The organism is Desulfogranum marinum, from assembly GCF_016918565.1.
GTDB lineage: Bacteria > Desulfobacterota > Desulfobulbia > Desulfobulbales > Desulfobulbaceae > Desulfogranum > Desulfogranum marinum.
Window position 1 is genome coordinate 1 of the sequence record NZ_JAFFQD010000019.1, and the last position, 96,657, is coordinate 96,657.

Here is a 96,657-nt window from a genome sequence, read left to right on the forward strand (position 1 = left end):
TCTCGTGTTAAGTCACCTCCTGAGCACATTTCTGCATAAATTTTTTCAATGTGGCAACGAGTGCAACCAAAAAGCGGCGTTTCTTGGCTAGGTAATCCGCTCTAAAGATTAATTGCAGGATTTAGGTACTATGATTCACTACCAAAAACTTTGAACCTGCCACCGCCTGAACTGATGAGAAATCCGGGTAGCTAACTCCCTATTTACAAACGAACGAGACTGTCATGAAAAACAACCTTGCTGGAACACTTACCACTCTACTTGTCTGCGCAATAGCCGTAACCCTGCTAACGGAATTTCCGTCGCCGGCAGAGGCTGCAGTTAAATTTGGCCATGTAGCGCCTCCCTTTCATGGTCAATCAAAGGGTGTCGATGCCTTTGCCGCGTATGTAAAAGAAAAGACTGATGGCAGAATAGACATTGCCACCTTTCCGGCCGGGCAACTGGGCGGGGAGCGCTCCATGGCTGAGCAGGTACAAAGCGGTACCCTCCAGATGGCGACCATAACTACCGCTGTAATGCAAAACTTTGTCCCCCAGTCAGCGGTTATGGATCTACCCTTCCTTTTCCCCAACCGGGCAACGGCCTATGCGACCCTTGACGATGAGGAATTACAGGAAAAATTCTTCTCCTATTTCCCTAAAAAAGGATTCATTGCCATTGGCTGGACAGAAAATGAGATTCGTGACTTCTCCAATAGCATCCGTCCGGTTCGAACCCCCGAAGATATAAAGGGATTGAAGGTACGGGTCATGAACTCTCCTGTTTACCTGGACACCTTCAAACAGCTGGGAGCTTCACCGGTGGGCATACCCTTTCCGGAAATCTACAATGCCCTGCAGACCGGGGTTATCGATGCCCAGGAAAATCCAATTCTCACCACGGTGCTCGCCAAATTTAGTGAAGTCAATAAGTATATCACCCTTACCCAGCATACGGTCACAGAGTGCGTTATCATCGTCAGCATTGATTACTGGGAAACACTCTCTGCCGGCGATCAGCAAATTTTTCGTGATGCCGCAAAAATAGCCATTAAAACCAACCGGGCGGTCAATGCAGAGTTGCACCAAAAGCTTCCTAAAAGCGGCATATCCATTGAACAGTATGCCAAACAAAACGGGGTCGAGATCATCTCCCTTACCCCCCAGGAACGTGAACAGTTTCGCAAAGCCATGCTGCCGGTGTGGGAAAAATACAGAAAAAAAATCGGCAATGAGCTGTTTAACCTGGTGCAGGAAAAAATAAAGGCTCACAAACAATAACTAACAACAGCGTAAAACAATTCCGATGGCCCAGGTTTTTCTTTTCCTGGGCCATATTTATGAGTCTGTTGATTTAATAGGATTTTCGTTCAAGATCGAGGCATGTTGTAAAAATAACCACAGGCATATAATTGATATTCCGAGGATTATTTTTTCAGCATAACGAAAAGATTGGGCGAAAAGACAGTAAATCAACTGGCTCATTTATTAAAAGATGTCCTGGAGTAGATACAGTGGCCGTTAAGAAATTCGGGGCATTGCTTAATCGCCTGGAAGACACCGTTCTGGTGTGGACAATCCTTGGTCTGGCAATTCTAGGCTTTGTCCAGGTCGTGACCAGATATGTATTTAACTACAGTTTTACCTGGTACGAAGAGTTGGGACGCTACCTGGGAGTGTTTATCACCTTTCTTGGCGCAGCTATCGGGGTCAAAACCGGCAGCCATTTCACCATGGACCTTTTGGTCACAAAACTCGCAAAACCATGGCAGCAATTCCTGCAATGTGCCACCTCGATCCTGTCAGGCAGTTTCTGTCTCATGGTTGTCTATTACTCCTTTAAGATCGTCATCCGCATGCACGGATATGAAACGACGTCGCCGACCATGGAGATACCAATGTATCTCGCCTACCTGCCAATCCCTGTTTTTTCTCTGATAATGGGCTTTCGTTTTTATACAGCTGCAGTTCTCTTCTTACTTGAACTGAAAAAGGAACACATACAGAGAGAAAAAATATGATTGCCATTATCTGTGCCTGCTTTGCGGTCCTTTTAGTGGCCGGGGTTCCCATTGCCATCATCTTAGGGATAACCACAGCCCTCTCTCTGACACTCTTTACCAGTACTCCGCTCCATATCATCGCCCAGCAATTGTTCAATGCACTGGACAAGTTTGTTCTCCTTGCAGTCCCTTTTTTCATTCTTGCCGGATCCATTATGACCCATGGCGGGATTGCACGACGTCTCATAGCATTTGTCAATGCCCTGGTGGGGTGGTTTCCAGGTGGCCTGGGTATGGCAGGCATCCTTGGCTGTATCTTTTTTGCAGCCATCTCCGGTTCGTCACCAGCCACTGTAGTAGCGATCGGCTCGATCATGATCCCGGCGCTCATCAAGGCCGGTTATGAGGAAAAGTTCTCCCTTGGCCTGATAACGGTCTCTGGTTCTCTAGGTATAGTTATCCCTCCCTCCATCCCCATGATCCTCTATTGCCTGGTGATGAATGTGTCTGTAGCCGAGATGTTCATGGCCGGAGTGATACCGGGAATGCTTATCGGGTGCGCATTGATTGCGTTTACCTATATCATTGCCAAGCGTTGTAACTGGAGAATTGAAAAAAAAGCATCCCTTACCGATATAGTAACCGCCGGCAAGCAAGGTTTCTGGGCCTTACTGTTGCCCTTGGTAGTCCTTGGCGGGATTTATTCAGGCCTGTTTACACCCACCGAGGCGGCTGCAGTCAGCGTAGTGTATGCCCTGTTTATTGAACTTTTTGTCTACAAAGAGTTCACATGTCGTGAAATAACTAGTATCTGCCGGCAGGCCGCTGTCCTGTCCGCTTCGCTGTTGTTTATTTTAGCCTGTGCCATGACCTTTCTCTGGCTGCTCACAGCAGAACAAGTCCCGCAGCAACTGGCAGACATCATTATCAACCACATTCACAGCCCGTGGATGTTTCTCTTGTGTGTCAATCTGCTGTTTCTGATCCTCGGCTGCTTTATGGATGATGTGAGCGCAATGCTCATCCTGGCTCCCCTTTTTTACGAGACCTTGAATCGCTATGAGATTGACCTGGTACACTTCGGCATCGTGATGATACTCAATATTCAAATGGGCATGCTCACCCCACCTTTTGGACTCAATCTTTTTGTAGCGTCCGGGCTCACCAAACGACCGCTGGTAACCATTGCCCGAGGTGTTCTTCCCTTTTTAGGGATCATGCTGCTCTGCCTGATACTGGTGACATATATTCCCAGTATCTCGTTGTTTCTCCCCAATCTGTTGCTCCGCTGATAAGGATCGCCAATGCTCTCGGAAAATATCAAAAACCAATTGGTCGCTGTAGTCGGTAAGGACCGGTTCGTCGATGAAATCGAAATACTTTTCTGCTACTCCTATGATTCTTTTCTGGAAGAATCCCTGCCCGAGGTGGTGCTGTTTCCACAAACCACCGAAGAGGTCTCCGCTATTCTGAAGATTGCATCAGCAGAGGCCATCCCGGTAACCGCACGAGGGGCAGGAACAAGTGTTTGCGGAGCGCCGATACCGGTAAAAAACGGAATCGTGCTTTGCTTTTCCAAAATGAATAAAATCATTGAGATCAACACTCGTGACCGGTATGCCATTGTCCAGCCAGGGGTTATTAACGGAGACTTGCAGCGCGCGCTGACCCCTTTTGGTTTTTTCTTCCCACCCGACCCAGGTTCTATGGAATTCTCGACCCTGGGGGGCAATGTCGCCCTGAATGCCGGGGGACCACGCTGCCTGAAGTACGGTGTAACCGTTGATTATGTGCTGGGAATGCAAGTAGTCCTTGCTTCTGGAAAAATTATCCGGTTTGGCAGCCGAAATATAAAAGATGTCAGCGGCTACAAGCTCTCCGCCCTCTTCTGCGGCTCAGAAGGCACCTTGGGCATGGTCACCGAGATCATTCTTCGGGTTATTCCGGCCCCTGAAACCACCCAAACCTTGCTCGTCACCTTTGATGATCTGGACAACACTGCCCAAGCAGTCTCTGATATCATCGGCTCGGGCATTTTACCGGTTTCCATGGAGCTCATGGATAAAATGACCTTGAATGCCATCGAGGACTCCGTCCCGCTTGGCCTCCCCAGGGAAGCAGAAGGGTCGCTGCTGATTGAAGTGGATGGCATAAAAGAAGCCTGTGACCGGGAACGGGAACGTATTGTGGCTAAGGTTCAAAAACATGGAGCCGTGTCTGTGCAGCAGGCGCAATCAAGTGAAGACCGGGACCGCCTCTGGGCGGCAAGAAGAGCAGCTTATGGCGTGTTTGCCAAAATTGCGCCGGACATTCTTTCCGAGGACGTCACAGTACCGGTGAGCCGGGTACCGCAGATGATTAAAAAAATTAATGCAATCACCTCCCATTACAAGCTCAAATCAGGAGTGCTTGCCCATGCAGGAGATGGCAACATGCACCCATTGATCTGTGCGGACCGAAACAATAGTGAAGAATGGGAACGGGTAGAAAAAGCATTCCGTGAAATCTTTGCAGCTGCCGCAGAACTCAACGGGACGCTTTCCGGTGAACATGGAATAGGTCTTGCCAAGGCTCCCTTCATGCCGCTGATCATGGATGACGATACCCAGGACTTTATGAAAGTCATTAAAGAAGCTGTTGATCCCGGCCAGATACTGAACCCTGGTAAATTCGTATGAACCTTGAAAAAGGCGGTACCTGCGGGAAGTGCGGCATATGTTTAACGGTCTGCCCTGTTTTTAAGGTACTCAAAGAAGAACAGGCCTCGCCACGAGCCCGCATTCAGCTTATTAAGGCCTTTACAGACAACAAACTCACCTCCTCTCCCCTGCTCAAAGAGCTGGTCAGCAAATGCCTGATGTGTGGTAATTGTGGCGCCATCTGTCCTTCCGGCGTGGATCATGAATCCCAATTTATGGAAATGCGCTCCCGGCTCAGCAAGCAGCAGGGCGAACGACTCGAAATAAAAGGGCTTGTGTATCTCCTGGCCAGGGAGCAACGTTTGCGGTTGGCTGCAGGCGTAGCCCGTCTCGGACAGGAAATACTCCCGGATTCTTTTCAAAGAACACACGACCTGGGCAATATCCCAATCCGCAAATACCCCAGGCTCAACCGCAAACCTTTCAGAAAAACCGTTCCCGAGATCAATCCACCAAAAGGCAAACCAAGGGGAACGGTACTTTATTTTACCGGCTGTGCAACCAACCACCTCTATTCTGAAACAGGGGAGGCCACCCTGCACCTGCTCACGAGCATGGGCTACACGGTGATCATCCCTCAAAAGCAAACCTGTTGCTCCATCCCCATGTTGTTGCACGGCGGGGAGGCCCAGGCACAACAAAACATTCAACAAAACATTGACTGTCTGCACCAACAGGACGTTGAAGCAATTATCGTTGACTGCCCGACCTGCGGCGCTGCCCTGAAAAACAAATTTCCTGCCATGATGCGAAAATACGACCGGGAGGACGGCCCCGCAATGGAGGTAAGCGCCAAGGTTGTTGACCTGATGTCTTTTGTGTACGAGCGTCTCGATCAGCTGGACAGAAAAAAAACAGCCACAAAACTTACCGGGCAAAAGCCGGTTACCTACCATACTCCCTGCCACCTGAAAAACAACTTCACCTCAGCAGCACGGGTTTTAGAGACGATACCCGAGATAGAGTACCATCCTGCTGCAGACAGCACAGCCTGTTGCGGCGGCGGCGGCACCTTCTTTTATGAATATCCGGAAGTCTCAGCAAAGATGGGACGTTCAAAAATTGAGAATGCCCGCAAAACCGGCGCAAAAATATGGCTGACAGACTGCCCGGTTTGCCGCCTCAACCTTTCCGGTCAGCTCGATGATGGCGATACCATTACCATGATGCACCCGGCCATGTACCTTGCCAAGCTTTTGGACGTATAACCTAAATCCTGCAATTGCCAAGTTTGCCGAAGGTGCGAGGCTGCGTACGATTAAAAACCATGGACGAAAAAACAATCGCTGAAAACATTCAGCACTCCCGCAAGCAGCAAAAGATGACCCTCCAGGAACTGGCCGACAAAACCGGCCTGACCAAGGGATATCTATCCAAAATAGAACGATCCAAGAAAGCACCGCCCTACTCGACTCTCAACAAAATTACATGTGCCCTGGGGGTGGAAATAACTGATATCTTTCAGAAAGACATTGGCACCACCCAAGAAAAACCTATTGTAATCGGCAAAAAAACGGAAGGCAGGATCATCCGTGAAAGCTCCCGCTATGTCGGCTACGACTACATGGTTCTGGCTGCTGATAAACCAGGCAAAAACATGGAGCCCTTTTTCATTTTTGCGCCGTTTGAATTTCCCCAGATGTTTCGCCATGAAGGCGAAGAGTTTATCTATGTGCTGGAAGGCACCATGGAATTTAAATATGGCGAAAAAACCTACATTATGGAAGCAGGAGACCACTCTTATTTTGATTCCCGTACTCCACATACCGGACGCAGCATCGGTGACAAACGGGCTAAACTGATGGTTGTAATTTACTTTTACAAGCGCAGGTAACCTTTACCCTGAAGTAAATGCGTTGCCTACAAGAGCATGATACACACCATGCTCATCATTTGATGGGGTCAACAGATATCTTTCCAAGAGTTCTTGAGGTGCATTGGCCACCACATAACTCAGCCGAGTAAAATCGAGCAAGTCTATATCGTTATAATCATTACCAATGCCTATTGTTCGATCAACGCTAAGATCAAGATATTCACACAGCCACCTTGCTGCAGCACCCTTTGACACACCAGGAGGATAAATCTCCAACCAGATGGAACAATGATCAAGAGGGGAGGTGGCCCGGATCACCTGGAATTGATCAAAACAGGCCGCAACCCTGTGAAAAAGAGAAGGATCATCTGGGAGTATAGCAATAATCTGCGCCGAACGTGCAGGCAACTCAGAGTTGCACCTTAACGGCCTGCAAAAATCCTGATAAGCTTCTATCCTTCTCTGGAAATCAGGATTGTTATTACCGCTCTGATGATAAACAAAATGATGGTTCTCCGGGACCTGGCCATGGACCATAAAGTCAAGCCCCTGGGCCATCAACCGACTGCTTATGGTCTGGATATCACTGTTGGTAAAGGGTCGGCAAAAAAGGAGTTGTCGAGTCCGCATTTCCACGATACCGGCTCCGGAAGAAACAATCAGATAATCAGCCGGAAAATCATCGGCAAGAACCTTTTGCAGGGAAAAATAAGACCTGCCGGTGGCAATTACCCTTAATACACCTCTGGCTTTCAATGCATGAAAGAGGTCAAGCGTTTGCCTGCTGACCTGTTTTGCAGAGTTTAACAGGGTTCCATCCAGGTCGGTAAAAACGATATCAAAATTCTCTGCCATATCTCCTCGTTAAAAACACGATAGAAAAAATCCTATGGGCATCTGGAGTAAATCAGCAACGAAAATTAACATGCTCCCAGCCAGGCTGCAACACCTTAGCCCGAGCCGGCTGCTCCTGTACGCCAGCTTTCCTCGTTCCGATAAAGACTTTCCAGTAAGTGATCAGCGAAACATTAACAAATCCCTTTTACAACGTGCTTGCCCATTGGGTTCAATTTTGGTAGAGAGACTCTCTTTTTTTCGACACTATCAATTCTTACAATTGCAGCTCTGAAAATACATAATTTTAGATGGTAGTTGTTTAATAACCAAATACATTCATTGCCTCAAGTTAACCTGAGATTATCCCATGAAATTCCACTCCATTCTTCTTGCACTGCTTACTGTTTGCACCTTAACTCTGGACCCTGCAAAGGCTGTGGAGGAACAAACCGCAGCACCCGAGCCTGAATTTACTAAACCGCTATATAAACCATTTATTGAAAGATACGTTTTAGATGAACTGAAACAGCTCAGAATAGGCCAGCAAGAACTGGAAGTACGGGTCACGGAAAAAGTGGCAGGAGCCAAACTGGAGGCTTCTGACCGGGCGATTCGCTACACTGCAGATACCACTAACAATATTTTTTACATTATCACTGCTGCGGCAACCATGCTGGTGCTCTTTGGCTGGAAATCAGTACGCGATGTGCGGGCTTCAATGGAAGACATTACCACTAAAAAGATTTCGGAACTGGTTGAGGAATATGAAAAACGACTGGCGGAAATCGAGAAAAAAATGAGAAAACGCTCTGAACAAATCCTGACCAACCAGGAACAAATTGCCCTGACAAATAATATCCACTCGTTATGGATGAGGGCCGGCCTGGAAAAAAGTGAACAGGAAAAAATCAACATTTACGATCAAATTCTTGAGCTACGACCAGATGATGTCGAGGTTCTGACCTATAAAGCAGATGCCCTGCTTGAAATCGGTGAAAAAAAGTGGGCCTTATCCCTGGCTAATCAAGCACTGGAACATGACAACGAATACTCACTGGCCTATTGGCAACGTGCATGCGCTAAATCGGAAATTGGCTTTGTGGACGAGGCAGTAGAGGACCTGGAAACGGCCATTGACCTTTCTGATACGTTAAAAGAAGAAGTCGCAGAAGAAAAATCATTCAAAAACTTAGCAGGCAATAAAAAATTTGAACAGATTCTCAACAGTGCCGGGTAAGGGGTTCCCCAGCTGATTGTGCAACCGTAGAGCCCATTTCCGGTACAGGTATTCTTGAGCTACTGTACACTTTATTGCTTCTTCCTGAATGCGCTAAGTTTGTTTTTATATCCTTCAGCATCTCCGTATTCGAGAAATGAATGATATCTTGAGTGGGGATCCCTTGTTTTTTTTGCATGCTTTATCGGGCACCAGAATTCTTCAGTTTTTGAACCAATTTCGAGTGCATAGGAAAGAAGCCCATTTGCGTAGCCGCAGTATATGCAGTTGGCTTTTTCTATCATATTGAGGTAGGCAAGGTGCTGCCTGTCAACTATAACGTATTCACTTCTCTTCACTTTTTTAATCTTATAAACAGGGAAACAGATAAACTGGTAGAGTGTCAGGACTAGGTCGAGCAAAAAAAGCGGAAGCGCTAGTGAGTAAATGACGGGGCTGGTCAGGACAAACAGGAAATTTGAATCACTGAAATAATGGTACACATTTTCTTTCAAAGCCTTATGGGTGGCCAGTGCCCCCTCCTGAAAACGTATTTTTCCACGTTCTACCCTGTATCTAAACTGTTGCTGGATATTGCTTAGCTCATTTTCAAGCTCAAGGGACAATTCGTTTTCCAACTCTTTGATACGCGAAATGAGTTCATCAATTCGTTTCATCATGGTTCCCTCGATAAAGGTGTTGATAATGAGCGTCCGTTATAGTGCATAAACCAGGACATCTCCATGTTTCATCATAGCAAAATTTGCAGCCGGATAACAGCAAGCAGCAACCTGTGTGAGAAGAAAAGTAATAATTGCCGCTACCCGTAGCTGGTCTTTTGTTCTTCACTTCTCTGTCAGAGCCCAAGTGACAACAGGCATGTTCCCTTGTATAGTCACGGCCTGGCTAGAGCTCGGAACATATTTATTTTTTTTGCTGTCCCACATTTACACGCATCCTTAAAAGAGCAAAACATGCATGGAATCATCACGCTCCTTCCTTTTCTTAAAATTCTCAGTACATTTATTCTCATCCTGGTCTGTATTCGCTTAAAGCTTGGTCTCTGGCTGTCTGTGCTCGGCGGCGCCCTTTCAATCGCACTCCTCTTTGGACTTGGTGCAGGGGAATGGCTGCAAGTCAGTGTTGCCGCTCTCGGCAAAGAAAAATTCCTCTTTCTGGTGTCCATTGTCGGCCTCATCCTTATACTTTCCGACGGACTTGAGCGATCGGGACAGTCGCAAAGACTGATGGACGCCCTTTCCGGATACCTCCACGACAATCGGCTGCGTCTTATATTTTTTCCTGCACTGATAGGTCTGCTGCCCATGCCCGGCGGAGCTGTTTTTTCCGCCCCTATGGTCAAGGCAGTATCAGCGGATATGCCTATTCAGAATATTGACCGCGCAATCATAAATTACTGGTTCCGCCATGTGTGGGAACTTGCATGGCCGCTTTATCCAGGAATAATCTTGACCGTGGCCCTTGCCGAGATCCCCCTCTCAGCTTTTATCTCCAAAAGCTGGCCAGGTGTGGTTGCCATGTTTTTGTTCGGCTGGCTTTTCCTCCTCCGCCCAGCTACTCGGGGTAAATATTTTTCCGAAAACACAGTCGATGTCACCAAAGAGCGCAACATCAAGCGGGTACTCAAAGAGGCGACGCCATTGCTCATTGCCATAGTAGGGGCAATCGGTCTTGAGAGCATCCTTGCCCGGTTCGCACACCATATCCCCTTTGAATGGGGGGTACTGGCAGCCCTCTGTGTAGCGGCTATGAGCGTTATGATGCAGAATAATCTTCGTGGTGATTACCTTGTTCACATCCTCACCAAAAAAAGCCTCTGGTCAATGCTTGCTGTTATTGCTGCTATTTTCATTTTCAAGGACACCATGCAGGCCGCAGGAGTGGTCGAAGCAATGGCCGAAGCGAGTGGTGAAAAGGCAGCCCTCTTTGCAGCAGCCATTCTCCTTCCCTTTCTGGTCGGGATGGTCTCCGGAATCAATGTTGCCTTTGTCGGGGCGACCTTTCCCCTCCTGCTTGGTCTGCTTGAAATTATGCACCTGCAGCATCAAAGCGTACCTTACCTTATTCTTGCCACTTTCAGTGGTTTTACCGGGGTTATGATTTCCCCCATCCATATCTGCTTTATGCTCACCTGTGAATACTTTGCAACCGACCTAGTTGCCACCTGGAAAAAACTGGTCCTTCCCTGTACCGGTTTTGCACTAACCGGCATTGGCTTATTTTTCATTCTTATTTGATAATATCACACGTGCTGTGATATTCTGTATAGAAAACACAGCTCATCCAAGGAGTTCCGTTATGATTGACTTGCCCATTTCACCAGTACTGGTCTGGTTTTTGATAGGCATTGCCTTTTATGGCATTGAACTGGCGCTACCAGGCTTTGTAGTTTTCTTTTTTGGTATTGGTGCGTGGTGCACGGCTCTTTGCGTGTATATATTTGATGTATCTTTGGCGACTCAACTTGTGCTCTTCCTGACGACTTCCGTTCTTTCTCTTCTCGTGCTTCGCTCATACCTGCAAAATGTCTTTTTAGGAGGCGCAAAGGAGGAAGAAGATAGCCTTAATCTCAATTCCGCTCCCTCGAATGGGACAGTAACAGAAGAAATAATTCCACCGGCAGAGGGTAAAGTTAAATATGCGGGTTCTTTCTGGCGAGCTTCAGCAGAAGAATATATTGCTGTCGGCACGGTGGTCCGGATAGTCGAACAACACGACCTTCTGGTAAAAGTTTGTCCTATAACTCAACAAGGAGAAGAATAATGGATAATATGCTCGTTGGTGTTGGAGTGCTGGTTGCTTTTGTTATTGTTGTCTTAGTGAAAACAGCTGTCGTAGTCCCACAGCGTAGTGAATTTGTGATCGAACGGCTGGGAAAATATAGAACAACTCTGGAAGCTGGTTTCCACATCCTCATTCCTTTCTTGGACAAGGTGGCATACAAACGAAGTCTTAAAGAAGAGCCTATTGATATTCCGGCACAAACCTGTATCACCTCAGACAACGTTACCATGGAGGTTGACGGGGTCCTCTACCTTCAAGTCGTTAACACCAAACAATCTGCCTATGGTATTGATAACTATCATTTTGCGGCAGCTCAACTTGCTCAGACAAGTCTTCGTTCGGCCATTGGTAAAATTAGTCTTGATAACTCCTTCGAGGCCAGGGAAGTGTTGAACCAGCAAGTGGTTAATGCTCTGGATGAGGCTGCCCAGAATTGGGGGGTCAAGGTGCTTCGTTACGAGATAAAAGACCTGCAGCCGCCACGATCCGTGCTTGATGCCATGGAAAAACAGATGAAGGCGGAACGGGAAAAACGCGCAGATATTGCCAGATCAGAAGGGGAACGCCAATCATTGATCAACCGAGCCGAGGGAGAAAGGGCTGAGGCAATTGCTCTGTCTGAAGGTGAAAAAATGAAAAGAATCAACGAGGCAGAGGGGCGTGCCGAAGAGATACTCAAAGTTGCCGAAGCAACTGCTGCGGGTCTTCGCAGTGTCGCCGAGGCATTAAGCGCCCCTGGCGGTCATGAAGCAGCTAACCTGGATGTTGCCAAAAAATATTTGGAAGAGTTCGGAAAACTGGCCAAGGAAAATAATACCATGATCGTACCCGGCAACCTCACCGATGTCTCTTCCATGGTTGCTACCGCCATGTCTACTCTTGATCATACCAAAGTGAAAAAGGCTGCAGAAAAAACAACCGCCTGATTTGTCCCCCTCCCTTCTCTTATAGTACAAGACTCTCCTGCCCAAGGGCCTTTTAGAAAAAAGGCCCTTTTCCTTTCCTTTACTTGTATTTACATCAGCTCTATGATGATGTATATTTACGCCACTTCAGTAAGAATAGTTTTCATTACCACCATAACAGATCGATGCAAGGAACAATTTTTGCCATAAAACGTTATGCACTGCATGACGGGCCCCATATACGAACGACTATATTTCTGAAAGGGTGTCCGCTTTTCTGCAGATGGTGTCATAACCCTGAAGGAATCAGTCCGCAGCCACAACTCGTGTGGTCTGCTGACCGATGTATCGGGTGCAGTACGTGTATAACAGCCTGTCCACACGAGGCATTACACTTGACCAACGAACAGGTGCGACGTGATGTTGATCGCTGTGACGGTTGCGGTGAATGTGTCCGCCTTTGCCCGGCTCTGGCGCATGAAGCAAATGGGTGGCAGGCAACTGTTGACGAGGTCGTAACAGAGATTAAAAAAGATATTCCTTTTTTTGATCAATCAGGTGGCGGCGTCACTTTTTCAGGCGGCGAGCCCCTGATGCAGCCCACATTCCTCCTTGCCCTGCTTCAAGAAGCCGGAACACTTGGCATCCATCGCGTAGTAGATACCTCAGGTTATGCTGAACGAGAAGTGATCAGCACCGTTGCCGAGCATACCGACCTGTTTTTATATGACATCAAACACATGGACAACAACAAGCACCGTCTATACACAGGGGTGGACAATCGAAGCATCTTAGACAACCTCCGGTACTTGCATAACAAGGGGGCAAAAGTCCAGGTCCGGTTACCGCTTATACCCGGAATTAATGACGATCATGAAAATATTGTCCAAACCGGTACCTTTCTCCGTGGCCTGCCCGAAATAAACGGGCTTGATGTACTGCCATACCATCCCTCTGCTAAGGCTAAATACAACAAACTGCATCTCAACTACCCTGGCGAGCACATCCAGGTCGCAGACCAAGCATACATTCAGGAAATCGTTCATAACCTTGAGCAATTTGACCTGTCAGTTCGAATAGGTGGATAACCATGAACCAACGCATTGAACAGCTACGAAAAGAAAGTTTTGAAGCACGACCTACCATCTCCATTGAAAGAGCATTGTTGGAGACAGCGTTCTACCGCGAAAACAACGGCAAATATTCACAACCGGTTTTGCGGGCCCTGTTTTTCAAACATTTATGCGAAAACAAGACGCTTTATATCGGTAAACACGAACTGCTGGTAGGTGAACGCGGACCGGCCCCCAAAGTTGTGCCAACCTTTCCCGAACTGACGTGCCATTCCGCTGACGATTTACAGGTCCTCAACAACAGGGCCATGACCAATTACGATGTCAGCCAACAGGATATAACGATTTATGAGCAAGAGGTCATTCCCTACTGGCAGGGACGCTCAATGCGGGACAGAATATTCAGTAATGTTCCCCAACAATGGAAAGACGCGTATGAATGCGGCCTTTTTACCGAGTTCATGGAACAACGGGCTCCGGGGCACACGGCTCTTGACGGTTCCATCTACCACTATGGTATGCTTGGCCTCAAAGAACGAATTGCAGATCGCATTAAACGGCTTGACTACCAAAACGACCCTGAGGCAGCTGACCGCTTTGAACAGCTCACAGCCATGGATATCGCCTGTGACGCTGTCATTCTCTTTGCCCACCGTCATGCACAACTTGCAGAAAAACTAGCCGCCAAAGAGCAAGATACAGTTCGTAAACAGGAATTACTCACCATTGCCCAGGTCTGCCGCAGGGTTCCTGAGTATACACCACAAACCTTCCATGAAGCGATCCAGATGTACTGGTTCACCCACCTTGGTACCATAACCGAACTCAACGGATGGGATGCCATGTCACCGGGTCACCTTGACCAGCACCTTGCCCCTTTTTACGAAAAAGAGCTGGCAGAGAACACGCTCACCCGTGAACAGGCAAAAGAACTCCTGGCCTGCCTCTGGATTAAAATCAACAACCAGCCTGCCCCGCCAAAAGTTGGAGTTACAGCCAAGGAAAGTGGTACTTACAACGATTTTACCCAGATCAACCTTGGCGGACTGCTCAAAAATGGGAGCGACGGAACCAATGAGGTTTCCTATATTGCTCTGGAAGTGGCTGACGAATTGCACTTGCTCCAACCGCAACCCTCAGTACACATAAGCAGCAAGACGCCGGACCATTTTCTCAAGGCTGCCTCGCGGGTAATCCGCAAAGGCTATGGCTATCCATCCATTTTTAACACCGACACCGTTATTATGGAACAGGTGCGGGTGGGTAAATCCATTGAAGACGCGCGTGAAGGCGGCACCAGCGGTTGTATCGAAACCGGTGCATTCGGCAAGGAGGCCTATATCCTTACCGGGTATCTTAATGTGCCGAAAATCCTTGAAATAACCCTAAACAATGGACGAGATCCATTAACCGGCAAGCAGGTTGGTTTACAAACAGGCGATCCCAGAGCATTTATTTCCTACGAGGCGCTCTACGATGCCTTCACTCAACAACTGGAACACATCGTCGCCCTCAAGATAGAGGTAAATAATTATATCGAACGAATGTATGCCAAGTATTCTCCGGCACCTTTTTTGTCTGTGGTCATCAACGACTGCATTGAAAAAGGCAAGGACTACTACGACGGTGGCCCGCGCTATAACACCAATTATATCCAATGTTGCGGCATCGGGACCATCACCGACAGCCTGTCGGCAATTAAAACCCATATCTTTGAACAAAAAACTTTTTCCTGGGAGCAACTGCTTGACGCCCTGGCCAATAATTTCGCAGACAATGAACCGCTTCGACTGACCCTGTGGAACAGGACTCCCTTTTTCGGTAATGATGATGATCGGGCAGATACTATCATGCAACAAATATACAACAGCCTGTTCACCGCCATTGACGGTAAGCCCAATACCAAGGGAACGGAGTATCACCTCAACATGCTTTCCACCACCTGTCATGTCTATTTCGGAAAAATGCTCGGTGCCACACCCAACGGCAGGTTTGCCCATCAACCCGAGTCCGACGGCACGTCTCCCTCCCATGGAGCAGACCGAAAGGGACCGACAGCGGTGGTTAAATCTCTGAGCAAAATGGACCAATCAAAATCCGGCGGCACCCTGCTCAACCAGCGTTTTCTGCCCAGCGTGCTCGCCAGTGAACAGGATCTTGACAAACTCTGCGGCCTTGTCCGCTCCTATTTCAATCTGGGTGGGCACCATGTTCAGTTCAATGTGGTCGATACCGCAACCCTTCGAAAAGCGCAACAGACCCCGGATGAGTATCGAAACCTGCTGGTCAGAGTTGCTGGATACAGTGACTACTTTGTCGATCTTGATCTCGACCACCAGGAAGAAATCATCAAACGAACCGAGCAAGAGCTATATTAACCAGTAATCCTAAAGCGGAGCCCCTACATAGAGCGTTCTCCCTTCTGTACTGTGGACCAGAATGCCTTGATCAAAGGATTATCCATGTTCTTTTTCGCCGTGCAAACACCGATGGTAAAAGGTGTCAAGATGGGTGCATTTTCCAGAGTAACAACTTCATGGTGGATCAGGCTTTTCTCCAGGACAAGCTTTGGAATTACCCCTACCCCGTACCCCAGCCCAACCATGGTCAACAGGGCCTCGTTTCCCGCAACCTGGGCATACACATTGGGTTGTATACTGTTTTCCCGAAACCATTTGTCCATCCGCACCCTGCTCAACCCTTTTTCCGGGAGGATGAGAGGTGTGCTTTCCCAGTCAATTTCCCCCTCTCTATAAACAATAAGCTCCTGGTGACCTGCAGGAGCGACAAACACCAACGGTGTCCTGATGATCTCAATGAAGGTTATAGAGGCGGGAAGTTTTTCCGGCAGCGCCGCAATGGTTACATCAGCGGCCTTATTTTGTAATTGATCCAAAGCCATGGCCGCATCTCCTGTCTGCAGATGGAGTTGGATTCCTGGAAAATGGGCCCTGAACGTCTTGAGTATTGCCGGCAAAATACCATTGGCCGCGGTCACAGAACAGTAAAGGGAGATATTTCCCCGCAGTTCCACCTCTGCGGCCAACCTGTTTTGCAGCGCATTCCACCGCTGTTCCGTTTCCTCAGCATACTCCTTAAAGAGCACACCCGCCGGCGTGAGTGATACGGACCGCCTGTCCCTGCGAAACAGCTGTTTTCCTACTTCCGCCTCTAGACGCTGCACCAGGCGGGTGAGGGTTGAAGGCGTCATATGGTACGCCCTGCTGGTTTTACCAAAATGAAGTGATGCAGCCAGCGAATTAAATATCTTTATGCTTCTAATATCCATGGCAGAGTACAAGATGTGTGCTTAGTATACTGATACTTTTCAATAACCGTGTGTTGCCATAAAAGCAACACAGAATTGCAATCAATTCACTTTCCGCAACAGCAAATTGCATATATGTTATGCACAAAATATAACGTGAACTCAAACTGAAAGAATAAGGAGATTGAAAATGGGAGAAAATTATTTTAACACCCTGCCACTGCGCCTGCAGCTCGAGGAACTTGGCAAATGCCGTTTTATGGATGCCTCGGAATTTGAAGGTGTAGGTAAACTGCAAGGCAAAAAAATTGTTATTGTCGGCTGTGGTGCTCAGGGACTCCACCAAGGGCTCAACCTGCGTGACTCCGGTCTTGATGTTTCCTATGCTCTGCGCGACAGTGCCATTGAAACCAAGCGTCAGTCCTGGAAAAATGCCACTGAAAACGGCTTTGCTGTGGGTAATTACGATGCAATGATCCCTACCGCTGACCTGGTGATCAACCTTACCCCGGATAAACAGCACACCAACGTTGTCTCTTCTGTAATGCCGCTCATGAAAGAAGGGGCCTGCCTTTCCTATTCCCACGGTTTTAATATTGTCGAAGAAGGTATGCAAATCCGGGAAGACCTGACAGTTATCATGGTTGCCCCAAAATCTCCAGGAACAGAAGTACGCGAGGAATACAAGCGCGGCTTCGGCGTTCCCACCCTGATTGCAGTGCACCGTGAAAATGACCCTAAGGGTGAAGGCTGGGATATCGCCAAAGCCTATGCCTGTGGCATTGGTTCCGACAAAGCAGGCGTACTCCAGTCATCTTTTGTGGCAGAGGTTAAATCCGACCTCATGGGCGAACAAACCATTCTTTGCGGCATGCTCCAGGTCGGTTCTCTCCTCTGTTTCGATAAAATGATCGAACAGGGCATGGATGCCGGATATGCCTCTAAATTGGTTCAAATCGGATGGGAAACCGTCACCGAAGCACTGAAGCATGGCGGTATTACCAACATGATGGACCGATTGTCCAACCCGGCAAAAATCAAGGCCTACTATCTTGCCGAAGATATCAAAGAAATTCTTACCCCCCTCTTTGAGCAGCACATGGACGATATCATGTCCGGCACCTTCTCCTCCACCATGATGGAAGACTGGGCTAATGACGATGCCAATCTGCTCAAATGGCGTGCCGAAACCAGTGAGACTGCCTTTGAAAAAGCCGTTTCCACTGATGCTGCAATCAACGAGCAGGAATACTTTGACAATGGCATCCTGATGGTAGCCATGATCAAGGCAGGGGTTGAGCTGGCTTTTGACACCATGGTCTCTGCCGGCATCAAGGAAGAGTCAGCCTACTACGAGTCACTCCATGAGACACCACTCATTGCCAATACCATTGCCCGTAAAAAACTTTACGAGATGAACGTAGTCATCTCCGATACTGCTGAGTACGGCTGCTACCTGTTCAACCATCGCGCCCTGCCGTTATTGCAGGATTTCATGAAAGGTATCTCCACCGATGTCATCGGCAAAGGGCTGGATGTTACTGATAACGGTGTTGACAATATCGAGCTGATTAATGTGAACGAAGAGATTAGATTCACCCAGGTTGAAATGATCGGTGAAGAGCTGCGTTCTCACATGGGTGCGATGAAGCCAATCCTGTAATCCTCTCTATACTTTGCGCTGCTGCACAAGAAAACTCCCTTCAGCCAGAGGCTGAAGGGGGTTTTTCTTACCTCATAGAGTTTTTCATCCATCACTCAAAAGAGCGCCCCCCCAGATTGCCGTATCTGTGATAGTTATCACAGATGGACTGTTGCTGGAAATACTGGAGCAACTCCAGGCGCCCTTCCATAAACACCGGCGTCCTTGAAATATAAAAACCAATTTCGGCAGCAGCGGTAAATAATTCACCGGGCACCCGCTCCTGAGCAGCATACCGAATACGATCAATTGCCCCTATTCGCCCTGCCAATTCGCTATCGGTTTCCCGTAGTACCTTTACCTCCTGTAAAAGCTGCCGCCCATAATGAGTTTCAAGAAACCCGGTCACACTATTTTCCAACGAAGTAGGTAGGCTCAGCGTTGTCCTACAGCCTGCCACCCTGGACGCTGCAATGCGGGCAAACGTTTCAAACGCGGAGTCTTGCGGATGAACGCGAATCACCATATTGGTAATCGGCCGGTAGCGCAGAATATTATCCTGGCCCCGCAGATGAAAATAATCCTGCTCCTGACCAAAACGCGCTTCCATATTATAGAGATAGCTATTGACGGCACTGATCAATTTTTCCACGTCTTCTCTGATATCAGCCATTTTTCCCCACTGAATCAGCTGCCGCCACTCCTGCGCTAACTGCAACAACTGGTAATCTTGGCCGAGACGTTGCTCTGCAGGGTGTGCGACCTCTTCAACATGCATAAACTGGGCAACATAGTCAGGACTACCAGCCTTTATTCCCGGCCCCAGTGCGGATTTCCCCATTCCACCAAATGGCTGACGCAAAACAATGGCCCCGGTTGTACCGCGGTTAACGTACAGGTTGCCGGCAAAGATCTTCTCTTTCCAAATTTCCTGCTCCCGGTGATCCAGGGTTTCAATACCCGAGGTCAGGCCATACCCGGTCTGGTTAACCAGCGAGATGGCATGCTCCAGGTTATCGGCACGCATAACACCAAGCAGCGGTCCGAAAAACTCTGTCATGTGGGTGTAACTTCCCGGCTGCACGCCGTATTTAATCCCCGGAGACCAGATAAAGGGGTTGTCGTCAACCATTTCCGGTTCCAGTGCCCATTCTTCGCCGGATTCCAAGGTTGTCAACCCGCGCTTGAGATCTCCACTGGGCGGTTTAACCAGGGTTGCGATTTTGCTGCTGAACGTCCACGCAGGACCAACCTTCCAACTGGCCGCTGCATCTACCAGTTGCTGCCTGAAGTGCGGATCATCATAAATGGTCTTCTCCAGTACAAGCAGGCTGGTTGCGCTGCATTTCTGGCCGCAGTTACTGAAAGCTGAATGAATGACATTTTTAATGGCCTGGTCACGATCCGCCATATCGGTGACAATGGTAGCATTTTTACCGCCGGTTTCCGCTGCAAGATAGACTCCCGGCGTCTGCTTCAGAATCTGGAGACCTGTATCCGTCCCACCTGTGAGAATGATGAAGTCCACGTCCTCACTTGCCGTCAGTAGTGGGCCCACCTTTGCGCCGGAGCAGGGAACAAACTGGAGGGTATTCTTTGAAATGCCTGCACGCCAGAAGCACTGGCATAATTTCCATGCCGTCATCACCGCATCCGATGCAGGTTTAAATATCACCGTATTACCGGCTGCCAGCGCAGTCACCACTCCTCCGCAGGGGATGGCAATGGGAAAGTTCCAGGGAGAAATAACCAAACCAACGCCCCGGCCTTTGACTTCTATATTCTCCATATCGTCAAGTTGTCTTGCGGTCAGAGGATAATATTCTGCAAAATCAATAGCCTCAGACACCTCCACATCGCCTTCCGTAAAAATCTTTCCAGTGTCGCCGGCTGCCGTACCCAACAATTCTCCTCGAGCTGCCCGCAATTCAAAAGCAGCCTTGGAAAGCGCCTCATGCCGCTCCTTGGCAGATAATGCTCGCCAACCGTCAGGATCCTGCTTTGCCGTTTCAATGGCCTTATATGCGTCCTCTTTGTTTGCTAAAGCAAATTGGGCAACACACACCTGCTGCTGTGGATAGTTAGGATCAATCACATCCTTGATGTCACGACCCTCGTATACCTCCTCCCCGCCAATCACCACTGGAATCTGCAGAGGGGTATTGCCGGCTGATTGCTTATACTCCTCTCTGATACCCTCAGCCCACTTTCGATTGGCCGCCAGGGACCAATCAGTATCAGCCTCATTGACAAATCGGTTGGAAAAATACGTGGAAGCCGACTCGGAAAAGGTTTCCGTTGACCGGTCCTGGATCCGATTGGGTCCGTCCTGCGCTTGCTCTTGATACGAACAGGAGCGGAGGAAACTCTTTTTAAGATAGGTCCATTCGTTGGAGCCTACAGAAAGATCCGGTGAATAGCGTAAAAAGTTTTCCGGCGCAGTATTCTCATCCAGGCGGCGAATAAGGTAGGCAATGGCATTAATGAATTCATCTTTCGAGGCCACCGGGGCATAGAGCAACACGTCACCGTCCCCCTCACTCAGGGCCCTGCGCACATGATCAGCCATCCCTTCAAGCATCTCAAAATAGAAATAGGGATTCAGATTGTTTTTCTTGGCCAGTACAGCGGCATAGGCAAGTTCAAAAAGATTATGGGAAGCAACGCCAAGATTGACGGCTTTAATATTCTCTTCCTCCATGCCATAGGTAACCATCCGCTTGTAATTGGCATCCACCTCAAGCTTGTTGTCGTACGGAGCAAGCGGCCAGTTAAAGAGAGCTGATTCAAGTTTTTCCATCTCCATATTAGCGCCTTTCACGATTCTCAACTTGACCGGCGCACCACCGTTTGCAACTCTCTCTTTAGCCCAGTCGGTCAGCTTTCGCTGCATCCCGAAACTGTCGGGCAGGTAGGCCTGGAGAACAATCCCACCGGAATAGTCTTTGAATTCTTCCTGACTCAACGTCTCAGTAAAAGCGGTATAGGTAATTTCCAGATCCCGGTACTCTTCCATATCCAGATTAACAAACTTAGGTACCTTGGTTCCATCGGGGCGCACAAAGTAATTAACCTTGGCTACTCGATAAATCGCAGCCAGTCTATCTTTTAAGATTGCAACAGTCTCGTCAAAGGCCAGAGAATTGATCTGGGAGTAGATGGTGGAAATTTTAATCGAAATATACTCAACATCCGGATCTTCCATATCTTTGATATAGGTTGCCAGACGATGGCCGGCTTCCTTTTCACCAAGAACAGCCTCACCGAGATGATTGATGTTCATCCGGATGCCCTGACCTTTGCGCTTCTGCAGGTGAGCATGCAACTCTTTATGCTCTCCAGGAATAATAGCTCGACTACTGCCTGCCCGCATCTGATCGATCATGGTCGGCACAGCCAGTGAAGAAAAATGTTTTCCCACCCCTTTAAACATCTGGATAAAAAGTTTTTCTATGCGACTGAAAAACTCGGGAACCCCTTCCTCATCAATCAGGTGGCTCATCTGATCTGCAACCCGCTTCGAGTTGTGCGATCGAAAACTCTGATCGATCATTTTACTGAGGAGTACCTTGTCATTAGGATTCGTCAGGAGCCTTTTCATCTGGTCCTGAATATGCTTCTCTTCCTTGGTTAACAGTTCATTGGCTCGGTTCTGCCATGATTCCGCCAATGCAACGGCCTGAGCATAGATTTCTTCATTGTGAGTAGCCATCCTGAAACTCCCTTCAGCTCTATACGGATTACAGTTAAATGGGTTAAACTAGCCCGACTTTCCCATAAAATTTTTAATTTTAAACTCAACCAATTGATATTATTGCTTAATGAGTAGTTGCATATTTGACAGTCTGTTTTTCGCTTTAAATCAAAAATTTTCCCCTTCGGGTCAATAAATTTTTTCGCAGGATCTGCGTTAGAAACCACTTGCGGTAGTTTACTATCGGAGTCTACGCTTACCTGCTGCGCGGCTTGTGCCTTGCCCTGCGAAAAACTTTATTGATGAGAAATCCGGTCTAGCGTTTCTTCTGTTTCATATATTCGGCAAAACGGCGTACATGCTTCTTTGCCATCCTGCTTGCAGTTTCACTGTCATGATTAGCAATTGCGTCAACAATAACGCGCAGATCCTGGTAGTTTTCCTCCAGTTCATGAGGCCCTACAAATAAAAACTTGTCATAGTACCGGCCAATATTTGTATGCACACTGGTGAGAACAAAACTATACAGTGGATTACCCGCAATTTTGGCAATGGCTTGATGGACTTTTTCATCCACGCGAACAAAGCTGCCCCATTCTTTTATACCCTGTTCACGGCATTTCCCGGCTTCTTCCATCAGTGCCTCAAGCTCTTTGCAGTCCAAAGCAGATGCCCGCTGTGCTGCCAACCCACTCACGGCGCCCTCCACTCCTTCACGAAATTCAGCCAAATGTTCCAGAGAAACAGCATCCGACTGAATGAGCATGGCAAGGTTTTCTGCGATAAGCTCAGCGTTGGCATCCTTGACAAACGCACCGCCGCCGGCACCAAGACGAATTTCAATAAGGCTCTTCTGCTCTAATATACGTAATGCTTCCCGCAAGGTTCCCCTGCTGGTCTGGAACATTTCACACAGGTGTCGCTCAGCAGGCAGCTTATTCCCCTTGGGTATTTCACCACTGAGAATGGCTGTCTGGATCTGATCCACGACATCCTGATAAACACGTTTTTGCTCGGCCTTATGGAAGATATTTTTCATTGGTTGCTTGACACAAGTAAAATTTTTTATAACATTATAATGGTTAAACCATTGATGTCAATGAAATGCGCCACCAATCCAGACAAAATGTTAGCAGGCGCAAGCAGTACTACAAAGTATTTGCCATAAGAATTGCTTCAGAAGCGCATAATCCGGTTTGAAAAAGAGGGGGTACCAACATCGGCGATGTTTCAACCAAAGTGACATATAGGCGAAATTGCAGGGGCACCCTGCTGATAAATTTATACAGCAAAAAAGTAAAGAATATAATATCAGTAGAGTCGCTGTATGCAGTTTACGACAACCTTTTAAGAGCAAAAAGCTTAAAAATCTGTAGGGAAGACGAAAATTAAATAACAGTACGTTACCACTTAGACTGAACTACAGATAAACAAACACTTGACGTGGAGGAAAGTATGTTGCGAAAAAGAGCTTTGTTTATGTCTTTACTGAGTTTTTCCCTTTTTGCGGGAACAGTAAATGCCGAAGATGTACTGAAAGTGGGTGTTCAAGCGCCGATCACCGGCAGCTATGCCAATGAAGGACAGGGTATTGAAAACGGTGTTCGCCTGCTGGCCGAACAAATCAATGCCAAGGGCGGTGTGCTCGGTAAAAAGATTGAAGTTATTACCTGCGATGATCAGGGAACCGCAATGGCTGCAGCGATTTGCGCCAAAGACCTGGTCAACAAAGGCGTCAAAATGGTTATTGGTTCCTACACTTCCACCTGCGCTGAAGCTGCGCAAAAAACATACTTCAAAGCCGGTGTACTGCAAACTTCGGACGGCACCGCCGACAGCCTGACCGAAAAGGGTTATTGGACCTTCCTGCGAAACTCCTTTCCAAACAGTGCGGAAGCCGAATTCGCAGCCAAATACCTGGTTGAAGTCAAAAAGTACCAGCGTATTGTTGTTCTCTCCGACTTCTCCACCTATGCCGACGGTCTGGCTAACGCCACTGAAGAGGCAATCAAGAAGCTGGGCGGCAACGTTGTTTCGCGCGACAAAATCAAGGCTGACTCCCAGAACTTCACCCCGGTCCTGACCAATATCAAGTCCAAAAAACCTGACGCTATCTTCTTCGCCGGATACTATTCGGATGGCGGTCTGCTGCGTGCCCAGCAGGTTGCTCTCGGCATCAAGGCCGACTTCTACGGCGGCGACGCCAACGATAACCCAGACTTTGTCAAGCTGGCCGGTTCTGCTGCCAAGGACGCTTTCATCATTAACGTTCCTGAGCCCGCTGCCCTGCCGACTCCTATTGCCAAATCCTTCATCGCCGATTACCAGGCAAAATACGGTGAAATGCCTCCATCCATCTGGGGTCTGATGAATATCGACGGCATGCGCGCCATCATCCACGCCATGGAACAAAACGGCGACTTTGACACCAAAAAAGCCGCTGATTACCTGCACAACATGGACAAGCCTCTGGACGGCATCACCGGTCCCATCGCCTTTGCCAAGGATGGAAACCGCAAGGGCGGCGCCTACGTCGTCAAGCGCATCCAGGAAGACGGCAGCTATTCAAACGAGTACGTTCAATAGCTGACGCATCGTTACACAAAGGGCGGGAGAAACTTTTCTCCTGCCCTTGCTTTGCCCTGAAATCACCACCAGAAAAAACCGGAACCTCTGCCCTTCAGGCGCGAGTAGAGGACAAAGCCCTCCTCCCCTGGCTCTAGAAAGGCAGCAGTCATCAACCCCGGAGAAATTTTTTATGGACATTTTTCTGCAACAGCTTGCTAACGGCCTGACCATCGGCAGCATGTTTGCCCTGGTTGCGCTCGGCTATACCATGGTTTACGGCGTCATGAAGCTGATCAACTTTGCTCACGGCGACATGGTCGCGGCCTCAGCCTTTGTTGGCCTGACCATCTATACCCATGTCATGGGCCAAGCCACATCGCTCTTTGCCGTCATTGCCATTTTCCTACTCTCTGCCGCTTCCATGGCCTGCGTCGGTATTATTCTCGAACGGGTCGCTTACCGCCCGCTGCGCACTGCCCCCAGACTCTCGGCCGTGGTTTCTGCCCTGGGTGCCTCAATGATCATCCAGAATGGTATCATGCTCATCTGGGGACCGCGCATGCGTATATTCCCAGAACTGGTACCGCAGGTTTACTGGGATTTCGGCGGCGTTGTCATCAGCCTGATCCAGGTCATCATCCTGATCCTGTCCTTGGTTCTGATGGTTGCCCTTTACCTGTTCGTCGAAAAAACCCGCATGGGCGCAGCCATCCGGGCCTCATCAATCGATCAGGATGCAGCTAGACTCATGGGGATCAACGTCAACAACGTCATTGCCCTGATCTTTATCATCGGCTCCTCCCTCGGTGCTGTCGGCGGTCTGTTCATAGGGCTCTACTATCGCGGCATCACCTTCAACATGGGCTGGCAGTACGGCCTCTACGCCTTTATCGCGGCGATCATGGGCGGCATCGGCAACATTCCCGGCGCCATGCTCGGTGGCATGCTCCTCGGCCTGTTCAATGCCTTTATCTCCGGCTATGTTTCCAGTACCTGGGCCGACGCCTTTACCTTTATCCTGTTGATCGTAATCCTGATTGTCCGTCCCACCGGTATTCTTGGTGAGCGGGTTGCGGAGAAAGTCTGATGGAAATACTCAAACGTTTCAGCCTTCCTGTCTTTATTGTTTTGATGGCAATCCTGCCTCACCTGCTTAACGATCGCTGGCAGGCGGTCGCCATCACCTTTCTGGTGTTCACGGTCGTGGCCCTGTCCCAAGACATTATTCTCGGTAAGAGCGGTATGTTCCATATGGGACAAGCCCTGTTTTTCGGCATGGGTGCCTATGCCACGGCCATCCTCAACAACCAATTCGGCTGGCCGATTCTTGCCACCATCCCGGTCGCCATCCTGGTTCCGGCCCTGTTCGGTATTCTGCTTGCAGGCCCCATCGTTCACTTGCGCGGTGACTACCTGCTGGTCGTCACCATTGGCTTCAATATCGTCTTCGTGCAGGTTCTACAAAACAATCTCGGCGGTGTCACCGGCGGCCCCAACGGCATCTTCGGCATCGATTCCTTAAGCTTTTTCGGCACTGAGTTGATGAGCCAGATCGCAGTCTATTATTTTGCCTTTATCGTGCTGCTTATTACCTTCTGGGTCATGCACAATCTTGAGGGCAGCAAGGCGGGCCGCGCTCTGCACTATTTGCGCGAAGATCCGCTGGCAGCTGAAAGTATCGGCATTAACACCCGCGTATACAAAATTTTCGCCTTCAGCCTGGGTGCCGGTCTGGCCGGCCTGGCCGGAACCGTTTTTGCCACCCAGTACGCAGCGGTCAGTCCTGAAGCCTTCGACTTTATCCAGTCAGTCCTTTTCTTCAGCATTGTCATCGTGGGCGGTTCTTCGATTCCGGGAATCCTGCTCGGGGTGTTCGTGATGTTCGTTCTGCCCGAGATTTTCCGCGAGTTTGCGACTTGGCGTTATTTCATCTTTGGCTTTGCAATGATCCTGGCAATGATTCTGCGTCCCCGTGGCATCGTCCCAGCCACCTTTGGCAAAATTCCAAAGTTTTTGATCAAGGGAGGCAGCCATGGCGCATAATGAACTGATCCTGACCAACGTCACCAAACGCTTCGGCGGCCTGACCGCTGTCGATGACCTGACCATGAAGGTCGAAGACGGCCAGATCTACGGCATCATCGGCCCAAACGGAGCCGGCAAGACCACGGTCTTCAACTGCATTACCGGTATCTACAAATCAGAAGAGGGCTCGGTTAACTGGCGCGGCGAGGAGATTCGCGGCCTGACCCCGTACCAGATTGTTGACCGCGGCATTGTCCGAACCTTTCAAACCATCCGTCTATTCAGCCAGATGTCAGTGGCCGAGAACATCATGAGTGGCCGCCACATCAAGAGCAAGCAGAGCTGGTGGCACGGCATTATCCCCACGCCGGGAAAGGCTCGTGACGAGATGGAGAACTGGAAGAAGGTCGAGGAACAGCTCGATTTCTTCAAGCTGAGCGAATTTGCCGCCACGCCAGTAGGATCCCTGCCCTACGGCATTCAGCGCCGGGTCGAGATGGCCAGGGCCATGGCGGTCAATCCGACCCTGCTGATCCTTGACGAACCGGCTGCCGGGCTCAATGACAAAGAAACTCTGGGACTACTTGAAACGATCTTCAAGATCCGTGACAAAGGGGTCACCGTGTTGCTGATTGAACACGACATGGATATGGTCATGGAGGTGACTGACTACCTAACGGTCATCAACTTCGGCCGCAAGATCGCCGAAGGAACACCGACTGAGATCCAAAAGGACCCGGCCGTTATCGAGGCCTATCTTGGAAGTGAGGATGACGATGAGTAACGACGCCCTGTTTGAAATAAAAGACCTCGAAGTCTCCTATGGCAGTATCGCCGCCATCAAGGGAATTTCTCTTGAAGTGCGCAAAGGGGAGATCGTCACCATCTTAGGTGCCAATGGGGCCGGTAAAACCACCACCATGCGCACTATCAGCCAGCTACTCAAGGCCAAGTCGGGCTCAATCACGTTTAAGGGCCAGGAGTTGACCCAACTGCCAGCCCACAAGATCGTTCAGCTTGGTATCAGCCACTCACCCGAAGGTCGGCGGGTGTTCGGCATCCTTACGGTGGAAGAGAACCTGATGCTCGGCGCCTTCAGCCGCAGTAAGATGAATAAAGAGACCTTGAAATGGGTCTATGAGCTGTTTCCGCGTCTTGAAGAACGACGCAAACAGCTGGCCGGTACCCTCTCGGGTGGAGAGCAACAGATGCTCGCCATCGGCCGATCGTTGATGAGCGACCCGGAGATGTTGTTGCTTGATGAGCCTTCTTTGGGTATCGCCCCCATCCTGGTCAAAGCGATTTACGAGCAGATCAAAGAAATCGCCAAGAGGGACGTTACCGTCCTGCTGGTAGAACAAAATGCCAAGGCTGCATTAAAGCTGGCTGACCGAGGCTATGTACTTGAAGTCGGAAAAATCGTCTTTTCCGGAACCTCGGCAGAGCTGCTGAGTTCACCGAAAATCCAAGAAGCGTATCTGGGCAAAAAAAGGCATTAAGAGAGACAAACCGCATCAATCATCACGCAAACTACACATCAAACCGGTACCAATCATGGTGCCGGTTTAGTCTATCTCAACAACCTGCACAGCCCCCACCTGCTTGACACCTGTCCAGGTGATCCTTGCTCCTTCAACGATACCGATAACGTCACCCTTCCTTATATAGCCCCATTCTTTTGCCAATACCATTGAACGGTGCACCATTTCGTTGCGATTGAGTTCCTCCCTGATAATCAGCGGAAAAATATTGTTATACAGACACGCATGGCGAGCGATATGCACGGACTTGGTTATCAGCAGGGTCGGCACCCTTCTGTTCCACTTGGAAAGCGAAGGATAAAGAACGCCATCAGGATCAAGTAAAAGGGTGGCTCGTATATTGGCCAGACTGGTAATAGCGGCAAGAGCGGGATTAACCGAGGTATCACCAGTCACCTGCCGATAATGCTCAGGAGATGTATCCTTATATTGCTCTTCCTCGCAAATAATGGAAGCCATGGTTCGCACCACATTCACCGGATCCACCCCGACAGCTGTCTCCTGAGAGAGCATTACCGCATCTGTACCTTGCTTGATAGCCATACTCACGTCAGTGACTTCAGCCCTTGTCGGCCTTGCGTTGGTTGTCATCGAATCAAGCATTTGCGTGGCAGTAATAACCGGCGTACTCTGTTCCCAGCACAACTGGATAATTCGTTCCTGGATTCGCGGCACCCTTGCTGCGGGTAGCTCCACCCCCATATCTCCTCTGGCAATCATAATAGCATCTGAGACAGCTATAATTTCCTTAATGTTCTGCACGGCCTCGGGTCGTTCAATTTTGGCAACGACCTTGATATTACGCTTACCTGATCGGTGGATGAACTGCTTGACCTCATTCACTTCATCAGCCGTCCGTACAAAAGAGAGTGCCACATAATCTACAGAATGAACCAGTCCCCACTCCAGATCCTGCCAATCTTTCTCCGTAAGACTTGGCAGTGATAGGTCGGTTGAAGGCAAGTTGATCCCTTTACTCGATTTCAATGTTCCCCCACAAACCACCTCGCATTGAGCTTCTTCGCTGTTTGCTGTTATAACACGCAGCTCAAGCAGACCGTCATCCAGGAGAACAGGGTCGCCTGGACGCAGGTCACCGAGTATTGACGGCATTATGGTAGAAAAACGTTCAGTGCTCCCTGTTATTACTTTTGCCTGGATCGTGATTTTGGCTCCCACTCGCAGCCCTATGGATCCTCCCACCATGGGACCAGTCCTGATCTTAGGTCCGCAGAGATCCTGGATTACGGCAATGGGTTTGTCCCACAGATTTTCGGATTCCCGAATGGCGCACAGGTTTTGTCTGTGTTGCTCATAAGTGCCATGGGAGAAATTTAGCCTGGCCACATCCATCCCGGCAAGCATCATCTTCCCCAGCACATCAGGAGAATCGCATGCAGGCCCGATCGTGCAGACAATACGAGCCATCTTGTTGACACTGGTATGCGATTGGGGGGTAATAGTTGCAAGCACGGCAAACAGCGCTTCAAAATCAACAGGTTTAGAAAAAACATTGACAACGTTCCGACTCTTACTCAACCTGTGGATAATGTCCGCGTCTTCAGAGGCCGCTGTGATAATAATCAGTGGTAATTGAGGACAAATAACCTGGATGGCATCAATAAATTTAAATCCATCCCAATGGGGCATCCGGATATCACTGATGATGGCATCATAGGCATTGGATGCTGCCAATTGAAAGCCCTGGTGACCATTGGTAACAGCCTCGACCTCGTACCCCGCCTTTTCCAATCTTACTTGTAATATTTTCTGAACAGGTGCATTGTCTTCCAAAATAAGAATGCGCATAGCGGATGCTCCGACAACGAGTTACTGATTGAATACATATATTATTTATAGCATAGTGCAATCATCAGCAGATTGGAAATAGAACACTTACGAAGGCTTCTTTTCGGCACCAACAGCCTCTCGCAAAAAAAAACGAAAGAGCAACTGTATGAGGGATGATATGAACGTAATAATGGATCTTTGCCTGGTACCCATCGGGGTTGGTGTTTCCGTCTCAAAGTATGTGGTGGCTTGCCACCAAATCCTGCAGGATGCAGGGCTTAAGACGGAACTTCATGCCTATGGCACCAACATTGAGGGTGAATGGGATACGGTAATGGATGCTGTCAAAAAATGTCACGAACAGGTCCATTCCATGGGAGCCCCCAGGATAACAACCACCATCAAACTCGGTACCAGGAATGATCGAGAACAGTCCATGGAAGACAAGGTGCAGAGTGTTCGAACGCAAATGCCCTGACCGGCCGGGTCCCGGATTTCTCATAAAATGAGAAAATGCTCATGAGAAATTCGGGTTATATCTCACTCAATGCAAGGAGGAGCAAGAGATGCAAGTATCCAGATTTGGAAAAAACAGTGTTTTATTACTTACAGGAGCGTTGAGCATGCTCGCCATTTTCCTGCTCACTGGAGCAGTTACCCAGGCTCCTCCTGGAAAATACGAGATGGAAGTAGTGGTCCGAGACCGAAGTACTCAAATTTACGTGCTCGACACAACAACAGGGGCAGTCAAATGGGTGGATGCAATGAACACGCCTTTTGAGCAAATGAAGGGAGACTGACTTACGACTGCCGCCAACAAAGCGTTTGCCTTTCTTTGCAGGCAACTGCCTTACACTTAGTTTTGCTTAAAACCTTCCGGCTTACACGGCCCGTATGTTGGTTCGGCTGGCGGAAAAACCTCGATCTTACCTGGCTCCGCTATTCTGACTGAGGTCAAATGCCATTTTGCATACCAGTACCCAGCAGCTGTACCATCTGGAGCCTTGATCACAGCACCGGAGAAAGTGCACATGCTGTTTCGTTGTTGTCTGGTGTTGTTTATCAAGGAGGCTAGTTGCTGCTCCGGTTGCTTAAGCGATGTCCAGAGGCGTGATACCAGCTGATACTTTTGCTGTAGGGCAATAATGGCTACCGGTGATTGCTGGCGCCCATAATAATAATAATTGTGTCCTGGAATAACTGTTGCCGACGAAAAAAGTTTCTCCACCTCACTGTCGACAACGACCTTTCCCCGAGGAGCGGAGGCACACCCTAAGAAACAAGCAGGAGCGACCAAAACCAGCAACAGATGACAGATGATGTATTTCATACCCATAAACCATTTCCTATAGTTGTGAATGCTATCGTCCAACCCTTTATCAATAAGTTACTAAGTTGAAGCCCTACACCACCATAGCTAAGAGGATAGAGATGCCGAAACACCATTTTATAAGACATTTGATAATCATCGCCCTGCTTTTAGTGCTTTTCGGATGCAGCCCTTCAACCAAGATTACCTCTTCATGGGTACAGCAACCTCCCCCCGCAGCAAGTATAAACAAAATCCTTATTATCGCTCTTTCCAGAGATACAACTTCTCGCAAGCTCTGGGAAAACAGTTTTGCAGAACAATTTGTACGTAGAAATACGCAGGCCATTGCCAGCCACACCATTACCGAAGAGCCCATAGCACCGCAAGAGGAGGCTATTCTACAAATTATCCAACAGGCAGGGGCAGACACAGTGCTGATCACCCACTTAATTGATAGCGAAACAACAACCAAGTGGCATCCAGGCACAGTCCATTACGAACCTTCCTTCTATTCAGGCATGTATGGCTATTACGGTCACGCCTATCAGGCGGTATACAGTCCACCCACAGTAACCACCCGAACGGTTGTAAGCCTGGAAAGTAATATGTATGATGTATCCACAAAAAAGCTCGTCTGGGCGGCCCAATCAGCCACAATTAACCCTAAACTGCTGAAAACCGATTTTGACTCGGTGGTAAAAGTACTTCTTGCTGATTTACAGAAAAAAGGTGTGCTGCATTAAAAATCACTCATGAAAACGCTTTTAGCGAGTTTTTTCATAAAATTCTTAGCATAACCCTATAAAATAGGAAAAGGCCCTTAGCAAATTTGCTAAGGGCCTTTATATATGGCGTCCCCAAGGGGATTCGAACCCCTGTTGCCGGCGTGAAAGGCCGGTGTCCTGGACCTGACTAGACGATGGGGACAGGTCTTTATGGTAAATGGTGGGTCGTGCGCGGCTCGAACGCGCGACTCTCTGCTTAAAAGGCAGATACTCTACCGGCTGAGTTAACGACCCTCCGGTTGGAGCGCTTTTTTTTACATGTTTTTTTTCACTGTGTCAATATAAAGTACGACTATTCACACGAAAAATTTTGGTGCTCAGGAAATGGATGGAAAAAGACGTTATCAGTTTTGCTTCAGCCCCCATGAATATATGCTGTATTCATTAACAACTCCCCCCTTTCGATGGCTTCCAAATCTGCATTCGCCGGCCAATGGCAAATTTGAACCTCAAAGAATGAGCTCATGAGGAAATGATCGACAAAAAAAAATGATCAGGAAAAAATGAAGTAGAAAAATCCCATAAAACAGGAAAAGGCCCTTAGCAAATTTGCTAAGGGCCTTTATATATGGCGTCCCCAAGGGGATTCGAACCCCTGTTGCCGGCGTGAAAGGCCGGTGTCCTGGACCTGACTAGACGATGGGGACAGGTCTTTATGGTAAATGGTGGGTCGTGCGCGGCTCGAACGCGCGACTCTCTGCTTAAAAGGCAGATACTCTACCGGCTGAGTTAACGACCCCCGTTTGGAGCGCTTGTTTTTACATGTTTTACCCAGGCATGTCAATATAAAAAGCACACTCCCATTGTTTTTTTTTACTTACCCAAAAAAGCTTTTTCTAAATACCTTGTTCCCCTGGAACAGGTTTGCTATATTTTTAAGTATTACCATCTTGGACGCTATCAAGACATAATAGACCAATACAAAAGGATTACAAAAGGTTATGGGACTTATTTCCGGTGCTGCATCGTTCACCAGGTTTTCAGTTGTGGGCGAGCTGCCCGATCATTTTTGGGACTTTGTAGCCGATCGGGTAGCTGCAAACAGTTTTCGCGACATTGACGACACCATAGATGAATACTCCATTGGCTGGGTATCTGTTGCCGATATGTTTGATGCTGATTTTGCCTACAGCTCCTATGCTGCTGGAGATTATGTAGTGCTGACCATGCGCACGGACGAACGAAAGGTTTCCCCTGCTGTGCTAAAAAAATATACGATGAAGGAAGAAGCACGTATTAAACGGGAAAAAGAAATTCCACGCCTCAGCAGGGCAGCTCGCCTGGAGATAAAAGAGCGCATTCGCGCTGAACTTATCCGCAAATCCGCTCCCATACCTGCCACCTACGACCTATGCTGGAACCTCTCAGAAAACACGCTTCTTTTCTTTTCCACCAGCAAAAAAGCCATCGCACTACTGGAAGACCTCTTTAAAGAAACCTTTGCAATGTCTCTTATTCTGCAAATTCCCTGGCTGACCGGCTTAGACATGATCAACGAAGACGCGACTGAAAATTACGAAGCAATGCGTCCGGCAGTCCTCCTCTAGTGGATTTCCACCGCACCTAACACCGAACGGAGACACCATGAACAGCATTATCCTTGCAGTCATTGCCATTATGGTCGTACTTGGCGCCACCTTGTTGGTGAAAAAAATAAGCAGTAAAAAAACTGAGGAAACGCTCCCCACCTCAACCGGTGAGCAGGATACACAAGAACAAGAGGCAATAAAAGCCAGCAAGGAGCAAGAAGAAGCGGCACCAGCTCAAGAACCTGTTGAGCAAGAGGAGCCCCAGCTCGTTGAGCCGACACCGATCTTTCAGGAAGCATCGCCGGCACCTGTGGCGGAAAAGAAACTGCAGGAACCAGAGGAAGTCGCCGAGGAAATACCTGTAGAACCTGAAAAAGTTCAGTCCATGGAGATGGAGGAGACTGAAGCTTCTCCCCTTGACATAGAGTTGGAGTCGGAAGAAGCAGCCCAGCCGGCAGAAACGATTGTCTCCCCAGTGAGCCTGGAAATGGAGAGCAGCCCTCTCCCGGAAAAAACCGAGACAGGAGAGCCCGAGCCTGGGCAAGAACCAGCACTCCATCCGGAAGCTGATGAGCAAGAGGCAGCGATTCTTGACCAAGGTGCGCCTAAAGCAACAGACGCCACTGAGGAACCGGCAAAGAAGGCTCAACCCGCCCTCGACATTATAGAACCGGAAGAGCCTGATGCAGTCAAACAGGAACAGATCGCTGAAGAACCGGTTTCTCCCGCTGTGGCAGAGGAAGAACAGCAGGAACCAAAGCGGGTCGATGAACAATTAACGACAGAACCTGCATCGGCGACGCCCATTGACACAGAGGAAATTGCAGCTCAAGTCGCGGTTGCCACCATAAAGCTGACCCTTGAACAATATGCAGAGCGACTCAACCAACAGGAAGAACAACAGCGCGAAGCCCTGCAACAGGCGATAGCAACTCAGCAGGACCAAAAAAGGGATACCCTCCAGCGCGAGCTGGTGTTGATGAACGAAAAACTTGCGGTGCTTGATGAAAGCTACCAGGAGGAACTTTCCTGCTATGACAATGTGCTCCAGGCACTGGAAGAACTAGAAAACAGCCTTGGACAGGAGGCCGTTGCTCAAGCAAAAAACGACCTTATCGCCGGCAGACCTGAAGCAGCAGAATCACTGCTGGCTGACCTAATGAATGCATCAGGTACCGCAAAAGGTGTTGGAGCTTTTTACAGCGGCATGCTTGCAGAACATCGATTCGACCTTTTGACAGCTCTCCAGCGCTACCAAACAGCAGTGGAAGCAGACAGCGAGAACTCCGACTACCTTTATGCTGCAGGACTTACCGCTCGACGACTTTTCAAATACAATGATGCCGTGAAATGGCTGGAGCAATATGTAACCATCTGTGCCGGGACGTATAAGGACGATCCAGTCCTGCTCGCTCAAGCCAAGCGCGAACTGGCATACACCTACGTGACCAGCGGTCAACATAAAAAAGCAGGTCCGATGTACAAAGACGCAATGACGGGGTTTAGTAAACATTTAGGACCGGAGAGCCCGGAAATGGCCATCAGCTGGTTCCAGATTGGAGAACTCCAGGAAACGCTGGGAGAATACGACAAGGCAGCTGCACTCTATAAAAAAGCCCTTGCAATCCTGGAAAAAAAGCAAGGCAAAGATCATCCAATGCTCACCGGCGTGCTGGACAAACTTGCGGCCCTTTGCATGGAGCTGGAAATGGAAAAGGAAGCAGTCCCTCTTTATGAACGTTTGGTTGCCATACGCAATAAAACACTCCGCCCCAACCATCCTCAGCTAGCAATGAGCCTTAACAATCTTGCGGAGTCATACCGGCTGCAAAGACAGTATGCTGAAGCAGAGGGATGCTACCAGAAATCCCTTTCTATTGCAGAGCAGACCCAAGGCAAAGACCATCCAAGTGTGGGGGCAATTCTCCAGGAGCTTGCCAAATTATGCTCTAACCAACGTAAAAATGACGAAGCAGAGAAATATCAGACCAGGGCTACGGCTATTTTTGAAAAAGCAGTGGCTGCAGAGGAAAAACGGTCTAAAAACACTTCTCTTTCTCTGGATTTATGATTAAGTGCAGGGCATTTTAATAATCCCTCACACCGACTATAGGGTATCTTGAGCAAAAAAAATTTTCGCCAACGCTTGAAGCAAACGAAAAAAAATGCTGCAAGATGACCTGAACATGATGAGTTAAAACTATGGATCTTGTCGATCTTATACAGGAAAAGCGCTTCCTTGGTCAGGAATTCCTGGCCTGGCTATGGTACAAATCCGAAGAACGAGGAGGCAGTGTTGAGCTTCCTGAAATTGGAGATATCCTGGTCGTCTTTGAAAAACATATGCTGCTGGAATACGGCGAAGGCGATGCCAGCGAAAAAGTAATCTGCCGAGGTCTGCAGACTGAGCTCAAAGAAGCCCGTGAGGGAATGCGGCTTGCTAAAAAACCAGAACAGGCAAGGCTGCGCATTGCCCGCGGTGATCACGAGTACGGGGTAACCCTAACTGCAAGCGTAATGGAATTTCGGAATGTCCGCCTGCCGAAAACCGCAGGAACAGAAGACGGCAACGATGCCGACAGCCTGGAAGGGCAGATCCTGGAAAGAATTGTCCTGTTTGAAGAGCTGACTTTTCTTGTCAACGAACTTTTTCGGATGTTTATCAATATCAGAGTGTCTGATAGCCAGTGGGCCGAGGAACTGATATTAATACGTCAATGGGTTGGAGAAGGACTCACGTAAAACACATAAGCATCCGTTTTTCATGTACTAAAAAAACGATATATACACGAGTAGGAATTTCATGGAATTTGAAACCGTAATCGGGCTGGAAGTCCATGCCCAGATGAAAACCAAGAGTAAAATATTTTGTGGATGTTCAACCGAATTCGGCGCACCACCCAACACCCACACCTGTCCTGTTTGCCTGGGAATGCCCGGTTCCCTGCCAGTACTCAACAAACAGGTCGTTGAGTCAGCCATCAAACTCTCACTGGCAACAGACTCGAGCCTAAACCACCAAAATATATTTGCTCGGAAGAATTATTTTTACCCGGATCTGCCCAAAGGGTATCAGATTTCACAGTTTGAGCTGCCCATTGCCGAACACGGCAAACTGGAAATAGACGTCGACGGTACCTTGAAAAATATAGGTATCACCCGGATCCATATGGAAGAAGATGCCGGAAAATTGGTCCATGACGAGCTGGAACCGGTTAGTTACGTTGATCTCAACCGTACAGGAACGCCGCTTTTAGAAATTGTCAGCGAACCTGACCTGCGATCACCGGAAGAGGCTGCAGCCTACCTGAAAAAGCTGCACGCCATAGTCAGGTATCTGGATATATGCGACGGCAACATGCAGGAAGGGAGTTTTCGTTGCGATGCCAACATCTCCCTAAGACCAATGGGGCAAGAAGCGTTGGGCACCCGGACCGAACTGAAAAATATGAACTCTTTCAAGAATGTTCAGCTTGCCCTTGAGTACGAAATAAGGCGTCAACGAGATGTCCTCCTTGATGGCGGCAAGGTCGTCCAGCAAACCCTTTTATGGAATCCGGACAAGAACCAGACCGAAACCATGCGCGGCAAGGAAGAAGCCCACGACTACCGATATTTTCCAGACCCTGATCTCGTCCCCGTGGTTGTTGACAGTCAATGGATCGACACCGTTCGCAAACATTTACCCGAACTACCCGACAACAGAAGAAAGCGTTTCACCGATGAACTGGAGCTCAGCGACTATGATGCCGAGATATTAACCAGTTCACGTGAATTGGCGGATTATTTTGAAGCAGCCCTTGGGGAATATAGCAACGCAAAAAAACTGGCGAATTTTCTTGGCACCGAGCTGCTGCGTGAATTCAGTGCGGAAAATATTGATGCCTGCCCTGTCAAGCCTGTTCAGCTCGCTCGCCTGATGAACATGATCGAGGACAACACCATTTCAGGCAAAATCGCAAAAACGGTATTTGCGGAAATGCTTGAATCCGGAGCAGATCCTGATCTGATCGTCAAAGAAAAAGGCTTAGTACAAATGAGCGATGCAGGTGAACTGCAGGCCATTATCCAAGAAATAATTGCCGCCAACCCCGGACAGGTTCAGCAGTTCCGTGAAGGCAAAACCAAGGTTATAGGCTTTTTTGTGGGCCAACTCATGAAGCGTACCAAGGGAAAAGCCAACCCTCAACTGGCCAACAAGCTTTTCCAACAGGAACTCAATAAACAATAGCTGTTGAACAGTGGACAAACAACAGTGGCAGGAAAAAGGCAAGGGCCATCGTCAACGCTTGCGCGATAAATTCCTGGAGCAAGGGATAGCAGCCTTCTCAGACAGCGAAATCATCGAGCTGTTGCTGAGCTTTGGCACGCCCCGTTCCGACTGCAAAGATCCGGCGCGCTCTGCCCTTGAGCATTTTGGCTCACTACCGGCGGTACTGGACGCTCCAGCTGCTCAATTGCAGGAGATAAAAGGATTGGGGGCAAAAAACATCTTTGCCCTCCAATTCATACAGGCAGTTGCCAGACGTTACCTGCGACTTCGCCTGGCTGGAAAACAGTATATCAGCTCATCAAAAGAGGTTGCCGACTACCTGATCCACACCATGCGCGGCTTAAAGCGCGAGGTACTGACAGTTGTTTTTCTTGATGCTGCCCATGCGATTATCGACACTGAAATTGTTGCTCAAGGAACAGTAACCGTTAACACCGTTTACCCCAGAGAACTCATTGCAATGGCACTGGAATACAATGCCAGTGCCATGGTCATCGCACACAATCATCCCTCGGGTAGCCTCCAGCCTTCCCCCCAGGACAAACAGCTGACGACCTCCCTTCATCTTGTCTGCTCGTTCATGCATATTCAGTTACTGGATCATATCATTGTCGGCTCTGGTGAGCGAGTGTTCAGCTTTGCCGACCATGGGCTCATGGATTCGATCCGTGAGCAGTGCAAAGGCACACTGGCCCGACTTAACCAGCATGGATAAAACCGGTCCAGGCGTATACCTGCACGTCCCTTTTTGTTTAAGTAAATGCAGCTACTGCAGCTTTTACTCCTGCACAGCAACCGATACAGGTATTCGGCAATATCATGCAGCCGTACTTAAGCGGTTGAACACTCTTCGCCACCACGCTCCCTGGAAATCCCTCACCTTTACCACCATTTTTTTTGGCGGAGGAACCCCGTCCATTCTCCCGGTTCCACTGCTCGCTGAACTGCTCGCCCGTATCAAAGAAAGCTTCTCTATCACCAGTGATCAGGCTGAGATTTCCATTGAAGTCAACCCTGCCACCATTGACCAGGAAGGGCTGGGCAAACTTCGCCACGCCGGCTTTAACCGGCTTTCCATAGGTTTTCAGTCTCTTGATGACCAGCAGCTTAAACGTATTGGTCGCCCCCATTCAGCAAATGATGCCCTGGAAACGTATGTGACGGCAAGAAAAGCCGGCTTTAGCAACATCAGCATCGACCTCATGTATGGTCTGCCCGACCAAACGCCTGAACAATGGAAAAAAATACTGGGCCAGACCATGGAGCTTAAACCGGAACACATATCCATGTACGAACTCACCCTTGAGCCTGGTACGCCTTTAGCCTCTGCTGTCGACAGGGGAGAAATATCCCTGCCCGATGAAGATGCAGTAATGGAGATGATGGAAATAACCCGGGAAACTATCAGCCACTCGCCTTTCAAACGATACGAAATTTCAAATTACGCCCGTCCTGGGTTCCGTTGCCGGCACAACCTTAATTACTGGAATAACGGCAGTTACCTGGGAATCGGACCGGGAGCTGTTTCTGCCTTTGAAGGAAAAAGGTGGAGCACCAGGGAAGATCTTGCTCAATTTTTAGATGCTACAAAAACACCTCGCTCCATAGAAGGAGAAGAGGAGGTGCTGAATCATGAGGCCTATTTTCGCGAAACCGTTGTAATCGGTCTCCGCTTGACAGATGGGATAGATCTGAAAAAACTGCATGATCGATTCAGCATTGATCCAATGACCTACTATGACAAAACACTAACCCACCTGATTGCGCAAAAACTGCTCAAACTTGAAGGCTGGAATCTCAGTTTAACCAAACATGGGCTTGCGTTGGCCAACACCGTTATGGCAGAACTGGTATAGTAATTTCAGTTGATGCAGCTCTCCTATTTTCAGGAACGTCAACATCTTTAACAGCAGCTCCTCCTTCCTCCTTTTGCCCATCGTCCCCTCTTTTTTCTGTTCTTCCGGGGAAACAATGACAGCATAGCGGTCTCGGGTATCTTCTTCTACAGCATCAAAAAACATCATCTGCAGCGTAGCACTTCTGCCTGCCCTGCCGGCTTCTTTTTTGAGAAACGTAGGGCTCACCGACGACCCCAGTTGCAAAAGAAAAAAAGCAAAAAGTTTTTTTCATCATGCTCTCTTAAATAATAAAGGGTAGTTTAATCGGTGAAAATCATAATTAATGCCAGTAGGCTTAACACCAGAGCCATAAGGAGGACAAGTAGATGCAATGTGAATGTACGGTGCTATGTGAAAATTCAGTTGCCGGCTCATTAGGATTCATCGGCGAGCATGGATGGGCTGTCCACATCAAAGCGGGCGACAAAAATATTTTATTTGATACCGGCCAGGGATTAGGGCTGATCCATAACAGCAAACTCCTGGATATTGATCTGAAAAAAATAGACGCCATTGTCATCAGCCATGGTCACTATGACCATACTTCCGGGCTGCCGGATGTCCTACACATGACAGGCAACAAACAAGTATTTCTCCACCCGGATTGTTTCACCAACAGATACTGGACCAAGGATGGCGAGTGCAGAGAAATCGGCATTCGCTACAAAAAAGAGTACCTGGAATCACTGGGTGCTGTGTTTGTGCCCAATACCCAGTTAACCGAAATAGCTGATAATGTATTCCTTACCGGCGAAATACCTCGAGTCTCTTCATTTGAACAACCTGACCCCTTCATGAAAATAAAAGGCCCGAAAGACGAATGGCAACAGGACAACCTTCTCGATGATCAATCCCTGGTGATGCGTACCGACAAAGGACTAGTCATCATTCTTGGCTGTGCCCATGCCGGCTTGATAAACATCCTTACCCATGTCAATAAACAGTTTCCAGGAGAGAATATATATGCAGTCTTTGGTGGGACTCACCTTGGCTTTGCCGATGATGAGCAGTTCGAGGCCACGGTAGCAGCACTTGACGACTTCAGTATTCAAAAGATAGGTGCTTCCCACTGTACCGGCCTCAGCAACACTGCCAAATTGCACCATCGATTCGGTGAGCGTTTTTTCTTCTCTTCAGTAGGGTGCCACTTCAATTCCGACTGAGACCAATATGAATCATCATTCACCGCCATTATCCGGTTTTTCCAGGAAAAAATAACTTTATTCAGCCTGCCTCTTGCCTTTGTCCCGCGAGCGGAGTAAAAAAGGATGGCTGTGAACGTTAGGTTCCATTATCTCCCATATATCGGGAGATAATGGCCCGACGTCATGTTGTTTTCTAGTGCCCGGCCACAAATGGTATTTAGGCCCGACAGCAGCGTTATGCTTACAATTTTATCCTCGCAGGTAAGCGGAGACTCCGATATCAAACATATGCCTGTGGTAAAATTGAAAGCATGCCTTGCTTTCAAACCAAAATTCTCATTTCCGGCAGACACTATCTAAAAAGGGGGGTGAACCTTTTTGAATATCCCGGTTTGTAAACAACCGGTTCCACTTTATTCAACGAACAAGGAGTAACATCATGGCAGACTTTGTGTACCAAGATCCGTTCCCACTGGGAAAAGATGAAACCCAATTCAGAAAGCTCGAAGGGTCTGAAAAATACGTTTCTGTAGAAGAGTTCAATGGTGAAAAAGTGCTGAAAGTTGCACCGGAAGGCATCAAAGAACTGTCCAACACGGCAATGCGTGAAGTATCCTTTTTACTCAGGCCGGCTCACAACGAAAGTGTTGCGAAAATTTTCAGCGACCCTGACGCCTCTGACAATGACAAACAAGTGGCTCTGGCAATGTTGAGAAATGCGGAAGTCTCTTCAAGCTTTGTCCTTCCTTTTTGTCAAGACACAGGTACGGCGTGTGTTGTTGCGAAAAAAGGCCAGAATGTATGGACAGGATGTGACGATGCCGAGCAGATTTCAGCAGGGGTCTACACCACGTATACCGAAGAAAACCTGCGTTACTCTCAGAATGCCCCGTTGAACATGTATGATGAGGTAAACACAAAGTGCAACCTGCCTGCACAAATTGATATCTACGCGACGCAAGGCGATGAGTACAAATTCCTTTTCATTGCCAAAGGTGGCGGCAGTGCCAATAAAACCTATCTCTATCAGGAAACAAAAGCATTGCTCAACCCAGGAACTTTGAAAAAGTTTCTGATCGAAAAAATGAAAACCCTGGGCACCGCGGCTTGTCCTCCTTACCACATCGCTTTTGCCATTGGTGGCACAAGTGCGGAATCCAACCTGAAGACAGTCAAACTTGCTTCCGCCAAGTACCTTGACAATCTCCCCACCAGCGGCAATGAGCATGGTCGCGCGTTCAGAGACCTGGAACTTGAAGCAGAGCTGCTTGAAGCTGCCCAAGAACTTGGCCTCGGTGCTCAGTTCGGCGGTAAATACTTTGCCCATGACATCAGGGTCATCCGCATGTCTCGTCATGGGGCCTCCTGTCCTGTGGGTATGGGCGTGTCCTGTTCCGCAGACCGTAACATCAAGGCCAAGATCAACAAAGACGGTTTCTGGCTTGAACAAATGGATGCAAACCCTGGTCGTCTGATTCCAGATGAATACCGAAATCGTGATTCATCACAGGTGGTCAAGATCGACCTGAACCAGCCCATGGAAAAAGTGTTGGCGGAATTGACCAAGCATCCGGTTTCAACCGCACTCTCCCTGACTGGAACGATCATTGTTGGTCGCGATATCGCCCATGCCAAATGGAAAGAGTTGCTTGACAGCGGCAAACCATTGCCTGAGTACCTGAAGCATCACCCTGTTTACTATGCCGGCCCGGCTAAGACACCCGAAGGTAAGCCTTCCGGTTCTTTCGGTCCAACCACTGCCGGCCGTATGGATTCCTATGTGGACCTGCTTGAGAGCAAAGGCGGTGCAATGGTCATGATTGCCAAAGGTAACCGTTCTCAGCAGGTAACAGATGCCTGTAAAAAGCACGGCGGATTCTATCTTGGCTCCATCGGTGGCCCTGCAGCACTGCTGGCTGAAGAGAACATCACCAAAGTAGAATGCCTCGATTATCCTGAATTGGGCATGGAAGCAGTGTGGAAAATTGAAGTTGTGGATTTCCCTGCTTTTATCCTGGTTGATGATAAGGGCAATGACTTCTTTGAAGGATTGTTATAATATAGTGTAATAGATTACTAGTCCCGGCGGATTTCTCTGCCGGGACTTTCCCTTCATTGGTTACACTATGGATGATCTGAAGACTTCCGAAGCCTGGCGGATTTTCCGAAGCTTGGCGGAATTAACAGACGGCATTGAATCCCTTAACGATATCGGCCAAGGCGCCTCGTTTTTCGGAGGTGCTCGTTTTAAAAAAGATTCACCCTATTACCAGGCTGCAATGCAAACGGCCTCCCTGCTCACTGCAAAGGGATTAACCATTATCACCGGCGGCGGACCCGGCATCATGAAAGCTGCTAACCGTGGATGCATTGAGGCTGGCGGCACCTCTGTCGGGCTCAATATTGAGCTCCCCCGCGAGCAACATCCCAATCCTTTTCAAAGCGTCAGCCTCAATTTTCGTTACTTCTTTATTCGCAAACTCATGTTTGTCCGCTATGCCATGGCCTCTATCATTTTTCCCGGCGGCTTTGGTACCATGGATGAATTTTTCGAATCTCTTGCCCTGATGCAGACAGCAACATATAAACAAAACACCCTCACCGCAATTGCGGCACAGCGCTGTTTCTTTTTCAACAGGCAACAGAATCAACTATTTCAATAATCACCATAGAGAGGCTAGCTGATGGCGTCTGAAAAAAGAAAATTCACTCGTATCCCGCTCCCATTTGAGCTGACTCTCATCCTTGAAGACGGCTCCTCCCACAAAGTAAATCATTTTGATAACGTCAGTGTAGGGGGTTGCCTGGTCTCACTGCAGCCCGAATATGCAGATCACACAACATGTACCGTAAAAATAGAGCTAGGTCAGGATCAAGAACAGGAGCCTACCATCCTGGCCCATGGCAACATTATCCGTCACAATGATCACCAGCTGGCAATCCAGTTTACCTCAATAGACCCTGACAGTCTCTTTCACTTGCAAAATCTTATCCGATACAACTCGCCGGATCCCGACAGGGTAGACAGTGAAATACAGCTGCACAAAGGGATACTGTAAGGCTTTTAGCTGTTGAGTGATCACTAGGACAACGCTTTACGGATGTAATCAATGGACTGCCGTTCTTTTTCCCGGGAGTATAGCCGGACCGGCGACAAGCAGCACTATCCCTACAAAAAGCAATCCCATCCCAAAATATTCCATGACCATTAATCGTTCGTGGAGGACAGCGATCCCCAAACATGTTGCGGTCAGGGGCTCAGCAAGGGACAGGGTAGCGGCAGTACCGACATTGACATCTTTCAACCCTTTGGCAAACAACCAATAGGAAACGGCGGTGGTCATGATACCTAAGTGGAGCGCCACAAGCAGCCCACCGGATGAAAAGATCCATGAAGCATCATAAAGAAACAAAAAAGGTGCCAATAAAACTGCTGCCAAAGAAAAAACCAGAGCAACGACCGCATCCGCAGCACACTTCTCAAGCAGCCCCTTCATGGTGACCGTATACCCGGCATACGAAAAGCCGGCACCTGCGGCAAGGAGTATACCATTAAAATCGGCGTGCAGCCCCTTTCCCGGCAACACCAGCAACAGACAACCAGCCACTGCCATCAGGGTGGACAGGCCCCACACAATTCCCAGCCGTTCCTTACGAACAAAATATCCTAAAATACCAGCAAAAACGGGCGCGCTGCCTATGGCAACCATTGTTCCTACGGCGACCCCTGTCTTGGCAACGCCTGAAAAAAAACACAGCTGATACGCTGCTACAAAAAAAGCAGAGACGCCAACCAGAAATACCGACCACTCACCCTCTTTTCGAAAAGAGCCACGGAAAAGAGAAAAAGCCAGCAGCGCCAACCCGCCAACAGCCAGCCTGGCCGCTCCAACAGATAGTGGATTCGCTTCAGCCGGCGCCAACCCCTGGGTAGTCCCGGTCGTGCCCCAAAGCATTGCGGCCCCTAGAATAAGCCAGACACCCGCGAGTTCCTTCTTTTTGCTATGTGTTGACAAAAAAGCCTCCCTTTCTCCACTTCACCAAAAAAAAAAATTCCTTCCCGCTCTTGAGCAGCCTTTACTTACCTTATTACGGGAACAGGGTAAAACTTTTTCCCCGGGAAGGACCAATTAGAAAGAAATTGTGGCATAACGTGTGTCTATGTCAAACCACAATAATAATGTTTCATCGCTTCCCGAAAGATATGCTGCATATAGGCGACAGGCATATATTGATGCACTACTTGCCGGCACTCACAATCTGGCTGCTGGTTTTTGTGTTAATGGTAAAATACAGGAAACGTTTGCCCTTTTGGCTTTGAGGTGGCTTCAATCTAGTATACATAAGGTTCCTTATACGATAGATCATATGGGCCAATATAACCGGGTTCTCGACAGCAAAAAAGGAATGGAACGACATCGCAGTGTAGACTCGCCGAAGTTATGATCGGAAAGGGTGCTTGAAGAAACGAAAAATGGAGGGCTATTTAATGAATAACAAATGTAACTATTCAGCGAAGATCTAAAAACTGTCAATTTACCCCGAACTGTAACTTTTCAGCAGTGCTCCAAATGTTCACACGCTGACCGATTAGCAGATAAGCCCCGACTTCGGTACATCGGTATGCTGAGCGGGCAGATCGTGGAGAGTTGGGGTGCTGCTGAATAGTTACTAACAAATAACCTCGATTTCCCCTCTGTCGGTAACTGGTTAGCAACGTTCCAGAGGCGTACAATCATCCGGGATTACGAGTAATACTCCTTTTTCCTGACTGATCGTACGCAAAGGTGAGTATAGACGCCGTGAAGTGCAGCTCAACAGTTACCCGAAACAGCTCATAAACACTTTTCTGATTACGTACAAAACTCAGCCAATTATCTACCGAAACAGACAGGGGACTGATTTTATTTCTCTTTTAAACCCGGGAGACAGATCGAAGACTCCGATCTGTCTCCCGAGTCCCCAAAAAGAGTCCCCAAAAAAAATGGCTGAATTTTATGGGTAATCAGAAATACTTTTGTATCCCATAAACACATGACGCTATGATCGCACTGAGTAAATAGACATTTAAGGAAAACATACCACTAAACAGAGAGGCCCCGAGCACCTGTAGCCGCTCGTTAAAGGAGGCATCACCGCGGACAATTCTATGCTCTGCAATACCCAGGCTTATTGTCGGCCGTTTTTTGTATAAAACTTTTGTGAACGCCGACAAAAATGCTCGTATGGTTAGCACTGCTAACAGTACAGGCCATGCTATCGATACCCACTCCATGTTGCCCTCCTTTTGTTTTTTACCTTCCCCCACAACTCAAACAAAAAACCAAGCACAGCAATACGCAACGCATACCAATAAATTTACAACTTGCCATACTCAATGGCAATCATTGATTTTATACGAACAGCCGGCCCGAGGAAAGGATGCGAAAAGGAAGATCCGACAGCGTAGGAGCAGCAGAGAGTATACCGCTCTAAAAATCGTAGAAAAATAGTCCTCGCCTTTTTCAAGTACATTGCAACAACGGCGAGAGAGAGACGAACACCGAATATTCACTGTCGAACTCCAGGCTTTACAACGGTTAGCAGTCCTTTTACTCTCCCTAAAAAAAACAGCCCTCCACAGATATCCGGAAACAATATTACCAACAAGAAGCATACAATGAACATCAGCAAAAAATATTTTCTTCATTTCGCATGGGTTTTCGTCGTTAGCCTCCTCCTGGCCACAGCATCGCCTGCGACCACAACCTTTCACCTCACGACCACAAACGCTGTACACGATATTGAGTGTGATTACCTGGAAATTGACAACAATCAGGTCATGTGTACAGCCAACAACCTCCTTATCACCTATGATCTCGCCAAAGTAACAAGTGTGAAAGTCATGTCACCGGACAAATCGTATTATACCCAGCGTTTCACCCCGGAGACGATAACTAAAATCAACAGTCTCAATTATGAAAAATTATCCGGCACCAAGGCAGCACATGCTGAGACCTCGCCTCTTTCAGCGACAGCTCATCACTTATCCCTTGACTCTTTCCAAGAGTTCTTCCAATCGTTAAAAAAGCGATACACCAATCAGATTGCCACCAGCACGTTGCACCTTATCCTGATAGGGGCAGGAGTTGTTCTATTTGTCATTGGCGGTATCTGGTACATCATTGAAACATTTCGCACAGGCATTGTATGGGGCCTGAGCTGCTTGTTCCTCCCGCTTGTTTCCTTGATTTTTCTTTTTGTGCATTGGAAAGTTGCAGCTAGACCTTTTTTGGTATCAATGCTTGGTATAGCACTGCTCGTTTCGGCGACACTCTTTGTGCCTGCAAGTGAGGCCATCCCAAACATTCATACATCGCTATCGACTCAACGGGTAATCAAAAAGGCAACCTCTGGGACCTATCAATGTAAGGGCAAAGTGTATTGTTCGGAGATGACATCATGTGCCGAGGCAAAATTCTATCTGCGCAATTGCCCCGGCACAAAAATGGATGGCAAACATGATGGCATTCCCTGTGAAAAACAATGGTGCAATGAGTGAAAACGAACAAAGCCAATCACTTTGCGGGTGATTGGCTTTGTTCAGCAACAAAAAAATATACGTTTTTCAATGAAGAACGAATTAAATACCATCCTCAAGAACAGAACCCGGCCCGGCTAACGGTCTAAAAGTTTTCTTGGATGAACCGCAAAAAGGACATTGCCAATCATCGGGTAAATCCTTAAAAGCGGTGCCGGCAGGTGTATTTGTTTTAGGCTCTCCTTTGTCTGGATCATAAACATAGCCGCAATTGCTTACCTGACATTGATACATATCTTTAGGGTCAGCCATTTACTTCCTCCTCTTATGAATTTATCTAAAGGATCACTGATCAAACACTAACAATATTTATTATCAACAACAAGCCTAAAAAGACTCGTAACTATTTAGCCTGGATTTCTCATCAGTTCAGGCAGTGCCAGGTTCAAAGTTTTTGGTAATGAATCATAGTCGCCTATATTCATTGCCAAAATACTGAAGAAAATGGTGCTGGATGGACTGACCTTTGGTGAACATTGTGAAAAACTTTCAACTTCATCTTAGTTTGTATAACATATAAAAATTATTTGTAATTTGACAGATTGCCACAATTTTCATGAGGAATTGGGTTAGAAGCAACCAGGTCCGATACCCTATCAAATCGTTCTACTTCAAACCCGGCAATCCCAACCTCTGGTTTTTTACCCTGCAGCAGTGCGCTGACAACCTGGCCAACCATTGGCGAAAGGGCAAAACCATGTTTGGAGAAACCGCAAACATGGAACAAACCCGGCACTTTGTTTGAGTACCCAATAATTGGAAAATGATCAGGGGTTTCACCATCAAGCCCTGCCCATGAACGAACAATGGTTATATCATCGGTGACAGCAAAAAGATCGTAGGCGACTTTGGCGCAGGCCTGCAGTTCATGAAAATTCATACGGGTGAGCCCTTTTTCCATGTCAACATCTGCCAGATAACCACCACAGATTAACAAGGTTCCATTTCGTGCCTGATTAAACCACAGCTTTCTCCCCTGTACGGCCACAAAGGGATGCAGCAATCTCGGCATTCGTGCTGTAACTAAAACACTTGCGCCAACAGGCTCAACAGGTAACGTATCACCAATCATATGGGCCAGCTTACCTGCCCAGGCACCAGCGCAATTGACAACCTGCTCTGCGTAGAGTTTGCCTTGCGAGGTGGTATGCACACAAAATCCATTTTCACCGGGATCGATACCAACTACTTCGCAGTGGTTATGAACAACCCCACCAGCCCCAACCAAAGCAGCATGAAAGGCGCGGCAGGTCTCAGCAGGAGAAGCATGTCCATCCTTCACCGACATAATGCCGCCGACACAGTGCTCCCGCACTATCGGGGCAAGCTCGCGCAACCTATCTCGGCCAATCAACATTTCATTGTCATACCCTAGCTCACGGGTCTGTGCAGCACGCTGTTCAAGCTCCCGCATCGCCTGGTCATCTTCCGCAGCAATCAAATATCCGGTTTGATAAAATCCGCAATCAGAGCCGACAATTTTTTCCATATTGTGCCACATTGCAAGCGCTCCATGGATATACGGCAACTCTGCAATATCGCGCTTTAAACTCCGTACCCCTCCAGCATTGACACCTGAGGCATGCTTACCGGTACAATCCTTATCAAGCACAAGGACCTTTTTACCATCCCGTGCCATGAAAAGGGCGGAAGCAAGCCCCATCAGCCCGCCGCCGATAAATATACAATCTACCTTTTTCATGAGCTGCTCTTTTGTGCTGCATTGTGAGGCAGCAAGGTTGCATTTGCCAATTCACCCAAACCAATATTTCGCACCGGCGGCCTTACATTGAGTGGTGGAAGGTCCTGTGCATTTTTACCGGTTTCCGATGCCATTATCTCAATTAAACTGCTGCTGCACATTCGCCCTTGGCACGGCCCCATTCCACACCGTGAAACAGCCTTGACCTGCTCTGGTGCAGTTTGCCCGCTACTTACCAATGCCCGTATGGTTTTCGCCGTCACCTCTTCGCAGCGACACACAGTAACGTGATCATCTACAGCAGATAGATTTGGACGGGGCGAATACATTGCATCGACAAACGACCTTGTGAGTAACTCATGAGCTAGTTGCTTACGCAAACTCTTTTGCCTTTTTTCATTAAATGCGCCCCCTTTTCCCAACTCAGCTGCAATGGCAAGAGCTGTGATTTCTCCTTTTAGCTCCGCAGCAACACCACCATGCACAAAGCCACTATCACCAGCCACAAAGATTGCAGGCAAACTTGTCCTCCCGTCCTCATCAATATCAGGATACCAATACCGCTGGACACCATCCCATTTGTGAGCAAGTCTGAGTTGCCGGGTAAATTCAGTTCGGGGAATGATGCCTTCATGAACCAGTAAAGTGGATGCAGGAACCGTGGTAGCTTTACCATGCTTATGAGCAACAACAGCTGTTACATGCTCTGCTCCAACAGCTTCATAATGGCTCACTCCTCGTTTGTACTGCCCAACGGATTTACGGGTTTCCATAAGCATAGCAACACCTTTCGCCAAATAATCAACTCGCCTTAAGGCAGGAAGCAAGTGCGGCAAAGCGGAGAGTACGCTTAAAGAAGGAGTCGTATCAAAAAAGCTGTTTACCTCCACACCAAGCTTGTTCAGGTGCCCGGCAACAAGAAGCATTATGGGGCCGCTACCAGCAATTGCCACAGGCCCCTGCGGCACCAAACCATCACTTTTCAAAAAGGCGTCCACCCCTCCTGCCTCAGCCACACCTGGCAGCGTCCATCCTGAAAAAGGCACAGGCCGTTCCATGGCACCGATTGCCAATACAACCCGCTTTCCTTGAACTTCCCTAGAGCTCCCATTTTCTGAGAAGCAAACCCTGCCATTCGATTCGACCTTCCACGCCTTGCTCAACGGTTTATACTCTGCTCCACTTATCCTCAACCTTGTTGCCAGGCCGGCACCGCGAAGATACTCCTGGCCAAGAACCGCGAGGACCTTATCCCGCTGGCGCTCTATATTACGATAAATTTGACCGCCGGGAGAAGGCTGTTCATCCAGGACCAGCACCCCCATTCCCTGCTCGGCGCAAGATGCGGCACAGGCCATCCCTGCAGGCCCTGCGCCCACCACAATTACCTCCCATTTGGTTTTCATCTACTCTTACCCTTCTTTTACCTGCTGCTTAACAATGTGCATGCCGTCCCGAACCAGGACAAGACAAGCCTGTTGGTTTGGTTTACCGTCAATCTCAACAAGGCATTCATGGCAAACACCGATAAAACAAAACGGTGCCCGTTTTTCACCGTGGACAAAAGAACATCTGCAATCGGCATGGCCTCCATGGCCAAGAATAGCTGCTGCCACGGAAATTCCTTCCGGTACCTGAAACTCCTGTTTATCAATTGTTATGGTTACGTTCCTGTCTTCGAATTGGTCTACGGGGATAAACATGGCTCACATCCTTTACGCACGCGCCTGACACCTTACTTGGCTTGAGGCGCTTTAATATCATACTTCTCAATTTTTCTATAGATCGTCGGCCTGCTGATATTTAGGGCCTGAGCAGTTTTACATATATTGCCGCCGAACTCTTCAAGAGCCTGGGAAATGGTTAGCCTTTCAACCTCAGCCAAGGTCTTGTGGTGAAAGGATGACACTGCATCAGCATCTACCTGCTCACCCAGCATTTCAGAGATACCGAAATGCTCCGGCAGCAGAATTTCATCTTCGCACAGATGAACAGCTCGTTCTACCGCACTCTCCAGCTGACGGATGTTTCCTGGCCAATGGTACTGCTGGACTGCCTGAACAGTCTCAGGTTTTTTGAGGAAAAACTGACGGTTAAGATGAATTTCATGGCGACGGACAAAATGATTCGTCAGCTCTAAAATATCATCATCACGATCACGCAACGGCGGAATAGTAATTTTTAAGGTACATATCCTGTAATATAGGTCATCACGGAATTTATGATCTTCAATGGCCTGCTTCAGGTCCCTATTGGTGGCCGAAATGACCCGCAGATTAACAGGAATGCTTCGCAATCCACCCACTCGCTGAATCTCACCCGTCTGCAATACGCGAAGAAGTTTGACCTGCATGTCAAAGGGCATGTCTCCAATTTCATCCAGAAAAAGGGTCCCATTGTCCGCAAGCTCAAGCTTTCCTGGTCTACCTCCTTTTTGTGCGCCGGTAAATGACCCTTCTTCATAGCCAAAGAGTTCACTTTCAAGGAGTTCTTTAGGGATAGCACCACAGTTAATAGCAACAAAAGGGCTGCCTGCCCGGTCACTTGCATTGTGAATGGCCTGGGCAAAAACCTCTTTTCCGGTCCCTGTTTCGCCGGAAAGTAAAACCGTTGTTGAACTGCTCGCTGCAATGTTTGCCATATGCACAGCCTCAAGCAGCTTGTCGCTGTTACCAATAATTGTGTCAAAGGTGAAATGAGCATGGGAACCGGTCATCTCTACTGCAAACTGCACAAACTCCTTTTTTTCGATAACCGTAATCAACCCACCAACTAATTCTCCGGTATCTAAACGAATGGGGTCTAACGAAGCAAAATGAGTTGCACCGCCCACACTTGAGACAAACTCTCTGGAGGTGAACCCTTTTCCGGTACGTAAATATTCAGCTACCGATAAGCCCTCACCCACACATTGCGTAAACGATTTATTTTTAAAATCGGGTGGGAGCTGCAGCAAATTCTGTGCTTTTCGATTTGCCTGCACCATTAGCCCTTTCTGATTTACAGTGATCATCCCTTTGGATGTTGATGCAAGCAGTGCGTTCATATATTGATTCTGGATGGCAAGCTTTCTGTTATGGGCAGCTTCACGTAATTGCGCTGTAACAGTTTCTGCAGATAGCCTGACAAGACCAAGGGTATGGATATGCATATTTTCTGAATATCCACTTAAGCTCACCACTCCAAGCAACTCACTTCCATCCGGCGAAAAGATAGGTGCTCCGGCATTACTGATTTTCTGCGCCAAGGTTGAAAACATCTGATCGCCGTGCAAAAAAATGGGGATCTCCTCCTCAAGCACCAAGCCAATGGCACAAGTACCAATATCTTTTTCAGTCCAACGATACCCGGGAGTACAATTGCGTCGCTTAAAATGCTCTACAAGATCAGAATCCCCTATCACATGCAGCACATATCCTTCTTTATCCGCCAAAGCCATACAAAAACCAGTGTCCTGTAGCAGTCGGTAGAGGTTGTCCAACTGTTCGCGGGCCATCGTATAAAAGTCCCTTTGTTTTTCTATACGATGGGCCAGCTGGTCGGCTGTCAGTTTGCTCGATTCCGGTGCACAGAGCTGATGGGGATCAACTCCATACTGAGCGGAGCGTTGTAAGGACTGCTCGATAATGGCGGTGAGATTGGGCATCCCCTGTATTTGCATAACCTTATCCAACTGTATCATTTTTTTACACTGTTACGTTCCATTACAAAAGCGACCTGCATTCGTAATAAATATGGAACAACAACAAATTAGGCTCAAAAAAGTGTTTAACCGAACGACTCTTGTAACAATACATTACAACTAAACAAAAACCAACCAAATCCCACTCAACTCACAACATACTGAAACAAAAGGACAAAGCCATTTACAGCCTTTTTGGCATACCTTATGCTTTCAATAAACAAACCATAACAAAAACCTAATATTTAACAGTTACCAAACGACACACCTGTAACATATAGATACAATACACCTTCTTCTTATATAGCCATTACAATGACCGGAGAACCCAAGATGTCCATAGAACGATACGGCACACCAAAAGCAGGCGCCCTTCCCTTTGCTAAAGCAGCTGGAGCTGATGGCTGGCTCTATGTAAGCGGCCAGGTTCCAAGAGATAGAAACGGTGAGATCGTTGCCGGCACCATGACAACCCAAGCCAGAGCAACACTTGACAACCTTCAATCAGTGCTTGAAACAGCCGGTTATAGCCTTGAAGATGTTGTCCGGGTTGGCGTATGGATAGATGACCCTCGCGATTTCTCGGAATTCAACAAAGTGTATGGTGAATACTTTTTGACCGAGCACGCTCCGGCAAGGGTCACTATACAAGCGATGATGATGAGCGATCTTCGGGTAGAGGTTGACTGTATCGCCTATAAACAGGCTTAATTTCACCGTTAATCATACGACACATCTATTGAGCCGAAGAATGGGAAAGTTCAAACGTCAAACTTCTGAGCATGATATACTTATTGCCGGAGGTGGTATTAGCGGATTAGCCGTAGCCTATGGCCTGGCTGCAAAAGGGACGAAAGTCACACTCATTGACGCCCCTACCCAAACCAACAAAGCTTCTCGCGCTAATGTTGGTCTTATCTGGTGCCAATCTAAATTTCTCCACCTTCCCAATTACGCAAAGTGGGGTTTTCACTCTGCAAGCCTTTTCCCTGCACTCACCCGGGAGCTTGAGGAAATTTCCGGCCTGGACATCCCCGTTAACTACACAGGCGGGCTCATTGCCTGCGTAGGGCAAAAAGAATACGAAAATAAAGCCGCTTATATAGCAAAACTCAAGGACCTCCTTGGTGAGTACCCTGGCGGCATGATCTCTCGAACTGAACTCGAAAAAAAACTCCCTAAAATTGGATTCGGACCCGATGTAGTCGGTGCAGCCTGGTGTGAAGCGGATGGTGTTGTAGAACCACTTGCGCTCATGCGTGCCTATAAAGCGGCGTTTTGCAAACTTGGCGGCAACGTTATCGAGGCACACATCCATGACGTTTGCCCACAAGATGGAGGCTATAGCGTTTTCACCGACAAAGGACAGATGAAATGTGAACGATTAGTTTTATCTGCTGGTCTGTCAAATAGGAGATTTTCTCGATTTGCGCTCTCAAGCCTGCCGGTAAGTGCAGACAAAGGCCAAGTGCTCCTCGTAGAGCGCATGCCCCCTGTCATGCCTATTCCCCTGCTTGGAGTAACGCAAACTTTTGGCGGTACAATTATCATTGGCTTTCGCCATGAGTTCATTGGCCACGACACGCGTATCGTGCCCGAGGCGGTTGCAAGTGAAGGAAGGGCAGCCATTCAAATTTGGCCCGAGCTAGGAAAAAAACGCCTCATTCGAGCATGGAGCGGCCTCCGGGTTATGCCGGAAGACAAGCAGGCTATTTACAGCAGACTACCCAACCACCCGAAAGTTACCCTGATTAATACCCACAGTGCTGTCACGCTCGCGGCAGCCCACACTCGCCACCTACCGGAATTCATACTGGGAGGCTGTTTGCCGGATCTCGCTCAAGACATGACCCTTCAACGCTTCGGCGTCGATGTACATTAAGGCAAAAAGAATGGAGAAAAGTGAACATAACGATACGGTAACAATACTGGTTGACGACATCCCTGTTACTGTTCCTGCCGGTATTTCCGTCGCAGCCGCAGTCCTTGGCCACCACCATGCCGGCGAAACATACACCAACCCTGTCGATGGCAGCCCCCGGGCTCCCTACTGCCTCATGGGCGTATGCTTTGAGTGCATGATGGAAATCAATGGAGAGCCAAATATACAGTCGTGCCTGGTCACGGTGGAGGAAGGGATGATTGTGAAACGACAGGTTGCAACCGCAGGGGCAAAATGATGGAACGACAGACAGATCTCGTAGTAGTCGGAGCAGGGCCGGCAGGCCTTGCAGCAGCCTGCGCAGCAAGTAATTGCGGCCTGGAAGTGAACCTGGTGGACGAGCAATCCTCTCCCGGCGGTCAGTTGTTTCGCAATATCGAATCTCCACTGGGACAGGCATCTCTTGATGCAAAAGAACGCGCCCAAGGAATGGCGCTGGCCAAAAAATTCAGAGCATCTGATATTACCTACTTTCCCGACACAACAGTCTGGGGACTAGAACCGCACAAGGTATCATGTACCGCCGAGGGAAAGACAAAAATATTTCCCACCCAATCAGTGATTGTCGCTCCCGGCGCCATGGAACGTCCTGTTCCATTTCCCGGCTGGACGCTTCCCGGCGTTTTGGGTGCAGGAGGTGCAGATATCCTTCTCCGATCCGGGGGCACACTCCTCAAGGATCCTGCACAACCGATAGTTCTAGCAGGAAACGGCCCCCTCTTGCTGCTGCTCGCCTGTCATCTCATTGATCGTGGGGTCAACATTGCAGCGTGGCTCGACACTGGTTATTGGCGCAAAAGAATCATGTCTGCAATTCCAATGGCGGTTTCTTTTTTTGATTCTGCCTACCTGGGCAAGGGATTGTCCATGGCACGCAAGATTGCCAAAGCAAAAATTCCTTTTGTACTTGGTGCCAAAAATTTACAGGCTATCGGCACCCAAAGGGTCGAAAAAATCACCTATGAAGTGAAGGGTGAAACCAAAGAAATTGCAACCACCTGCCTTTTACTTCATGAAGGCATCATACCACGAACCCACATCCTCAGTTCTCTTGGTGCAAAACATCTTTGGGATCCGGTGCAACGCTATTGGCACCCGGAGGTCACAGAGTGTGGAGCAACCAGTATTGATGGACTCTACCTGGCAGGGGATGCAGGCTACGTCCACGGTGGAGATGCAAGCATTACCAAAGGCACCCTTGCCGGCATAGATGCGGCAAGGAGACTGGGCGTCATTACGGACAGTGAAGCTGCCTTTCGCTCTAAACAGCCGCTTAACAAACTCAGGCTTACCCGTTTTGCGAGAGGATTTCTGCGTTACGTTTTTGCTCCTAACCCTGCCATCTTTGCAGTACCTGATCAAACCAAAGTTTGCAGATGTGAATCTGTAAGCGCCGGAGACATCAGAAAAGTTGTACTTGAAGGCAATACAGATGTAAACGAGGTCAAACTCTACACTCGATGCGGCATGGGGCCATGCCAGGGAAGAATGTGCGGCCCGGCCCTTGCAGAAATCACAGCGGCTACCCTTTCAACCTCACCAAAAAAAGTCGGCAGCCTGCATATTCAGCAACCATTTAGGCCGGTATCACTTGAAAATTATTGTGATACCACCACCCAAGACTAGCATGCACACAAAAGGCTTTTACATTTTAAGCTCAAACTAGCCTCATCTTACAGGTGAAACGATGAACAGAAGGAAAGTAGATGTTGTCCTATCAGCGATACTCATAACCGTGTCACTGATAATCCTGACCAATGACAATCTGGTCGAAGGTGGCATGGAAACGGAACTCGGCTCCATGTTTGTGCCACGAGTCATCGCGATTTGCATACTCCTCTTCTCCGGCACCATCGGCATTCAGTCTCTATTAAAGATGCATAAAAAAGAAAAGCTCGCCCTCATTGAACATATCGACACCACTGGTTTTGGCGGCGTGGCGCTCTATTTTTCCATCTTTATCCTGTATTGGCTGGCTGTTCCCCATGTCGGTTTCATTGTTGCGACCCCGTTTACCATTTTTTCGATAGCATACCTCCTGGGTGGGCGCAGCTGGATTCCCATTATCATCATTTCCATCGTTACCCCGATTGTCATCTTTTACGGTTGTAGCCAATACCTGCGCGTATTTCTACCAACCTGGTCCTTGTCCTAAGAGAGGTAGGTAATGTTTGAAAATATCATCCAAGGCTTTGCTACCGTCTTTGCCGTCGGCCCGATCGTGGGTATCATAATTGGCGTAACCGTTGGTATTATTTTTGGTGCAATCCCCGGCGTATCAGGCATCATGGCAATCGCTATCATGCTGCCACTAACCTTTTACGTTGACCCGGTTGTCGGCATTACCATGCTCCTTGCCGTATATAAAGCCGGCATTTACGGTGGTTCGATATCGGCCATCCTCATCAACACTCCCGGTGCAGCAGCAGCATTTCTTACTGCTCAGGACGGCCATGCCCTCACCAAGGCAGGCAAGTCCGGCAAAGCCCTCTGCATGGCACTCTATGCCTCTGTAACCGGCGAGATGCTAAGCACATTGGTTCTTATCTTTGTTGCTGCGCCGATCTCGCTGATTTCACTCAAGGCCGGTCCTATTGAGAAGGTGTATCTTCTTCTCTTTGCTTTTACCGTGATAGGTTCGGTCACAGGGGAATCAATCTCCCGCGGCTTGCTCTCTACCTGCCTTGGCATGCTCTTTGCCACAGTGGGCATGTCTTCCATTACGGGAGCCACGCGTTTTACCTTTGGCATGCCTGAACTCATGAGCGGCTTCACCTTTACACCAATGCTCATCGGCGTGCTGGTTATGCCGGAAGTTATTATGGCTATACGCAAACGCCATAACCCCCAGGCCAACCTGGGACTCACCGTCTCTCCCAATCCCGAGGACAATCGAATCAGCTGGAAAGAGTACCGGTCTGTACTGGGTACCATCATTAAATCTTCCGGCATAGGAACCATCCTGGGCTCCCTGCCGGGGCTCGGCTCGACTCCGGCGGCATTCCTGGCCTATGGCGAAGCAAAGCGAACGGCGAAAAACCCGGAGATGTTCGGCAAAGGTTCCATTCGTGGGATTGCAGCGGCAGAATCGGCAAACAATGCGGTCTGCGCAGCTGCCATGATCCCGATGCTTACCTTGAGTATCCCCGGTGACGATGTAACGGCTCTGCTTTTCGGCGCGTTTCTGATCCAGGGCATTACTCCCGGACCAACTATTTTCTTTGAACATACCCAGGTTATTTATGGCATTTTTGCCGGATTTCTTCTTACAGACCTGGTTCTACTGGTGTTGGCCCGGATCGGCTTTAAATTCTGGACCAAGGTGGCATCGGTACCACGCCATTACATTTTCCCCTGCGTCACCATTTTTGCCTTTGCCGGTGCCTTTACCGCAAATCAGAACATCAACGACGTCATGATTCTCATCCTGTTCACCATGTTTGGGTTTGGGATGCGATTAGTCGGCCTTAACCCGGCGGCCTATCTCATTGGTTTTATTCTTACCCCAATGCTCGAGCAAAACCTTGACCAGGCAGTCGCCATTGTCGGCAGCGAATACCACCTCTATTTTACAACTCCATTTGCATGGATTTTTACGGCACTGGCGGCCATATCGGTCTACTCGACCATTCGCCAGCGAAAGAAAGCAAAACGGCCTGTTATGGCTAAAGAAGAAAAGTACGACTTAAGTTAGTTAAACGACGGTTTTGGATACCCATGACCGTATAAATCAGACCATAACATTCAATCAATTGTTAAGGAGCTAAGTATGATGAAATGGACAAAAACATTCACGTCAATTGCAGCAGCACTTGCTATCTCACTGGTAACCGTCTCTGCACAGGCTGAATACCCTAAAAAGCCAATCAACGTTATCGTGCCATGGGGAGCCGGTGGTGACTCTGATCTCACCACCCGCGTATGGGCCGATGCAATGGAGAAAGAACTTGGCGTTCCTGTTGTTGTTATCAACAAAGCAGGCGGTGGTGGAGTTATCGGTACCACCTTTGTTGCCAATGCTAAAAAAGATGGATACACCCTGATCAATGCCGGTCTCAGCAATGTTCTGGTAACGCCAAACTTTAGCAAAACCCCGTATAGCTTTGACAGCTTTGTACCGGTTGTTAAATTTACCGCTGTACCGCTTGGCATCCTTGTTGCCAAAGACAGCGAGTTTAAAACATTTGATGATTTTATCGCCGCTGCAAAAACAAACAAAGTTACCCAAGGCTCCTGGGGAGCTGCATCTTCAGGAACTATCCTTGCCAACATTATTGCCGACCAGGCTGGATACACCCCTAAATTCGTGCACGCCAACACCACCGCAGAATCCATGGTTTCTGTTATCGGCGGCCACATTGACTCTGCAGTTTCCTTCCCACCTGCTTTTGGCCCTCACGTTAAAGCTGATCGCGCCCGCATACTGGTCATGAATTCTAAAATGGATGCATACCCCGGTGTCCCTACTTTTGCGGACTACAATATCAAAGGCAGCTTTGAAGGCTGGTCAGGCATTTTCGCCCCTAAAGGTGTTCCGGAAGAAGTTGTGACCACCCTTGTTGAAGCAACCAAAAAAGTCATGAAAGATCCCAAGGTACTCCAGGCATTCAATAACATGGGAGCAGTAGTAGATTTTCGCTATGGTGAAGATTGGGTGAAAGACCTCAAGGAAACCTATGCTATCATGGGTGAAGCTGCTGCCAAAATGAAAAAGAAATAGTTCAAGCGAGCATACTTTTTCACACTGAAACTAAGGGCAGCCGCACATTGTGGCTGCCCTTTTTCGCAACCACCTACCTGTACTACTACAATGCCAGATCCCACACACATCCTCAAAGGCGGTTTCCTCCATTACGATACTCCAATCGGCGTCCTCTGCCTTGAGAGTATGTTTCCTAAACCTCGTGGACACGTAAGGAATCCGAGAACCTATAACTTCCCGGTCATCTGTTCGGTGGTAAAGGGTGTTGATATTCCAAAACTACTTTTTGATCCACAGCCTGGGCTGCTCCAACCATTTATAGATGCGGCACAACAACTTGAAAAAGATGGTGTCGCTGCCATTACCGGCAGTTGTGGCTTTCTGGCAAGATTCCAAGCAGAACTTGCTGCAGCTGTCCACATACCGGTCTTTGTGTCAAGTCTTCTCCAACTGCCACTTATGCGGCTTATGCACGGCGTATCTGCAAACATCGGCATTCTTACGGCAAGTGCACAAGCACTCACCGTGGACCATTTTAAGAATGCAGCGAGTGATATAAACGACTATACGATACGCGGGATGGAGGGGTATCCGGAATTCTGGGAAACGATTATTGAAGGCAAGCGCAATGACTTTGATATGGTAAAACTGGAAAAAGAAATCTGCCATTCTGCACAAGAGCTTGTTACCAGCGGCAACCTTGATGCACTCTTGCTCGAATGTACCGATCTTTCAGCCTTCTCGCACCACATCCAGGAAAAGATAGGAATTCCTGTGTACGACATCAACTCACTGGTCGAATATGTTGCTTACTCTGTCTGTAGGAAACGCTATTTATAGCAGGATAAAAAGCGGCAATACTTTCAAGCAGGCTGAAAAGGCATTTAATTAAGACACTCCTGATACTCTCGGCAACGGTCCGGGATTCCCCCTGTCACTTCTTCCTCAAACGCCTCTCCGAACAAAACATTGAGCCCTCACCGTTCCCACTACCTCGGCAAAAAAATCACCACGTCTGAGCACAGACAATTTTCTCATACCTTGAAAAACAATTGAATTATACGGATGACAGCTGTATCGTTCAATTCATTGAATTTATTCTATAAGTGTCATTTTCAACCACAATGTAGCAGACCATTAAGTTCTCTGTGCAAGGACAATGCATGGCATTGCAGCGAGTCAAGAGACAATCACTGCATTTTTCCCTTCCTTAAAAGCGAGAGTGTCTGCATATCGCGTGAAACATGTTGAGCGATAAATCAGAATAGGAATCATCATGTGTAACAACACACACTTCGTTACCTCTTTTCTACTGGCTGGTCTATTGAGCAGCCTCTTATGCACACCGCTTTCTTCCTCAGCCGGCAACCAAATGACCCCAGGCGACCCTATGGTCAAGATCACCACAATGCCTACAACTCTAGATCTAAACAAGACCATGGCGAAGATAAGTGCGGACGTAGTTAAAGAGACTGGGCTACCTGAAACGTTTGTGACCTATTACTGGCAATTTTTCCAAGACATGTACTGTCCTGGATGTGAAAAAGCTGGTGTAAAAGAGGTTGTCTTCATTGACCTGTACACACCTGGCTTTCTGGACAGTAAGGATAGGCAAATCTTTATGACCAGCTTAGCCAAAGCAATCGCCACTCACACTCCATATGGAATCAAAGACATCTATCTTCACACCCACATAGCCGAAAAGGACCAATTATTTATCATGGGTGATATAATTACCAATTGGAAGCAGGTTGGAGGCCCGGACGACGGTAGCGACATTAAATAATGAAGCAACCGTTAGAGTTCAAATAGAGTGGAAAGATGTTGACTTTGACCGGGGAGGATTTTCCTACGTATTCTGTGTAGAAACCTTCACAGAAAGTAATGATAATTTGCAGAGACTGCAGACCGAGTTGACATTACCAGAGATGATCTTTATTCTGATATTTACAACAGTACTGTTTTTCTGGTGGCTGATTATTGCCCCACAGTAAACAGGAAAGTTGGACTCTTCGTCTGATTGCAGTTCCATTGGAATGGGACTAACATTTACGCTCCCTTAGGAGGAAAGGATGGGAATCTTATCATGGATAATTATGGGACTGATAGTTGGTGCTTTGGCAAAAATGATAATGCCCGGTGATGATCCCGGTGGATTCATTGTCACTATCCTGATAGGAATAGCTGGTGCCTTTGTAGGAGGATTTATAGGGTCAAGACTTGGCATCGGTGATGTTACCGGCTTCAATTTTGGAAGTATTGGTATCGCAATTGGTGGAGCAATTCTGCTCTTATTTGGATATCGACTCATTAAAAAATAATCCGGGGCATCTCTTTTGGTTCAAGTCAAATTCGATTTTCTCGTGCTTCCTTACCTTAAACCGCCTGAGTTCCATGTAAACTTCAGTTTCTTTTTTCAGGCAAGGGTAACCCGTCGATCATCGCATGCCGGTCAGGCAATGTCTAGTACCAGGAAAAAAGCTCTGCTTGAGGATAATTTAGAGACAAGCCACAGTAAGCAGCGAAGTTTTGGTGGCTAGCATGGTGGCGGTTTTAACTCAGCCCCATGAGCTTTTAACGTAAATCCTGTAAAGAGCACCTCGCTACCCCCGCACTATACTAGGCTAAAAATTCAGTGCATTGGGAGTAGGCATGCCAAATTGTTTTATTTGCGCCCTGGTCTGACAGCTCTTCGTATATTTCCTGTTTATATCTGATCTCTAAAAGTCCAGATTTCTCCTATAAATATTGCAAACCACAACTCCAAGAGGAAACAAAAATGAACGACATCATAAAAATAATATGTGCGATTATCCTCCCACCGCTGGCAGCTTTTCTCCAGGTAGGGTTTGGTAAACATTTTTGGATTAATCTCGTGCTAACATTTTTAGGTTTTATACCTGGAATGATTCATGCCATCTGGATAATTGTGAAGAATAAACAATAAATAAACAAGCAGCATTGATTTGCACGGTACGACAGCAATACTCAGAGGACGAACATGTTTTTAACAGTTGATTATTCCAAATGTAACCAGGACGGTCTTTGCGCACTCGAATGTCCTGCTAAAATCATTGCGATGGATGAGAAAGGTCCCGTGGTGATTGAGGGAGGCGAAGATACGTGCATACACTGCGGGCATTGTGTTGCTATATGCCCAGAGGCCGCGCTCAGGCTGGACTTTCTCTCACCAGAGGCATGCAGAGTGGTGGACGAGAAGCTGCACTTACCACCTGATCATGTTGACCATTTTTTGAGATCACGACGATCCATCAGGACCTATCGAAAAAAGGCGGTTCCACCGGATGTGCTCGAAAGATGTCTCTCTCTAGCAGCTGCAGCTCCGACAGGGAGCAACAGGCAATCAGTCAAATGGCTGGTAGTGCATGATAAAAAAGATGTGCAAGCAATAGCTGCGCATGTCATTGACTGGATGCGACACGTCCTCACCCATGCTCCTGAAATTGCTGCCCGTCTCAATATGCAAAAACTGATTGAGGCATGGGAAGCAAATATTGATCGAATTTGCAGGGATGCCCCACATCTCATTTTTGCATATGCGTTAAAAGAAAACGGTATTGCCAAGGCGGATTGTGATACTGCCATCGCCTATTTGGAACTTGCCCTTCCCTCCTTTGGATTAGGCAGTTGCTGGGCAGGATATGTAACGTTCGCGGTTACTCAGTGGCCTCCGCTTGCCGCCTTTCTCGGTGTACCAGATGATCACCAGGTACATGGGGCGGTTATGGTGGGGTATCCTAAATTTACCTACAAGCGAATACCTCCGAGAAAAAAAGCTGACATCGTCTTCTTTAAGGAGTAGGCGGGAAGAGCAAACAACAACGTGCCGATCGTAAATTTGACCTACAAAATGAAGAGGATCCATGGCTGAGTATACCGAAAAGAAATGTCCTGAATGTGGCCAACAATTACGGTTTCCAAATGACATAGGGGGAATGCTTATGGCCTGTCCTTCATGTGGGCAAAAATTTTCTTCTGACTTTAAGCTGGGTAACGCCAAAGGAAACGCACCTCAAGGATTAGTAATAACAGTCTTTGAAATGCCGTATAAGATAATGAGCAAGTTTGCCCGGTTTTTTCTTTCTAAATAATTAGGCCATCTTGCAAAGTAAGCACCACTTGCCGAAGACCGCTATACTTGTAAGAGAGGCTACCAAGGGGAGTACAATGAAACAATTAGCCTGTATGGGAGACAGCATCACCGAGGGGGCAGATTTTGTTAAAGGCCACACCTGGCCTGCTCTTGTTGGCAATGCCTGTGCTCTGGATGTTACAAATTTCGGCATCGGCGGTGATACCACGCCAGGGATGCTTGCCCGGTTTTACCCGGAAGTGATACAGCTCAAGCCCGACTATGTGTTTATTATGGGCGGCACAAATGATCTGTGGTGGGATTGGGAAGTGAAAACAATCCTGGGAAACATCTTTTCAATGTGTTTTCAGGCGAGATACCATGACATCACCCCGATTATCGGCCTGCCGATACCTGTTGACGTGGAATCTGCCAAGAATACTGATTTTTCCGGTCCGCTTCAAGGGTATGAAAGAATGACGGAAATGCTGGCAGAGCTGGTTGACAAACTTACCACCTATGCTACCGACAGTGAAATACCTGTGGTTGATGTACACCGACCTTTCCTTGGCGACGATCAACAAGCTATAAGCACTATGTATCTGGATGACGGACTCCATCCCAACCAGAAAGGACACCAGCTGATTGCTGCCGGCATCATACGCTCCTTGAGAGAAATATTTCGTTTTTAAAAGAGGTTAGTCATGAATCACACAATTCCACAAAAAATCATTAACTTAATGGCCCCTGTCGCAGAGGAGCTTACCGTGGCCGATGTACGTATCGGGCTGGTGTATACAAGCGTGCGTCTTGATAACGGCAACACAGGCGTTGCATGGACAGGTCAAAAGAGTTCAGGCGGCTGCGGCCAACAACCAAAAGCAGGAACACTTGTCGGCAGACCGGCTGGAGAACTGCTGCAAATGCTGGACATCGCCGATAGTCCCCTTTCCAAAACAATCGGTCTTGCCACTGCCAATGCCCTTACAGCGGATATTCCCAGTCCGGAAACGGTTTCCGATGAGATTTTAGAACTTATTGATATTCAGCCATCTGAGCATGTTGCCATGGTCGGTTTTTTTGGCCCATTAGTACCACGTCTTCGCCAAACCGGCTGCCGGCTAGATGTCCAGGAACTGAAAAACGACAAACCCGGCACCATTTCTCCTGATGCGGGTCGCTCCTCGTTGGCCGCATGCGATGTTGCCCTCATCACTGCCACATCCATAGTCACCGACACCATAGATGAAGTGCTTGCCGATCTCGGCAATGCCCGTGCCGCAGTTGTCCTGGGCCCTTCATCCTTCATGCATCCAGAGGTTTTCTTCGGAACACCGGTAACCCATATTGCCGGGGCCAGGGTACGGAATCCGTCAGCTGTGGAAAAGATTATTTCTGAAGGCGGTGGAACCAAGATCCTGAAAAAGCATATGGATTTTGAAACCATATGCCTTAATCCCTGAAACTTGCATCCTGTATTGACCGACAACCTTCTCAGAACACCTTCCTAGATCAGCAAAGATGGGCAGGACAAATAGACACTTACATGGTATAGAGTAAGTTTTTTCCCAGATCGAATATGGAGTCATCTTTCTCAACAACCATCAACAAATAACTTACGATTACAGAACAATGAATTTTATCGAAGAATTAACATGGCGTGGCATGATCCACGACATGAAGCCAGGAACCGAAGAACAACTCCAAAAAGAGATGACATCAGCCTATATTGGGATTGATCCAACTGCTGATTCGCTCCATATTGGTCACCTGGTAAGCGTGATGATGCTCAAACATTTCCAGATCGCCGGCCATAAGCCATTAGCGCTTGTCGGGGGGGCAACCGGGATGATCGGCGATCCGTCGGGGAAATCGTTAGAACGCAACCTGCTCGACGAGAAGACTCTCCGTCATAACCAGGAATGCCTGAAAAAGCAGCTAGCCAAATTTCTCGATTTTGAATCAGACGCACCCAATGCCGCTGAGCTGGTAAACAATTACGACTGGATGAAAGACTTCAGCTTTTTGGACTTTATCCGCGATATCGGCAAGCATATTACCGTCAATTACATGATGGCCAAGGACAGTGTAAAATCCCGTTTGGGCGAAGATGCCAAGATGGGAATGTCCTTTACCGAGTTTTCCTACCAGCTGGTGCAGGGAACCGATTTTTTACATCTATACAAAGAAAAAAACTGTAAATTGCAGATGGGCGGATCTGACCAATGGGGGAACATCACCACCGGCACAGAGCTTATCCGTCGCAAAGAAAGCGGTGATGCCTTTGCCCTTACCTGCCCGCTCATAACCAAAGCTGATGGCGGTAAATTCGGCAAGACGGAAAGCGGTAACATCTGGCTTGATCCCAAACTGACCACACCCTACAAATTTTACCAGTTTTGGTTGAATGTGTCTGATGCCGATGCAGAGAAATATATTAAAATTTTCACGCTTCTCAGCAAACAAGAAATCGATGAACTGGTAAAAGAGCAGGAAGCTGCACCGCATCTTCGGCCATTGCAGAAACGGTTGGCAAAAGAGGTGACCTGCATGGTTCATGACGAACAAGAGTATGAGAAGGCTGTGGAAGCCTCTCAGATCCTTTTCGGCAAAGCAACCACAGAAAGCCTGGCAAAGCTGGATAAAGAAACGTTCCTGGCAGTGTTTGAAGGCGTACCGACTTTTGAGATTGACCGGGCCAAACTCGATGCCGGCGTACCGATCATTGAATTACTTGCCGCAGAAACGGCTGTTTTCCCCAGTAAAGGCGAAGTGCGCCGGACGATAAAAGGAAACGGACTCAGCCTGAACAAAGCAAAACTGACTGATCAGGACTACTCGGTCAGCACCTCGGACCTGATCAGTGAAGCATACGTGTTGGTGCAGAAAGGCAAGAAAAATTACTATATTATCGAAGCGGTTTAATCTGTTCGAGCCTTTTTAAACTTTTTGCAGGCTACCTCGAAATATTGCTCCACCTCTAACAATAACGCCCTGCGGTATTTGCCTCAGGGCTTTATTGTTTCTACATTTCTTTTTAAAACACTTGAGCAGAAAAAAAGACTGCCGCTCTCCCTCACAACGAACCCTTTTAAAGAATACAAGGACCACTCATGAACATTGCCATAACAGCAGACGGCGCTACTCTGGACAGCACCGTTTTTAATAAATTTGCCGAAACACCGTATCTGCTTATCGTTAATGTTGATACCATGACATGCACCCCCATCGCGCATACCTGCAGCCCCGGCTCAGATGAGGAGCTGGCGCAGACCGTTCTGAAGCATCGATGTGAAGCGGTGATTACAGGCAAATTCGAGGAAAGAGCTTTTAATGTGTTGGCAGATGATGGTGTCACCCGCTATGCTGCCGCAGATATGTCTGTACGCGAATCCCTGGAAAAAATGGATAAAAGACAGTTGGAGTTTATCCGCAATCCAGATGGCACAGCCACCTGTTCCGGTGACCATCATCATTAATGGTCACCTGTTATCGTTCTGGTTTGCACGAGATAGCAACCCACTGTCCCTCTATAAGAATAAGCTGATATGGAAAACAATACCGCCACAGATACGGTTACCCTGCTTGATGGGGGTATCGGCAGACAGCTCTTACAGATGGGGGCACCGTTTCGGCAGCCGGAGTGGTCAGCCCTCGCCCTTATAGAGGCGCCACATTTCGTGCGCCAGGCTCACGAGCAATTCGCCCTTGCCGGCAGCGACATCTTAACCACCAACAGCTATGCCGTTGTTCCCTACCATATAGGCAAAGAACGTTTCGTAGCCGATGGCGCTTCCCTGGCAGCTCTCTCCGGCCAACTGGCACATGATGTAGCCGCGCAATTTGGTTGTCAAGTCGCAGGCTCATTGCCTCCTCTTTTTGGCTCTTACAGGCCGGATCTCTTTGTGGAGGAGAAGGCGCACGCTCTGTTGCGGGTACTGGTCGATGCGCTCGATCCTTATGTTGACCTGTGGCTTGCGGAAACGTTGAGCGCAATAGCCGAGGCAAAGGTAGTGTTGGATATGCTGCTAAACGACAAGCGACCCGTTTGGATTTCCTACACGCTTCAAGATGGTAATCCATCGCCGGCGGGTAAGCCTCAGCTCCGCTCCGGCGAATCGGTACCCGATGCCGTACAATTTGCAGCTGAACATGGAGCAGCAGCAATCCTTTTTAACTGCAGCCAACCGGAAGTTATGGCACCGGCAATTGATGCCACCCAACAGGAGCTACACCATTTGGGGATCAATCTGCCGATTGGCGTATATGCCAACGCATTCCCTGCCCAACGCAAGGATGCACAAGCTAATTTGTCCATCCAGGAAGTCCGTCAGAATATCGATCCATCCGGCTATGCAGTATTTGCTGCTGGCTGGCACCAACAGGGAGCAAGGATTATTGGTGGATGTTGTGGTATTGGCCCGGAACATATTGCAGCCCTGCATACGATGTTTAAAAAAAATGTGTAACCTCTCAGCAGCAACTCTTTTTTGAACGTGTTCATTGGGTACGTTCCTCTTATCACATAGAAACCTGTCCTCAAGCGGTAAAAAATCGTTAACCACGAGAAAAAAATATAACCAACCACGTTGAAAGTGATTAACCTATCACCTTGTATTCCCGAACTAACAAGGTGAGAACAACCGAATAAAAAAAAATTATATAACATAAAGAAATTCCACAACTCTTTGCAAACCTTTCTCCAATTAAGTCCGTTGTCAGCAAAAACCAAGAACCCTATCCAGGCTCCTGTCAGGAAAAGTAAAATGCCATGCGTGATGTATCTTTAACACCTTTCAGAACCTATTATTTTTACCTGTGGCTTATTGTCGGCTTCATTGCTCTTCTCCTTTTTACCAGCTGTGCTTCCATTGCTCCCACAGAAAGACTTTTCCTTGGCCAAAACAAGAGTTTGCTTGCTGTCACGGACGGTACTTGTAACAAAACCAGCCTTCCACCTGCGAGCTGGATGGAAATGAATGCACAACAGGCGCTAGATCCCAATACAATATCTCTTCTTGGTTGGAATATATACAAAGGACAACGGGAAGGCTGGCAAAAGGATTTGTTGGAGTTCAGTACAGTGGCCGATATTATCCTTCTGCAGGAAACAGTATTAGACGATGTATTAAAGGATATTTTTGATGATCAAGAAATGTACTGGAGCTTGAATAATGGGTTCAGATATAAAGGCAGGGAGGCCGGTGTCTTAATCGCTTCTAAGATACAGCCATTGAGTCAATGCGGCATGCGGCACCCGGAGCCGATCACAGTTATCCCGAAAACAATCCTGATCAGTCGCTTCAGCATCCAGGGGACCTCGGAAGAACTGTTAGTGGCAAACATCCATGGTATTAACTTTAGTACAGGACTTGGCAGCTATACAGAGCAATTGATGTCTTTGCAGGAGGTCCTGCAAAGACATCAAGGCCCCATTGTACTGGCTGGTGATTTTAATAACTGGAGTGAAGGGAGAACCGCGGTAATAGAGCAATTGACAGAGGCACTTTCTTTGAAACCATTACTCTTTTCACAGGGAAAAAAGACGCTTTTCCTGGGCCAACCACTTGACCATATCTTTTACCGGGGGCTTATACCCGTTGCAGCCAATATTCAATCTGTAGAGACTTCAGATCATAATCCCATGATGGTGACGTTCAAAGTCTCCCAGTAAAGATGATAATTGCGAGGTGAAAAATACTATGCACTATGCTATCGCTGCTCTTGTCGTGTGTCAGACCGTTTTATTCTCTCACGTTTGCCGGGCAGATGAACAGGAAATACAATACTTGCTGACCACTCTTTCCACGAGCGAATGTACCTTTTCAAGAAACGGCAAACAATACCAGGCTGCAGAGGCTTTCAGCCATTTACAGAAAAAGTATTCGCACGTGAAAAAGCGTATCCACACAACGGAAGATTTTATAGAAAAAGTGGCAACAAAGAGCAGTTTATCCGGAAAAAAATATGAGGTAAATTGTACAGAAACAACTCAACCAGCAGGTAAGTGGTTGTATGAAATTTTGTCTGACTACCGAAAAAAAGGACAATAGAATAATAGCTGATTACGTAAATTAGCCAGTCTCTTACTTCTGAACCAATGGCAGAATTGGCGCACAAGCACGTATGGTAGTTTTCACTATCCTCTTCCCACCAAAGCGCACCCGTTGCAATAGCCCTGTTTCTTGTTAATTTTATAGTAGTAACGAGTGAGAAAAAGCGTCTGTATGCCTACTGGCTGACGGAAGCTACTAAGAGACCTGCAAATTTAACATCCACAATCAACTATGGAAAATAAATCAAATCGAGCGGCAATGGAGTTTTCCCTCAATTATCAAAGCAATGTTACCACACATACCGACAGATGGTTCGTTGAAAAAATAGACTTCTGGCGGGACTTCTTTCCGGGAAATATGGAAGAAGGCGTTAAAAACCTCCATGAGCATGAGACATACTCGGAAAATTTTGCTCCGGGAACCCTGGTTCCTCCTTTTTTGGAACGTAATATAGTTCAGTTCCCAAGTAAACTGTTTGCAATGCCGGGAAGCGGAAAACCAATACCTCCGTCTCCGGGCAGATTTTATCCAAAAGGATTTGCCTGGAAAGGCCTCAATACATTTCCCGAAGATATGACCCCATGCAGGATAGTTGATGTAACGGAGACGACCCTGACAGCAGACATCAATCATCCTCTTGCCGAATTTGCCCTCACCATTGAGGCAAAACTTAAAAAACATCTCAATCCAGTTACTCAGCGGGGTGGATCGATACACGATATCGCCGAACTGATAACCGCAGACGGGCCGGGAATGCAAGTTCCGTCCACTTCGTTTAGAGACGTTCTTGCTCACCACTATCCCTTTGGCAGAGAAAACGAAGCAGATGATACTTCTTTTTACGCTTCTCCGCGGCTCGTGCATCATCTTGATCAAACGGCACGTCAGCATGTCCAAAACACCTACCAGCGGCTGCTGAAACCAGGAGAAAAAATACTCGATTTGATGAGTAGTTGGCAATCACATCTACCGGATTCACTTCGAGATTGTGATGTCACTGGGCTTGGTCTCAACGAAGAAGAATTAAGGCAAAACAAACAGCTTTCAAGCTATACACTGCACAACCTGAACAACCACCCTGAACTGCCTTATCCAGATCAGTCTTTTGATGCAGTTATTTGTACGGTCTCTATCGAGTACCTGTCTCAGCCTTACGAGGTGATGAAGGAAATCAGCAGAGTGCTGAGAAAAAACGGAACCTGTATAATTATCATCTCTGATAGATGGTTTCCAGGCAAGCAAATACTGCCGTGGAGCGATCTCCACCCGTTCGAACGGCAGGGCCTGGTTGTCGACTATTTCATCAGCCGGAAATCTTTTTCTCACCTGCAGACGGAATCCATTCGAGGCTACCCGAGACCCGTTGATGACGCTCACTTCATGTCAATGCGGTACGCTGACCCAATCTTTGCGGTCTGGGGAGTGAAAACGAGTTAACTAAACATCCTCGCACATGTATCGCAGCAGACAACATCACATACAGTTAAACAATAAATTACATGCGTCAAGAAGCGTGTCAAAAAGATAGATGAGCCTGTGGATTTACTAGATTTTTATTCAATGTCAGGTTAGCGAAGACTCCGAGAGATTGGGCGAAAAGGCAGTAAATCAACTGGCTCCTAGATTTCCACCTCAAACCAAGGCATTTACAGAAATCAATGTCGAGGTGGCGAAAAAGAATTTTCTCCGCCAGCCACCTGTTGCCATTTAAAATCAACAGCACTCTCACTCCATTACATTTTGGACCTTGTTTTTTAAGTTGTTTTCATAGAATGAGCTTGATATCCTTGTAGGAAGCAAGGCCTCAATCTTGAGTATAATGCTGGACAATACTGTCTTGATTGCGGTCGAAACAGAGCCGGTTATAGTGGCTTATTTTTTATTTCACAGCGCATCCCTTTTATCCCGAAAAGGTCTCGTTGCCCAGCCCAGAGCAATTCGAGCTAAGGGGTGCGAGCATTATGCTGCAATATCCTGGCACTGTTGAAAAGTCTTTGGCTTTTGAAGCATAATACTGCACCGATTATGTAGACATCGAGGACAGCCGCTTTCCTCCCTGTATTCCCTCTCCGAAGAAACCTTTAGCGTGCAATGCAAAAATCGGCAGGAGCGTTGCGTCCAGAGGGACAAAATGTAGGCGGCTACTCATATAATTTACTCAACTGTAGGTAGTAACGTGGCAATATACGAATATAGTCTTGAAAAGGATACCCTGATAATCCGAACAGGACATGGCCAATTCAAGTACAAAATAGAGAACGCAGAATTGCTGAATATGGCAGATAAAATTGCCAGTGAGGTTATCAGCGAGCTGCAAAGAATTGATCACGGAAAACGCTCGATCAGGGATGACTTGAGTGACTATGCGAAGCTGATGCTCGCCACACTCAACATTTGCGAAAAACATATTACCCTGAAAAACAAATACGAGCAGCTAAACCAGACCGTTAAATCCATGAAGCAGGTACTGTCCAACCTGGATCCTGCAAATGATTCAGTGGCAGCAAAACGTCCAGAGCAGAGTTCAAAAACAAAGTATACGCCCGTCCAGCCTGGTACAAAACCAGACCCATCAAAAGTAGTCCAAGATCGCCCCGGCGAAACCAGTACCAACAAGACAAATCACCAGCCGAAGACCTACATTTCCGGACAGTCGGCTCATCCGGCAAATACATATACGAAGACAGATATTGCACCCGCCACAGTTTCAACCGCCCCGGCAATCAAACCCGACAAAACAGCCACCACCACTTCGCCGATAGATCCACGACCTGCTAAAACCAGCGTTTCCCCTGCTCCCAGCGAAGCAATTGACAAGAAAAGTGTCTCTAGTGCCGAACAAACTGCAGACACAGGTCCGTCTTTAAGCAAGGAGAAACAAAGCTCTTTAGGAAAGGACAACTCAAGGGAACCATTTCCATCAATCAATCCTTCAGCATACCACCAAGCCGGAACTGCGGCTAAACGCACCTTACAATCAACAGCGGATGCACTGCCCACGCACCTTGCTCCAGATGTCCCACTGCCCCCCTCACCAACAGCACCCCCAGAGAAACAGCAAAAAGCCGACCAACCTGTGCATGCCGGTGGGGTTACCCAAAGGTTAGCCTCCAGCGACGGAGAAATGACTTCTGCCTCCAACGACGCTAAATCTACTCTACCCGTCCAGGACTCCCCAGTTCCTGAAATGCCGGTACAACTGGAGAAGGATGAGAAACAGGAAAAAATTGTACCCTCCCGACAAGAGAAGGATTCGGTGCTCGCAGCAAGCCATGACAAAAGCGATAGTATTGCAAAACAGTGGCCTCGCAAGCCATACCGGCATACGCCTTCTTCCCATCAATCATCATTACCTAGCTCATTGCCGGGCCAAGCCGTTTCTCCGCCACCAGCAAATAATTCCGCCCACCAGGGTGTATATCATCCTTCCCTGTCTCAGGGGAGCAAAGCCCCTGAGGAGAGGAACAACGGCAAATCAATCTCTTCACCGGTTGTCAAAAAATATTCAGTAACCGCTGCCACCGGCTCGATAACAAATGACTCCCAGGTGAAAAAAGAAGTCTCCGCGGAAAAAATAGCGGAAACTTCTCTAACGTTACCTGACTCTGCCGGACGGGATCCGGTATTAAGCACTGAAAAAACGGCGCTCACAGAAAAGCCCATTACCCCGGAACCAGACAAGAAGGACAGCCTTACAAAGCAGCCCCTGTTAGCCTCTCTTGCCGAGGAGGAGCCAGTATCAACGCCCACGGTTGTCCCTTCAGCTTCCTTTTCGTCAGCCGAAGACGACTCTGAAGAAACGAACGAAGGTACTCCAGCTCCACCCTCGTCATATATCATAAACACTCCTGACCAGACCAATAATCAACCCTTGCCTGCAGAAACACCTTTCTCCGATGCAGGAGAATACGTACTTCCTCAGCTTTCTTTTCTCAAAAACACCAGTAGCGAAAGCGAAATTGATCGAAAACGAATCCGTTCAGACGCTGAACTTCTTGAGAAAAAACTCGGCTATTTCGGTATTAAGGGCGAGGTCATGGGTATCTCGCCGGGACCGGTCATCACCACCTATGAATACAAACCGGATCCAGGGATTAAGATCAGCAAAATTGTTAACCTGGCTGATGATCTTGCTTTGGCCCTGAGTGCTTACAGTATCCGTATCGTAGCCCCCATTCCCGGCAAGGATGTGATGGGCATTGAAATCCCTAATATCAAAAAAAGCCTTGTCCCTTTTATTGATATCGTCACCTCCGAAGCGTTTACCCAGTGTCCCTCAAAAGTACCCATTTGTCTGGGCAAGGATATTATCGGCAACCCGGTTGTGGTAGAACTCGAATCCATGCCTCACCTTCTCATTGCCGGGGCGACTGGTACGGGGAAAAGTGTAGGCCTCAATGCGATGATCACGAGTATCCTTTATAAGGCATCGCCTGACGAAGTAAAATTTCTGATGATTGACCCCAAACGGATTGAGCTCTCATTTTATAATGATATCCCTCACCTGTTGACCCCGGTGATCACAGATATGAACAAGGCCAATATAGCCCTTCAATGGATGGTTCGAGAGATGGACAGGCGCTATAACCTGCTGGCCCACTTCCAGGTCAGGAATATTGAGCAGTTCAACCAAAAACTTGTCACATCCTCATCCCCCCAGTACGATGAAGATGGAGAGAGGCTGGAACCTCTCCCCTTTATTGTCGTCATTATTGACGAATTGGCAGACTTGATGATGACCGCTTCCCGGGACATAGAGTTTTCCCTGACCCGCCTTGCACAAATGGCACGTGCTGCCGGCATTCACCTGATCCTTGCGACCCAGAGACCTTCGGTGGATGTACTGACCGGCATCATAAAAGCTAATTTCCCAACAAGGATCTCGTTTCAGGTCTCTTCAAAAACAGACTCCCGAACTATTATCGATTCCAATGGGGCGGAAACGCTGCTTGGTAATGGGGATATGCTCTTTGTGCCTCCGGGTACAGCAAGACTGACCCGAGTGCACGGCACCTATCTTTCCGAAGATGAACTCTCTGACATTACATCATTTATAAAACAACAGCGAAAACCTGAGTACATCTTTGACGTGATCACTGAGCAGGAGCCCGACGAAAGCGATTCCAGTAGTACTATGGATGATGAATATGATGAAAAATATAATGAAGCTCTGGAGGTGGTACTCACCACCCGTCAAGCATCAATATCCAGCATTCAGCGAGCCTTAAGGGTCGGGTATAACCGCGCAGCCAGAATCGTTGATCTCATGGAAAAGAAAGGGGTTGTCGGCCCTTCGGACGGCGTCAGACCACGCAAGGTGCTGACGAATAATGTGAATATGATGTAAAAAACCATGGGACAAAGGGATAGACGGAATCGTCCACCTTGGATGTGGTATCAACCCTGATTTCTGATTAGTTCAGGCGTGCCGGGTTGATAGTGCTGTATGAACTGACCTTCGGGCTAAGTTCAAGGCCCTGCTGATAAAATTTATTGTTGCTATGCTGCTGTTCAGGCGGGGTGGTATTATCTCTGCCGATTAGAGGTTACGGAGAGAGCAGGATCTTTTTGTAGTCTTCTTTTCAAGCGGAGTCGTTGCAAATAGGTGAATGGCGCATGAGTTGCCGATTTTTTGCCTGGCCCTGTTGCCTCGGGCAAAAAGAGCAGGTCGGCAATATGGAACGTTGGCATGATCCGTTCGAGGAAACTACAGCAGCCGGCGCAGTAGGTTACCACTATGCGACCTTGGCTTTCCTTTGCTCGCATGTTTGCCCAGCCCTTGGCAAAGGAAGGACGGACGGCATTCACCGTGCCCCCTTCACCGCAACAGAGCGTGCGACGGCCCCGGTGCTTCATCTCGACTTGCTCCAGGCCCAGACCGGTCACCAGTCGACGTACGGACTGCTGCACACCATCAGCATCTCGCATAGAGCAGGGATCGTGAACACTCACCACGTTCCATGCGTTTACCATTGGTACAGCTGCCTGTCCCACCTCCAGAACCTCGTAAACTGTCTGCACTTCCAGGCCTTCACCATACTGCTGAAAAATCTTATAACAGTTTGGACAGGCAACCAGAACACGCTGGACTCCTTGCCGCTGAAGGCTTTGGCGCAACGTATCAAAAGCTGCGACAAAGTGCTCTTGCCGCCCAAGATCGTGGGAGGGTTTACTACAGCAATTGAGCACCATTCCAATTTTTGGGATGGTACGCTGTAGATTCTCAAAGATGCGAAGTGTGGTTGCCATGCGACTACCGGGCAGATTACAGCCGGGGAAGAAGACGGTATCACAGCCATTGGGGATTCCCTGCCAGGAGAAAAGCTTCGATCTTCCAACGTTCTCGTAGTTGAGAATTTTGCGGTAGGTCGATTCGCTGAACCGACCGCTTGTAACGCATGCCCTTCGCAAGTCCAGAAAGAGTTTGCCCGGGTCGAGTTTTTCCGGACAAACTGCAGTACAAAGGCCGCAAAGACTGCATTCGTAAGCCATTGCCTGGGCTCCCTCATCGGTAAAATCATAATTTGCAACAATTGCTTTGGGGGTGCCGTAATGGCTCAGGAAGGCACAATTTTTAACGCATGCCCCACATTCGCTACAATGATTTTCAATTTCGGCTAGCTGGTTGGATATAGTTGCCGGAAGCACCGATGGTTTGGTTTTCGCCTGTTGCCGTTGTCGGCTCGTTTGTCGTGTACTTCTCTGCCAAACAAGCAAGCGTTTGGCTATGAGCGGGAAAAGACCTATGAGACCAAAAGCGACCAGCAAACCGGGCGATAAAATTGCAGCCGGAGAATCTATCAGTCCCAATTGGTTGCCGGCATTAACAAAAAGGAATGTTCCCGGCAGCATGCCGAGTTGCGAAACCCAATAAAAAGTGGTCAGACGAAGTGTTGTCAGCCCCATGACCAGGTTGATGATAAAAAAGGGAATGACCGGCAGCAGTCGGAGAGAAAAAAGATAAAGAGCACCCTCATTATGTAAGCCGACATTGACCCGTTTCAGCTTGTCGGCAAATCGCCGTTGCACCATATCCCGGAACAAATAGCGGGAAAGGGCGCATGCCATGGTTGCCCCGATGGTGCCGGCAAAGGACACCAGCATGGTCCCGGCCAAGGTGCCGAAAATCGAGCCGGCAACCAGGCCGAGTACGGCTGCTCCTGGGAGGTTGAGGATTATAACGGGCAGGTAGCAGGCGAGAAAACCACCAACCACCAGCCAGGGACTTCCGGCATAAAGCTGCTGGAGCGCTAACTGGTGGGATTTGACCGCAGCAAGTGTCAGTTCATAATGCAGGCCGGTACCGAAGAAAACCGAAAAGGCTATGACGATCCCCAGTATCAGGATCCCTTTCAGAACCATGCTTGAGAAAAGCGATTTCTTCGCTTGTACCTGGGGTAAATTCATGAATGACTTACTTCGCCTCGGTGGCGAAAGGCCAATTGTCTACGCCTTTCTCAAGGATCAGCAACCGGTTCTCAGCAACGCCATTGGCTTTGTAAAAGTCATAGGTTCTCTTGGCACCTCCACCGCCCCGAGGGCAGAGGACAATTACATCATCCTGGCTCTTGCGAATCTGTGGCAGCAAGCGGCTCAAGGACGCACGCTCTTCATCGGTTTTCACCGGGTAGGCATTTGTTTCAATCGAGCCTGGGATGTGCGCTTTGGCAAATTGCTCAACCGGACAGATATCAACCAGGATCATGGGTGAATTTACCTCGATGCGTTTTTGCAGATCGTCAGGGGAAATAAAGTTGTATTTGCCGGACAGAAATGCAGAAGCAGTTGACGCACAAAACAGGAATGCGACAAGACAGAACAAACTTTTTTTTAACATTTTTATTTTCTCCATTTTATTTTTCATTAGTTGCATACAGCAGGTTTGACGGCGATTTTCGCCGCACCAAGCTACGATTTGTAGCACAGATTATCCTATAAGTAAAAAAGGTAATCTCTATCGATTGGCGATGTTTTATAGCTTATAAGGATAGAACCGGCATCGAGCAGATTGCCGACAACACCTTTGCCATTGTTGTGTCCCGAAAAAGTAGAATCATCCTCCAAGATGGGAAAAAGATGAGGAAAAAATTCAACACGATGAAACAACATCGTCCCGATGCAATGTTCGCTCTCAAAACCACAGCTCCGACCTGCAGCAAAACAAAAGCTTTTATCGAGAATGGGAGATTTGTATTATCCCTGTGCACCAAGAGCGCCCTTAAAAAACGGCAGGCGACCATTTGAGAGGTTGATTAAATCTGTTTACTCGAATATTTTTCCGGTAATTCTCCCTGCTTTACCCCTTCACTATTCTCAACATTGGATTGATATGACTACATTACACATAGCTGCTATTCGCAGCATAGCCGATTCTGTAATCATTTTTAAACGTGGCGAGGCCTTACACCGTAACGGGGCGTTTAGGGAAATTAATGGCAACAATGCTCCTGGTCACTACACCTATGAGGTGGATGGAAATTACGGTGATTACCGTACAGAAATCATTTTAAACAATGGTATCAAGGCTCAATGCGATTGCCCATATCCAGGCAGTGGCTGCAAACATATTATCGCAATTCTCCTTGAATTATTTGACAGGCAAGAAAGAAAAAAGCGAGGGGATGAAGAAGCCAACGAGCAAGTAATAGAAAAGGAATATCTTACCTATGAAGAGATAAAAGCACAGGCCCTGGAAGATCGTCTTCGAAAAAGCCGCAATGAGGAGTTTGCGCTCACTGCAGGTGATATGATCAAGGGAGATCACCTGGTGACAACAAAGCGGGGCAAGCAGTACCAAGTCACCCTGCATGATCCTGCTGGCGGTCACGGACACTGCTCTTGCCCTGATTTCCTCACCAATAAACTGGGGACCTGTAAACATGTCATTTTCGTGAGTGAATTCTTTCAGGCAAAAAAGGCCGTTACCAAAACAGTGAAAAAGGAACGCTTTCCATACATTGATATCTTTTGGGATAGCGCTAACGGCCGAATACGTCTTTTCCATGAGCAGCAAACAGATCACATCGAACCTGAGCTTGCAGAACTTCTTTCCGAGATTTTCGATCAAAACAATCTCTTTGCTCAACCCTCGACAGCAGACTTCATTCCGTACCTTGAGCAACTGGAACACTATAAACAGGTCCGTATCCAGGAACCTGTTATGCACAAGCTCGCGCTTAGTGCGCTGGAAACTGAGCTGGAAACTGCTGCCGCCCACAATACCATTCGCCCTTCAGATTATCTTAAGGTGGCGCCCTATCCATACCAGGAACAGGGCATATCATTTGGTCTCTATAAAAAAGCGGTATTAATAGGCGATGAGATGGGCCTCGGTAAAACACTGCAGGCCATAGGACTCGGTGTTCTCAAAAAGGAGATTTTTGGTTTCCAGAACATTCTGGTTGTAACGCTTAGTTCGCTGAAACAACAGTGGCAGCGGGAAATAGAGCGTTTCAGTAATGAAAAGGGGTGTATAATTAATGGTTCTGCCAAGCAGCGAAAAGAACAGTACCGAAACGACACAAGTCTCTTCAAAATTACCAATTACGAAGCAGTGCTCCGTGATGTAACCATAATCTCTCGTCTCAAACCGGATCTGATTATCCTTGACGAAGCACAGCGTATTAAGAACTTTGAGACCAAAACGGCTGAAGCCGTAAAAAGCCTGCCTCGTCAGCACGCAATCATTTTGACCGGTACCCCACTAGAAAACAAGCTGGAAGATGTTTATTCACTGGTGCAGTTCCTTGATCCCAACCTTTTAAGCCCCCTGTGGCAATTTGCCGCTGAACACTTTTTCTTAAACCCCAAGAAAAAGGGGGATATTCTCGGCTACACCAATCTCAATAAACTCCATGACAAACTACAGCCATTGGTTATCCGGCGCCGTAAGGAAGACGTGCTTGATGAACTTCCCGAGCTGATAGTTAATGAGTATTTTATCGACCTCTACCAAGAGCAGGCAGAAATCCATGCCGGCTATTCTCAAACCCTTCTCCCTATACTAAACAAGAAGTTTCTCACGCCCATGGACCTGCGACGCATACAGGTGCTGCTCCTGAAAATGCGCCAGGTATGCAACTCAACCTACCTTATAGACAGAGAGACCAATCTCTCGCCAAAACTTGACGAATTAGGGAACATCCTTGAAGAGCTGATCCAAAAAAATGGACGCAAGGTGGTTATTTTCAGTGAATGGACAACAATGACGATGCTCATTGGCAAAGATCTTTCCCGCCGATCCATTCCTTTCGTCGAATTATCCGGCAAGGTGCCCGTGAAAAAGCGCCAAGCCCTCATTGATGAGTTCAGTACCAACCCAGACTGCAAGGTGTTCCTCTCCACCGATTCCGGAGGAACCGGTCTAAACTTACAGGCCGCAGATTGCGTGATCAATTTTGAGTTGCCATGGAATCCGGCAAAAATGAACCAACGAATCGGCAGGATTAACCGGATCGGCCAAAAAGCGAAATGTATCAACGTCATTAATCTTATTGCCAAATACAGCATTGAAGAACGTATCATGGCAGGGATTAAGCTGAAAGGAGAGCTGTTTAACGGTGTTTTTGATGGTGGTGAAGATGAGGTGATGTTTTCCCGTGAAAAACGACAGGAAATGGTCGATCAGCTGCGAAAAATGATCGGCGAAGAGGTTGAAGAAACAACAATGGTGAGTGCCCCCTTACCTGCCGAAGAACTGGCCGAAGACACCCCTCACTTTCTTAACCCGGAAGTACTCAAAGAAGACGTTGATTATGTGGGAGAGGAAAACGAGGCAGAGTTGGAAATGTGCACTGCAGAGGAAAAGCCAGAATCCAGGCAGGAGGCACAGCCTCAGGAGCAGATGGAAGAGGTACTCAATCAGGGCATGGGATTTATCAGTGGACTTTTAGAAATGGCCACAGGGCAAAAACTTTCCACCGCCAAAGACAGCGATAAAATGGTGACCCTGGATAAAGAAACAGGTGAGGTTACCCTCAAATTTACCCTGCCTGGTTTTACCAAGAATGGATAAGCAGGGGACGGGATTCGGGAGACAGATCGGAGTCTTCGCTTACCTAAATTTCTCAGTACTTAGGCAGGGGACTGATCGAAGTCTACGCTATCTTTTTTTCATGGTTTTTTATGAAAATTAGATAGCGAAGACTTCGATCTGTCTCCCGGGTTTAAAAGAGAAATAAAATCAGTCTTCTGTCTGTTTCGGTAGATAATTGGCTGAGTTTTGTACGTAATCAGATTCAAAATAGTAATCGTTCATAGCACCCAATTTTCACCCACGATCCGTCCACTACAGGGTGGATAAGCGAAGCGCATCCACGCGGAATCCTCTGAGGGTTAGCAACCTTGGTATTTTCGTCAAACTGCGGCCTCTGGTAAACGATCACCCAATATAATGGATTAATTCCACCCTGCCCCGATTAACTTAAAAAAATGTAAAATATGAAAAAAGTAACAATTTATACTGATGGTGGTTGTTTGGGCAATCCCGGCCCCGGTGGATACGGCTGTGTACTCTTATATGGCGAACATCGCAAAGAACTATCAGGTGGCTTCAAATTAACAACCAACAATAGAATGGAACTCTTAGCCTGTATTAAGGCACTGGAGGCATTAAAGTTCGAGTGTAACGTGACTCTTTACAGTGATTCCAAATATGTTGTGGACAGTATTGAAAATGGCTGGGCCATAAAATGGAAAAGGAATGGATGGAAAAGAAATAAAAAAGATAAAGCTGAAAATCCTGATTTATGGGAATGCCTCCTTGACTTATGTGAAAAGCACAACGTTAAATTCGAATGGGTAAAAGGGCATTCCGGAAACACCGAGAATGATAGATGTGATACATTGGCAAAAGCAGCTTTCAGTAGCGACGATCTCTTTGAAGACAAAAAATATACAGAATCTATTTCCGATAAAAACAAAAATAAAAATCTGCCTTTATTCCAATAGTTTATCGAATAGCAAATTGGCCAATAATGGAAAAAGCTGTATGAGTGCAGGGCAAAATGAAAATTAGTAAGGACTGGAATTTTGATGAAATCATAGACCGGAGTAATACCGGTTCCGTGAAATGGGAACCCGATATTTTACAAGCGAAATTTGGTAGGGGCAGAGAACATTTGCTTGCCATGTGGGTGGCGGATATGGATTTTAAATGTCCGACTGTTGTTCGCACTGCCATGGAGAAACGTCTGGCGCACCAGATATACGGGTATACCACGCTTGATCCAGGATACTACCAAGCAGTGATATCGTGGTTTCAGCGAAAACATGGCTGGAAAATCAACCGGAAATCCATCCTCACAAGTCCGGGAATTGTCCCTGCAACCAACTATGTTATCCAGAGGTTTTCCAATCCTGGTGATAAAATTTTACTGCAGTCCCCGGTTTATTATCCCTTTGCTGCCGGCATCAGAGCCAATGGTCGGCGAATTTGCGATAATCCTCTGCAAATTGTTGATGGCTGTTACCGGATGGACTTCCAGGATCTGGAAAAAAAAGCTGCCGACCCGAGAGTGAAAGTGGCCATTTTATGCAGCCCGCACAATCCGGCAGGCAGGGTGTGGTCGGCCGCGGAACTGGAACAGTTCGGCCGGATATGTATCAAACACAATGTTCTTATCTTTGCCGATGAGATTCACTGCGACCTCATTATGCCCGGCTATAAGCATACCAGCTTCCAGACGTTGTCTGAAGAATTCGCATTCCATTCCATTGCAGCCAATGCTGCCAGTAAAACCTTTAACCTGGCTGGGCTCTCACAATCCAATTTGATCATTCCAAACCAACACATCCGGGATGATTTTTCCATTTATTACGAAACGCTCGGGATTGGACCGGGCGGCACAGGCACTCTGTTCGGAGCCATTGCTACCCAGGCAGCCTACAACGAGGCAGAACCCTGGCTGGATGACCTGCTTGTATATCTTCATGCTAACTACACCTACCTGAAAAAACGTCTAGAGGAAGAAATCCCGGGAATCCGCGTGCATGCCCTTGAAGGAACGTATCTCGTTTGGGTAGACTTCAACGGCTTAGGTTGTTCACCAGAAAAGGTTTCCCACATTATCGAAGAAAAAGCTGGACTAGCGCTTGATCATGGAGATTGGTTCGGAGAGAATGGAGCTGGATTTGAACGATTTAATATCGCTTGCCCAAGGTCGGTACTGGAAAAAGCCCTTGATTCACTTGTGCGGGCATTCAATTAACCGGCATGGCCATACAACACCTCTCACCTGAGCGCGCTGTGATATATGTGTATATTTGTATTCTTTTTATGGGATTATTAATACTTAAGCCAGCAGCAGCATGATGCGGCCGCTGGCTATACTCTCTTAGGAGTTATTTCAGAACAGCTCCCTAGTTAAAAAACCCCTCGAGTACGTTCTTCCCGATCACAGTACCGCTCTCTTGCTGCAAATGGGCAGCCTTCAGTGTTTCCGCACTGATTTTCCCAAGATTATTGGTCACCGTGGAAATCAGCATACCATCGTCAATAAGCTCTGATACTCGGTTCAGCAATGCATGCTGTTTTTCGATATCATCGGTTTGGAACATCGAGCGGGTAAACATGAATTCCCAGCTAATGGTCAGGGCTTTTTGTTTACCCAATTTAATATCCAAAGAAAGAGGATCATCAATCAGCGCGATATGGCCACGAGGCTTTATAAGCTCGATGATGGCTGAATAATGCTGGTCTGTCGCAGTAAGCGAGGCAACATAGCGAGGTTGAAGGCCTAAAGCCTTCATTTGATCGACAAGTGACTCACGATGGTTGATCACATGATCCGCTCCCATTTTTGTGACCCACTCAGAGGTTTCTGGACGAGATGCGGTGGCGACAACGGTCAGGCCAGTGAGTTTTTTAGCCAGTTGAATCAAAATCGACCCAACCCCGCCTGCGCCACCAATAATCAGCAGACTCTCGCCTTTTCCTTCCCCTTCTTTAATCCTCAAGGCGTCAAACAACAGTTCCCAAGCAGTAATAGAAGTCAGCGGCAAACCGGCTGCTTCGGCGAAGCCAAGGGATTTCGGTTTTTTCCCAACGATTCGCTCATCAACGGCATGCAGCTCGGAATTTGTACCCGGCCGGGTGAGATCTCCAGCGTAAAAAACTTCATCACCCACTTTAAATTTGCTGACTTCGCTCCCTATTTGCCGAACAACGCCGGCAGCATCGTAACCAATCACCTTGGGACCTTTTTCGGGCGCCATATTGGTACGTACTTTCACATCTACAGGATTGACCCCAATTCCCCTGACTTCGACCAGCAGATCACGTGCCCCGACCTCCGGTGTTTCTGCTTCAAATTCGATCAATGCATCCGACGCGGTGATTGGCCCATTCTTGATGTATCCAATTGCTTTCATATGTTCTCTCTCTTCGTTTATGCCCAACAAGCTCTTATCAAAGGTAACCGCAAAATCCTTGCACGATGATTACACGTCACATATCACGATTATCCATTACCTGGTGAAGCGTTACTCAACTCACATACGAGCAACTATAGTCATCGCTTGCCGACAAGTAAAATTAGTTGCCTGCATTAAAACACTTAACAATACAAAGAGCCCCCCATTCCATCTAACTTGACCATGATCCCTGAAGAGAGGTAGCATTACACATTTGAAAGTGCCTTTTATAATGGAGGAGCACCTCATGCTCAGCGTCGATTGACATTACAAGACCGGACATGGTTGATAATGGCGCTGAGATAGCCAAAAAACTGTTGGGCCTCACTATCTGTTGGATTAGTTTTCTGCCGTTCTTCATACTTCATAAACAGCTGGATCAAAACCTGTTAATGCTCCTCTTGCTCTAACTCGCCAAGTATTTCCCATAGATTATTTGCGTCCATACCATCCCCCTTCTTGAAAAACTTTCATAACTTTTACCGTTCCAGTGATGTCAACACCATACACTAAAAGTTTGTTGAAAAATATTGGCAAAAAAAATCCGCCTTTTCATATGAACGAGACGGTTGAAGGCGGACCTCGATCATCGGCTTCCAAGATGTGGTACAGCATCGTATAATCCTATTGTACATCAAAATGTAATCTTACATTACCTCCCAAAAGAGTGTTTTAGTCTTGATCATTTCATACTTCCTCTGTGTAGGATGATCGCAGAACGGCCAACACATACAATTAATTGGTGGTTCGAAATGTGTACACACACCTCTTCCGTCCCCTGATCCATCCAACCATGGGGTAAGGTGATTCTTTTTTCTGATGAGTAACATTATGAAGATTATTTTTACGGAGGCGTTAGCGGCTATTATTGAGATGGGTATAGTCTTTTCGTACCAATTCCAAGGGAAGCGAAACACCATAACCTACTAACTCAAATTGGAGAATTCTCCAACTCCATGAGAAGCATTACAAAATAATATTCGTTATTTTGAAAGAATTGAGGGGTAAAAATTAGCTAATTGAGTATAAAAAAAGAGCATATTTGTAATTGTTAACAAAGTAAGTGCCCGCTAATATTTTTCCATTGAGGCACTCTCATAATTATATGTGAACCTTGAGACTCATCTGGCTCCCATTGTTCAAACACTTCCGAAAAGTGAGGTTCGTTGTCCTGTTTTCCGACAGAGATAATAAATTCCATAATTTCGGAAAAAAGATCCCCTCCCTCCCCTCGAGATTTCTTCACGCAAAACAAGCTAAGACTATGAAGCAACAAGGAAAAACATCTTATTTTTTACTCGGCACATATTATGCTAGAGCACAATAGATACAAGATGACTGGGTGCCATTTTTTGAATTCCGGTTTTTCGCTATGATAAAAAGTGGACATGTTGCCCCTGTCCAAGGTATCCAACCAATATTCTGAATACGTAGCGGGATGTTTCAATTATTCCGAAAAACAAAATAACGAGTTAAGTCAAAAATAAAGGTTGATTTAAAAAGCTAAACCGATGGCCCCCAAAACGGGACTACCTCTTAATATGGAATTGTTAGATATGAAAAAAGTATGTGTAAGTTTTGGTAACGGATGCCCTCGAAGTTTACAAGATGCGACACTAATAGTTAAATATTTTCGAATGAATGGGTGGGAAATAACTACAAAGTTTCAACACGCAGATATTGTCGTTTTATTTGGATGTGCTTTCACCCAAAAGTACGAAAATGAGACTCTTGCGCTGCTAAAAGCAGTAAACAAAAAAATGAAAAAAGGTAATAAACTTATCCTGAGTGGTTGTATTTCCGGCATAAACCCTGAAAGAGCAGTTGAAGCCTTTAATGTCATTGCTTTGAAACGTAAACAGTTTAATCAGCTAGATGACATCATTAATGCGAAGAAAAAAATTAACGAAATCCCCCTGCCAAATGATTTCAGTGAATACCAAGAGGATCTTTTTAATAGTTTCTCTGCTTTCGATAAGTTTCTTGTTGAACAGGATCTGCAGTCATTAAGAACGTCGGCTAACAAAATATTCCACACCCTCAAAAATAAAGGCTTTTCTTCTCTGAAAAATAAATTCAAAAAAGTGGTAGTCCATGGACCACAAGAGGAAAGTATTTCCTACAAAGGGGAGGCTATCTATAATATACGAGTTGCAACGGGTTGCCTGGACGAATGTAGTTATTGTGCTATCAGATTTTACTGTGGTTCTGTGAAATCTGTCCCCTTAACAGAACTTCTAAAAATCTTTGATGAAGGGCTAGCTAATGGGTATACATTATTTCGTTTGTTGGGAGAGGATGTGGGGTGCTGGGGACAAGATATCGGAACAGATATTACGGAACTCTTGGGTGAAATGATGAAAAGAGATGTTCCTTTTCGCCTTATTATCGATGATTTTAGCCCAAGATGGTTGAATCAATACTTTCCGGTATTGTTAGAACTCATCACTAAAAACAAATCTAAATTCGAATACATAGGGATACCTGTCCAATCGGGGAGTGATAAAATTCTGAAATCAATGAAAAGATTGTACAAAGCTAACGAAGCGTTAGAATGTATTAGTTCTATTCATGCAAAGGTTCCTGAGTTGAAACTTGGTTGCCATATACTTATCGGTTTTCCCGGCGAGGAAGAGACAGATTTTGAGGATACAATTAATTTTGTGAATGCGGCAGGATTGAGCAATATTATTGTCTACTCATATTCTGACAGACCTCATACAAAAGCATCGTTATTGACAGACAAAATCACAGATAAAGTAATTCAAGATCGAATGCGACGTGCTAAAGCTGCCATAGCAAAGCTTAATGAGTAAAACTAAATCAAAAAAAAGGTTCATCAGGTAAATGTGTCCTCTATAAAAATGACATAGAGCAAGACTTTTTTTGCTGTTGAATCAAACAATAAGGTGGTCTACTTTACTCCGCCAGCCCATCGATTGGGTCGGGCGTCAACTGTGGATACCAAATAATTCATGCCGTAAGCAGTTTTTCGTAATATTTTTTTTCAAAGCCAACTGGCAAAAAGAGACCTCGGCCTCTTTTGCTTTCTTTATCTACTACAACAATTTGATAGGGTAATAAAAAAACAGACATCTTCTTCAATAATGAAACACCAGCCTATACGACAAAAGTTCCCCAAAAGCTATCTTGCCAATATTATCAGGGATGATCATCTTCGTCACTACACCAACTCTGATATCGGGTTTGAGTTATTATTTTAAGGTGATTAAATGCGACTGACACTATTAATAATGTTCATATTATCGATATTAACACCAGAGATAAAAGCAGCCACATTTCATCGTTTACCCGGACAGCTAAAGCAAATACAAACCTGCACCGGAGCCACCTACTATGTTTCCAACAATGGTAGCGATGCTGCTGACGGTTTAACTCCCGGCACTGCTTGGAAGACTATAAGTAAAGTAAATAGTTCTTCTTTCCTCTCACCTGGAGATTGCGTACTGTTCAACCGTGGTCACACCTGGAATGAACAGTTAGTCATCCCATCTAGCGGTAATATTGCAGGTGGTTACATTACTTTTGGCGTCTATGGCTCAGGCGCTAAACCTTTACTTGATGGTTCCGGAGTCAGTTTAGCCAAACATGCGGGCCTGATACAATCATCAGGTAAAAGCTATATCATCATAGATGGCTTGCGCGTGCAAGATGTCGGGTATGTGATTCCCGGTGGTGACTCTGCTGCCGGCAATGAGAACCATGGTATCAACTTTGCAATTGGAACAAGCCACGGGATAATAAGAAATTGCGAGGTTAGCAATACCGAAGCTGCCGGAATACGTGCTCACGGATCAAAGAATATAGTGATCGCTGCAAATGAAGTGGAAATGGCATGTGTAAGGAGCAAAAGTGAAAGTATATCTATCTCCGGCCGCTCGCATGACATCGAAGTGATGTACAATAAGGTTCATAACAACGGAGCCACCGGTCCTGGATATGGTGGTTCTGGTATAGACATGAAGGGTGGCTCATACAACGGTAAGATTCATCACAATGAAATTTACAACCTACACAGTGTAAATGGGATCTACGCTGATGCCTGGAATAAGTTGACTACCAATATCGAAATATACAATAACTATGTTCATGACTTCACCGATGGTGGCACAGGTATCCAGACAAGCTCTGAGCAAGGCGGCACTCTTGATAACGTGCTTGTACATCACAATATTATTGAAAATATAAGGACGGGTTTAATGATACACCCAGGTCGTGCTGGAAAAGCCGACCCTATTCAGAACATATACGTTTATAATAACACAGTTGTAAACTGTGGTCCTGCTTCGCCTGCTTCGGAAGGCGGATATTTTATACGGAACCCTGACGCCTCTAATGTCAATATAAAGAATAATATTTTTAGCCAAAACGTTGGTTATCAGGTTGGCTTTTCTACAACGAGCATGACAATTCCAGATAGGGCCGGCTACAACATCGAGAATAATGTCATGCATGGAACTATCAACACACCGAATGTATCTAGTGTGGATGGAGTTGCAGGTAACAACGCAATACTTTCAGACCCACTCTTTATCAGCGCGAGCGATTTTCACTTGCAAAATGGCTCACCCGCTGAGAATACGGGAAAGGCCTCAGTCTGGCAAGGAATACCAAATATAACAGACTATGACGGGAAGGCTATAACCGACGAAAATGGAAACATTGTAACTCCTGATGGAACAGTTAACTGCGGGGCTTACGAATAACAGAAAGAGGTGGGCCCGAAAATTTGAACAAACCTTTTGTAAAGGGCCTGCTACCTATTTATAAGCTATGGGTACAAAAATGGAGCAAAGAGAGAAAAAACATTGAAATGTTCTATAATTTTGCATTGTCTTTATTTTGTTGTTGACTCCTTCAGGGCCCACGCGGATAGACTGTCCACATCAAAACAGGTCAATATTCCTTCAAAATGCCTTTACATAGTCTTCTCAAATTTCAACAACTTGTCTATGCCAAAGCTTCTAGCCATCTCTATCCAACGCCACAGTTGTCATTCAACTACATTGCTCATGTAGCTATTGATCAAGCCCGACTTAATCCCAAATGTTTGAAAACATCAACAATAGTCAGGAACATGAGAAGGTTGAGCACATACCTTACTAAGGACTTGGTGTATTTGAAGTGAAGATGGGCAAAACCAATCTCTACTCGACGGATCGTTTCGCACTTGGGATTGTTTTCAGGGCTCCAGAGCATCTACCGTTATCTCGACGAGGAGAACACCTAAACTGAAAGTCGCGGCTGATCTTCAAAATACCTCTTTTTTCATTTGACCATAAAACGAAAATATTTATGGGACCAATAAGGGTGGCACCTTATAAATAAATATATGCCATATATCTTTGATTAAAGAGACACAATAAATTTGAGGAGCACGCTGTTACTACGGTAATCATTCGCCTCTATATCTGAGTCTCGAGTTTCATAAATGTAGCTTAGCCTTGCCGTCATCCACTCTTTCAAATTAAATTGGATAGATGGGGTAATTTGAAAATAATCATCGTTCCGGTCACTTTGATCTCCTCCCTGGTAATCTCTCCTGCCAACACGAGCAACCAGGCCTGCCAAAATTTTAGATGTAATGTTCTGGCGATAACCGAGCCTCAAGAAATTATTCCGTGTATAGCCGTAATTATTACTATCAGATACAAATATGTTACTGGCACCCAAGAGAGTTAAAGAAGTTTTTTCGGTGATATTATATTGAATTCTAAGGTCTCCTGCAGGTTCGCTAGCATCCTCAGCATCTTCTGCATCACGTGATCTATTCACGTAACCTAAGCGTGCGCGGAGGCTCGTTTTTCCCGATGGTCGCCATTGCATACCCGCATAAAGGTTATACTGATCAGCATCGTTCTCTGTTGCCGTATCAAAGGATAACCGAACGTATTCACCGTTGAGAAAAACAGAAGTTTTCGGTGAGTATTGATAGTTTAAATACAGGGCACCAGCATTATCAGTACGGTCACGGAAAGCTCTTTCCGGTCGTTCGTAGTCCAGGTAAAAATTAGAATAGACACCTTCGACGGAAAGCTTTGGGTTGAAATCGTAATCAGCTGAGAGAATCAGCACGTTGGAGTTATATGTCTGCAGGACACCATCAAGGGAACCGTCTGACCGGAAAGTATCAAACGAGTGGATATACTTGTCAATCAACTCAAAAGTTACATCATCAGAGAGTGCATAGGAAATCATTCCTTCAGCGGTATGATTAGTGGTGTCATTTTGGCCCTCCGAAGAGTAGCTGATTATATCGGCCTCGTACAGCGCGTAGGCCTGAAATTTCTTTTGGATATTACTTGGCTGAAACTCAAAAGCCAAGCCGCCAGGGGCGGTGTTTGAGGGGTCGATGTTAAGCACAATCTCTTTGCTTCGAGGCGTTGCAACCCAAAGTCCAGGTGAGATTGTTGTATAAAAGTCCTCCTTCTCATTGTCTTTGGTATTGAAAATGTTGTCTGAATATCCTCCCTCTACCGATAGAAAAGGGTGAATGTATCCAGTGGCAGCGTTAAAGGTTTGTTGAATGGTATCATGGATTGATAATTCTTGTACCTGGACAGTATCATTTGTCGCAGGTGGCAGCTCAGATTCGCTTTGAGCATGATGGGGAAAGATTACCATAGAGCAGACTGTCGCCAGCAGTGTAACCTTCGCGGTGCAGCTACGAGTAGAATCAATTTGTTTGGAGTTACTAATCTTCTTCATCAAAATTTTCACCATAACCTTTTCATAATCCTTGAGGTATCGGTATCGTTTTTGATACAGTCCTTCCCCAGCGTCTACAGCTCTTCGTTAAACTTATTGAGAAAATGATTGCCAAGCCCTACCCCTCCTCTCACTCATGGTACAATGGCAATATAAAAATGTCTCCTGCTCTCCTTCATCAAAAATTTCCTGACCGTTGAGAACGCATTGGGTGTTGCTTTGTTACGACAACAAATGCTACCTCATCAAATCGCCGGCATCAAGTACCAACCCAGGGGGTACTTTTTATACGCGCGCCTTTGAGCTAACCTTTCTATATCACTCCAAGATAGTCAACAACTCTCTCAGAGTAAATTTTGACAGCTTCATTAGCCAATAGCAATAGAATTGTAGTGGCAAAACATTTCTGTCGGTAGTTCCGTTGAGCACCCCTACACTCTGGGGCCGATGAATATACTGTACCCCCTTAAAGTAACAGACAGCAAGCCTGACACAGGCTACAGCACATACAGATATAGCCTATCCAGCTAAAATATCAATAAAAATAAAGCCTGCGCAAATGGAGAGAGAATTCAAGCACCCAGTCATTATTACCAAACCGACAACAACCAATCAAAGCCAAACTGCGCAGGTTTAATGTCTGATTCCCAAGCAAGGATTTGAATTACTAGGGCGACAGTTGGATTACCAAGACAGCCATCGGATTACCAAGATCTCCTTTGGATTACCAGGAAATAGGACCAGAACTTTTTGCTATTTTTGTTAATTATCCATAATAACACGATAAATAAATTTTTTAAATATCTGGCATGCCCTCTGCTTATACGATGCCAATTGTAAAAAATAGTCCACCGGGAATTCAGAAAGGAAGATTTTTCTACCAACAGTTTCACGTTCCCAACACAGTAATACTTACATTGCATAAAAAAAAAATGAAGAAAAAAACACTGCTTTTCCTCTCTATGTTATTTTTCACCCCGGCCATTTCAACAGGGGCCGAACAGTACAGCCTGGATGTACAATTTGCCTTTAGCGCACCTAGCTACTCGACAAAACAGCTGCGCGGCTATCGACTTTACATGGATGGTCAACAAGTCTGCACAACAACCAATACCAGCAGCTCCAGGATAACCTGCAATGTCAGCTCCGAAGAAAGTACAGGTTATTTAACCCTCACAGCCTACTACTCCGATAATTCGGAGAGTCCGCCATCGCCTTCTTTTCCTTTTACCTTTGGCTCCAGTACCGGCACAGCATCTGACCAAGATACATCCACTCCACAGTCTCCGAATGCTGTCATCTCTACTTCAACAGCGGCGGGTAATACACCGCTGACAGTGAGCTTTAACGGGAAGTCTTCAACGGATTCCGACTCATCTATAGTAAGTTACAGCTGGACATTTGGAGATGGCACGGAAGGCAGCAGCGGTGCTACCGCCTCCCACATCTATACAACAACAGGTACTTATTACGCCAAACTCACTGTTGTCGACAGCCAGGGGCTCTCTGATACAACAACGACCCCCATCGTCGTGACCAAAAGCACTTCTATCGACGATAATGGCACGACTGACGCTGATACCGATAGTGGTGGCACGACTGATTCAGGCACAATTTCATCAAGTAGTTTAAACTTCGAGGTGGGCAGCCTGAGCATCAACAATAGTTGGGTAACAGTACTCTTTGAAAACAGTTACAATCAACCGATAGTTATTGCCGGCCCTCCAACAACTAACGGTGCGGATCCATCTGTGGTAAGAATCCGCAATGTCAACCAGAAAGGCTTTGATATACGTATCCAGGAATGGGATTATCTGGACGGCGGCCATGCCAGGGAAACCGTAAGCTACCTGGTCATGGAAAAAGGGACATACACCGTGGGCAACGGCATCAAGATGGAGGCCGGAAGTTTCAATGGCTCCAAAACACTTAAGCAGGTGTCCCTGCAGCAGAGATATGACCTCACTCCTGTCATCATGACCCAGGTTATGTCAAACACTGAAGATGATGCGGTGACTAACAGGTTGAGTAGCGTTGGTATAACTTCCTTTCAACACAAACTGCAAGAGCAGGAAAAAACAGCGGCTGGTCATTCTGCGGTTGAAACCATTGGTTACATCGCTTTTGAACCGGGCATGGTGGAAATGAACGGTGTCATGTTTGAGACCTCCCGGACACCTACGAATGTCGACCACAACTGGCTCACCCTGAAGTACGAAGCTGATTTTTCATCTAAACCCTTCTTCTTTGCCGACATGCAAGCCTCCTATGGTGGTGATACCGCAGCGGTGCGTATTAAGAATACATCACAAACCAGTACTCAGATAATAGTTGAAGAGGAAAAGTCGAAAGATACCGAAACAGGACACGCAAAAGAACCCATGGGTTACCTTGCTATCGGTACAGCTAAATAAGGCAACTGCGAACCATGAATCAACAGAAAATCAAAGATAATCAACATATTTTGCACGCATCTAGAGTGCTGAAATAGAACACGGAGGTATCTCATGAAAATTTTAACGATGGGAATTGTAGGAATATTTCTTTCCGCAACAGCTACATTTGCTGCGACTTGCACGGAGCAATTTTCCTGGAAACCAAATACCGGCGCAGATATAACAGGATATAAAATTCATTATGGCTTAACAAATGGCGGCCCCTATAGTGGTTCGCTGGATGTCGGTAACCCAGACCCTACTAATGGACGGATTATAGCGGCAGTGCCGAACCTTACTTGTGGGAAAACGTATTATTTTGTCGCAACCTCCTATGACAAGGCGGGGTCGAAAAGTAATAATTCAAATCAGGTAAAATTATCTGTCACAGCTCCGGGTTCAAGTAGTAGCAATGAGCAATATCCACTTATAATAAATGTCGCTTCGGATTAGATCCCTTTTGATCCGTAGAGGAAAAATATGTCTTTAAAAAATTTTAAGCCGATGAAAAAAATAATAATAATAAATTTTTTATTTCTAATCCTTTGTTGCCATGTCCCATTTTCAACACTCCATGCGCAACCGGGGAGCCCCTCAGACCTCCAGCCCCAAGGTACCGGCACCACCTACTTTGTTGCCAAAAACGGCAATAATAATTCCAGTGGGTTAACCGCTGCTTCAGCGTGGGCGACTATAAGTAAAGTAAATAGCTCTCGTTTTTCGCCTGGTGATCGTATCTTGTTTAAACGTGGTGACACGTGGAAAGAGCAGCTACTAATTCCGAGCAGCGGCTCAGCGACTGGTGGCAGTATCACCTTTGGGGCATACGGAACGGGAAACAAGCCTGTCATTGATGGCGCGGGTGTTAATCTAGCAAAAAACCATGGACTGATTAGGGGTAGCGGAAAAAATTATATCATCATAGAAAATATTCGAGTGCAAAACTCTGGGATTAATAAAGGTACCGAGAATTCTGGGATTGGATTTTATGGTGGTTCCTATATCACGGTGTCAAACTGTGAGGTATACAAGACAGAATCTGCCGGAATTAAAATGAATGCCAATTCCAATATTAGGGTACTCCACAATGACGTTTCGATGACCAATTGTAATAGTGCCAGCGAACAAATATCACTGTCTACTGTAAACGGATTTGAGGTAGCCTACAACGATTCATATAAGAACTGCAATCCTTCCTATAACCCTCCTGGAGGTGCTGGCATAGATTCTAAGCAAGGCTCTAAGAATGGCACGATCCATCATAACAACGTATGGGGTATAGCTGGTGGTTCCAACGGCATATACGTCGACGCATACAATGCAGATACTTATAATATTCAAGTATACAGTAACTATGTTCGTGACATAGGTGCAGGTGGAATATCTATAGGTGCAGAACAAGGAGGTGCTTTACATAATGTTACGGTGCGGCATAACATCGTTGAGAATGCCAAAAGGGGCGGGATAGTATTTCATAATGCAGGTCCGACTGGTGCTTCGGTTTATGATATATTCATCTATAACAATACATTGTATCGTAATGGGACAAGCGGCACCAACTGGTACGGTGGGGTAAGAATATTTGATCAGCTAATAAAAAGTGTAACATTTAAAAACAATATTCTCTCCAGTGCTTACAATTTCCAAATCGGTGTGGATAAAAATGTTAGCCCTTCAGTGGTTACCTTGAGTCACAACGTAATTTACGGCGTAACGGGTGGTAGTGGTGCGTTTGCCGATTTGAAGGGGACGAATACGATTTCTAAAAATCCGTTATTTAATTCTCCCGATAGTAACGACTTTCAATTACAGGCTGGTTCACCGGCAGAAGATGCCTGTGATAATTCCGTGTGGCAGGGTGTCCCAAATATAGAGGACTATAATGGTGTACCCATAACAGACAGTAACGGGGTTATTGTTGCCCCTGGCGGAAGAGTTAACTGTGGCGCTTATGAATAGCAGCGGGAACTCTGGTTTTGGATGCCCGAATTTTGGTTTCTGCTTGATACCCGTAAAAGTTGCTTAAATTTTCCATTGTGCTCTATAGAGGAAAAAAGGGACCTACCAGCTAAGGGTATCAGGAGAATTTGATGAAGCGCCACAAGATGGTGTTCCTGACTTTGTGCTGAGATTACCAACGCGATCGAAGTAATCTCAGCACAATAGAGCAACCACCTTTTAAGATAGTGGGATTGAGACATGGGTCACCCCGGAAGTTGCATGTATGAAGCAAGGTAAGTTTTTAATGCGCAGCGTTCACGAGAACGGACTCACGTTGAGAGAGGAATGTAATCCAAAAAGCATGGGGAGTGCGCCGACGGGATGATAGATTTCCCCAATAGGTCAACCTCCCCCAAACCATTTTGATTTTGCGCCCCGCCATTATCCCCACCTCACTATACCCCAAAAAATAAAATTCAGACCTCCTGATCTCAAGAGATTATTCGTAAGCGTCAGAACTTGGGTTTTTATAGCGTAAACACATAAAATGGAGCAAACCCCGTGGAGTTATAGTCAAGTCTGGCGTTCGGAGAATGATTCCTAAACGACAGCTCTGTCAGATTCTTCGCCCACTATTGGAGCCACAGGCTCCCCATCTTTAAATTGAACACCTCGTATTACATTTGCAAGCAGTTTAAAACCTCTCAGCCTTCGCCATCTTTTCTGAGCACTTTGGCCGAGCTTAAAAACCATGGAAAAAATCGTGTACCTGGCAACGCCGCCTCCTGTTCTTTGCCACGTTTTATCGGTCGAACATGCGGCTGGCTGACACTGACAATACGATTATCAATACGATGCTTGCGGTTCTCGTACATCCATTGTTGCTGGCGAAACACGAGTTATGATCAAAAGTGGTGTTTGAGTAAGCGATGAAAAAATAAATGACGTATCCTGTTGGAAATAATCGACCAAAATTAATCCCAACAAAAAAAGGATACGTCATGAGTGATAATAAAGTTATCCCGCTTGAAAAGCCAGCAGAGTTTTGTTCCGATCCGTTAACGGAGTTACTTCGTAAAGGTGCTCGTCAGCTGATTACAGATGCCGTGGAAGCAGAACTAAACGTCCTGCTTGATCAACACGCTGACAGTAAAGATAGCAATGGCCATCGTCAGGTAGTCCGTAACGGCTACTTACCTGAGCGTGAGATCCAAACAGGAATTGGTCCGGTTACAGTCAAGGTTCCAAAGATACGTGACAAAAGCGGACAGGGGGTCAAGTTCAATTCGGCTCTTTTGCCCCCTTATCTGCGAAAGACCAAAAGCATTGAAGAGGTTCTTCCCTGGCTCTACCTCAAAGGTATTTCTACAGGGGATTTCCATGAAGCATTACAGGCCCTTCTTGGCAGCGATGCTAAAGGGTTGTCGGCCTCCACCATTAGTCGGTTGAAGCAGGTATGGGAAAAAGAGCACGAGAGCTGGAGTAGACGCGACCTAAAGCTCAAGAGATATGTGTATATCTGGGCTGACGGTGTATATTTCAACATTCGCAGTGAAACAGATCGACAGTGCATCCTT

Annotated in this window: 84 protein-coding genes, 4 tRNA genes and 1 pseudogene; 64 read left to right on the top strand and 25 right to left on the bottom strand. The window is 47.2% G+C overall.

The window, feature by feature from the left end:
• Positions 1 to 224: 224 nt before the first annotated feature.
• The 6 genes from JWH17_RS11545 (at position 225) to JWH17_RS11570 (ending at position 6,517) form a co-directional block, all read left to right on the top strand.
• Positions 225 to 1,262, top strand: a complete 1,038-nt coding sequence (locus tag JWH17_RS11545) for a TRAP transporter substrate-binding protein (RefSeq protein ID WP_205222779.1) — start codon at positions 225 to 227, stop codon at positions 1,260 to 1,262.
• 233 nt (positions 1,263 to 1,495) lie between these two features.
• Positions 1,496 to 2,002: a TRAP transporter small permease gene (locus tag JWH17_RS11550; RefSeq protein WP_205222780.1), complete on the top strand. Its 507-nt coding sequence runs from the start codon at positions 1,496 to 1,498 to the stop codon at positions 2,000 to 2,002.
• Positions 1,999 to 3,276: a TRAP transporter large permease gene (locus tag JWH17_RS11555; protein WP_205222781.1), complete on the top strand. Its 1,278-nt coding sequence runs from the start codon at positions 1,999 to 2,001 to the stop codon at positions 3,274 to 3,276. Before JWH17_RS11550 ends, JWH17_RS11555 begins: the two co-directional genes overlap by 4 nt.
• A gap of 12 nt (positions 3,277 to 3,288) precedes the next feature.
• Positions 3,289 to 4,662, top strand: coding sequence for an FAD-binding oxidoreductase (locus tag JWH17_RS11560; protein ID WP_205222782.1), 1,374 nt, complete (start codon positions 3,289 to 3,291; stop codon positions 4,660 to 4,662).
• Positions 4,659 to 5,891, top strand: a complete 1,233-nt coding sequence (locus JWH17_RS11565) for a (Fe-S)-binding protein (RefSeq protein ID WP_205222783.1) — start codon at positions 4,659 to 4,661, stop codon at positions 5,889 to 5,891. Before JWH17_RS11560 ends, JWH17_RS11565 begins: the two co-directional genes overlap by 4 nt.
• A 59-nt stretch (positions 5,892 to 5,950) precedes the next feature.
• Complete coding sequence (locus JWH17_RS11570) at positions 5,951 to 6,517, top strand: helix-turn-helix domain-containing protein (protein ID WP_205222784.1); 567 nt, start codon at positions 5,951 to 5,953, stop codon at positions 6,515 to 6,517.
• 3 nt (positions 6,518 to 6,520) lie between these two features.
• Here the strand turns inward: JWH17_RS11570 and JWH17_RS11575 are convergent, their stop codons facing one another.
• On the bottom strand, positions 6,521 to 7,354 hold the full coding sequence (locus JWH17_RS11575) for an HAD family hydrolase (RefSeq protein WP_205222785.1): 834 nt from the start codon (positions 7,352 to 7,354) through the stop codon (positions 6,521 to 6,523).
• A gap of 349 nt (positions 7,355 to 7,703) precedes the next feature.
• Between JWH17_RS11575 and JWH17_RS11580 the strand changes: the two genes are divergently transcribed.
• Positions 7,704 to 8,573: a tetratricopeptide repeat protein gene (locus JWH17_RS11580; RefSeq protein ID WP_205222786.1), complete on the top strand. Its 870-nt coding sequence runs from the start codon at positions 7,704 to 7,706 to the stop codon at positions 8,571 to 8,573.
• A gap of 71 nt (positions 8,574 to 8,644) precedes the next feature.
• Here the strand turns inward: JWH17_RS11580 and JWH17_RS11585 are convergent, their stop codons facing one another.
• Positions 8,645 to 9,178 carry a hypothetical protein gene (locus tag JWH17_RS11585; protein WP_205222787.1) on the bottom strand — a complete coding sequence of 178 codons (534 nt, stop codon included), beginning with the start codon at positions 9,176 to 9,178 and terminating at the stop codon, positions 8,645 to 8,647.
• A gap of 348 nt (positions 9,179 to 9,526) precedes the next feature.
• Between JWH17_RS11585 and JWH17_RS11590 the strand changes: the two genes are divergently transcribed.
• From JWH17_RS11590 to hypD, 5 genes are all read left to right on the top strand, one after another.
• Positions 9,527 to 10,810 carry a DUF401 family protein gene (locus JWH17_RS11590; RefSeq protein WP_205222788.1) on the top strand — a complete coding sequence of 428 codons (1,284 nt, stop codon included), beginning with the start codon at positions 9,527 to 9,529 and terminating at the stop codon, positions 10,808 to 10,810.
• Between the two features lie 61 nt (positions 10,811 to 10,871).
• Positions 10,872 to 11,336 (top strand): NfeD family protein, encoded by a 465-nt coding sequence (locus JWH17_RS11595; RefSeq protein ID WP_205222789.1) that lies wholly within the window; start codon positions 10,872 to 10,874, stop codon positions 11,334 to 11,336.
• Entirely contained in the window at positions 11,336 to 12,283 is a 948-nt protein-coding gene (locus JWH17_RS11600; RefSeq protein ID WP_205222790.1) for an SPFH domain-containing protein, read from the top strand. The genes JWH17_RS11595 and JWH17_RS11600 overlap by 1 nt, the downstream gene beginning before the upstream one ends.
• Positions 12,284 to 12,447: 164 nt before the next feature.
• Positions 12,448 to 13,350 (top strand): glycyl-radical enzyme activating protein, encoded by a 903-nt coding sequence (locus JWH17_RS11605; RefSeq protein WP_205222791.1) that lies wholly within the window; start codon positions 12,448 to 12,450, stop codon positions 13,348 to 13,350.
• Positions 13,351 to 13,352: 2 nt separating this feature from the next.
• Positions 13,353 to 15,713, top strand: coding sequence for a trans-4-hydroxy-L-proline dehydratase (gene hypD, locus JWH17_RS11610; RefSeq protein WP_205222792.1), 2,361 nt, complete (start codon positions 13,353 to 13,355; stop codon positions 15,711 to 15,713).
• Positions 15,714 to 15,736: 23 nt separating this feature from the next.
• On the opposite strand, the gene ilvY is transcribed toward hypD, so the two are convergent.
• The gene (gene ilvY, locus JWH17_RS11615; protein WP_205222793.1) at positions 15,737 to 16,624 is read right to left on the bottom strand and encodes an HTH-type transcriptional activator IlvY; all 888 of its coding nucleotides are present in this window, start codon (positions 16,622 to 16,624) and stop codon (positions 15,737 to 15,739) included.
• A gap of 169 nt (positions 16,625 to 16,793) precedes the next feature.
• Between ilvY and ilvC the strand changes: the two genes are divergently transcribed.
• Positions 16,794 to 18,266, top strand: coding sequence for a ketol-acid reductoisomerase (gene ilvC / locus JWH17_RS11620; RefSeq protein ID WP_205222794.1), 1,473 nt, complete (start codon positions 16,794 to 16,796; stop codon positions 18,264 to 18,266).
• Positions 18,267 to 18,357: 91 nt separating this feature from the next.
• Here ilvC and JWH17_RS11625 read toward each other — a convergent pair whose 3' ends face one another.
• Both JWH17_RS11625 and JWH17_RS11630 read right to left on the bottom strand, forming a co-directional pair.
• Entirely contained in the window at positions 18,358 to 21,957 is a 3,600-nt protein-coding gene (locus tag JWH17_RS11625) for a bifunctional proline dehydrogenase/L-glutamate gamma-semialdehyde dehydrogenase (RefSeq protein WP_205222795.1), read from the bottom strand.
• 298 nt (positions 21,958 to 22,255) lie between these two features.
• Positions 22,256 to 22,978: a FadR/GntR family transcriptional regulator gene (locus tag JWH17_RS11630; protein WP_205222796.1), complete on the bottom strand. Its 723-nt coding sequence runs from the start codon at positions 22,976 to 22,978 to the stop codon at positions 22,256 to 22,258.
• 416 nt (positions 22,979 to 23,394) lie between these two features.
• On the opposite strand from JWH17_RS11630, the gene JWH17_RS11635 reads away from it, so the two are divergent.
• The 5 genes from JWH17_RS11635 to JWH17_RS11655 all read left to right on the top strand — a co-directional run bounded on the left by JWH17_RS11635 (position 23,395) and on the right by JWH17_RS11655 (position 28,031).
• Positions 23,395 to 24,525 carry a branched-chain amino acid ABC transporter substrate-binding protein gene (locus JWH17_RS11635; RefSeq protein ID WP_205222797.1) on the top strand — a complete coding sequence of 377 codons (1,131 nt, stop codon included), beginning with the start codon at positions 23,395 to 23,397 and terminating at the stop codon, positions 24,523 to 24,525.
• Between the two features lie 172 nt (positions 24,526 to 24,697).
• Complete coding sequence (locus JWH17_RS11640; RefSeq protein ID WP_205222798.1) at positions 24,698 to 25,594, top strand: branched-chain amino acid ABC transporter permease; 897 nt, start codon at positions 24,698 to 24,700, stop codon at positions 25,592 to 25,594.
• Positions 25,594 to 26,550 carry a branched-chain amino acid ABC transporter permease gene (locus tag JWH17_RS11645; RefSeq protein ID WP_232371056.1) on the top strand — a complete coding sequence of 319 codons (957 nt, stop codon included), beginning with the start codon at positions 25,594 to 25,596 and terminating at the stop codon, positions 26,548 to 26,550. The genes JWH17_RS11640 and JWH17_RS11645 overlap by 1 nt, the downstream gene beginning before the upstream one ends.
• A complete protein-coding gene (locus tag JWH17_RS11650) occupies positions 26,540 to 27,316 on the top strand; it encodes an ABC transporter ATP-binding protein (protein WP_205222799.1) in 777 nt (258 codons plus the stop codon). The genes JWH17_RS11645 and JWH17_RS11650 overlap by 11 nt, the downstream gene beginning before the upstream one ends.
• Positions 27,309 to 28,031, top strand: coding sequence for an ABC transporter ATP-binding protein (locus JWH17_RS11655; protein ID WP_205222800.1), 723 nt, complete (start codon positions 27,309 to 27,311; stop codon positions 28,029 to 28,031). The genes JWH17_RS11650 and JWH17_RS11655 overlap by 8 nt, the downstream gene beginning before the upstream one ends.
• A 66-nt stretch (positions 28,032 to 28,097) precedes the next feature.
• Here the strand turns inward: JWH17_RS11655 and pyk are convergent, their stop codons facing one another.
• Positions 28,098 to 29,882: a pyruvate kinase gene (gene pyk, locus JWH17_RS11660; RefSeq protein ID WP_205222801.1), complete on the bottom strand. Its 1,785-nt coding sequence runs from the start codon at positions 29,880 to 29,882 to the stop codon at positions 28,098 to 28,100.
• A 160-nt stretch (positions 29,883 to 30,042) separates the two neighbouring features.
• Between pyk and JWH17_RS11665 the strand changes: the two genes are divergently transcribed.
• Together JWH17_RS11665 and JWH17_RS11670 are read left to right on the top strand one after the other, a co-directional pair.
• Entirely contained in the window at positions 30,043 to 30,342 is a 300-nt protein-coding gene (locus JWH17_RS11665) for an MTH1187 family thiamine-binding protein (protein ID WP_205222802.1), read from the top strand.
• 88 nt (positions 30,343 to 30,430) lie between these two features.
• Positions 30,431 to 30,664: a hypothetical protein gene (locus JWH17_RS11670; protein ID WP_205222803.1), complete on the top strand. Its 234-nt coding sequence runs from the start codon at positions 30,431 to 30,433 to the stop codon at positions 30,662 to 30,664.
• A gap of 56 nt (positions 30,665 to 30,720) precedes the next feature.
• Here JWH17_RS11670 and JWH17_RS11675 read toward each other — a convergent pair whose 3' ends face one another.
• On the bottom strand, positions 30,721 to 31,200 hold the full coding sequence (locus JWH17_RS11675) for a hypothetical protein (protein WP_205222804.1): 480 nt from the start codon (positions 31,198 to 31,200) through the stop codon (positions 30,721 to 30,723).
• A gap of 95 nt (positions 31,201 to 31,295) precedes the next feature.
• Between JWH17_RS11675 and JWH17_RS11680 the strand changes: the two genes are divergently transcribed.
• Positions 31,296 to 31,919 (top strand): DUF4136 domain-containing protein, encoded by a 624-nt coding sequence (locus tag JWH17_RS11680; RefSeq protein WP_205222805.1) that lies wholly within the window; start codon positions 31,296 to 31,298, stop codon positions 31,917 to 31,919.
• A 106-nt stretch (positions 31,920 to 32,025) separates the two neighbouring features.
• On the opposite strand, the gene JWH17_RS11685 is transcribed toward JWH17_RS11680, so the two are convergent.
• From JWH17_RS11685 to JWH17_RS11700, 4 genes are all read right to left on the bottom strand, one after another.
• Positions 32,026 to 32,103 (bottom strand) — tRNA-Glu (locus JWH17_RS11685).
• A 16-nt stretch (positions 32,104 to 32,119) separates the two neighbouring features.
• Positions 32,120 to 32,195 (bottom strand) — tRNA-Lys (locus JWH17_RS11690).
• Between the two features lie 335 nt (positions 32,196 to 32,530).
• Positions 32,531 to 32,608: transfer RNA gene (locus JWH17_RS11695), tRNA-Glu, on the bottom strand.
• 16 nt (positions 32,609 to 32,624) lie between these two features.
• Positions 32,625 to 32,700 (bottom strand) — tRNA-Lys (locus tag JWH17_RS11700).
• A gap of 202 nt (positions 32,701 to 32,902) precedes the next feature.
• Between JWH17_RS11700 and rdgC the strand changes: the two genes are divergently transcribed.
• The 6 genes from rdgC to hemW all read left to right on the top strand — a co-directional run bounded on the left by rdgC (position 32,903) and on the right by hemW (position 39,619).
• Entirely contained in the window at positions 32,903 to 33,508 is a 606-nt protein-coding gene (gene rdgC, locus JWH17_RS11705) for a recombination-associated protein RdgC (protein ID WP_205222806.1), read from the top strand.
• Between the two features lie 37 nt (positions 33,509 to 33,545).
• Positions 33,546 to 35,561: a tetratricopeptide repeat protein gene (locus JWH17_RS11710; protein ID WP_205222807.1), complete on the top strand. Its 2,016-nt coding sequence runs from the start codon at positions 33,546 to 33,548 to the stop codon at positions 35,559 to 35,561.
• Positions 35,562 to 35,692: 131 nt separating this feature from the next.
• On the top strand, positions 35,693 to 36,232 hold the full coding sequence (locus tag JWH17_RS11715; RefSeq protein ID WP_205222808.1) for a hypothetical protein: 540 nt from the start codon (positions 35,693 to 35,695) through the stop codon (positions 36,230 to 36,232).
• A gap of 61 nt (positions 36,233 to 36,293) precedes the next feature.
• A complete protein-coding gene (gene gatB, locus JWH17_RS11720; RefSeq protein WP_205222809.1) occupies positions 36,294 to 37,721 on the top strand; it encodes an Asp-tRNA(Asn)/Glu-tRNA(Gln) amidotransferase subunit GatB in 1,428 nt (475 codons plus the stop codon).
• Between the two features lie 10 nt (positions 37,722 to 37,731).
• Positions 37,732 to 38,478, top strand: coding sequence for a RadC family protein (gene radC, locus JWH17_RS11725; RefSeq protein WP_205222810.1), 747 nt, complete (start codon positions 37,732 to 37,734; stop codon positions 38,476 to 38,478).
• Positions 38,432 to 39,619 carry a radical SAM family heme chaperone HemW gene (hemW, locus tag JWH17_RS11730; RefSeq protein WP_205222811.1) on the top strand — a complete coding sequence of 396 codons (1,188 nt, stop codon included), beginning with the start codon at positions 38,432 to 38,434 and terminating at the stop codon, positions 39,617 to 39,619. Before radC ends, hemW begins: the two co-directional genes overlap by 47 nt.
• Here the strand turns inward: hemW and JWH17_RS11735 are convergent.
• Complete coding sequence (locus JWH17_RS11735) at positions 39,566 to 39,847, bottom strand: hypothetical protein (protein WP_205222812.1); 282 nt, start codon at positions 39,845 to 39,847, stop codon at positions 39,566 to 39,568. The genes hemW and JWH17_RS11735 overlap by 54 nt on opposite strands.
• A gap of 140 nt (positions 39,848 to 39,987) precedes the next feature.
• Between JWH17_RS11735 and JWH17_RS11740 the strand changes: the two genes are divergently transcribed.
• The 4 genes from JWH17_RS11740 to JWH17_RS11755 all read left to right on the top strand — a co-directional run bounded on the left by JWH17_RS11740 (position 39,988) and on the right by JWH17_RS11755 (position 43,865).
• Positions 39,988 to 40,824 carry an MBL fold metallo-hydrolase gene (locus JWH17_RS11740; RefSeq protein ID WP_205222813.1) on the top strand — a complete coding sequence of 279 codons (837 nt, stop codon included), beginning with the start codon at positions 39,988 to 39,990 and terminating at the stop codon, positions 40,822 to 40,824.
• A 421-nt stretch (positions 40,825 to 41,245) separates the two neighbouring features.
• Positions 41,246 to 42,865, top strand: coding sequence for a fumarate hydratase (locus JWH17_RS11745; protein WP_205222814.1), 1,620 nt, complete (start codon positions 41,246 to 41,248; stop codon positions 42,863 to 42,865).
• A gap of 67 nt (positions 42,866 to 42,932) precedes the next feature.
• Entirely contained in the window at positions 42,933 to 43,469 is a 537-nt protein-coding gene (locus JWH17_RS11750) for an LOG family protein (RefSeq protein WP_205222815.1), read from the top strand.
• 21 nt (positions 43,470 to 43,490) lie between these two features.
• Entirely contained in the window at positions 43,491 to 43,865 is a 375-nt protein-coding gene (locus tag JWH17_RS11755) for a PilZ domain-containing protein (RefSeq protein WP_205222816.1), read from the top strand.
• 48 nt (positions 43,866 to 43,913) lie between these two features.
• Here the strand turns inward: JWH17_RS11755 and JWH17_RS11760 are convergent, their stop codons facing one another.
• On the bottom strand, positions 43,914 to 44,822 hold the full coding sequence (locus tag JWH17_RS11760) for a DMT family transporter (protein WP_205222817.1): 909 nt from the start codon (positions 44,820 to 44,822) through the stop codon (positions 43,914 to 43,916).
• 145 nt (positions 44,823 to 44,967) lie between these two features.
• Between JWH17_RS11760 and JWH17_RS11765 the strand changes: the two genes are divergently transcribed.
• Positions 44,968 to 45,252: a hypothetical protein gene (locus JWH17_RS11765; protein ID WP_205222818.1), complete on the top strand. Its 285-nt coding sequence runs from the start codon at positions 44,968 to 44,970 to the stop codon at positions 45,250 to 45,252.
• 559 nt (positions 45,253 to 45,811) lie between these two features.
• Here JWH17_RS11765 and JWH17_RS11770 read toward each other — a convergent pair.
• Positions 45,812 to 46,081 (bottom strand): hypothetical protein, encoded by a 270-nt coding sequence (locus JWH17_RS11770; RefSeq protein ID WP_205222819.1) that lies wholly within the window; start codon positions 46,079 to 46,081, stop codon positions 45,812 to 45,814.
• A 384-nt stretch (positions 46,082 to 46,465) separates the two neighbouring features.
• Between JWH17_RS11770 and JWH17_RS24865 the strand changes: the two genes are divergently transcribed.
• Positions 46,466 to 47,347: an excalibur calcium-binding domain-containing protein gene (locus JWH17_RS24865; protein WP_205222820.1), complete on the top strand. Its 882-nt coding sequence runs from the start codon at positions 46,466 to 46,468 to the stop codon at positions 47,345 to 47,347.
• A gap of 81 nt (positions 47,348 to 47,428) precedes the next feature.
• Here the strand turns inward: JWH17_RS24865 and JWH17_RS11780 are convergent, their stop codons facing one another.
• The 5 genes from JWH17_RS11780 to JWH17_RS11800 form a co-directional block, all read right to left on the bottom strand.
• Positions 47,429 to 47,638 carry a rubredoxin gene (locus JWH17_RS11780; protein WP_205222821.1) on the bottom strand — a complete coding sequence of 70 codons (210 nt, stop codon included), beginning with the start codon at positions 47,636 to 47,638 and terminating at the stop codon, positions 47,429 to 47,431.
• 271 nt (positions 47,639 to 47,909) lie between these two features.
• The gene (locus JWH17_RS11785; RefSeq protein WP_205222822.1) at positions 47,910 to 49,088 is read right to left on the bottom strand and encodes an NAD(P)/FAD-dependent oxidoreductase; all 1,179 of its coding nucleotides are present in this window, start codon (positions 49,086 to 49,088) and stop codon (positions 47,910 to 47,912) included.
• Positions 49,085 to 50,494, bottom strand: coding sequence for an NAD(P)/FAD-dependent oxidoreductase (locus JWH17_RS11790; protein ID WP_205222823.1), 1,410 nt, complete (start codon positions 50,492 to 50,494; stop codon positions 49,085 to 49,087). Before JWH17_RS11790 ends, JWH17_RS11785 begins: the two co-directional genes overlap by 4 nt.
• A gap of 6 nt (positions 50,495 to 50,500) precedes the next feature.
• Complete coding sequence (locus JWH17_RS11795) at positions 50,501 to 50,791, bottom strand: (2Fe-2S)-binding protein (protein ID WP_205222824.1); 291 nt, start codon at positions 50,789 to 50,791, stop codon at positions 50,501 to 50,503.
• Positions 50,792 to 50,823: 32 nt separating this feature from the next.
• Positions 50,824 to 52,770, bottom strand: coding sequence for a sigma-54-dependent Fis family transcriptional regulator (locus JWH17_RS11800; protein ID WP_205222825.1), 1,947 nt, complete (start codon positions 52,768 to 52,770; stop codon positions 50,824 to 50,826).
• A gap of 333 nt (positions 52,771 to 53,103) precedes the next feature.
• Between JWH17_RS11800 and JWH17_RS11805 the strand changes: the two genes are divergently transcribed.
• The 22 genes from JWH17_RS11805 (at position 53,104) to JWH17_RS24870 (ending at position 74,910) form a co-directional block, all read left to right on the top strand.
• A complete protein-coding gene (locus JWH17_RS11805; RefSeq protein ID WP_205222826.1) occupies positions 53,104 to 53,481 on the top strand; it encodes a RidA family protein in 378 nt (125 codons plus the stop codon).
• Positions 53,482 to 53,521: 40 nt separating this feature from the next.
• Positions 53,522 to 54,652 carry an NAD(P)/FAD-dependent oxidoreductase gene (locus JWH17_RS11810; protein ID WP_205222827.1) on the top strand — a complete coding sequence of 377 codons (1,131 nt, stop codon included), beginning with the start codon at positions 53,522 to 53,524 and terminating at the stop codon, positions 54,650 to 54,652.
• 10 nt (positions 54,653 to 54,662) lie between these two features.
• Positions 54,663 to 54,950: a (2Fe-2S)-binding protein gene (locus tag JWH17_RS11815; RefSeq protein WP_205222828.1), complete on the top strand. Its 288-nt coding sequence runs from the start codon at positions 54,663 to 54,665 to the stop codon at positions 54,948 to 54,950.
• The gene (locus JWH17_RS11820; protein ID WP_205222829.1) at positions 54,947 to 56,338 is read left to right on the top strand and encodes an FAD-dependent oxidoreductase; all 1,392 of its coding nucleotides are present in this window, start codon (positions 54,947 to 54,949) and stop codon (positions 56,336 to 56,338) included. Before JWH17_RS11815 ends, JWH17_RS11820 begins: the two co-directional genes overlap by 4 nt.
• Positions 56,339 to 56,399: 61 nt before the next feature.
• Positions 56,400 to 56,867 (top strand): tripartite tricarboxylate transporter TctB family protein, encoded by a 468-nt coding sequence (locus JWH17_RS11825; RefSeq protein WP_205222830.1) that lies wholly within the window; start codon positions 56,400 to 56,402, stop codon positions 56,865 to 56,867.
• Between the two features lie 12 nt (positions 56,868 to 56,879).
• On the top strand, positions 56,880 to 58,406 hold the full coding sequence (locus JWH17_RS11830; protein WP_205222831.1) for a tripartite tricarboxylate transporter permease: 1,527 nt from the start codon (positions 56,880 to 56,882) through the stop codon (positions 58,404 to 58,406).
• Positions 58,407 to 58,481: 75 nt separating this feature from the next.
• Positions 58,482 to 59,432 carry a Bug family tripartite tricarboxylate transporter substrate binding protein gene (locus tag JWH17_RS11835; RefSeq protein WP_205222832.1) on the top strand — a complete coding sequence of 317 codons (951 nt, stop codon included), beginning with the start codon at positions 58,482 to 58,484 and terminating at the stop codon, positions 59,430 to 59,432.
• 90 nt (positions 59,433 to 59,522) lie between these two features.
• On the top strand, positions 59,523 to 60,254 hold the full coding sequence (locus tag JWH17_RS11840) for an aspartate/glutamate racemase family protein (RefSeq protein WP_205222833.1): 732 nt from the start codon (positions 59,523 to 59,525) through the stop codon (positions 60,252 to 60,254).
• 436 nt (positions 60,255 to 60,690) lie between these two features.
• Positions 60,691 to 61,200: a hypothetical protein gene (locus tag JWH17_RS11845; protein WP_205222834.1), complete on the top strand. Its 510-nt coding sequence runs from the start codon at positions 60,691 to 60,693 to the stop codon at positions 61,198 to 61,200.
• 286 nt (positions 61,201 to 61,486) lie between these two features.
• On the top strand, positions 61,487 to 61,735 hold the full coding sequence (locus JWH17_RS11850) for a GlsB/YeaQ/YmgE family stress response membrane protein (RefSeq protein WP_205222835.1): 249 nt from the start codon (positions 61,487 to 61,489) through the stop codon (positions 61,733 to 61,735).
• Between the two features lie 458 nt (positions 61,736 to 62,193).
• Positions 62,194 to 62,361, top strand: a complete 168-nt coding sequence (locus tag JWH17_RS11855) for a YqaE/Pmp3 family membrane protein (RefSeq protein ID WP_205222836.1) — start codon at positions 62,194 to 62,196, stop codon at positions 62,359 to 62,361.
• Between the two features lie 54 nt (positions 62,362 to 62,415).
• Positions 62,416 to 63,237: a nitroreductase family protein gene (locus JWH17_RS11860; RefSeq protein WP_205222837.1), complete on the top strand. Its 822-nt coding sequence runs from the start codon at positions 62,416 to 62,418 to the stop codon at positions 63,235 to 63,237.
• Between the two features lie 61 nt (positions 63,238 to 63,298).
• Entirely contained in the window at positions 63,299 to 63,526 is a 228-nt protein-coding gene (locus JWH17_RS11865; RefSeq protein ID WP_205222838.1) for a hypothetical protein, read from the top strand.
• Between the two features lie 76 nt (positions 63,527 to 63,602).
• On the top strand, positions 63,603 to 64,199 hold the full coding sequence (locus JWH17_RS11870; protein WP_205222839.1) for a GDSL-type esterase/lipase family protein: 597 nt from the start codon (positions 63,603 to 63,605) through the stop codon (positions 64,197 to 64,199).
• A 12-nt stretch (positions 64,200 to 64,211) separates the two neighbouring features.
• Positions 64,212 to 64,970, top strand: a complete 759-nt coding sequence (locus JWH17_RS11875) for a DUF364 domain-containing protein (protein WP_205222840.1) — start codon at positions 64,212 to 64,214, stop codon at positions 64,968 to 64,970.
• A gap of 169 nt (positions 64,971 to 65,139) precedes the next feature.
• Positions 65,140 to 66,432 (top strand): tyrosine--tRNA ligase, encoded by a 1,293-nt coding sequence (gene tyrS, locus JWH17_RS11880; RefSeq protein WP_205222841.1) that lies wholly within the window; start codon positions 65,140 to 65,142, stop codon positions 66,430 to 66,432.
• 188 nt (positions 66,433 to 66,620) lie between these two features.
• Positions 66,621 to 66,986, top strand: coding sequence for a NifB/NifX family molybdenum-iron cluster-binding protein (locus JWH17_RS11885; RefSeq protein ID WP_205222842.1), 366 nt, complete (start codon positions 66,621 to 66,623; stop codon positions 66,984 to 66,986).
• Between the two features lie 69 nt (positions 66,987 to 67,055).
• The gene (locus JWH17_RS11890) at positions 67,056 to 67,976 is read left to right on the top strand and encodes a homocysteine S-methyltransferase family protein (RefSeq protein ID WP_205222843.1); all 921 of its coding nucleotides are present in this window, start codon (positions 67,056 to 67,058) and stop codon (positions 67,974 to 67,976) included.
• A gap of 302 nt (positions 67,977 to 68,278) precedes the next feature.
• Positions 68,279 to 69,181: an endonuclease/exonuclease/phosphatase family protein gene (locus JWH17_RS11895; protein WP_205222844.1), complete on the top strand. Its 903-nt coding sequence runs from the start codon at positions 68,279 to 68,281 to the stop codon at positions 69,179 to 69,181.
• Between the two features lie 28 nt (positions 69,182 to 69,209).
• Positions 69,210 to 69,560, top strand: coding sequence for a DUF5329 family protein (locus JWH17_RS11900; RefSeq protein WP_205222845.1), 351 nt, complete (start codon positions 69,210 to 69,212; stop codon positions 69,558 to 69,560).
• 234 nt (positions 69,561 to 69,794) lie between these two features.
• Positions 69,795 to 71,000, top strand: a complete 1,206-nt coding sequence (locus JWH17_RS11905; protein WP_205222846.1) for a class I SAM-dependent methyltransferase — start codon at positions 69,795 to 69,797, stop codon at positions 70,998 to 71,000.
• Between the two features lie 739 nt (positions 71,001 to 71,739).
• Positions 71,740 to 74,910: a DNA translocase FtsK gene (locus JWH17_RS24870; protein WP_332468411.1), complete on the top strand. Its 3,171-nt coding sequence runs from the start codon at positions 71,740 to 71,742 to the stop codon at positions 74,908 to 74,910.
• A gap of 179 nt (positions 74,911 to 75,089) precedes the next feature.
• Here the strand turns inward: JWH17_RS24870 and JWH17_RS11915 are convergent, their stop codons facing one another.
• Together JWH17_RS11915 and JWH17_RS11920 are read right to left on the bottom strand one after the other, a co-directional pair.
• The gene (locus tag JWH17_RS11915) at positions 75,090 to 76,970 is read right to left on the bottom strand and encodes a VTT domain-containing protein (RefSeq protein ID WP_205222847.1); all 1,881 of its coding nucleotides are present in this window, start codon (positions 76,968 to 76,970) and stop codon (positions 75,090 to 75,092) included.
• A gap of 7 nt (positions 76,971 to 76,977) precedes the next feature.
• Positions 76,978 to 77,400 (bottom strand): rhodanese-like domain-containing protein, encoded by a 423-nt coding sequence (locus JWH17_RS11920; RefSeq protein ID WP_205222848.1) that lies wholly within the window; start codon positions 77,398 to 77,400, stop codon positions 76,978 to 76,980.
• Positions 77,401 to 77,892: 492 nt separating this feature from the next.
• Between JWH17_RS11920 and JWH17_RS11925 the strand changes: the two genes are divergently transcribed.
• The 3 genes from JWH17_RS11925 to JWH17_RS11935 all read left to right on the top strand — a co-directional run bounded on the left by JWH17_RS11925 (position 77,893) and on the right by JWH17_RS11935 (position 82,771).
• Positions 77,893 to 80,577 carry an SNF2-related protein gene (locus JWH17_RS11925; RefSeq protein WP_205222849.1) on the top strand — a complete coding sequence of 895 codons (2,685 nt, stop codon included), beginning with the start codon at positions 77,893 to 77,895 and terminating at the stop codon, positions 80,575 to 80,577.
• A 425-nt stretch (positions 80,578 to 81,002) separates the two neighbouring features.
• Entirely contained in the window at positions 81,003 to 81,512 is a 510-nt protein-coding gene (gene rnhA / locus JWH17_RS11930; RefSeq protein WP_205222850.1) for a ribonuclease HI, read from the top strand.
• Positions 81,513 to 81,568: 56 nt separating this feature from the next.
• Positions 81,569 to 82,771: a MalY/PatB family protein gene (locus JWH17_RS11935; RefSeq protein WP_205222851.1), complete on the top strand. Its 1,203-nt coding sequence runs from the start codon at positions 81,569 to 81,571 to the stop codon at positions 82,769 to 82,771.
• Between the two features lie 151 nt (positions 82,772 to 82,922).
• Here the strand turns inward: JWH17_RS11935 and JWH17_RS11940 are convergent, their stop codons facing one another.
• Entirely contained in the window at positions 82,923 to 83,933 is a 1,011-nt protein-coding gene (locus JWH17_RS11940; RefSeq protein ID WP_205222852.1) for a zinc-binding alcohol dehydrogenase family protein, read from the bottom strand.
• Between the two features lie 1,598 nt (positions 83,934 to 85,531).
• On the opposite strand from JWH17_RS11940, the gene JWH17_RS11945 reads away from it, so the two are divergent.
• Positions 85,532 to 86,791, top strand: coding sequence for a radical SAM protein (locus tag JWH17_RS11945; protein WP_205222853.1), 1,260 nt, complete (start codon positions 85,532 to 85,534; stop codon positions 86,789 to 86,791).
• A 417-nt stretch (positions 86,792 to 87,208) separates the two neighbouring features.
• Positions 87,209 to 88,702 (top strand): right-handed parallel beta-helix repeat-containing protein, encoded by a 1,494-nt coding sequence (locus JWH17_RS11950; RefSeq protein ID WP_205222854.1) that lies wholly within the window; start codon positions 87,209 to 87,211, stop codon positions 88,700 to 88,702.
• 643 nt (positions 88,703 to 89,345) lie between these two features.
• Here the strand turns inward: JWH17_RS11950 and JWH17_RS11955 are convergent.
• A complete protein-coding gene (locus JWH17_RS11955; protein WP_205222855.1) occupies positions 89,346 to 90,719 on the bottom strand; it encodes an outer membrane beta-barrel protein in 1,374 nt (457 codons plus the stop codon).
• Between the two features lie 917 nt (positions 90,720 to 91,636).
• On the opposite strand from JWH17_RS11955, the gene JWH17_RS11960 reads away from it, so the two are divergent.
• The 3 genes from JWH17_RS11960 (at position 91,637) to JWH17_RS11970 (ending at position 95,098) form a co-directional block, all read left to right on the top strand.
• On the top strand, positions 91,637 to 93,118 hold the full coding sequence (locus tag JWH17_RS11960) for a PKD domain-containing protein (protein ID WP_205222856.1): 1,482 nt from the start codon (positions 91,637 to 91,639) through the stop codon (positions 93,116 to 93,118).
• Between the two features lie 93 nt (positions 93,119 to 93,211).
• The gene (locus tag JWH17_RS11965) at positions 93,212 to 93,592 is read left to right on the top strand and encodes a fibronectin type III domain-containing protein (protein WP_205222857.1); all 381 of its coding nucleotides are present in this window, start codon (positions 93,212 to 93,214) and stop codon (positions 93,590 to 93,592) included.
• Positions 93,593 to 93,619: 27 nt separating this feature from the next.
• A complete protein-coding gene (locus tag JWH17_RS11970; protein ID WP_205222858.1) occupies positions 93,620 to 95,098 on the top strand; it encodes a right-handed parallel beta-helix repeat-containing protein in 1,479 nt (492 codons plus the stop codon).
• 582 nt (positions 95,099 to 95,680) lie between these two features.
• On the opposite strand, the pseudogene JWH17_RS23775 reads toward JWH17_RS11970, so the two are convergent.
• A pseudogene (locus tag JWH17_RS23775) lies at positions 95,681 to 95,842 on the bottom strand (IS256 family transposase); the annotation flags it as partial.
• The gene (locus tag JWH17_RS11975) at positions 95,785 to 95,955 is read right to left on the bottom strand and encodes a hypothetical protein (protein WP_205222862.1); all 171 of its coding nucleotides are present in this window, start codon (positions 95,953 to 95,955) and stop codon (positions 95,785 to 95,787) included. The pseudogene JWH17_RS23775 and the gene JWH17_RS11975, both read right to left, overlap by 58 nt.
• A gap of 126 nt (positions 95,956 to 96,081) precedes the next feature.
• Here JWH17_RS11975 and JWH17_RS11980 point away from each other — a divergent pair.
• A partial coding sequence (locus JWH17_RS11980) for a transposase (RefSeq protein WP_205222859.1) occupies positions 96,082 to 96,657 on the top strand: 576 nt, incomplete at its 3' end.

Bases quoted from the DNA above. Each gene is read 5' to 3' on its own strand.
- JWH17_RS11545 (WP_205222779.1), top strand. From the start codon at position 225: ATGAAAAACAACCTTGCTGGAACACTTACCACTCTACTTGTCTGCGCA.
- JWH17_RS11555 (WP_205222781.1), top strand. From the start codon at position 1,999: ATGATTGCCATTATCTGTGCCTGCTTTGCGGTCCTTTTAGTGGCCGGG.
- JWH17_RS11560 (WP_205222782.1), top strand. From the start codon at position 3,289: ATGCTCTCGGAAAATATCAAAAACCAATTGGTCGCTGTAGTCGGTAAG.
- JWH17_RS11565 (WP_205222783.1), top strand. From the start codon at position 4,659: ATGAACCTTGAAAAAGGCGGTACCTGCGGGAAGTGCGGCATATGTTTA.
- JWH17_RS11570 (WP_205222784.1), top strand. From the start codon at position 5,951: ATGGACGAAAAAACAATCGCTGAAAACATTCAGCACTCCCGCAAGCAG.
- JWH17_RS11575 (WP_205222785.1), bottom strand. From the start codon at position 7,354: ATGGCAGAGAATTTTGATATCGTTTTTACCGACCTGGATGGAACCCTG.
- JWH17_RS11580 (WP_205222786.1), top strand. From the start codon at position 7,704: ATGAAATTCCACTCCATTCTTCTTGCACTGCTTACTGTTTGCACCTTA.
- JWH17_RS11590 (WP_205222788.1), top strand. From the start codon at position 9,527: ATGCATGGAATCATCACGCTCCTTCCTTTTCTTAAAATTCTCAGTACA.
- JWH17_RS11595 (WP_205222789.1), top strand. From the start codon at position 10,872: ATGATTGACTTGCCCATTTCACCAGTACTGGTCTGGTTTTTGATAGGC.
- JWH17_RS11600 (WP_205222790.1), top strand. From the start codon at position 11,336: ATGGATAATATGCTCGTTGGTGTTGGAGTGCTGGTTGCTTTTGTTATT.
- JWH17_RS11605 (WP_205222791.1), top strand. From the start codon at position 12,448: ATGCAAGGAACAATTTTTGCCATAAAACGTTATGCACTGCATGACGGG.
- hypD (WP_205222792.1), top strand. From the start codon at position 13,353: ATGAACCAACGCATTGAACAGCTACGAAAAGAAAGTTTTGAAGCACGA.
- ilvY (WP_205222793.1), bottom strand. From the start codon at position 16,624: ATGGATATTAGAAGCATAAAGATATTTAATTCGCTGGCTGCATCACTT.
- ilvC (WP_205222794.1), top strand. From the start codon at position 16,794: ATGGGAGAAAATTATTTTAACACCCTGCCACTGCGCCTGCAGCTCGAG.
- JWH17_RS11625 (WP_205222795.1), bottom strand. From the start codon at position 21,957: ATGGCTACTCACAATGAAGAAATCTATGCTCAGGCCGTTGCATTGGCG.
- JWH17_RS11630 (WP_205222796.1), bottom strand. From the start codon at position 22,978: ATGAAAAATATCTTCCATAAGGCCGAGCAAAAACGTGTTTATCAGGAT.
- JWH17_RS11635 (WP_205222797.1), top strand. From the start codon at position 23,395: ATGTTGCGAAAAAGAGCTTTGTTTATGTCTTTACTGAGTTTTTCCCTT.
- JWH17_RS11640 (WP_205222798.1), top strand. From the start codon at position 24,698: ATGGACATTTTTCTGCAACAGCTTGCTAACGGCCTGACCATCGGCAGC.
- JWH17_RS11645 (WP_232371056.1), top strand. From the start codon at position 25,594: ATGGAAATACTCAAACGTTTCAGCCTTCCTGTCTTTATTGTTTTGATG.
- JWH17_RS11650 (WP_205222799.1), top strand. From the start codon at position 26,540: ATGGCGCATAATGAACTGATCCTGACCAACGTCACCAAACGCTTCGGC.
- JWH17_RS11655 (WP_205222800.1), top strand. From the start codon at position 27,309: ATGAGTAACGACGCCCTGTTTGAAATAAAAGACCTCGAAGTCTCCTAT.
- pyk (WP_205222801.1), bottom strand. From the start codon at position 29,882: ATGCGCATTCTTATTTTGGAAGACAATGCACCTGTTCAGAAAATATTA.
- JWH17_RS11665 (WP_205222802.1), top strand. From the start codon at position 30,043: ATGAACGTAATAATGGATCTTTGCCTGGTACCCATCGGGGTTGGTGTT.
- JWH17_RS11670 (WP_205222803.1), top strand. From the start codon at position 30,431: ATGCAAGTATCCAGATTTGGAAAAAACAGTGTTTTATTACTTACAGGA.
- JWH17_RS11675 (WP_205222804.1), bottom strand. From the start codon at position 31,200: ATGGGTATGAAATACATCATCTGTCATCTGTTGCTGGTTTTGGTCGCT.
- JWH17_RS11680 (WP_205222805.1), top strand. From the start codon at position 31,296: ATGCCGAAACACCATTTTATAAGACATTTGATAATCATCGCCCTGCTT.
- rdgC (WP_205222806.1), top strand. From the start codon at position 32,903: ATGGGACTTATTTCCGGTGCTGCATCGTTCACCAGGTTTTCAGTTGTG.
- JWH17_RS11710 (WP_205222807.1), top strand. From the start codon at position 33,546: ATGAACAGCATTATCCTTGCAGTCATTGCCATTATGGTCGTACTTGGC.
- JWH17_RS11715 (WP_205222808.1), top strand. From the start codon at position 35,693: ATGGATCTTGTCGATCTTATACAGGAAAAGCGCTTCCTTGGTCAGGAA.
- gatB (WP_205222809.1), top strand. From the start codon at position 36,294: ATGGAATTTGAAACCGTAATCGGGCTGGAAGTCCATGCCCAGATGAAA.
- JWH17_RS11740 (WP_205222813.1), top strand. From the start codon at position 39,988: ATGCAATGTGAATGTACGGTGCTATGTGAAAATTCAGTTGCCGGCTCA.
- JWH17_RS11745 (WP_205222814.1), top strand. From the start codon at position 41,246: ATGGCAGACTTTGTGTACCAAGATCCGTTCCCACTGGGAAAAGATGAA.
- JWH17_RS11750 (WP_205222815.1), top strand. From the start codon at position 42,933: ATGGATGATCTGAAGACTTCCGAAGCCTGGCGGATTTTCCGAAGCTTG.
- JWH17_RS11755 (WP_205222816.1), top strand. From the start codon at position 43,491: ATGGCGTCTGAAAAAAGAAAATTCACTCGTATCCCGCTCCCATTTGAG.
- JWH17_RS11765 (WP_205222818.1), top strand. From the start codon at position 44,968: ATGTCAAACCACAATAATAATGTTTCATCGCTTCCCGAAAGATATGCT.
- JWH17_RS11770 (WP_205222819.1), bottom strand. From the start codon at position 46,081: ATGGAGTGGGTATCGATAGCATGGCCTGTACTGTTAGCAGTGCTAACC.
- JWH17_RS24865 (WP_205222820.1), top strand. From the start codon at position 46,466: ATGAACATCAGCAAAAAATATTTTCTTCATTTCGCATGGGTTTTCGTC.
- JWH17_RS11780 (WP_205222821.1), bottom strand. From the start codon at position 47,638: ATGGCTGACCCTAAAGATATGTATCAATGTCAGGTAAGCAATTGCGGC.
- JWH17_RS11785 (WP_205222822.1), bottom strand. From the start codon at position 49,088: ATGAAAAAGGTAGATTGTATATTTATCGGCGGCGGGCTGATGGGGCTT.
- JWH17_RS11790 (WP_205222823.1), bottom strand. From the start codon at position 50,494: ATGAAAACCAAATGGGAGGTAATTGTGGTGGGCGCAGGGCCTGCAGGG.
- JWH17_RS11795 (WP_205222824.1), bottom strand. From the start codon at position 50,791: ATGTTTATCCCCGTAGACCAATTCGAAGACAGGAACGTAACCATAACA.
- JWH17_RS11800 (WP_205222825.1), bottom strand. From the start codon at position 52,770: ATGATACAGTTGGATAAGGTTATGCAAATACAGGGGATGCCCAATCTC.
- JWH17_RS11805 (WP_205222826.1), top strand. From the start codon at position 53,104: ATGTCCATAGAACGATACGGCACACCAAAAGCAGGCGCCCTTCCCTTT.
- JWH17_RS11810 (WP_205222827.1), top strand. From the start codon at position 53,522: ATGGGAAAGTTCAAACGTCAAACTTCTGAGCATGATATACTTATTGCC.
- JWH17_RS11815 (WP_205222828.1), top strand. From the start codon at position 54,663: ATGGAGAAAAGTGAACATAACGATACGGTAACAATACTGGTTGACGAC.
- JWH17_RS11820 (WP_205222829.1), top strand. From the start codon at position 54,947: ATGATGGAACGACAGACAGATCTCGTAGTAGTCGGAGCAGGGCCGGCA.
- JWH17_RS11825 (WP_205222830.1), top strand. From the start codon at position 56,400: ATGAACAGAAGGAAAGTAGATGTTGTCCTATCAGCGATACTCATAACC.
- JWH17_RS11830 (WP_205222831.1), top strand. From the start codon at position 56,880: ATGTTTGAAAATATCATCCAAGGCTTTGCTACCGTCTTTGCCGTCGGC.
- JWH17_RS11835 (WP_205222832.1), top strand. From the start codon at position 58,482: ATGATGAAATGGACAAAAACATTCACGTCAATTGCAGCAGCACTTGCT.
- JWH17_RS11840 (WP_205222833.1), top strand. From the start codon at position 59,523: ATGCCAGATCCCACACACATCCTCAAAGGCGGTTTCCTCCATTACGAT.
- JWH17_RS11845 (WP_205222834.1), top strand. From the start codon at position 60,691: ATGTGTAACAACACACACTTCGTTACCTCTTTTCTACTGGCTGGTCTA.
- JWH17_RS11850 (WP_205222835.1), top strand. From the start codon at position 61,487: ATGGGAATCTTATCATGGATAATTATGGGACTGATAGTTGGTGCTTTG.
- JWH17_RS11855 (WP_205222836.1), top strand. From the start codon at position 62,194: ATGAACGACATCATAAAAATAATATGTGCGATTATCCTCCCACCGCTG.
- JWH17_RS11860 (WP_205222837.1), top strand. From the start codon at position 62,416: ATGTTTTTAACAGTTGATTATTCCAAATGTAACCAGGACGGTCTTTGC.
- JWH17_RS11865 (WP_205222838.1), top strand. From the start codon at position 63,299: ATGGCTGAGTATACCGAAAAGAAATGTCCTGAATGTGGCCAACAATTA.
- JWH17_RS11870 (WP_205222839.1), top strand. From the start codon at position 63,603: ATGAAACAATTAGCCTGTATGGGAGACAGCATCACCGAGGGGGCAGAT.
- JWH17_RS11875 (WP_205222840.1), top strand. From the start codon at position 64,212: ATGAATCACACAATTCCACAAAAAATCATTAACTTAATGGCCCCTGTC.
- tyrS (WP_205222841.1), top strand. From the start codon at position 65,140: ATGAATTTTATCGAAGAATTAACATGGCGTGGCATGATCCACGACATG.
- JWH17_RS11885 (WP_205222842.1), top strand. From the start codon at position 66,621: ATGAACATTGCCATAACAGCAGACGGCGCTACTCTGGACAGCACCGTT.
- JWH17_RS11890 (WP_205222843.1), top strand. From the start codon at position 67,056: ATGGAAAACAATACCGCCACAGATACGGTTACCCTGCTTGATGGGGGT.
- JWH17_RS11895 (WP_205222844.1), top strand. From the start codon at position 68,279: ATGCGTGATGTATCTTTAACACCTTTCAGAACCTATTATTTTTACCTG.
- JWH17_RS11900 (WP_205222845.1), top strand. From the start codon at position 69,210: ATGCACTATGCTATCGCTGCTCTTGTCGTGTGTCAGACCGTTTTATTC.
- JWH17_RS11905 (WP_205222846.1), top strand. From the start codon at position 69,795: ATGGAAAATAAATCAAATCGAGCGGCAATGGAGTTTTCCCTCAATTAT.
- JWH17_RS11915 (WP_205222847.1), bottom strand. From the start codon at position 76,970: ATGAATTTACCCCAGGTACAAGCGAAGAAATCGCTTTTCTCAAGCATG.
- JWH17_RS11920 (WP_205222848.1), bottom strand. From the start codon at position 77,400: ATGTTAAAAAAAAGTTTGTTCTGTCTTGTCGCATTCCTGTTTTGTGCG.
- JWH17_RS11925 (WP_205222849.1), top strand. From the start codon at position 77,893: ATGACTACATTACACATAGCTGCTATTCGCAGCATAGCCGATTCTGTA.
- rnhA (WP_205222850.1), top strand. From the start codon at position 81,003: ATGAAAAAAGTAACAATTTATACTGATGGTGGTTGTTTGGGCAATCCC.
- JWH17_RS11935 (WP_205222851.1), top strand. From the start codon at position 81,569: ATGAAAATTAGTAAGGACTGGAATTTTGATGAAATCATAGACCGGAGT.
- JWH17_RS11940 (WP_205222852.1), bottom strand. From the start codon at position 83,933: ATGAAAGCAATTGGATACATCAAGAATGGGCCAATCACCGCGTCGGAT.
- JWH17_RS11945 (WP_205222853.1), top strand. From the start codon at position 85,532: ATGAAAAAAGTATGTGTAAGTTTTGGTAACGGATGCCCTCGAAGTTTA.
- JWH17_RS11950 (WP_205222854.1), top strand. From the start codon at position 87,209: ATGCGACTGACACTATTAATAATGTTCATATTATCGATATTAACACCA.
- JWH17_RS11955 (WP_205222855.1), bottom strand. From the start codon at position 90,719: ATGGTGAAAATTTTGATGAAGAAGATTAGTAACTCCAAACAAATTGAT.
- JWH17_RS11960 (WP_205222856.1), top strand. From the start codon at position 91,637: ATGAAGAAAAAAACACTGCTTTTCCTCTCTATGTTATTTTTCACCCCG.
- JWH17_RS11965 (WP_205222857.1), top strand. From the start codon at position 93,212: ATGAAAATTTTAACGATGGGAATTGTAGGAATATTTCTTTCCGCAACA.
- JWH17_RS11970 (WP_205222858.1), top strand. From the start codon at position 93,620: ATGTCTTTAAAAAATTTTAAGCCGATGAAAAAAATAATAATAATAAAT.
- JWH17_RS11975 (WP_205222862.1), bottom strand. From the start codon at position 95,955: ATGTACGAGAACCGCAAGCATCGTATTGATAATCGTATTGTCAGTGTC.